The sequence below is a fragment of the Bradyrhizobium sp. Pha-3 genome, assembly GCF_042258325.1.
Lineage (GTDB): Bacteria > Pseudomonadota > Alphaproteobacteria > Rhizobiales > Xanthobacteraceae > Bradyrhizobium > Bradyrhizobium elkanii.
The window spans coordinates 6224891-6339997 of sequence record NZ_CP170151.1; the positions used below are offsets into that span (position 1 = coordinate 6224891).

The window sequence follows — 115107 nt, forward strand, 5'->3', positions numbered from 1 at the left end:
GCGACATGACGCCTTCCTTGATCGGCGGCCAGGTGAACTGCCCCTCGATTCTTTTGTAGTAAAGGACAAGGCCGCTTCCATCCCAGGTCAGGATCTTCACGCGATCTCGGCGCTTGGAGCGGAAGACATAAAGTCCGCCGTCGAACGGATCGGCTCCAAAGGCCTCGCTCACCAGCATCGCCAGCGAGTCCATGCCGCGGCGGAAATCGACCGGCTGCGTCGCAATCCAGATCGACAACCCAGCTCGAAGCCCGATCATCGACCAACCGTCCCGACCGCCGCCAGCACCTCGCACAGTGCCTGCCGGTCGACTGTCCCCCTAACACGGATGCGAACCGCGCCGACCTCGATCTCGATCGTCGCCTGCTCCTCACTCGGGCCGCTACGGCCGGTGATCGCGACCGGCACAAAGCCAACTGGCATGCCTCTGTCCCCGTGCTCCGCGACCTGCGACCGCGTGGCCTGGCGACGCCACAGGAACAACAAGCTTGGACTGATGTCGTGTCGCCGAGCCACCGCGGACACGCTTGCACCCGGCGCAAAACTCTCCGCGACAATCGTCGCCTTTGCATCGGTCGACCAGCGCCGACGCCGGCCCGTCCCGGTGATGATCTCGACACGCTGCAGCGTGTCAGCGCCGTGTTCGAGGATAGGTATATGCCTATCCTTATCGCTATCCTTACGACTATCCTTGGACATTGTGACCTCGCGACAAACCATTCCGCGAGATCTTCCTAGCCGACCAGATCAACCCTCAGTGCGTGGTCTCTGCATGACGCTCACATTGTTTCCGGGCGGTTTCTGCCGCGTTTGCCCGCGTGTCTTTGCGCGAACCGACCAAACTCGACCAACTTGGTCTTGGTCGGCTCTAGAGTGAGGCCGAACTTCCCCAACCGAAGACGCAGGGCCTCCTGTACGCGGATGGCGTCCGATCGATATTGGAAGCAGATCACAAAGTCGTCGATATAGCGCAAAAGTCGGGCTTCGCCCCGCAACCGACCCTTCACCACGCGTTCGAACCAGAGGTCGAGAACGTAATGAAGGTAGAGGTTGCTCAAAAGCACACTGATCGATCCGCCTTGTGGCGTTCCTTGTTCGCTCGGATGCACTGCTCCGTCTTCCAAGACACCCGCTTTCAACCAGCGCCGGATCAAGCTGATCAGGCGCGGATCACCGACTCGATGTTCGACAAACCGGAGGACCCAATCATGATCGAGACTCCCGAAGAAGTTCTTCAAGTCCGCCTCCAACACCCAGCTGATCATGCCGCCGGCGATGACCTCATTGAGGGTCGCCAAGGCGTGATGGGCGCTGAGCTTCGGCCTGCCGCCGAACGAGCTGGGCAAGAAGTCCTGCTCGTAGATGGCGGACAACACCTCAGCCGTGCTGCGCTGGAGGGCCCGGTCGGCGACAGTTGGAACCCCGAGGGGGCGCTTCTCCGTCTTACCGGGCTTGGGGATATAGACACGCCGAATGTTCGGCGCCCGATATCCCTGTCGGTGGATGGATTGGAGCATCGGCTCGATCCATCCGTCGAAGCTCTCCCTCGCCGCCTCCACCGTCTGTCCGTCCACCCCGGCGGCGGAGCGCTTCGGAATCTGTAATAGATTCTTTTGCACTCGGTCGCGCGTGATGTGATGGGCCAACGAGGTGAAGCGAAGATTTGGCTCGCGCCGAGCTTTCACTGCTATTTGTTCAAGTTTCGTTTCCATGGTCAGCTGATCTTCTCTTAGGATAGAAGGCCGTGACTCCCGTTGAATGGAGCCCATGTCGCCCAAGAACAATTCAACTACCGCTGACCGCTTCCCCATGTAGTCGGCTCTCCCGACCTCCGAGTACTATCAGTCAGTCTGACTTCCACCCGGTCATCAGACCCTTCTCACCTCATCGGCTTGGCAGGTCCTACAAGCTTGCGCTTGAACCGGACGGATCTCCCTTGTTCACGTCAATCCCCTTGGTTGCATGCTGGCGGTACGAACCCCGGGAGCACCTCAGCCCGCTCGCGATGACGCGGGTTGCGATTCCGCCTTCCCCTTTGAGAGACAGGGTCGGCTACTCCGATCACGTTCGATTTCGGGGCTATCTTCCCGTTCACTTCATTCCGGCCTGCAACCTCCCTGTCTACGCTTCGTAGCGACCGTTACCGGACGCCACGCAAGACTTGGTACACGGCCGCTCGCTAGGCTTTGCCGTGGCCGTCATCTCAGACGGCAGATTTCAACGCGCTTGCAAGGCGCAACTCTCGCAGAACCGGGCGTGAGACTCTCGCCTCACCCGGCTCCCATCAGGCAAGCTTGCCGCCATCGCCGAGTTGCCAATGCACAAAGAGCCTGCGCTTCTCACGCGCGATCTTCTCCAGGAAGAGACGCGCGCGTCCTAAACGGTGATGGAAGCGCTTGTACTTTCGCTTCAGCCAAATAGCTAACGTCTGGTTGATGTAGCGGGCCAAAGGATAAAGCGCTGAGCGCGTGTATTGCCCATAATAAGCGATCCACCCCCTAACCATCGGGTTTAGCTCGCGAGCAATATCGTCCAGCGTCACCTCGGTTCGCCTGCGAAGTTTCAAGCCTCGGACCGTCGCCCGCATGGCGTTCAGCGCTGGTTTGCTGACCGCTGGGGTGAACCCACAGAACATCTTCTGCGAATGCGGCCCCAGGACCGATCGTGGCCGGAAGCAATAACCGAGAAAGTCAAACATGACCGTCTCGCTTTTACCTCGGCGTCGATCATCCTTGCAGTAGACGATCCTCGTCTTCGTAGGATGCAATTCCAGGCGGCACTTCGCCAGCCGAGCCTGGAGCGCTTCGCGAACGCTTTGCGCCTCCATCTCATTCCGACAATGTACCAACCTGTCATCCGCATACCGACACCACCTGAGATCGGGGAACATCCGTGCCATCCAGAGATCAAATGCATAGTGCATGAAGAGGTTGGCGAGGATCGGGCTCACCACGCCCCCTTGTGGGGTACCGCGGCTTCGCTCGATTACCGTTCCATCCTCCTGCACCATCGGCGCTGTCAGCCATCTTTCAATGTAGAGCAGCGCCCATGCGCACGTCACATGTTTCCGGACGGCCCGCAGCAGAAGCTCGTGGTCGATATTGTCGAACAGTCCCTTGATGTCGAACTCCAGAACCCAATCGTACTTCCAGCACCGCTGTCGCGTCACGCCTACGGCATCGAGAGCCGATTTACCGGGTCTGTAGCCGTAAGAATCTGCCAGAAAGATTGCGTCGAGAGCCGGCTCAATCAGTTGTTTGACAACCGTCTGTGCCACGCGGTCTGCCACAGTGGGAACCCCGAGGATCCTTTGGCCGCCACTCTTCTTTGGAATGGAGACGGCGCGAACAGGCGGCGGGAAGTAAGCGCCTGAGCTCATTCGATTCCAAATCTTGTAGAGATTGCTCTTCAAGTCGGACTCGAACTGCTCAATCGTCACTCCGTCGACACCGGCTGCGCCACCATTGGATCGCACCTGCAGATATGCTTCGTACACCTCTCTCTTGTCGATGTTGAACGGTTTGCCCGGCTGGTTCACCGTCGTCCTCCTGTTGTCAGTTGCGACGATGGCCAGCCCACCTGATCCGATCCCTTCGCTCCGGCCCCATTACGGGCCTTCGTCGCTAATACGGATCGGTCCGTCCCAGTGCTCCGCGTCGGTAATCTCGCCTCGCGGTCTTCTCCGCTTGTGCTTCTCCCTTTCCATCGGAGCGACTGGTTCCTGCAGTTCCGCGGCAGCGCCTGCATCCGATTCACGCCCCCTCAACGCCGGTCGCCGCCCGCCCGGTCTTCAGGCTTCCGGCGGGCTCATCCCAGAGGGACGACACACCTCTGGTTTTGACGACGATTTCCACGTTACGACGGTTCATCGGCGGGTTCATTTTCATTCGTCTCTCGGACGCCTATCCGTTCGGGTATTCCCGACCGTTAGCTTCAACGCTCACGACCGCGCCTCTTAAGCGAAGCCGCTTGAAGTGATTTGAGACCTACTCCTGAAAGTCGATCCCGAGGGGCCTACCCTCATCGCTGCCACAGCTTGTGAACACAGATTTTCAGATCATCTCGATCATCCTTTCTGTGTGCTTCTGCAGCACACTATCATCGGCATGCAGGCGCTCGGCCGCCATGACATGGGCTTCGACCAGGCGCAGCAGGGGATCCAGCGACGCACTGACCGATCCCACGGCGTCCGCCATGGTCGACAGCACGATCGGCACGCCTTCTAGGGCGTAGCGCTCAGCTTGGCGGTTTAAAGGCTGATGTTGGCCGAACTTCTCGAACATGATCATGGCCAACAGGCTCGGGCCGGCCCATCCCCGTGCGACGGCATGGAATGGCGCCGGGGCCTGGCTAATCTTCTCGCAGTCGCGGCAGGAGAACTTCTCCCGGACCGTCTCGATCACCTTCCACTGGCGCGGCACCACTTCCAGCGTGCGCGTCACGTCCTCGCCGAGCTTGCGCAGGCGATTGCTGCCGCAGCATTCACAAGCCGTAGGCCCATCGATCACCACCCGTTCCCGCGGCAGATGCTCGGGGAAGGTCTGGCGTTCGCCGCGCTTACGCGTAAATCCGCGCACCGTCGTCGCCTTGGCCACGGCCTGTTCCGCCGCTAGTTCGTCTTCAGTGGCGTCGGCTTCCAGCTCCTCGAACGTCAACGCCAGCTGTTCGATCAGCCGCGCCGAACGCTCCGATCGTTGCCCATAGATCTGATGCTTCAGCTTAGCGATCTGCAGCTTCTGCTGGGCAATCAGCGCCTCGTCTTCCGACGCTTTCGCGCGGGCGACCGCGAGTTCAGCGGCGACCTCCAAAGCCTTCGCGCGCTCGACCGCCAGCGCCTGTTTCAGGGCCGCAACGTCATCCGGAACAGCGTCGCGCTCAGCATCCATGCGGCGCAGTGAATCACAGATTGGAAGCGTTGGGATTCCCCAAAAATGCAAAATCTGCTGGATTTTGTGCTCAACCCGCGCTTCTCGGTCGCCAGCGCAGTTGTGGATTCCGCCAGTCGATCCCTTCCAGCATATAGGCCATCTGCGCCGCTGAGATCGATACCGCGCCGTCCGACGCCGAAGGCCAGATGAACTTGCCTCGGTCCAGGCGCTTGGCATAGAGCGACATGCCCAACCCATCATGCCAAAGGATCTTGACCAGATCGCCGCTCCGCCCCCGGAAGATATAGAGATCGCCCGCATGAGGATCCCGCTTCAGGCTTTCCTGCACTGTGAGAGCCAAGCTTCGCATGCCGCGACGCATATCGGTGTGGCCAGTGGCGATCCAGACCCTGACGCCGCTCGGGATCGGGATCATCGGCGTCGCAGGAGCTCGAGAACCCGCTGTAGCGCCTCAGTGTCCACGTCACGATCTACCCGCACGCGGCAACCACCAAGCTCGATCTCGATGATTCCGACCCTCGCGCGCTGCGCAGGCGGTGAAGACGGCACCTGCGGCGCGCACGTCGATGCCGAAGCTGGCGTAGAGGTGATCTCCACGGGTACAAGCGCAGGCACCGCGTCCTCCGCCAGCCGGCCGTCGCGCGCCAGCCGGCGCCACGTGAACAATTGGCTCGTCGACAATCCGTTGCGACGTGCCGTTACCGACACCAATCGTGGCCCGCTGTAGCTCTCGGCAACGATCCGCTGCTTCTCCTCCAAAGTCCAACGGCGCCGTGCGCCCGTCGAGACGACTTCAAGTCGGGAAACCTTCGGCATAGGCATATAGTCAGTCATGCGCCTATGTCTTCACGTTGCCACCTCACTCGGCAAGGCGGTCTCCCCCGGAGGGATACCCTGCAGCGCTTGCCTCCGTCAATCAAGGCGGCCGTAAGCGGAGGCGTACGGCTTACGGGGTGATCGCGAGTCTGTGGTTATTCGGACCGTTAGGCTTAGAACTTCAATCGTCCGTAAGACGCACGGTGTCGTGTCGGCCGCTTGGACGTTGCCCACCAATGAGCAGGCCGACGAGCACGTGGCCGAGAACGCCAACTATCTCCGATCCCTGTTACGTGCCAGCGCTGAACCGGAAGGCCTGTCAGGCGGAAGTACCTGCTTAGGCTAGCATCTCGTAGTTCACACCAAACGAGGCTCGCCACACGGCCGCCACGATCGCGCGCCGCAAGGGCGCAAGTTGGGAAGCATTCCTCGACCACCTCGAGGGCGACGTTACCCCTTTTCGACAAGCAACGACATGTTGCCCGGGAAGCGCGAAGCGATCGCAATTTTGGAAGCGGAGGTCAAGATCATCAGCACCAAACCAAATTATTGCAGGCCTGAGATCGCCCTTACTTCAAGCACGAAAAAGCGCCTGCAGGATCATGGAACACTTGAGCCGTGTCGAACAGCAAGAATTTCATTTGCCGGTGGACGGTGAAGGCGACCCGCTCTGTCCTTGACCGGTTGTTGGTGTGGACGAGTCCTGACCACTTCCCTTGGCGCTCGAGCTTTTGCTGGAACTAGAGCTTGCGCTGGAACTACCGCTTGCGCTGGAGCTTGAACTACCAGATTGAGCGCAAACTAAGGATGTTGAAGCCACCAGAATTGAGAGGGTGAATGCCATAGGCTTGATCATTGCTGTGCTCCGTGAATGAGTTTGGGCAATGTTTCTACGGACGAGATGTTCCAAACGTCATCGCCAGCGACGCGGACGGCTAACTCGGATTTCAATGTTTTTCCATGAGCGCAAGCGGAGTTTGGGCGCAATGAGGTATCCCCTACTCCGACCCCAAGAAAGCCGCCCGAAGGCTCATGGAGCATGCTCGAGCGTTCGAGCCGATCCAGGAATCCAGGACGTATCTAGATCGATATCAACTATCCAATGCTCTACCAGGACAAGGCTACGCCGGCCGAGTATCGGGCCGGTCTGGAATATGCAAGGGATCAGAGCTGGCTCGAATAAACGATCGTCGGCGGCATGCCGCAGGCCGGAAGGTTATCCTTTCGCCTGAACAAATCGCTTCCGGAGCTAGTCTTGGAAGTTCCGCGGGTCTGCTTAGAGCTCCCGTCCGGAAGATCTCGTTTTTTCATTCCCGCTGACTGTAAGGGGTTTCCCTCCCGCCGACGTTGGTGGGGCTTTTGCCCGACTTTCAGGAAATGGTAATCAAAGCGAACTGCGCCGGCAAGCGGACATCGCCGAGCATCCAGAGCGCGGTAAGGTCTTCCTCGATCTCGTCCCGGCATGTTAGGCAACAGCTCGTTGGTCGGTTTGTCCCGTGAGGAAAGTCTCTGACGACTTGCGGCCTAGCTCCACGGCTGTGGTAACTTGCGCCCTCCCGCTGACCGGTGGTGCACGACGGAGATTTCAGATGAAGCTTTTTCCTATCGCTGCGTATCTCATCGTTGCTGGCAAAGTTATTGCTTGCCACGGTGCAGCCGCTCAAACATCCGGATGCTCGGCCATCACCAACGCCAATGACCGGCTGGCCTGCTATGACAAGGCTGCGGCGGTCACAGGTGGAAGCCCGGACAAGGCAAAAACCGCCTTATCAAATCCGTCGGGCAAACGCCGCAGCGTCGTCGAGATGCTTGCTGATGAAAATGCCAAGCTAACTGCCAAGCTCAAGTCCATCTGCCGCGGCTGCTGACAGTGCCGATGGGCCAGCGTTAGTGCGCCGGTCGCACGAAACAGAGCGCTGAAGTTCGTCGGCGACCGCCCTACTCCGCCCCCGAGAAAGCCGCTCGCCCGATCGTGGAGCACCAACGCCGCTTGAGTATTGGGCCGGCTCGGAGTACGCCAAGTATCAGGGCTGCCTCAAATACGAGAGCGGGACGTTCGTGAGGATGCTGCAGCCGGGAAAGATCTATTCGCGTAGCCCTTTCGAGCTACCTTCTGAAATATCGCGCCGCGGTCCTCATAGCTGTCAGGATTTCATAGCTGTCAGGATTTTGCACTTTCCGTCCTGGGGCTAGAGGCAACGCCGGCCCGCGTGCATTTTCAGCAAGCGGCGTTGCAATCGTACTGCCCGTCACGCCGATTCGTAAAACCCCTGCCTCTCGGCTATGCCAGGCTGGATCAACGAATGTCTGAGATCGCAGTCTATCGCGCCGACGAACGCGAACATGGCCCCTCCGTCCGGACGTCGGTTCTGGCAGGTCACTCTTTTCTCGGAGACCGGAGCTCTCCTCTATGAAGTCAAGCTGAGCGAGCGGCTGATTTACCCCGCGGCGCTGGAGCGAGCCGCGCGGCGGCCGCAAAGGAATGCATTCCGTATCATCGCGGATCCGCGAGGCCGACGAGCTGCTGCGCCAGAGCTGGAACGAGAAGATGTGGGCCGACGGCGGGCCAGTTGACCCGTCGCCTTCGATCGACCAGACCATCAACGCCAGCTATCCTTGGCTCGAGATCCAATGCTCAAGGTGCAAGACGCCGCGCGCGGTCAACCTGGCCGCCCCTGCGTCACTTAGCGACGACCACCTCGCCGGCCGCTTCCGCTGTGTGAAATGGAGCAAGACCGGCAAGCGGCGAAACGGCGTGGGGCGAGCTGCTGCGACCGGGGAGCACTTCCAGACCCGGCGCGATCAGCGCGACCGGATTGGCGTAAGCAGGCGATTTTGGCGCGCGGCGAGAAGCTGCCTTTAGAGCGGCCTTCGTGGCTGATGCCGTCCCTGCGGCGTGGCGTCTGATACTGCTCCGACCATCACTATAGTCATTCGGTCGAGGTTGCGCCGGACAGGGTCAATCAGTGACCGGATCGCGTGCGCCTCTCCGACCTCGAACCGCGCTTGACCTGCAAGGCTTGCCGTCGCCGCGGCGCCGATGTTCGGCCGCACTTCGCGCCGGCAAGGATGGGAACACGTTGAGGAAACCGCAGCAGCCGGCCGAAATAGACCCCTGAAAAACAGCCATCCCGCCTGCGTACTAAACTTCGGCGCTAACTGAACTTGAACATACTAGCGTCCAGCTGTCCGGGCGCGACGCCGATCAGCCAAGCCGCACTGCCGGCAGCGTCGGTGATGATCGTGGTGTTGATCCCAGCGTTATAGAACTCAGCAACCTGAACATCGGCGAACGAATGGAGCGACGTATCTGCGAAACTCAGGAGGTCATTCACGCCGCCCTTGTTGAGGTCCTCGATCACTATGACTCCCGAAGAGGAATCGCTGATCAAGAATGTATCCTTGCCACCGCCGCCCCACGCGTAGTCGACACCGCCATCGCCGCTGATGAGATCCTTACCGGAGCCCATCAGAAACACGTCGACGCCGCTGCCGCCGGTCACTGTGTCGCCTCCGTTGGAGCCGTAGACGTAGTTCTGGCCCGAACCGCCATAGATGACGTTGCCGTCACTCTCGCCTGACGAGATGAAGATATTCAGCCCGGAACCGCCGAACATGGTGTCGACGCCGGCGCCGCCGTAAAAATAGTTGGTGCCGATTCCGCCGTACAGCAGGTCGTTCCCAGCTTCCCCGAACATAACGTTGACATCGGACGCCGACGCGCCCCCCGAAGCAAAGAGCGAATCGTCGCCGTCGCCGCCATAAAGGTAGTTGAATCCGGCACCGCCATAGAGTGCGTCATTTCCGCTGCCGGCAAGCAAGACATCCGTGCCATCGTCGCCGAACAGGAAGTCGTCGCCTCCGTAAGCATAAATGTAATCGTTGCCGCCGAAAGCATAGATGGCATCGGCCGCATTGCTTCCAAGCAGAACATCATTCGCCGCCGTCCCGTTGGTGACGCTGGTGCCGGCAGGAACGTCCGGTTGGCTGGAAGACGGTCCATAGAGTGCCTGAATCCCGTCGATGTCCGACGGCGTGAGGTTGGTCACGCCGGCGCTGGCGTAGGTGTTCATAATTGCTGGGCCGCCGTCGTAATGAGCGAGGCCCAACGCATGACCAATTTCGTGGGTCGCGACGGCCTCGAAACTTATTCCTCCCGAAAGCTCCAAGCCGCCGGACGTAGACGTGTAAGTCTCGGCCTGGTCAAAGCTGATCGTGACATCGGGCAGAAAGTCGCCGTTGGAGTAGTAGTACGATGTCTCTGCCAGGGTCCCGAAAGGGCCGTCAAAAGTGCCGAGCCCGAAACGGATGTCGGCGCTGGCAGAATCCGCCACCTCGACGAACGTCACATCGGCCACGGCGGACCATCGCTTCAAGGCATCGATGATTTCCTGCTCATATTCACCGGGCTGGAAAAATGTCGAGAACGTCTCGGGCTGACCCGAGAAATTGACCGTGGCAAAACTCCACGTGATGGTCTTCGACGACCAGACGGGTCCTTCCAAGCTATAGTCGGCCATAGAGCTTGCTTTGCGTCTCACCCGGAAGGAAGTATCGCGATACTTCGCTTCCGGAGCTTTATCTCGTCCGATTTGTGGCGCTGAAAAGGTAAATAAAGTCTTATGAGGCCAACCGTCCAGGGCTGGCCATGAGCTCCGCATCAGAGAAGGAGGCAAAGGGGTCTCGCGTTTGGATTCGGAGTGCGATCAGATCGATCACTTTTGGCTGACGCGGATGGCCAAGCCGCTTCAGCACTGCCCCCGGACCCCCAAGATTGCTGAGGCCGCTTTGGTGGCTACAGCCAACCCTCCCTCGCTTAGCCTTATGCTCCGGCGGCCCAATCTGCTTCCAAGATCTTATCGACCACGCCGGTGGGGGAGGCCCCCTTCAAAACCAGAAGCGCTTTTGCTCAGATATAGGCGTGGGTCCACACGTACATAATATTGCGTCCACGACGCCGGCACGACTCAACAAGCCTTAGATTGAAGCGGATGATCGCTATCTACGTAACCCTCCGGTGAGGGCCGCGGTCAGCAAAGTTTCGGGCGATGGCGTTTCAGTAGTCGTTGCCTCCCGTATGCGTACATCACGTCGTCGCCGGCGTCGCCGTTGAGCACATCGACATTCAAAATGCCGACCAGAACGTCGTTACCCGTGCCGCCGTACAGGTTGCCGCCCCGTTGTGGACATAGAGGTGGTCGTTGCCGTCATAGGTCACTGATGCGCTGTTTTTGCGCCGCGACGTTTGATAGCCACAGACCGACCGAAAGCCAGATTCACACCTTCACATGTGCGCTGCACAAAGGCGCGATGGAATTCGACGATGAAAATGAAAGAAGACAGCCGCTGGGCGGACCCGGAGAAAGCCGCGCGCCGAATCATGGAGCACGCCCGCGCCTTTGAGCCGATCCAGGATGGAAGGACCATCAACCTTTGCGGCCAACGGCTAAGACACAATGCTGAAATTCGAAGCACTAAGTGTGCTCGCGTCTGCACCGTTCAGCCAAACCGCAGTGTCACTATCCACCTGGACTACAAAATACGCGCCATTCTGATATGAATGCGACAGCACATCAGCGAACGAGCCGAAGCCCGAGCCGTTCAGTTGCACCGTGTCCGCGGCAGTCCAGTCCTGGACGACCTGCACGCTAGGGACATTGTTCGACACGAAGGTGTTGTTGCCACCGCCTCCAAAGTAATAATTCACGTCGGTTCCACCGTCGAAATAGTCATTGCCCGCTCCGCCAAGAAGCACGTCGACTCCATCCCCACCAAACATCTGATCATTGCCATCCCCCATGTAGAAGTAGTCCTGGCCATCGCCACCGTAAGCAAGACTACTTCCGGATTGCATCACGAAGATGTCGTTTCCTGCTTCGCCGAGCGCGGTCGTGGTGGTCCCGCCATAGGCGTAAAAATAGTCACCGCCATTGCCCCCGTACATGGTGTCGTTCGTGCCTTCGGAGATGAGTACGTCAACGCCGTCTTCGCCAATCAGGATATTTGTGCCGCTGCCTCCGTACACATAATCATCGCCGGAACCCGCATACAGTGAATCCCCGTCTCCCTCCTGGCCGAGGAGAACATCATTTCCGCTGCCGCCGACCATGATATCTCTGCCCGGACCGCCATACAGCCAGTCGTTGCCGTCGTCTCCCCACAACCAATCGTCACCTTGCCCTCCGACAAGAACGTCGTTGCCTAGGCCGCCACTCAGCAAATCGTCGCCATCGAGCCCATAAATGGTATCGTCGCCGGAATTGCCGACTATCACGTCTCTTTGCAGGTTTCCGATGACGGTGTCGTTGCCCAAAGAACCCACGGCGTTACGAAAGCTGTCGACCACGTCGTGGCCGATCGTGGCTCCTTGTGCAAAGCCGTTAAGCAGGTCGAGCCAGACGCCGGTGCTGGTGCCCGAATAGCTGATGGTATCGTTACCAGCGGCACTGTCGCCGACTCCGATACCGCCGTAGAAGACATCGTTGCTGCCATCGTCGATCCCAGCGGAAATGTAATCGTCTCCGGTCCCTCCGAATACCGTGTCGCTGCCTTGGTTGGCGAAGATGATGTCGTTGCCGTCGCCGCCCGACAATGTTTGTGCAAGTCCAGCGCCCGCCAGAATGTCGTCTCCGGCGGAGCCAATGACGGAAGCACCTGAACCGCTCCAGACAAACTGATGCAGCGATGTATCGGCCGCGAAGAATTGATTGAAAAGATAACCGGTGCCGCCAACGCCGCCAGGCGGCGCAAGTTCTGAAACGGCGGTAGTGCCATCGAACACCGAAATATCCCGACCGGTCCGGCCGTCAGTCGGATCCCGCCAATCGATCATCGTAGAGATTTGGGACAGCACGCCGAGAAATTCGACCGTTGGATTTACAGGCGCGCCAGTGAATACAAACCAGGACATCCGACATCCTCTCTAATCAATATAGCTGATAAACAAAGACCCGGTTTGACCCAGGTCAACCGGAACGGCCGTCCTCATGGGCTAGGTGCGATAGCGCGTGCATTTTGCGTGGGATCTCAGCACGCCTATCTACAGGGCATGCCCAAATTCGAGTTCTGCCTGCCGACCGTTGGAAAGGTGGTCCCGGCCGGCCCCGGAGTGGTTCCACGAGATCAAGTATGATGGCTACCGGCTGCGCCTCGAGCGCAATGGCGATCGCGTCCTGCTGATCACCAAGGGCGGAGCCGACTGGACGAAGCGCTTCCCTTGGATCGTCGAGTCCAGGCTGAAGAACCGCCAGAAGCAGTTCGTGATCGCGGCGAGGCCATCGTCCGCGGCCTGGATGGTTATTCGGACTTCAACGCTCTGCACTAGGGCAAGCACAATGCCGAGGTGGAATTGTGTTTGCCTTATTAGCATCAGCTGGGCTGATTTTGATAGGAAACTTGACGCAGATCAATTTTGTGGTGAACCGGCAGTGCTCTCGCTACAAAACCATCGCGACAGGAGGCGCCTACCATGCCTGGCACAATTCTTACGAACGCGAGCGACTTTTACGTCACGGTTATTGGAGAGACCACGGTCTACGCGCTGGATGGCAATGACACGATTAATGCGGGCGGCTCCTCTCCGGGGATCTTTTATGGCGGCGATGGCAACGATTTTCTAACGGGAGGCCTGATGCCGGTCGTTCTCTATGGCGGAGAAAGCAATGACGGTCTCTACGGGGACGTTAACAGCGACTACATCGAAGGCGGCGGAGGCAATGACGCCATCTATGGCGGCCCCTCCATCGTGTATACCTCCCCGGGCCACTTCCTCGGCACCGATTCACTGTACGGCGGGGCCGGCAACGACGTCATTTTTGCGGGTGAGGAAGTGCAGGTCATTACCCTGATCGGCACCTCAACGGAGATCGTTACCCGCCAGACCAACGTCGTCTACGGCGGTGACGGTGACGACATCGTCTACGCGGGCAGCGCGTTCCAGGACCATATCGACGGCGGCGCCGGCAATGATTCAATCTATGGCGGAGGCATTATCCTCGGCGGTGAGGGCAATGATCTGATCGTCGGCGACGGATTGATCTATGGTGGCCTCGGCAATGACAGCCTGTACGGAGAATCGGGAAACGACACGCTCGTAGGGGACGCCGGCATAGACCTCCTTGAAGGCGGCGGCGGCAATGACTGGCTCTATATGTCGAGCGCGGGCGGTTCCGCCTATGGCGGCGATGGCAACGACACCGCCATCGGTTCGCAAAACAACGATGTCTTGAACATGGATGCGGGCGACGACTACGCCCATGGCTATGGCGGCGACGACTATTTCTATGCCGGCGCCGGCAACGACACCATGTATGGCGGAGATGGCGTCGACGTCCTGATCGGCGGCTCAGGCAACGACTATTTCGATGGCGGCACCGGAGTGAATTATTATTTCGGCGGCAACGGCGGCGGTCCGGGCACCGGCGTGGGCAACGACACCTTCGTCGTCAACGACGTTCCCGGAGTGCAGGTCGTGCAGGACTGGACGCCGGGCCTGGACATCGTGCAGTTGAACGGCTCGGGGCTCACTTCCTTCGCCGACGTTCTTGCGCATTCCTACCAGAACGGCGCCTACTTCGTGCTTCAGGTCGATGCAGACACTGCTGTCTGGCTGAACGGCGCGACGGCGTCGACATTGACAGCGGCCAACTTTAGCATTGCAAGCTGAACGGACGCGCGTCAAACGACAGGTGGAATGTCGCGGACTTTAGGGTAGAAGACGAATCTAACGCCAACGCCGACCACCGGCGCGAGCTTCGCCGAGACGTACGGTGTTGCAGCATGCGATTAGTGGTACTTGGCGGCCGATATCTCAGTGCGATAGGTTAGCAGACATGGCCGCCGGGGCCTAAGAACAAATCGCCGTATCCGCGCCGCCATCGAAGACGTCGTTGCCGCCCTTCCCCAGCAAGACGTCGAGGCCCGCGCCGCCGAGCAACGTGTCGTCGCCCGTTCCCAGGGTAGGCGTAGTCCTGGCCTTGCATCACCAGAGAAAATCGGGCTGCCGTCACCGCCAACATAAATATCGTTACCGTCACCACGATAGCCTTGGTGGTTCCCGCTACCGCCGTAACGATAGTCTCCGCCTGCGTCGCCAACTAAAGGTCATTCCCAGCCTCGCCGTTCAGCACGCCTACGTCTGCACCGCAGTAGAGCGTGTCGGCGCCCGAACAGGCACTCCTGATGATCACCTCCAACCTCGATGGCATTGCCACCTTCCCCGCGCAAGACATCGATGCCAGCGCCACCATAAAGATAGTCGCGCATCTCTAGCATAGAGGTAATCATTCTCAGTGTATCCCTCCGTTGAGGGCCGCCTTGTTTGACGGACGCGAGCGCTGCAGGTCCTAGGGGTAATCCTAGGAGAAGCGCTATGACGATTTCGCGGGCAGAGGTGATCACATCGGTCGAGCGGCGGCGTCGGTGGTCGCAGGATGAGAAGGAACGGCTAGTTGCAGCATCGCTCGAGCCCGGAGCCACCGTTTCGGAGGTGGCTCGCATGGCCGGCCTTCATGTGAGCCAGCTGTTCAGGTGGCGCAAAGAGCTTTGCAAGCACGGTGAAACGAGTGTAGCGCCGTTAGTGCCGGTCGAGATTGGGCCGTCTGTGCCGCCGCGGGATGTGGCCGAAGCGCCATTGACGACGGCGCCGGCGCGTCGACGGAGGAGCCAGGGCATCATCGAGATTGATCTCGGTAGCGGACACCGAATCCGGGTCGATGGTGACGTTGATGGAGACGCGCTGCGACGAGTTCTCGATGCCCTGGTGCGCCGATGATTCCGGTTCCGAGCGGCGTGCGAGTGTGGCTCGCGACAGGCTACACGGATATGCGCAGAGGCTTTCCGTCGTTGGCACTTCAAGTGCAGGAGGTGCTGCGCAAAGACCCGCTCAGCGGTCATCTGTTCGTCTTCCGCGGTCGGCGCAGCGATCTTGTGAAAGTGATCTGGCACGATGGCCAGGGAGCATGCCTGTTTACCAAAAGACTCGAGAGAGGAAAGTTCATCTGGCCATCGGTTGCCGGTGAATCGGTAACGATCTCTCCGGCGCAGTTGAGCTATCTGTTGTCCGGGATCGATTGGCGCAACCCTCAAGAAACCCAGCGTCCGACGCGGGTCGGATAGCCGTTTTACAGTTTGAATCTTCTGCTTGATCTGATTCAATGGCTTCATGACATCGAAGCCGGACGATCTTCCATCGGACCTTGCGAGTGCCCTGGCGGCGCTGCAGGCCGAGCGTGAGGCGCGGTTGCGAGCTGAGGCGGTGGCTGCCAGCGCGCAGGCGGAGCTGTCGGACAACGAGGCGCTGGTCGCGCATCTCGAGCTGCGGATCGAGAAGCTCAAACGCGAACTGTACGGGCAGCGCTCCGAGCGCACGGCGCGGCTGCTCGAGCAGTTGGAACTGGAGCTCGAAGACCTCGTCACCACGGCGAGCGAGGATGAGCTTGCGGCGCAGGCCGCAGCGGCGAAGACTCAGAACGTCCGCCCCTTCACGCGCAAGCGGCCGGTGCGCAAGCCCTGGCCGGACGACATCGAACACGAGCGCGTCGTCATTGACGCTCCGACGAGCTGCGCCTGCTGCGGCGGATCGCGGCTGGCGAAGATCGGCGAGGATGTGACCAAGACGCTGGAGGAGATCCCGCGTCGCTTCAAGGTCATCGAGACAGTGCGCGAGAAGTTCACCTGCCGCGATTGCGAGAAGATCAGCCAGCCGCCTGCGCCGTTCCATGCCACGCCGCGCGGCTTCATCGGCCCACAATTGCTGGCGACGATCCTGTTCGACAAGTTCGGCATGCATATCCCGCTCAACCGCCAGAGTGCGCGCTTCAAGGCCGAGAGGATTGATTTGCCGCTGTCGACGCTGGCCGACCAGGTCGGCCACGGGACCTTCGCCGTCATGCCGCTCTTCCACTTGATCGAACGCCATGTGCTCGCTGCCGAGCGCCTTCATGGCGATGACACCACCATCCGTATCCTGGCGAAGGGCAAGTGCACGACCGGGCGGATCTGGACTTATGTGCGGGATGACCGGCCCTTTGCCGGGCCTGCGCCGCCGGCGGCGGTCTATTACGCCTCGAGCGACCGACGAGGCGAGCATCCCCAGAAGCATCTGGCCGCCTTCGCCGGTATCCTGCAAGCCGATTGCTACAACGGCTTCGAGCCGCTGTTCGACCCGCAAAAGAAGGTGCTGCCGATTACGCCGGCGTTTTGCTTCGCCCATGCGCGGCGGGGCTTCTTCGAGCTGGCTGACATCGAGAAGAATGCCCGGGAAGGCAAGAGAGGTAAACCGGTCTCTCCGATCGCGCTGGAGGCGGTCAGGCGCCTGGATGTGTTGTTCGAGATCGAGCGCGCCATTAACGGCTGCGGCGCCGAAGAGCGGCACGCCGTGCGCCAGGAAAAGAGCAAGCCGCTCCTCGGGGACATGCACGCCTGGTTGTTGCGTGAGCGCGAAACCCTCTCTCGCTCGTCCGAGGTCCTGAAGCCGATGAATTACATGCTCAGGCGCTGGGACAACTTCGCCCGCTTCCTCGACGATGGCAGGATCTGCTTGACCAACAATTGCGCTGAGCGCGCATTGAGAGGCATCGCCCTGGGAAGGCGCAACTGGACCTTCGCCGGCAGCCAGCGTGGTGCCGACCGTGCCGCTATCATGCTGACGATGATCACGACCTGTCGTCTCAACGACGTCGATCCCAAGGCCTGGCTCGCCGACGTCCTCGCCCGTATCGCCGATCTTCCCGCTTCGCGTCTGCACGAACTGCTACCCTGGGAATGGAAGCTCCTGCGCCAAGGCGACAAGCCTGCCGATCAGCAGGCCGCCTGATCTTCACGCAACACAATCATAGAGCTCGCCGTGCCCGCGCGCATGCATCAATCAGGCGGTCTTCGTCGTATGCGTACTTCTCAGTGTCGCCCACGAGGGTATCATGGAACAACCGCGCGTCTTGTCGGCAAACTGCCGGGATAACTCCGGCGGCGCGTGAGAAGCTTCACGCGATGCGAAGCTGCCGGTTCGCTCGGTAGACGTCGGCGCCGTAAGCCTGCTCACTTGCCCGCAAGCCGCACTGGCACAAGCGCAGTCAGAAGCGGCGATCCTAGAGAGGAATCGCCGTTCTCGCTCTTTCAAGGAACAAGCAGCTAGGACACGACGCTGAAATTCGACGCTGTGACCCCTTTCTGGGGTGGCACCGTTCACCCAGACCGCGGTGTCGTTGTCGATCTGGACGAATAATAAGCGCCGTCCTGATAGGAGTGCGACCGCACATCGCTGAACGAACCAAAGCCTGAGCCATCGCTAGCTGAACTTGAACATGCTCGCGTCTAGCTGCCCCGGCGCGATCCCGATCAGCCAGGCCGCGTTGCCTGCGACGTCGGTAATAATGGTCGTGTTAATGCCGGCGATATAGGTTTCGGCAGCCTGGACGTCAGCAAAGGAATGCAGCGATGTACCGGCAAAGTTAAGGAGGTCGTTGACCCCTCCGGTATTAAAATCCTGGATCACCATGACTTCCGGCGTGCTGTCATTGATTGTGAACGTATCAGACCCGCCGCCACCCCAGGCATAATCCACTCCGCCACCGCCCACGATGTTGTCGGCACCGGAGCCCATCAGGAAAACGTCGACGCTGTTGCCGCCGATAACGGTATCGCCGCCATTGGACCCATAGACGTAATTCTGGCCCGCACCGCCGTAGATGACGTTACCGTCAGTTTCGCCCGACGAGATGAAGATGTTGAGACCGCTACCGCCGGACATCGTGTCGACCCCGACTCCGCCGTAAAAATAGTTAGTGCCAACTCCGCCAAATAGGACATCGGCCCCGGCTTCCCCCAGCATGACATTGACATCGCCGGCTCCGACGGTCCCGCCGTTGCCGATGACGAGGTCATTGCCGTTGCCGCCGAACAGGTAGTTGGTGCCGGATCCCCCATAGAGGACATCGTTGCCCGCTTCGCCGAGCAGAACATCGAGGCCGGCGTCACCCACCAGGGTGTCGTTCCCGGAACCGGCATAGAAATAGTCGTTACCGTCGCCGCCATATCCGACGTCGTTGCCGGCAAAGCCGATCAGGACATCGTTGCCGCCGAGCCCGATGAGCGAGTCATTGCCGACGCCGCCATAAAGATTATCCGCGCCAGCCGTACCCGTGTTCCCGATCGGCAGATCCGCAACGTTCAGGGTAACGTCGGCAAAATGCAGCAGTTCGATGTTGGTCAGCGTATCCAATCCCTCGCCGGCGACGAGGACCGAACTCGTGGGACTGGTTCGGGTAATCGTATATGAGCTTCGGTTGCCGAAGAACCACGCTGTATCGGTGCCAGCCCCACCGTCCAGCGAGTCATTGCCTGCCCGTCCCCTGAGGACATTGCTCCCGCCATCGCCTGTCAGCGTATCGCCGAAATCGCTGCCCTCGAGCCCCTCGATGGAAGTGTAGGTATCTCCACTTGCCTCGCCGGTGTTTGTCCCCGGGTTTGCGAGGCTGGCCACCACGCTGGAACTAGCCAGGAAATAGGACGCGATATCGTTGCCGGCTCCACCATTCAATGCATCCGCGCCGACATAGCCGGTCAGGATGTTGTCGCCTGCATCGCCGACCAGCGTGTCATTGAAACTCGACCCGAACAGCGCCTCGATGGAGCTATAGACGTCGCCGGCCGCATCGCCCGTATTCTGTGAGCTGTCTGCAAGATTGGCCACCACGGCCGCCGATGCCTGTCGGTAGGCAACGGTGTCAAAGCCGGCACCGCCATCCAGAGTATCTGCCCCACCGCGCCCCTCGAGTGGATTGTTGCCGGCATCGCCGATCAGATGATCTGCAAAGGAACTGCCGATCAGAATTTCGATGCCACTATAGGAATCCCCGGCAGCTTCGCCGGTATTGACGGCCGAGTTGGCGAGACTTGCGGTGAGACCAGAGGTCGCATTCACATAGGATGCTGCATCACTGGTGCTGCTGCCGCCAACCATCGAGTCGGCGCCAAGCCCTCCCACGAATGTCGTATCGGCCGATGCGTATCCGATCAGCATATCGTTGAAATTGCTCCCCGCGATGCCCTCGATCGAAATGTACACGTCGCCGGCAGCTTCCCCCGTGTTTAGGGAGGTGTTGCTGAGATTTACGACGATGCCCGCGCTGGCATTGTTGTAGTCGGCGGTATCAATGCCGCCGCCGCCGTTCAGCGTATCCGCGCCGAGGCCGCCCCGCAGCCAATTGCCGCTGTTGTCACCGATCAATTGATCGTTGAACGCGCCGCCTCTGAGCCCTTCTATGCCGATATAGACGTCGCCGGTCGCCTCCCCCGTATTGGCCGACGCATCCGAGAGGTTCGCTACGATTGCCGTGGTTGCATTGGCATAATCCGCGAAGTCGAAACCGGCCCCGCCGTCCAGCGTGTCGGCGCCGAGGCCGCCCTGCAGGAAATTGATGTTGGCATCGCCGGTCAGCGAGTCGTTGAAGTCGCTGCCGCGAAGCGCTTCGATCGAGACGTATGTATCGCCGACCGCTTCGCCCGTGTTGGATGCCGGAGTGGCAAGGCTCGCGGTGATTGCCGTCGTCGAATCCGCATAGGAGACGAAATCAAATCCGCCGCCGCCATCGAGGGAATCCGCCCCGAGGCCGCCGCGTAGCGTGTTGCTGTTGCCGTCTCCGACCAGCGTATCGTTGAAGGCGGAGCCGCGGATGTTCTCGATCGACGTATAGGTGTCGCCGGCGGCCTCACCGGTGTTGCTGGCGGAATTTGCCAGGCTGGCCAGCAGTCCCGCCGAAGCCGCAAAATAGTCGGCGGTGTCGCTGCCGGCGCCGCCGTCCAGGACGTCCGCGCCCAGTCCGCCGCGAAGCAGGTTGTTGTTGCCGTCCCCCGTCAGCGTGTCGTTGCTGCTGCTTCCGATCAGGCCTTCGATCGAGGTGTACGTATCGCCCTGCGCGTAACCGGTATTGAGGCCGGGATTGGCGAGATTTGCCAGCACGCCGGCCGGCGCATCCGAATAGGACGCGAAGTCGATGCCGGTACCGCCATCGAGGGAGTCCGCGCCGTCCCCGCCAACCAGCGTATCGTTTCCGGCGAGCCCTTGAAGGGTATCATTTATATTGGAGCCGTTGGCCGTACCGGAGACCGTGTCGTCGCCCGCCGTACCCTGAAAAGATCCCATCGCCAATCCCCCGACCAAATCGCCGATGCCCGAAAAAAGCCGAGCGAAAAATCATACGAAAAATCAAATAGTTGCGTGGAAACAACTACTCAGGGCCACATATCACGTTGGCCGGCAGTCGATCCTGACCCATTCGGGTGCGACAATTGCGCACACCGGCGGCGGTCCGGATGTCGCAGCCCCCATCCGTCTGTATTTCTTAATATTTCCCGCCGCAGGTTGAACGACACTCCCAGTGAGTCAGAAAGTCATAGACCACGATCGGTTGACCCAGGTCATGAGCCGCCTCGGCGATGCCGTGGTGGATCCCTTACTGTGGCCCGAGCTGATGGAAAGCATCTGCGCGGCGGTCGGCGCATCGGCTGCATTGCTGCTGCAAAGCGACGTTCGGACACCGGACGTGCCGAGGACCAAGTCCATCGACGAAGCCACCCAGCTTTACTTTGCTGACGATTGGCAGACCAGAGATCCGCGTGCGATCGGATTTCCGCGGATGATGGGCGGCGAGGTCGTCACGGATCAGGACCTCCTGACTCCTGAGCAAATCCGGGCTGATCCGATGTACAATGAAGTGCTGTTTCCATTCGGCTTCAGGTGGTTTGCCGGCATAGGTTTTTGGGCAGACACGGCCGCTTGGGCGCTCACGATTCAGCGAACCCAGCATGAGGGACCATTTGACGAGGCGGACAAGCGAGCGCTTGCCCGTCTCGCACCACGATTGACTGAGACTGCTACACTCGCGACGGCGCTCGGCCGAGTGGTCCTCTCGTCGATGACCAATATACTGGAAAAGGTTCGGCAACCGGCGCTCATCCTGAATCGGCAAGGCTTCGTCGTTAGCTGCAACGCGGCGGCCGACGCTGGCTTTGACCAAGACATTCTGGTCCGCAATCGACGGCTCTTTCTGGGTGATCGTAGTGCGATGGCGAAATATCACCGTCTTCTCGATTTGATCCGATCCTGCCCCGACAGCGTTGCGCTGCCTACAGAACCGATCGTGATCCGCCGAGCCACCAGGCCCCCAGCCCTGATTCGCGTGCTGCCGATCGATGGTGCGGCAAGCAGCGTATTCCTGGGCGCTCGGGCAATGCTGATCTTCTCCAATCTCTCGCCTAGGCCGCCGCTAGATGCGAAGCTCATTGCACGAGCCCTGGATCTGACTCCGGCGGAGGCCAGGTTGACGGCTTTGCTAACGGGCGGCCTGTCTGTTCAAGCGGCCGCCGCGCAATTGGAAATCTCGCCGGCAACAGCCCGCAACCATTTGAAGTCTGCGTTCTTCAAAACCGGCACTCACCGCCAGTCTGAGCTGATGAGGCTTGTACTAAGCTTAGCATAGCGCGACATCTCTACAGCTGCGCCATCGATGCGGCGTTGGCTGCAATATTGCCGCTCCAGCATATTCTTGGGAACGATAACGGATGTTTTTTACGACGCTGTCGTGCTTTTTCCTCGAAAGAATCGATCCATTGTTCCACTCGTAGAGCAGCAAACGTGACGCCTCGGATAGCGGCCGCCCAACGTAAGGCTCGTACCTATCGGGATCATACGACTCCGGATGTCTTCCGCTTAAGTTGTTCGAGAAGTGCTCGAGCGACCCCAATTCAATTGAAAACGATAAGATCATTTTGGATCGCCCTTGTTGGGCAGGAACCGACGTCAACTCAAGTGGGTTCGAGCAACGATAAGCCCTATGTGTCAGGACGATTAGGCTACGGAGCGATCCACAACGCAGCCTGCCTATATCACCATCGTAAGACGCTTAGGAAGCTCGACGTTCGTAAGCCCAGACTTCGCAAAAATAGCCCCGATACCGTATTTCCCGCGATCGAGATCCAGCGCCTAACGTTGCCCGTCAGTCTGCCGCAGATATGTGCGCTTTCTACGCTGAATACGATCAGATAAGGCGTGACTCGATTGCGGCCAAAAGAAGCGCCGCTGGCGAGGGATTGACAAGCGATGACGACGCCCTCCTCACCGAGGAAGGCACTCTACTTTTGACCGAAGACCGAACGCCCTGTGCGAGAGGCAACCGATACTGCGCGCATTGATGGCCACACGCCCTCCTGGGCTAAATAGCCCAGCTACAGTTGATCTGGCCGGCAAGTTTCGATTTTCGCGCAGTCGCCCGCCCCTCGGATGGCCATTACTTGCCCTTGAAGTTCGGCGCGCGCTTGTTGAGGAAGGCGTCCATACCTTCGCGGAAATCCTCGCTCATATAGGCGCGCAGGATCAGGTCTTCGCCCTCCTTGCGCGACAGCGTGCGGCGGATGCGGCGGACCGCTTCCTTGGTCACCTCTAACGTGATCGGCGCATGGCCGGCGACGAGCTTCGCCGTCTCGGTGGCGCGGCGCTGCAACGTTTCCACATCGGGGACGACTTCGTTCAACAGCCCGAGCGCCAGCGCCTCGGGTGCCTCGACGAGGCGCGCCTTGAAGATCAGATCCTTGGTCCGCGCCGGACCGATCAGCGACACCAGCCGCGAGATGTTGGACATCGAGAGGCAGTTGCCGAGCGTGCGCGCGATCGGGAAGCCGATCCGCGTCGCCTCGGTGCCGATCCGGATATCGCAGCAGGCGGCGATGCCGGCACCGCCGCCGGTGCAGGCGCCGGCGATCGCCGCGATCACGGGCACACGGCACTGCTCGAGCGTTCCCAGCACGCGATCGATCCGCGCCTCATAGTCGAGCGCATCTTGCGCCGTCTTGAACGCGCGGAACTGCGAGATGTCGGTGCCCGAGGCGAACGCCTTGTCGCCGGCGCCGGTCATGATCAGCGCCTTGATGGAGTGATCCTGATTGATGTTCTCGCAGATCGCCGCCATCTGCTCGTACATTGCAAAGGTCAGCGCATTGCGCGCCTGCGGCCGGTTGAACGTGATGCGCGCGATCCCGTCTTCGACGGAATAGATCAGGTCTTCGGTCGAAGTGACGGGCGCGTTCATGTCTCGCTCTTTCTGTTGTTTGCGATTCGATTTCAGGCGACGGCTCTCTAGGCCACAGCCTTGGACGCCTGCGAAGCTTCGCGTCCCTTCAGGACTTCCATCGCCGCCAGCACGCCGCCGCCGCGATGCGGCACCTTGGCCAGATCAAGGCCCATCTCGACGCCGGACAGCGTGCCCATCAGCATCAGGTCGTTGAAGTGGCCGATATGGCCGATCCGGAACACCTTGCCCTTGACCTTGTTGAGGCCGGTGCCGAGCGACATGTCGAAATTCTCCAGCACGACCTTGCGGAAGTGGTCGGCGTCGTGGCCGTCAGGCACCCGCACCGCGGTCAACGCCGGCGAGTGCGCGCCCTGCTCCTGGCACTGCGTCTCGAGGCCCCAGACCTTGATCGCGGCACGGGTCGCTTCGCTGTGGCGCTTGTGGCGGGCGAAGACATTCTCCAGGCCCTCCTCCTCCAGCATCTTCACGGCCTCGCGCAGGCCGAACAGGAGGTTGGTCGCCGGCGTATAGGGCCAGGTGCCGGCCTTGTTGATGTTGATGACTTCCTGCCAGTCCCAATAGGAGCGCATGCCCGGATTGGCCTTGGCCACGGCGAGCGCCTTCTCGGACACGGCGTTGAAGCCGAGGCCGGGCGGCAGCATCAGCCCCTTCTGGGAGCCGGCGATGGAGACGTCGATGCCCCAGGCATCATGCTCATATTCCAGCGAGCCGAGGCCGGATATGGTGTCGACCATCAAAAGCGCCGGATGCTTCAGCGTGTCGAGGATCTTGCGGACGTCGCGCGGATAGGTGACGCAGGCGGTCGAGGTCTCGTTATGGACCACGCAGACCGCCTTGATCTTGTGCGCCTTGTCGGCGGACAGCCTGGCCTCGATCTGATCGAGGTCGGCGCCGTGGCGCCAGTCGCCCGCGATGAAATCGACGTCGAGCTTGAACTTGTCGGCAATGCCATGCCACAGCACCGCGAACTGGCCGGTCTCGCACATCAGAACCTTGTCGCCGGGCTGCAGCGTGTTGACGATCGCGGCCTCCCAGGCACCGGTCCCCGACGACGGGTAGATGATCACCGGGTGCTTGGTGCGGAACACACGCTGCATCGCGGAAAGCACGGCAAAACCGATCTCGGCGAACTCGGGACCGCGATGGTCCATGGTCGGCATATCCATGGCCCGCAGCACCCGGTCCGGCACGTTGGTCGGTCCCGGAATCTGCAGAAAATGCCTTCCAGTATGCACGGTCATGAGCGTCTTTCCCGGTCTCGTCTTGGTCGTGGTGAGCCGCTCGCATATCACTATTCGCCGGGTTTGTCCTAGGCCCGGCGGGGGTCCGTCATGCATATCTGACGGCGTTCCGCCGGGCCGGCGGCGCCTTATTCGGCGGCCACCACCTTGCCCGGCGCCACCAGTTCGCCGGTCTCCTCGAACGGCCGCTCGGGGTGCATCAGGAACGCCGAGAAGCCACCGACCAGCAGGAGGCCCATCGACATCAGGAACGGCAGGTACCAGTTTCCGGTGGCGTCGATGACGAAGCCGGCGACCAGCGGCGAGACGATGGCCGCGAAAGCCGAGCCGGTGTTCATGATCCCCGCGGCGGTGCCGGAATATTTCGCCGCGATGTCCATCGGGATCGACCACATCGGCCCGATCACGAGCTCGGCACAGAAGAAGCCGGCCGACAGGCAGAGCGCCACCACCGTGATGTCGTGAACGAACAGGATCGGCATCAGCGACAGCAGCGCGCCGGCGAAGCCCACGACCGTCACGCTGAGTCGCGCCAGCCGCACATTGCCGGTGCGCTCGAGAATGCGGTCGGAGATGACGCCGCCGATGCTGTCGCCGACGACGCCGGCAAAGAACACGCCGGATGCGAACAGCGCCGAATTCTTCAGATCGAGACTGTAGTTGTTCTTGAAGAACAGCGGCAGCCAGTTGAGGTAGAGCCACAGGCACCAGCCGTAGCAGAAATAGGTCAGCGTCACCGGCCACATCCGCTGCAGCAGCGGTCCCCACGGCACCTTCGGCCGCGCGCCTTTCGGCCGCGGCGGCAAGGTCGCAAGCTCGGCCGCCGTGATCGAGCCATGGTCCCGCGGCTCGTTGCGGAAGTACCAGACCCACGCGATGCCCCAGATCAGGCTGACGACACCGAGCACGACGAACGCGCCGCGCCAGGTCAGCCAGAGGATCAGCAGCGCGACCACCGGCGGGGTGATGGCATTGCCGAGCCGCGCGAACGAATGTGTCAGGCCTTGCGCGAAGCCGCGGCGGTTGGCCGGCGTCCAGTACTGCATCGCGCGCGTCGCGGTCGGGAACGTCGCGCCTTCGCCGAACCCCAGCGCGAAACGCGCGACGAACAGCGCGGCAAGACCATGGACAAAGCCGGTCATGATGGTCGCGGCGGCCCAGATCATGCCGCACCAGAACAAGGTCTGGCGCGGCCCGAAGCGATCGCCGACCCAGCCGCCGATCACCTGGAACAGCAGGTACGGATAGGCGAAGGCCGAGAACACCAGGCCGAGCTCGGTGTTGGACAGGCCGAGCTCCTTCTGGATCTCGCCGGCCGCGGTGCCGATGTTCACCCGGTCCACATAGGTGATGAAGTACATCACGCAGAGCATGGCCAACACGACATGGGTGGCCTTGAACCGAAGCCTCATATCATCCCCTCCCCCCCGATCCGCGATTGTTCTGAGTTCGTTGCGCTGCGGATGCCGTGGCTGCTAGAGCTTCGGCTCTGATTAGATCAGAACCGAAGCTCTAGATTTTTGTTGACGCGTTTTCTTCACGCGAACCGGCGTCCACTTCGCTCGAAAACGCTCTAAGTGCTGACCACCTTCAGATGCGACGACGCGTTGCGCTGGTCGCGCTGCTCGAGAAGCCGCATTGCGGCCTCGACGCCGCCCGAGCGATGCGGGACCCCGGCGACCGACAGCCCCATCTCGACGCCGGTCAGCGCGCCAAGCAGCGTCAGCTCGTTGCACTCACCGAGATGACCGATGCGAAACACCTTGCCCGCGACCTTCGACAGGCCGGCACCGAGCGACATGTTGAAATTGTCGAGCACGACCTTGCGGAACTGATCCGCATCATGGCCGGGCGGCATCATCACCGCGGTCAGCACCGGCGAGAATTCCGAGGGCTCCTGGCACAGCACCTCGAGCCCCCACTGATTGACGGCGGCGCGCGTGGCGGCGGCCAGTCGCTGATGGCGGGCGAACACGTTGTCGAGCCCCTCCTCCAACAGCATCGCGATGGCCTCGCGCAGCCCGTAGAGCAGGTTCGTCGCAGGCGTATAGGGGAAGAAGCCCTTGGCGTTCGGCTTCAGCATTTCCTCCCAGTCGAAATAGGAGCGCGGCAGCTTATTGGTGCGCGACGCGGCGCGCGCCTTCTCCGAGATGGCGTTGAAGCCGAGGCCGGGCGGCAGCATGAAGCCCTTCTGCGAGCAGCTGACGCTGACGTCGACCTTCCACTCGTCGTGCCGGTAATCGACCGAGCCGAGCGAAGAAATGGTGTCGACCATCAGGAGCGCCGGATGCGCGGCGCGCTCGATCGCGGCACGGATGTCGGCGATCCGGCTGGTCGCGCCGGTCGAGGTCTCGTTGTGGACGACCATCACCGCCTTGATGCTGTGCGCGGTGTCGGCGGCGAGCCTTGCTTCAATCTGGGCGGGGTCGGCGCCGCGGCGCCAGTCGCCGGGCATGAAATCCACCTCGATGCCGAAACGGCCGGCCATTTGCCGCCACAGGGTGGCGAAGTGGCCGGTCTCGACCATCAGGACCTTGTCGCCGGGCGACAGCGTGTTGACGATCGCGGCCTCCCAGGAGCCGGTCCCGGACGACGGGAAGATCACCACCGGACCCTTGGTCTGAAACACCTTCTGGCTGCCCTCGAGCACGGCCCGGCCGAGCGCGGCGAATTCGGCGCTGCGGTGGTCGATGACCGGCATGTCCATCGCGCGAAGAATGCGATCCGGGACCGGGCTCGGCCCGGGAATCTGCAGAAAATGGCGCCCTTGATGCATGAGAACCTCCCAATCGCCGGATTTCGGCTCCTCGGCGAGCTATTTTGCATTCATTTTTTGTCTTTTCAATCCAATTTTGGTATTCGATTCGAGAGTATCGACGCGACCGCGCTGGCAAATTATTGTTCAGAATATGAAATCCGCGATTCCCGAAGCCGGGGTTCCAATCACCCCGCCCGCCGCCGGCAGTGGCAGCGACCGCCAGGAGGCCTCGCTTCACGGCGAGATCCTGCTGCGGCTCCGCGACTATATGGTGGAGGGCAACATCCCCGAGGGCGCCCGCGTTCCAGAGCGGCAGCTCTGCGAGATGCTGGGGATCTCCAGGACGCCGCTGCGCGAAGCGCTCAAGGTGCTGGCCGCCGAGGGCCTGATCGAGCTCTTGCCCAACCGCGGCGCGCGGGTGCGCCGGCTCAGCCCGCGCGACCTCGAGGAATTGTTCGACGTCATGGCCGGGCTCGAGAGCCTCGCCGGACGGCTGGCATGCGAGATCATCACCGACGAGGAAATCGTCGCGATCGAGCGGCTGCACTACGAGATGTACGGCCATTATCTGCACCGCGACATGCACGGCTATTTCCACACCAACCAGCAAATCCACGAGAGCATCGTTGCGGCCGCGCGCAACGAGACGCTGAAGGCCACCTACGCCAACTTCGCCGGCCGCATCCGCCGCGTCCGCTATTCCGCCAATTTCGCCCGCAAGCGGCAGCGCTGGGCCGAGGCGATGCGCGAGCACGAGGCGATCCTCGATGCGCTGCGCCGGCGCGCGGCAAGCGAGCTCAGCGACATCCTGTTCCAGCACCTGCGCAACAAGCGGGCCGCGGCCATCGATCACCTCGCGGAGGGGCCGGACAGCGGCCTGGAGGCGGCGCCCCAGAACGACTAAAGGGACTGGCTCAAGGATGCTGGAGGGTAGCTATCCTTGCCCATTATGAATTCATAATGTAATTCTCACGTCGAGAGAATGCATAATCCATGAGCAACTGCGGTGGCGTCATGGATCACATCGGATCTGGGATGAAGAACGCCTCCTCGCTCGAACAGCGCCTGCGGTCCGAACTGGCCGGCGACGTGTTTTTCGACGCCTTCAACCGCGGCCGCTACGCGACCGACGCCTCGTTCTACCAGATCATGCCGGCCGGCGTGGTGGTGCCGCGAACCGTCGATGAGGCGCTGCGGGCGCTTGCGATCGTCCGCGACGCCGGGCGGATCGTCACCCCGCGCGGCGGCGGCACCTCGCAATGCGGCCAGACCGTCAATGACGGCATCGTCGTCGACCTGTCCAAACACCTGAACCGGATCCTCTCGCTCGACGTCGAGAATCGGACCTGCGTGGTCGAGCCCGGCATCGTGCTCGACGACCTCAACCGGCAACTCAGGAAGCACGGGCTGTGGTTTCCGGTCGACGTCTCGACCGCCTCGCGCGCCACGATCGGCGGCATGGCCGGCAACAATTCCTGCGGCGGGCGCTCGCTGCGCTACGGCACGATGCGCGACAACACGCTGTCGATCGATGCCGCGCTCGCCGACGGCACGCTGCTGCATTTCGGCGAGGTACCGCGCGACCTGATGCGGGTCAATTCGTCCGACAGCGGACTGAAGCTGTTTCGCGACATGCTAGATCTCGGCGAGCGCGAGGCGCTCGAGATCGCCGACAAATTCCCCAAGGTGCAGCGCCGCGTCGGCGGCTATAATCTCGACGCGCTGGTGCCGCGCAACGCGCCGAACAACCTGGCGCATCTTCTGGTCGGCTCGGAGGGCACCCTCGCCTTCACGACGCAGGTCGAACTCAAGCTGTGGCCTGTGATCCGCAACAAGGCGCTCGGCGTCTGCCATTTCGGCAGCTTCTACGAGGCGATGGACGCGGCCCAGCATCTGGTCAAGCTGCGGCCCATTGCAGTCGAGCTGGTCGACCGCACCATGATCGCGCTCGGCCGCGAGATCGCGATGTTCCAGCCGATCATCTCGGCTGCGGTGCGCGGCGATCCGGACGCCATCCTGGTGGTCGAGTTCGCCGAAGAGGACCAGGCCGACAACCTCGCCCGCCTCAAGCAACTCGGCGAGCTGATGGCCGACCTCGGCTTCGGCTGGGACAAGCCGCAGCGCAAATGGGGCGGCGTGGTCGAGATCATCGAGCCCGCGCTGCAGACCGGCATCGCCGATTTCCGCGCCGCCGGCCTCAACGTCATGATGTCGATGAAGCAGGAGGGCAAGCCGGTCTCGTTCGTCGAGGATTGCGCGGTGCCGCTGCCGCATCTCGCCGACTACACCGAGCGGCTCAATGCCGTGTTCGCCAGGCACGGCACCCGCGGCACGATGTATGCGCATGCCTCCGAAGGCTGCCTGCATGTGCGCCCGGTGCTCAATCTCAAGCTCGAGAAGGACGTCAAGGCAATGCGCGCCATTGCCGAGGAAGCCTTCGCGATGGTGCGCGAATACAAAGGCTCGCATTCGGGCGAGCACGGCGACGGCCTGGTGCGCTCGGAATTCCACGAAGCGATGTTCGGGCAGCGCATCGTGGCCGATTTCCGCGAGGTCAAGCAGCGCTTCGACCCCGGCAACACGCTCAACCCGGGCAAGATCGTCGATCCGCCGAAAATGGACGACCGCTCGCTGTTCCGCTTCGCGCCGGATTATCGCGTCGGCGAATTGAAGACGGTGCTCGACTGGTCGGCCTATCCCGGCGCCGGCGGCGGCTTCCAAGGCGCCGTCGAGATGTGCAACAACAACGGCGCCTGCCGGAAGCTCGAAGGCGGCGTGATGTGCCCGTCCTATCGTGCCGCGCGCAATGAGAAGGATGTCACCCGCGGCCGCGCTAATACGTTGCGGCTCGCGATCTCGGGCCAGTTGGGTGCGGACGCGCTCGCCTCCGACGAGATGATGGAGACGCTGAAGCTCTGCGTCTCCTGCAAGGCGTGCCGCCATGAATGCCCGACCGGCGTCGACATGGCCAAGATGAAGATCGAGGTGCTGGCAGCGCGCGCGGCGACGCACGGCCTGTCGCTGCGCGACCGGCTGGTCGGCTATCTGCCGCGCTATGTCGATCTCGCCTCGCGCTTCGCGCCGATCGCGAACTGGCGTAACCGGAGCCCGCTGCTGCGCGCGCTGTTCGAGAAACTCGCAGGGATCAGTGCCAGGCGCGCGCTGCCGGAATTTCGCCGCGACACGTTCCGGCCCGACGCCACGGTGCTGGGTCCAGCGGATGGCCGCGAAGTGGTGCTGTTCGCCGATACGTTCAACCGCGGCTACGAGCGGGAAAATCTCGACGCCGCGATGGAAGTCCTGGTCGCCGGCGGCTATCGCGTGCATCTGCCGAGGCCATCGGACGGCGGACGGCCGCCGTGCTGCGGGCGAACGTTCCTGTCGGCCGGACTGGTGGAGCAGGCCCGTGCCGAGCTTGACCGGCTGGTTGCGACCTACGTCCCGTTCGCGGCCCGCGGCGTGCCGATCATTGGTCTCGAGCCAAGCTGCCTGCTGACCTTGCGCGACGAGCTGCTGTCGCTGCGTTCGGATGAGGCCGCCAAGACGGTCAGCGCCCACGCGCTGCTGTTGGAGGAATTCCTGGTACGCGAGGCCGAGGCCGGGCGCCTCGCCTTGCCGCTCGGCGCGGTCAGCGGAAAAGCGGTCGTGCACGGTCATTGCCACCAAAAATCCTTCGGCGCGTTCAAGCCGGTGGAGAAGGTGCTGCGCCTGGTGCCGGGCCTCGACGTCAAGACCATCGAGTCGAGCTGCTGCGGCATGGCCGGCGCGTTCGGCTATGGCGCCGACACCTACCAGGCCTCGATCGAGATGGCCGAATTGTCGCTGCTGCCGGCCGTCAGAGGTGCCGATCCGGACACGCTGATCGTGGCCGACGGGACCTCATGCCGCCACCAGATCAAGGACGGCAGCGGGCGAACGCCGCTGCACGTCGCCAGCGTATTGGCGATGAGCCTGAAACGTGCGAAATCGAATTCCGACAGATTGTTACCGACAAAGGAAGAGGCCCATGGCTGAGCTCACTCTCGAAATTGCCCGCAAGATTCTGGATGCCGCGCTGGCCAAGGGGGTCGAGAAGAAGTTCAAGCCGCTGGTCGTCACCATCCTCGACGCGCGCGGCGCGGTGAAGGTGACCGCGGCACAGGACGGCACCAGCCTGATGCGGGCCGAGATCGCCCATGGCAAGGCCTATGGCGCGCTGGCGCTCGGGATGGGATCGCGGGCGCTGTTTCAGCGCGCGCAGGAGCAGGCCTATTTCGTCGACGCCGTGAACACGCTGGCGCAGGGCCGGATGGTGCCGGTCCCCGGCGGCGTCCTGATCATGGACGGCGCGACCCTGCTCGGCGCCGTCGGCGTCAGCGGCGACACCTCGGACAACGACGAGATCTGCGCCGTGGCCGGCATCGAAGCCGCCGGCCTGAAGCCCAACGCGGGCTAGACGCCGCCGCCTAATTCATACCCTCGTGGGGCGGCCATGGCGCTGCGCAATGTTCTACGCATGGCATAGTAACACCGGCGGTTTAGTTGTCGGGGGTTCGTTGGTCCGCTACATCGCGAAACCCACTATTTCGGAAGCCTTGTTTTCTTATCGCAGAGCAGCCTAACTCGGAACGTCGGATGTCGGTAGTTTGGCGAAAGCAGCCGTTCGCGCGATCCGTCGCCGCCATAAATGTCGGCGAGTAGGTTCAAATCGCGGAGGCGCAACCACCGATACCGACATTCAGTCCAGGTTGCGATCTAACCGAGGGTTTTTCGTCCTTTTTCGCGTCCGATGTCGAGCGGCTTGAGCCTCGCGCACCATGTTCATCAGGACAGAATCCGTCCTCCGACCCCACGTTCTAAAGCTACGCTTTGCCCGGCGACTAGGGGAAACATCACGGAACCAACCGCAACAGCCGCTGTCGCGCCGCTCATTGGTTCGCTGTTACAGCGAACAGCCGGATGGAGCGGAGAAGCAGTGCGGCGGAGAGAATGTCAGTCAATCCCCATTGAAAGGTAAGGCATTTTCGACCTTCCCAAATCAACTACCACCAATTTGGCTACGGGCGGAAAATTGAGTTTCGTCTGCGCGCTAGTTTGCAACCGGGAAGCTCCGATTAAGCTTGATCAGTGCTCGCTGGGCTGGCGCTGAAGGGTCCTAGAAAGCGATAGCAGACGCGCGGTCATTCGAACATCTTCCTCGAAATCAGACTGGATTTGGAGCATCAACCGTCACCAGCGGCGACGGCTGCGCTGATCCTTTATCTCGAGCGGACCGACCCTATTCAGACAGTTTCCAAAGCGGTCACGCGCGACGTGTCGTGCGCGATGGCCTGGAGAATCTTGTCCACCGCTGCATTCGCCCACTGATGGAGTTCTGCTGTCGTTTTGTTCTGCAGAGGATGAGGTACGTAAACTGCTGCAGCGTCGAGACCGATCGTTCCCTTTTGAGACTCGAAAGCTTGTTGAAACTCGATAGTCAGTACGCTGACACCGGCAATTCCCTTTTTGTCGAGATCGTTCAGGTCGTGCGTAGAGCACGACGTGCAGGATCCGCAATCGGACAGCGCGATGATGACGGCATCGCAATTGTCCGCGATATCCTTGATCATCTCGCGAGGGGCTACCCGCGTGTTGGTGGGCTTCTTATACCTACGCGTCTCGATACCGCGTTCTGTGCAGAGCTGTTCGAGACGGTCGATGAACTCGTCGCCGCGCATTTTTCCGATGTCCATGAGCGCGATAGTCTTACCGACGACCGAGTCGAGTGGCGCCGCCCGTTCGCGCAACTCCGATACAATCTCCGCGGTGGGGTTGCGAAAGCTGATGCCGTATTTCATGTTGTGATCTCCATCGTCACTGGTTTGGATTCATTGCGAAACCGGCCGCCAGTCCAACCAGCGCAAATCGCCGAGAACAAGCCTGCCTGTCCGCCCGCCTGCACGATCAGCAGACCTTCTGGCCAGAACTTGTTGACCATCTCGTCTGCCCGGCGCGTGTCGACCCCTTCGCCGACGCCATGGGCACCCTGTATGACGTCCTTGCCGGGACGCACCATCGCCCTGTGAAGCTCTTCGGTGATGCGCCCGCGATCCCATCCGGCTTCGCGGAAGATGGCGTAGTGCTCCGGAACGAGGACCAACAAGGCGTTCGTGAATTCGCACAACTTGTGGTGCCCGACGGCCAGCAAAGACATGGCTAGCGATTTCGTGAGTTGCTCGGGAGTCCTCGACCGCTGGTCGATGAACCCTTGAATGCCATCGCCCTGGAAGAGCGTTACGGCGTTCTTCCCGGGCTCGATCCCACGCGCGACCGACAGGGGCATCCACGTGGGATCCGATTCGTCCTCCGCGAAGCAGAACGTGTACTTGCCTGGACCGCCGAGGACGGCGCGGTCGAGTTCGCCGGGACGGCCGCCGCCCACGTTGCGGATGATCAGCTGAAGCGCCCGGCCGATGGTCGCATTGGCGCGATTACCTTGGCCGAGGCAGTTGATGCCGGAGTTCATGCCGATTTCCCGCGCGACCGGTCCGTTCACGACGATGATCGGGCTTGAGAAGCACGTCGTGCAGAGCAGGCCGTGCATCGTGAACAGCGGGTCCAGCGCCGCCTCCAGCGCCGTCAGAACCACTGGCATGTACTCGGGACGGCAGCCCGCCATCACGGCATTGACTGCGACCTTCTCAACGGTGATCGGCGACAGGTTCGGAGGCACGGCGCCGATGATCTCGTCGGGCTTGCGCGAGGTGCCCTCCAGCATGCGGAGAATGCGCACATCCGTCGGAGGAACAACAGGAAGGCCATCGCTCCATCCACGATCGAAGCAGGCTTCGATCTCGTCATCCCATTCTCCGAGCCTGATCTGCCGCGATTTGAAATCGAGCTTGCCGTACTTCGCACGCAAGACGTCGTAGACGCCCGACTCGCGTGACTTCGAACCACAGCCCGGCCGCATCTCGGGCAGTCCTTCGCCCAATCCCTCAAGACCCGTGAGCTTCTCCCAATCCGCGCGGCTCCAGCCGAAGGTGCGGGCGACCTCCTTGCCTTCCCTCATGCGGACGATTGTAGGCACGGCCTCCACGTCGAACGCAAAAGACGATTCGAGCGAAGAGTCGTCTAGCGCCGACACGGTTGACGGAAAGGAGGGATCGTCTTGAGTGTAGACAACGGTCGGCATCTTGTCGGCGATCTGACCGATCACGTGCTCCACCATCTGACAGGTCTCGCATTCACGTTTGGCGAAGATCAGGATGCCGTCCTGGAGTTTGACATTCATATTCAAGGCACTGCCTCCATGTTGCTGCGCCCCTCCTCCGTTGCCATTCGGCGAGGTAGTTCGGCGCTTTCGGTTTTTCGCCCGATCGAATGTTTTCAGCTCAGTCCGGTTGCGGCTCGGGCGACATGATCCCTGCCGTGGGAACAGGAGAACAGTCCGCCGGAACGGTCACGGGTCTCAGGTTGAATTTGACGCCGGCGCCGAAACGCTCCGCATAGGCCGCGTCAGACTGGACGGGATCGAATTCCCCGCTCATCTTCGAGACGACGACCGTCGCGACACCGTTTCCGATAATATTGGTTACCGAGCGCGCCTCCGACATGAAACGATCGATGCCGATCAGCAGAGCCAGACCTTCGACCGGCAGAACATGGGTGGCGGACAGCGTTGCGGCCAGCACGACGAATCCGGATCCTGCGACCGAACCTGATCCCTTCGACGTAATGAGCAGCAGCAACAGAAGTCCGCACTGCTGGGCCAACGACATCTCGATTCCATAGGCCTGTGCGATGAAGAGCGCCGCCATCGACAGATAGATCGCGGTGCCATCTGCGTTGAAGGAGTAGCCGACCGGAAGGACGAGTCCTACGCTGGAACGCGTGCATCCCAAGCGCTCGAGTTTGTCCATCAAGCGGGGCAACACGCTTTCGGACGAGCAGGTGCCGAGCACGATCAACGCCTCGTCGCTCATGAAGCGCAGGAAGCGCGTGAAGCTGAAGCCATTCAACCGAGCGACCGCGCCGAGCACCACGAAAAGGAAGATGATGCACGTCGCGTAGACGGCGATAAGCATATGGCCCAGCACGAGGATCGATCCGATGCCATAGCGGCCAACGGTGAAGGCCATCGCGCCGAACGCACCGACCGGCGCAAGACGCATGATCATCCCTACTATCTTGAACAGGATATCGTTCGCCGACTGAGCCAGCAGAACAAACGGCCTTGCGCGTTCGCCGACCAGCACGGCCGCGCAGCCGAACAGTACGCCAAAGAAGACGATCTGGAGCAGGTCGCCCTTCGCGAACGCCGCGACCGCGTTGTCGGGCACGATGCCGGACAGAAAATCGAAGACGTACGATCCAACCGGCGCCGCCTTGTATTTCGAGATGTCGACAGCCTGGCTGCCGACGGCGGCCCTGTCGAAGCCTGCGCCCGGCTTCAATACATCCATGACGATCAGACCCACGATCAGCGCGATCGTGGAAACGACCTCGAAATAGATCAGCGCCTGCCCCCCGACGCGGCCAAGGCGGCGCAGGTCGCGGACCTCGGCGATGCCGATGACGATCGTCAGGAAGGCGATCGGCGGAATGACCATCTTGATGAGCTTGATGAAGATATCACTCAACATCTGCATCGAGGTGCCGATGCCCGGCCAAAGCGCACCCACCGTTGCGCCCAGCAGGAGCGCCAGCACAACCTGCGCCGTAAGATTGTTCGAGAATTTGCGAAGCAACATCGGCATCGGAAGAACCTCTCAGAACCTTTTGCGTCGAGGCAAACTGGCACTCCAGTTATACATATAGACTGATAATGGTCAAACTGGAATTCCAGATAGGTTGGTGAGGTGAACCTATGTTGCTGATCCCCTTGCCTTTCTTGCATTCTCGGCCGATGGCTGGGAAGCTGTCCGCTCCGCCAGATATTTTTCCGCCTCAAGCGCGGCCATACAGCCCATCGCGGCCGCGACCACAGCCTGCCTGTAGCGGTCGTCGCTCACGTCACCCGACGACCAAACATTCTTTCGCGAGGTCGCCGTCGACCACGGAGCGATTTTGATGTAGCCGGCATCCGTCATGTCGAGTTGACCTCGGAAGAGCGCGGTGGCCGGGTCGTGGCCGATCGCGACGAATGCGCCATCCGCGGAAATGGAGGTCTCTGCCCCCGTGGTCCGGTCCCGTAACCGCAGTCCCGTGAGACGAGGCGAAGGCTCGTTTCGGCCGACAAACGCCACGACTTCAGCGTTCCACACGACTTCGATTTTCGGATGGGCGAACAAGCGATCCTGCAGGATCTGTTCTGAGTGAAGCTTGTCCCGCCTATGTATCAGCGTGACTTTGGAGGCATGATTCGTGAGGTAAAGCGCTTCCTCGACCGCAGTGTTGCCGCCGCCGACAACTACGACTTCCTTTCCGCGGTAGAAGAACCCGTCGCAAACCGCGCAAGCCGAGATACCGTAACCCGACTACTCCGCCTCCCCGGGACTGCCGAGCCATTCCGCCTGGGCACCGGTGGCGATGATCAGCGCGTCCCCCAGGTAGGTGTCGCCGGAATCGCCCTGGGCAACGATGGGGTCCTGCGAGAGATCGATCGACGTGATCGTGTCGAAGACGATCCTCGCGCCGACGTGCTCGGCCTGCTGCCGCATCTGCTCCATCAGTTCAGGACCCTGTACGGCCTGAGCAAACCCCGGAAAGTTTTCGACGTCGGTGGTGGTCGTGAGCTGACCACCAGGCTGTATTCCCGTGGCCAAAAGCGGCTTCAAATTGGCCCGCGCCGCGTAGATTGCCGCGCTGTAGCCGGCCGGGCCTGCGCCAATGATGAGTACCCGCGTCTGAATTTCAGCCATGCCACTCTCTCCAAAACTGGAATTCCAGTTAAGGATGAAGCGACGCAGAGTGTCAACTGGAATTCCAGTTTAGCGAGGGCGCTTGGTCGGGACGGTTCTCTTCGGCCGTCGACCCGCAGTGGCTTCAGTCGGTTCGCTGCCGACGATCTGCAAAGCAAGTCCCTGGACTATCTTCAGATGCGAGACGAGTTCTACGTTTGCTTCTTCGATGCGGCCCGTGACGGTCAGGTCCACGATCCGTCGATGCTGTTCGACTGCCCGGCTCATCCTTTCGAGATCGGCCGGAAGCCGGTAGCGGATCGCGTTGAGTTTGTGAGTGATGACCCGATAGGCGTCAGTCAAGAGAGGGTTTTCCGTCGCGAGCACCAGTGCCTGATGGAATTCGGAATCCATCCGTTCGGCGGTCTCGACGTCCTGTGCTTCGACTGCGAGCGCGCCGGCGGCGATCTGCTTGGACACGGCGGCCGCCAGCTTTTCGGGGTGATCCGCCAAGAGACGGAGAGCGCCCAGTTCCAAGACGGTACGCATCTCGCACAACATCCGCACCGACGCTTCGTCTAGGACCATCACGAAGGTGCCGCTCTGAGGACGGATCACGACGAGCCCGTCCCGCGCGAGACTGGCGAGAGCCTCGCGCACGGGCGTTCTGCTGATCCCCAGCGAAGCAGCGAGCGCGCGATCAGACAATTTCTCGCCGAATTCGAATTCGCCTCGAATGATGCCATCGCGGATCGTTTTCTCGGCTTGGGCGGCAAGGTCTACGTATTGATCCATGCAACTGGAATACCAAACTCCTTGATCGCGGGCAATAAAATGAGCGGGTGCGCGGCTCGTTGCGGCAAGCCGCCCGGCTCGAAGTGGGGGCTGCTCGACGGTTGCGTTCGCTAACTTTCTCGGCTGCGAGTAGGCTGCCGCGCTAGCGCTCGATTGTGCGACGGCGACACTATCGTGAGGTGGAGGGCGTTCCCCTCGTTGGTGGCGTCCAAAAGCCAAACAGCTCGCTTCTAGCCCCTTAGCGCGGCCCGGAGTGCGCTTCGACAAAGGCGCGAAGGTGCGCGTCGCGTATGTCGAGTACATCGAACAGCCCCAAGGCCTGCAAAGCCGGAAGCGCCTCGATCACATCGCGCTCTGCCGTTTCCCGATCCTCAACGCTGGTTTCGGGCGCAGCCAGTATCCGGGCATTGGCGAGAAACGCACCCACAGAACCTTTGCGAACGTTAACTCCATTGATCACACCCTGGTTGACGTCGTCCGGCATCATTTCTTCCGCACGCATCGTATTTCTCCTTCGATCACAACCCAAGAATAGCATGTGACGCTGGCGTTGCTGCGCGATCTAGGCCATACAATACGCAGTTGAGGCCATGTCGAAGCCACTGATCGAACCTAGCCGCGCCGATACGGACGCGGGCCCTCCGCTGGTCGCCGTCTTGGCAAACGGCGGCGAACCGCGGGTTACTCCCGCGCATAAACATGCGCGCGGACAACTTCTCGGGGCAACGCATGGGCTCGTGACCGTCGGCATGGACTCGGGCCATTGGGTTGTACCGGCGATTCATTGCGTATGGATACCGCCGCATCATTCTCATGCGCTGTGCTCCCATGGACCTTTCGTCGGGTGGAGCGTCTATGTCGCTGAGGACTGCTGCGTGGACTTACCGGCGGCACCCAGAACGATGCACATGTCGAGCTTGCTGCGCGAATGCGTGGCGCGCGCGGCAGCCTGGTCAGATAGCGACCAAGGCTTGGCCAGAACTCATCTCACCGAGGTAATCCGTGACGAAATCCGCTCGCTGCCGCGCGAGCGATTCGGTTTGCCCATGCCAACCGATCCACGACTGCTTCGGGTTGCCCGCGCGCTTGCAGACGATCCTGCCGATAAGCGACGCCTAGACGACTGGGCCATCCTCGCCGGAAGCCCAGTGCGGACGCTGACGCGACGATTTCCAATCGAAACCGGGTTCAGCTTCACCGAGTGGCGGCAGCGCGTACGTCTGATGCGGGCGTTGGAAATGCTCGCCGACGAAATTCCGGTGACCACCATCGCCCTCGATCTCGGCTATGAAACGGTGAGTGCATTCATCGCGCTGTTCCGGCGCACATTCGGGACAACGCCGGCGCGCTATTTTCCCCACGCCCCAGCCCGGCAGCGGTGACGCCTCCGCACGCCCGTCGTCGCTTGCCAAACCATTTTCCAGCGGGCGGAAGCGTCCAAGCCATTGTCTTGCAGTGCCGCAAGTCGAGAGACAATCTATACTGTCTCGGAAGGCGCGTCATTCCACCGCTGGCCGCGGTCGACGATCGGGCGGACCTTCATAACGACGTAGCTGACGGTCGCCTGCAGCTCCGCAGCCTTTTCGGCGCCATGCTTTTCAAGATTGCCTGGCGGATCGCGTCGTACTTTCCGTCGCTAGTCCGGATCTCGCGGACTTTGGCGTAGATCCGGGCTCTATAATAATCGCGCCCTTGGCCTTGGGAAACAGGCCATGAAGACGATCGCAGCGTTTTCGCGGATGTTGTCGAAGTGGTGGACACGGGATCGCTGATCTCGAAATCGACCGTCCCATCGCCGAGTAAACCCGGCGTGCCCATTAGCGCTACGCTTGGCTCGCCCTGCCGGTTGGCGGTGCAGAGGAGTTTATCATGCTGATCCTTAAAGAAGGATCGCAGAGCGTCGGAAAGTGCGCTGTGCAATGACGCTTCTGTTGGGGAACCGAAGGGCATTTGCGAGCAACTCTTCTCTCGAGAATTCATCGATTGGATAATCGAGCTGGCCTTACTGCGGGTTCGAAGCCATTTGATACGCCTTTTAAAGCCGGTAGGGCGATCCTATCCAAGGTGATCTTCGGAGCTGCCAGTCACCAGCCATTTGGGTGCATGCTTCGCAGAGGCGACGATCAACATCCACCGCTTGGCCCCAGCGGCTGCTGTGTGCGTCCAGCTCATGGACCGCGCGATCTTCACGTGTGCGCCCTATGCCTCAGTAGCGACCTGATCGTCCGCCAAGGCGTCTTTCAATTGCGCGAACGCTTGTTCGACCTCGGTGAGTTGGCTGGCGAATGTGGCAGCCGGATCGATCTGGCCCGCATTGGCTACGATGAGTTCGTGGGGCAGCATGAGCGCCGGCCGAATGGCGACTGGCTTCATTTTGACGTATTGGCAGACCTGCACGAGTTGTTCGGCGCATTTGCCACCGCCGTGGCCACCGTAGCAGACGATCATCGCAGGCTTTCCGGCCCACTCCTTATAGAGGTGGTCGATCGCATTCTTGAGCGGCGCTGGATAGCCGCCATTATATTGGGGCGTCACGAACACAAAGGCTGGCGCGGCGGTGACCTTGTGGCTCCATGCACGTGTACGCTCGTGCTCATACTGACCCGTGTTCGGCATTGCGGATTCGTCGTCCATCGGCAGCGGCCAGTCCGACAGGTCGACCACTTCGAATGATAAGGACGTCGCGTCCCGCCCGAGCGTGGCGATCCAAGCCGCAACCTGCGGCGCAATGCGTCGAGGCCTTACGCTTCCCGCGATGACGAGAACGGGTGATTGCAAGATACATCTCCTTTTGTTTCTAAGCCCGGTTTATCGAGCCGAACGCGCGCTACGCCTTTACGAGCATCGTCAGCATCCCAGTTTGCCACAGCCGGCTGGACCGCTTCCCGGATACCGGGCGCGAGCTAAGGTCGGTCGGCCGATCGACTTGGCTTCTGGAACGGTGCTTCATGGCATAGCCTAATCCGCCACGACGTGAGTCAGCTGGGGCCGACGCAAACCGGGCTGACAGCTCCGCAGTTTCTCGACCCTTGCGAAGTTGCGCTAGGTCGGACCTTGCCCGCAGAATCACCTTGACGCTTGATCTACTATGATTCCGCCACGATTAACGGTGTTATCACACGTCTAAAAGCCCGCGGCCTGATCACGAGCCACAAAGATCCGCTGGATCCGCGACAACGGGAAATCGACCTGACCGAGAAAGGTCGGCGAATAGCCGATGACGCGATCGGGACCGTCGGAGAGATTTCCAGTGAGACATATTCCCTGCTAGGCCAGCAAGAGTTCCGAATGCCTGCGGAGATACTGAAGAAGGTCATCCGCCGGTGAGAGACAAGAGAGGCTTGACGGTACGGTAAGCTATCGTACGCGCCCATCCGCTTAAGAAAAAGGGCCCGACGATAGTCCGCCGGGCCAGGGGAGGAGCGGAAGACAACGTCTGCGGCCGACAGGCCGTCGATTGGATCAGAGTTCAGCAACTAACCCGCCGGACCGGCATCCTCAAGGATCGGGCCGAACAGATCCCAGCGCTCGCCGTTGAAGCGCATCATCTGCAACCGTTTGTGGAGACGGTAGTCAGTCGGCGAGGTATTGATCTTGATGCCAGGCAGCGCGAGGTCGCCTGTGACATCCTTGAGCGATGCCGCCTGCTTCATGGCGTTCTCGCGCGTCAGATCGTCGCCGCACTGCTGTAGCACGTGGACCAGAAGCTGTGCCGCACCGTAGCCATAGGTATTGAAGTTCGAGCTCTTGTCTCCATCTGGATAATACTTCTCCATGAAGGCAAGATAGCGCTTTACGCCCGGATCGTCCTTCCATTGCGGATCGAGCGGCTCCTTGCCATAGTTGGTGCTGATGAGGCCCTTGGCGTTTTCAAGCCCGGATGGTTTCAGGACGCTTCCGACGGAGGTCGCTTTCATGTCGACGATCCGCAACGGATGCCAGCCCATCTCGGCGGTCTTCCTGATCGCCTGCGCGGCCTGCTTCGGCGTGGCGGCGATGAAAAACAGGTCGGCGCCCGCATCCTTGATCGTGAGAATATGGGAATCGACGGTGGGGTCGGACACTTCGTAGGACGCCTCCGCGACCATCATCGTGGCGGCCTTGTCACCGAGCCCCGCCTTAATACCGTTCAGATAGTCCTTGCCAAAATCGTCATTCTGGTAAAGCACGCCGATCTTGGCGTTCGGATGCTCCTTCAGAATGTATTGGCCATAGATGCGCCCTTCGACGAAGTTGTTTAGATCGTAGCCCATGGTCCAGGGAAAGTTCTTCGGATCGGAGAACCTCGAGGCGCTGGCAGCCGCGAACAGCTGCGGCACTTTCCTGGAATTGAGATACTTCTGCACGGCTGCGTTCGAAGGCGTACCGACAATCTGGAAAGTCAGGAGCACCTCGTCGCTCTCGATGAGCTTGCGCACCTGCTCCACCGCCTTCGGTGGCGAATAGGCGTCGTCATACTGGATCAGGTTGATCTTGCGGCCGTTAATGCCGCCCTGGTTGTTGATCATCCTGAAGTAGGCGGCCTCGGTCTTTCCGATTGAGGCATAGGCCGACGCCGGTCCCGAAAATGGCACGGTCTGGCCGATCTTGATCTCAGTGTCGCTGACGCCTGGGTCGTATTTCTTCTGAGCATTGGCCACAGAGATCGACAGCGCCAGGGTCCATGCCATTGCCGCGGCCAAATGTAAAATTCCATTCCTCATTCGCAATCTCCTTCGCAGTTTGTTTGTCTAAACGGGGTGTCAAGCACGTCACAGTGCGGCGGGCGCTTCCCTCAAACTGCGCCGACGGCTTCGCGGGCGAGCGCGAGACAAGGGGCCGTCATATGTGCTCTCGCTATGCAAGCGAGGCGATCCTTCCGAACCCGCTGCGGTGAAAGATGAGAGGCTGCCTGCGGCTATGAACGACGACGGCGTGGAGTTTCAGCAGCACGATGACGTGATCGCCCGCCTCCAGCTCCTCGCGGACAGTGCAGTCATATTGGGCGATTCCCTCGGCGAGCATCACAGCACCCCTGTCGGTGATCTCGAAGGCGACGCCAGTGAACCGCTCCTGGGCCGGGCCGGCGAGTTGGCGGCACAATGCGCCGTGGTCCTCGGCAAGCACGGTGACGCCGAGGTGCTCGGCTCGGCGCAGAACGGGCCACGTGGCGGAGCCTTTCGCGACTGATAATGACGCCAGCGGGGGCTCGAGAGAGACTGAGGTGAAGGAGGAGGCCGCAAGACCCACCAGCCTCCCGTCGACCTGCGCCGCCACGGCCACCACGCCCGTCGGAAACGCGCCGAAGGCGTCGCGCAGCATCCTGCTGTCGATCTGCTCGCTCATGGATGGCATGCGGCTCGCGCTCCGTGTGCGATGGCGTACTCGACGACCAGATCGGTCACGGCGTCCAACGCGGCGTGGCCGATCGCTTTCGAACTCCCGGCGGGGTTACCGAGGACACCGTTGGGCGAGACCGCGTCGATGCCCTCGACGAACACCCGCTGCAGGAACTCCTCGTCGACTGTGCCCAGGTATCCGGCTGCGGCCCGGTCGGGCCGAATCTTTTCGGGGTGCAGGACGAGCATCACCGAGGTCTCCGCTACGTCTGCGTGACCACCAACGTGACTACCCAGGCCAGCGACTGACTGCGCGGACTTCCGCCACGCGTCGAGGATCGCGGCACTGTCTCTATAGACGATGACCTGAAGCGCCGGAGCGAGCGCTGCGGCCAGCCGCGGCTCGAAGTCGCGCATGATCGGGTAATTGCCGATGTGCCCGGAGAAGAGGACCACGCGAGCGAACCCGTGCGCAGCCAGGCTGCTGCAGTAGTCCAGGCAGATCGCTTCTAGCGTAGAGGGACGCACTGAAAGCGAGCCGCAGAAGCCGAGGTGGTGGGGCGAGTATCCAACCCTGACCGTTGGCAGGACCAGTGCAGCACCAAGTCTGCGGGCGATGCGGAGCGCGAGTGCGTCCGCGTGATCGCTGTCCATTGACAGCGGAAGATGAGGTCCGTGCTGCTCTATCGCGCCCAGCGGAAGGATCGCTGTGCGGGCGCCGGCCGCGATCGCCTCAGCGATCTCGGAACTGGTCAGATGTTCGATCCGCAGCTCACACGGTTGCTCGGAACGCATCACTTCTCGCTCCTTCAACCCTGGAGCCGCGCTTGGTCAGCGAACTCGTTGTGCTCCGCTGAGTCGTACATCTCGTCTACGAGTGCGCTGAACGAGGTGAGCACCGCAGCCCGACGGATCGTGCCCTTGGCAGTGAGCTCTCCCGCTCCAGGCGAGAGCGCACGTGGCGCGATACGGAAGTCCTTGAGCTGAAGGGGACGCGCAAGCTCGGCGTTGATATCCTCAATCTGTTTTCGCAAGCCCTCGTGCAAGGCGTCCCTGTCGAGCTTGCTGCCGTTGTCAGTCGGCCAGATGATGACGGTGAGGTATTTGCGGCCGTCGCCGACGACCACGGCCTCCTCAACGAGAGAGCTGGCCTTGAGGCGCACCTCGGTAGGCTGCGGATTGATGGTCTTGCCACCGCTGGTGACGATGATGTCCTTGGCCCGTCCGATAAGCTTGACCTCGCCGGAGGCGTCGATCTCGACGAGGTCGCCGGTGCGGTACCACTCGCCATCCATCACGTCCGCGGTCGCCTCCGCGTTGTTCCAGTAGCCGCGGAACAGCAGAGGCCCCTTCACCAGCAGCTCGCCCTCGCTACTGACCTTGATCCCAAATCGCGGGTCGGGCATGGCCTTGCCGACGGTCCCAGGGGGCGGAAAGGCGCGATCCCACTGCGCGAGGACCCAGCCGCAGGTCTCGGTGGTGCCGTACATCTCGCGCAAGTCCACGCCCCACAGCTGCCACAAGGCATGCACCTCAGGCGTCATCGCTCCCGACGCGGTCCATGCGATGTTGACCCGGTCCACGCCTAACTTTGCGCGTAGGGGCAGGAATACCTGTTCCTGGGCTTGATCGTAGCGTGCTTGTAGCTCGGCAGGCACGCATTCGCCGCGTCGGCGCGCGGCGGCGACCTCGCGGGCCACCGCCATCGCGTCCTCGTAAGATTTCTGGAAAGATGCCGGCGCCCCCTTGATCGCGGCCAGCGCCACGCTGAGCAGCTTCTCATGCAGCCGCGGCGGCCAGACGATCCCAGTCGGACGTACGCCGCGCAGGGCCTCCGAGAGTTGGTCCAGGCGGCAGAAGGTCACCACCGCCCGAGTCATGATCGGCACGTAGACGCCGGACATGGCCGGAGAAACATGGGAGAGGCCCAGGAAGCTGAGCGAGTCTCGGCGGGTTGTGGTTACCTCCGGGTTGAGTACGGCGGAGCCAAGGACGGAGTACTGCAGGGTGCGGTGGGTATGGATGACGCCTTTGGGCGCTCCGGTGGAGCCAGACGTGTAGAACAAGGCTGCTGGCTGGTCGATGTGCCCGCCGAAGAGGCGCTCGTCGAAAAGCGCCGGGTTGGCCGCATCGTGGGCTCGACCGGTCTCGCGCAGCGCGGCCCATGTCTTGCCGACAACCGTTCCTAAAAGTCCTGATGGGGAGCCATCGAAGCTGATCACGGCTCGTAGCGCTGGAAGCTCCGTGGCAACTGAAGCGACCTTTGCCACGTCATTGTCGTCGCCAACAACCATGGCAACGGCTTCGCTGTGTCCGACCAGTTGCCTCACTTCAGCAGCGGAACTCATGGGGTAGACACCGACAGGAATCGCTCCGGCCGAGAGGATGCCAAGCGCCGCAATCACCCACTCGCCCCGGCCCGGCGCCATGATGGCGACCCTGTCGCCGGGCGCGACACCGACGGCTGCCAGCCCGAGCGCAACCTCGCGTACGGTCGATGCGTACTGCGCCCACGTGGTCGGAATCGCGCGCATCCCGTCCCACTGGCAAAACGCGACCTCATCGGGCTCAACCTCGGCTCGTTCGTGTACCATCTGGGCGAAGGTTCGCTCGACGGCTTGGAAGTTGGCGACGCCGATGTCGGTGACGCCGCTCAGTACCGGCACCTGCCGTGCACGGGCAGTGGCTGGGGGGACGGGATTTGTGGCCATGGTCATCGCTCCGATTTGTGCAGACCTACCGGCCTGAGTGCGGGGTGGAGTTTGGGGCTGGTGCCCCCTCGTCTGAAGGCTGCGACGACGCCCGCGCCTGTCTCCAGCCTTCGCGGAGGCCTCGCGCCACAGGGTCGTTGAACCAGGAGGCAGCCTTGGCGAGCGTCAGTTCGGCCTGGCGTTGATCAACAGCGTCGTCGTAATCGTTCACGGCCTGCTTGAGCGCCGCATAGAGCACCGGCGCTCGACGGCCGGCCTCCCGGGCCCGGCCGAGCGCCTCCTCCACCAGTCGATCGGGCTCGATAATCGCGTCGACAAGGCCCCACCGTGCCGCCTGCTCGGCGCCGACGAGTTCACCGTTCAGCAGCAAGTCACGTGCGGGCCGCGTTCCGATCAGGCGGACGAGGCGCTGGATTCCCTTGTCCGCGGGCAGAAGGCCGTGTCTGATCTCGGGGAATCCGAACCGGGCGTGAGGCGCCGCGAGCACCACATCCGCGAATAGCGCGTACTCCACGCCGCCGCCGACGCAGTCGCCGTTGACAGCGGCGATGACCGGAGCCGGGTATCGTTCCATCGCGACAAGGAGGTTATGGAAACCCCGCATTCGGTCTTCGACCGGGTCGGCGGCGGCTCCGTCGGCTTCCTTGATGTCACCGCCGGCGCAGAAGAACCGCGCCCCGGCACCGGTGATCACTATCGGCGCCGGGTCGCCCTGGCCACGATCCCGGAACAGCGCCGTCATGGCGAGCAACAGCGCACGGTTCAAAGCGTTGGCCGGAGGCCTGTCGAGCGTCGCGACCACGACGCCGTCGTAGCCGGCCGTCCACAGCCCGGCAGCCGCATCGCTTTCGTGCCGCGCGGATAAAGCCGTCATCGGATGTCTCTCGTGTCTGATTGCTGCGGTGGGTGGCGAAGCCGCCCTCGCTCTGCGTCGAGGGAGGGCGCGGCGACTGCTTCTCGCGGAACGCCTGCCAAGCCTCGATGTAGCGGGCTATCGTTATGCATCGAAGTCTGGCACCGCTTCATCGCGCCGGGCTCACGTCGGCTTTTTGGCTTCCGCGAAGCGCTTGCGTTTCTCTCGAAAGGCCGCGACGGCTTCTTTGCGATCGGGACTCTTGAAGGTCAGCGCCTCGAGCGCCATCGCGGTATCTAGATTGAGATGCACCTGCTCCTTGATCAGCTTGTTGACGCTATATTTTGTCCAGACGATTGCGTTGCGGGGTCCACTCGCGAGCAGTTCGGCGTATCCGATCGCATGATCAAGAACAGTACCTTCCGGCACGACCTTGTTGATCATCCCCGCAGCCGCCGCGTCTTCCGCCGAAATGAAGTCACCGGTCATCAAGAAGTGTTTGGCCCGTGCCGGACCCAGGAGAAGCGGCCAAATTACAGCGCCCCCATCTCCGGCGACGACACCGGCCGTAACATGCGTATCGGCGAAGCGCGCGCTTGGCTGGGCAAAGATAACGTCGCAAAACAGGGCGAGCGTGGCGCCCAACCCGACCGCCACGCCGTTCACGGCAGCGATGACGGGGGACTCGACTTCGAGGATGTTCCTGATGAGATGTCGACCCGAGCGCGTGGGCGATATCGGATGCCCACCGGTATCAAGCGCGTTCTGATCACCCCCTGAGCAGAAGCCTCGACCAGCGCCAGTGAGCACTATGGCCTTCACCGCGGGGGCCCTATCGAGGTCTACGAACACCTCCTCCAACGCGGTATGCATAGGCCAATTGATGGCGTTGAGGATTTCAGGCCGGTTCATGGTTATGACGGCCACACCGCTCGGACGTATCTCTACGAGCAAGCCTTCATATTTTTTGTCTTTCATCTTCAGTCTCCAGTTCTTCAAATGGGCGTCAGGCCGAAGCAGCAGGATTACGGACTGCGCCATCGACGGTCCCGGCGGCCGCCTTGGCGTTCTCGAAGGCCTCGCGCTCGGCATAATGGGCGGGGCGGGCGGCGCGGATGTCTGCAAGGATCGCGTCGGACGTGCGCACGACCGACCGGTGGTTTTTGAACCTCGGGATGACGTACTTGCCGAACAGCTCGATCGACTTCATCAGCTCCTTGTGCGGCATGCCATCGATGCGCAGCGCGAGCGCGTCGATGCCCATGTCGACGAACCGCTGGACCTGCTTGGTGCAGGTCTCGACGTCGCCGACGATGAAGCTGCCCGACTCGTCGAACAGATAGCGCTCGTTTTTGAAGTCGATGTTCTTGATCTTGCCGAGCGATCCGTAGTCGGCGGACAGCTTCGACAGCCGCTCATAAGCGTCGATGGACAAGGAGACGCTATGGGCCAGCGTGGCCGCCCACCGCTCCGCCTCCTCGTTTGTATCGGCGCAATGCATTCCGCCGGATATCACCGCCACCTTCTGCGCCTGCACGGGGTATACGTGCTCGGCGCTCGCCAGCTCCTTGTCATAGAGCTCGGCCGACCTCTGCACGGAGGCGAATCCGCTATAGCCGCCGCCCATCATGGCGCCGATGCCCATGTGCGCGGCGGCGGTGATCGATTGCGGGCTCGAAGTCGCCATCATGATTGGCGGATAGGGCAGCGTCACGTGCTTGGGCGTCAGGCTGCGCGGCGGAATCTTGTAATGCTCGCCGACGAAAGAGAAGATGTCGTTCGATAGGGCCCGGCGGATGACCTCAATGCCCTCTATCTGCTGCGCCTTGGTCTCCTCGGGGTCGACCTCGAAGGCGCGCAGCGCGAGGGTGGTGTTGCCGCGGCCGACGGCAAGCCCGACGCGGCCGTTCGATAGGATATCCTCGGTCGCCAGCCGCTCCGCAACGCGCAGCGCGTGATTGATCTTCTTGGGAAGCGGCGTGATCAGGTGGATGAACTGGATCCGACTGGTTAGCGCCATCATGTACGGGTAGATGACCTCGGGAGCGGAGGTCGAGGCCGTGCCGATCGCGAAATGCTGTTCGGAGCACCCGAACGCGTCGAATCCGACTTTCTCTGCCAGAATCACTTCGTCGATGAGCTCGCGATAGCGGTGCGCGTGGGTGTGTCCCGGCTGGGTCTCTCCCTCGCTGAAGAAGATGAACCGCATGCGTTGTGCCTCCTCCGCACCTTCAATGTTAATATACACTAACTTTATGATCAGCAATTGCGTCCTGTCAACAACCTTTCGGCGTCGACCATCTAGAACCGTTCTTTGCGGTATTAGCTTCATAACCCGCATAATTCCTGATAAGCGCGCGATGGAAAATATTCAGCCCCTCGCCTAGCGATCTGGCGACGGCTCAGAAAAGTGAATACATATTTACATGAGGATGAAATGAGATGTTCACATGATCCGTTCATTGAGCCCGGGACAGACGATGCTGGCGCGCGGGATGACACGGTGCTTCGCGGCCGCCACGTGGTACGGTGCGCCTCAATGAATATTCAGCCATTACCGATCAAGCGGGCATACAGCAGCGGGCGGCGCGAGCAGTTGATCGCGGTCGCTGCTGAGCTCTTCCTGCAGCACTCATACGACGCGGTCACAGTTGAAATGATCGCTGCGCGCGCCGGCATCACTGGTCCTGGATTGTATCGCCACTTCCAGAACAAGCAGGCAGTCCTGATCGCGGTTCTGGAGGAACCGACGCAGATCGTGCACGAGGTTGCGAAACGGATCGCGGAGACGACGAAGGACCCAAAGGCCGCCATGATAGCGATGGTCGAGTCGCACATCCGGTTGATCCTTAAAGGACCACCAAGCACGCTGATCTTCACCAAGAACGAGCACGCTCTTCCTGAACACGACCACAGACGGATCCGGCGCGAGATGGCGTTGTACGCCGAAGAATGGATTTCCGTGATAATCCCGCTGCGGCCCGACCTGTCCGAACCCGAGGCACGACTGCTGACCCAGGCCGTGTTCTCCATGCTCAACACCGCTGCGACGCTTAGGAAGGGCCTCGACGAGGAGTCGATCTTCTCCACTATGCGGCAGGCCGCGCTGCACGCGCTGCTCGGCCGCGGCGACCTCTGATCTACACCTGTCCTGCCGGCGCAAACCCTATCGATCAGACGGTCCTCGCGGCCGCAGAATCCCACGCATTAGCTATGGCTGCACATGAGAGATCGCACTGTGAGGCGCGTCCCGCACAGGCCAGGTTTTGCCTAATTTCCTTCGGCGCTAGCTACGGAGGCGTGTGGTGCTTGATGTTAGCAGGCTTTCCCTTAGGTCCGGCGGGCCAGGTATCCTCAAGCGCAGCACCGCGACGACGCTACGGTGAGTCGCCTACAAGGCTTCTGCGCATACCGGTCTAAGGGAAAGCCATATGCATCGGGTCTTCCAACAATTCATTGATGCAATAGTCAGCGCCGAAGATGCCGAAGGCTTCTCCAACGCTCTGGCGGAAACAGCATCGGCTTTGGACCTATCGTGTTTCGCTTATCTCGCTCTCCAGAGCGAAGAAGACAGGAAGCCCCGACTTATCTCAACATATCCAACGCGATGGACGACCCATTATCTAGATAAGAAATACCAAGTCATTGATCCCGTCATTCGAGAAGCCCTTCAGAGCCCGGAGCCTTTTCGATGGGGAATCGATTTTCGATCACAAACCAGTTCAAAAGAGCAGCGGCGTCTATTCGATGAAGCCGCGCAATGCGGAATCCGGTTCGGCTTCACGGTGCCGATCCACGATGGGCATGGACCAATCTCCGCATTGACTTTCGCTACTGACGAGAGCCGGCCACAATTCGAGAAATGCATTGATTCGTACACGCGTGTCCTTCAACTCATGGCGATGTATTTTCATGCTCACGTTCGTCGCAAGCTCGGAAACGAACGTGGTCTTGACGGAATTCGGCTATCGCGCCGCGAAGTAGAATGTTTGGAGTGGGCGGCTCGAGGAAAGAGCTCTTGGGAAACCGGCTGCATTCTCGGTATCTCGCGCAACACAGTTGCGTATTACTTAGAGAATGCGAAGGAAAAGCTCGGCGTTCGCACAATCGCGCAGGCGGTAACACACTTGGCGGCTGCAAATAGAAAAAAGCAAAATTAGGGTGCCTCCCCCCTACAACTACAGGTGATGATTTGAGGCGATAATCGCGCTTCAACGAAGGCTATTCAACACTACTGGAGGGATTATGATCCAGTTGATCACACCACCTTCGTACGGAGAGCTTTCCGACACCCTCGTTGAGATGCATCGGTTGCGGCATCGTGTCTTCAAACTGCGCATGGCATGGGAAGTTGAAACCAGCAGCGACATGGAGATCGACGAATTCGACGCGCTGCATCCTGACTATCTAATCCAGGTAGATGAAAGCGGCCAAGTGCATGGTTCCGTTCGCCTGCTTCCAACTCTTGGCCCGACCATGCTTCGCGACACCTTTCCAGCGCTCCTTGAAGGCCGACCCGCGCCATCGACTCCTCTCGTTTGGGAAAGCAGTCGATTCGCAACTGACGTCCCTAACGATGCTCCGAAAGGGGCTTACGGCATAGCCCTCGCGACCTACGAGCTATTTGCTGGAATGGTCGAGTTCGGGCTTTCACGGCAGCTCACGGATATTCTTACCGTTACGGATGTCAGAATGGAGAGAATCCTCCGACGATCTGGCTGGCCCCTGCGACGTATTTGCAATCCTTCCACGATTGGCAATACTTTGGCCGTGGCCGGTTACCTCGATATTTCTCGCGATACTCTAGCCAGCCTTCGTAAGGCCGGCGGCCTCTCGGCGCCGGTCCTTTGGACACCAGTAATCTCCGCAGCCGCCTAGAACGATCCATGCCAAGAAGCAATATGCGTGTCTTCGCCCTAAGCGGGACACCGTGTCTTGCGGTATGCCCACTGGCGATGAACATGACGGGAATTGAGATTAGAAACAATCGACGTGGCACAGCGAGCGCGATTGACCTGCAACAGCTTCGATTCGCTGTGGTTGCCAGCGACTACGGGAGCTTTCGACGAGCTGCTGATGTCCTTTCGATCAAGCACACTGTCCTGAGCCGATCCATCGGTCAGCTTGAATATCTGGTTGGGACTTCACTATTCGAGCGCTCCAGCGGAGGAATCAAGCCCACTATCGCTGGCCAAGCGGTTTTGCGAATTGCGCGGCTGATCCTGGAACAGGTCGACATACTCGTCGAAACCGGGAGGTCCGGTGGTCGCGGCGATACTGGCCATCTTGTTATTGGCTTCTACACGTCCGTGTCCACCGGCAATTTGCGAGCGACGATAGGTGAATTTAAGAAGCTGCTCCCGCAGATCGAATTGGCAACGATGGAGCGCCCTCGCTTTCATCTGATGACCGCGCTGCGTAACGGGACCGTCGACGTCGTCGTTAGCCCTGGACGTCTGGCTTGTCTGGACGTCAAATCACTACTGCTGTGGAGCGAGCGCATCTTGATCTCGTTGCCTCAGGATCACCACCTAGCGGCACGCGAGATCATCTATTGGGCCGATTTGCGCAACGAAAAGATACTTCTAAGCAAGATTGATCCTGGACGCGAACTCGAGGATCTCCTGATTTCGAAGCTCGCCTCACCTGACGACCGGCCCGCAGTAGAGCGCCACGACGTAAGCCGCGGCATTATCAAAAATCTGACGAGTATGGGCATGGGGCTCAGTCTGGTGATGGAATCGGATATCGGCGCAAGTTTCGCTGGGCTTGTGTACCGGGAATTGCACGACGGGACAGGACCTAGCCGGGTAGACTTCTTTGCGCATTGGCGCGACGACAATGAAAATCCGGCTCTAAACCGTTTCCTCAATCTGTTGGCAGAGCGCTATCCCTCGCTTCCGCCGGCTCTCGAGGGGTGACCGGCTCGTCTCGCCTTTGCAAATCCGCGGTCCGTGGCCATAAAGCGAGCTAGCATCGGTGCGATCAATTTCGCCGGATCGATGCGCTGCCCACTTTCGCTTGCCAAGGCCTCTGCATAGGCGACGAGATCCCGATGCACTGATGCCGGAAGTTCGGCGGCGACCTTGACCGGCTTGTCGTCCGGCAGTGCTGCTATTTTAAGCTTGGGCATGCCGTTACACTCCGTATGGCACAAGTATGAGATCTCGATTGACGATGACGCGAACCGGAAAGCCAGGTCGCACGGTGAGAGTGGGCTGGATGTTGAGGCTGCGCCGAACTACCTGCTGCCCGGTCTGGTTCAGTGAATCCGAGGCGCCGTGTCGCAATGCCTGGATAATTGCGCTGTCGTTGCTGTTGGTGTCCGAACCCGCCCCCAGTTCGGTCCCGACCGCCAAAAACGTCGATAGTGCCGCAGCCTTGAACAGCTCACCCCAGTGATTATCAACCTGATCTTCGAGGCCTGCGTATCCGGCAGCGTCAGCGCCGGGTTGCCGCTCGAGAACGATGGAACGTCCATTCGGCATGATCAGGCGGGTCCAGACGAGTAGGACGCGGGACTGACCGAAAGTGACCTGGCTATCGTAGACCCCGATCAGACGCGCTCCCTGAGGCACAAGCAGAAAGCGGCCGGTCGGCGTATCAAAGACGTTTTCGGTCACCTGCGCGGTAATTTGGCCTGGGAGATCCGATCTAATCCCTGTGATCAGAGCTCCCGGAATGACCGTCCCAGCCTGCACGATATACGGTGAAGCTGGCTTGGTGATGCGGTCAGGGCTGACCGTACGACGGTCCGCAGAGGCGTTCACGAAGGCAAGCTTGCGGTCCTGGCCGTTCTGCGCAGATCCGTCATCGCCGGTGCTCGTTGCGCTCGCTGGCACGACGCGGTCACTTCCAACCGCCGCGGCGGGCGGACGGACTTCTCGTCCATTGGTCGCAGCGAACAAATGGCTGATGCGGGCTGCCTCGGTCTCTTGATCCCGGCGTTGCTGGTCCGGATCAGCGCCGCTCGTCGGCAACTGGCCTTGAGCGGCAAGGATCGGTCGACCGAGGTCCCCGGGGAGCGGCGGACCGAGTTGCGGGATGGGCTGGCGCGGAAGGCCAGCATAGTCCTTCGGCAGCGTCGTAATACCGTCGGCAACATTGTGGTGGTCGGTACTGTAAAGCTCATTGGCCGCCTGATTACGGGAGCGATTGTGCTGCAGCGACCACAGCACCGCTCCACCGATGACAAGCAGGGCAACCGCGCTTGCGCCGGCCAAGACCTTCCGCGACAACCGCGTCACGCGTGGATGCTCTGCTCTCAAGCGGAAGCTTTCGGACTGCTCCCCTTGTGTCTCCGGCGGAACTGCTTGCTCGTGATCGTTTACATTCCGAGTGTTCATGATGACGGCCTCCCGTCGGTCCTCACAATACGGACCCTCTGCTGGTGCTCGCCGCCAAGCCGCAGTTCGGCGGCAGCAAACAGCCTATCGACGATCAATAGGTTGCCGTAGGTGCGGTAGTTGACGAGTTCGGTCTTGCCGTCTGGACCGATGACGAAGAGCGGGGGCATCTCGCCCTGCACAATGCCTTGCGGGAATTCGATATAGACCTTGCGGCCATCGTCATAGGCGACCAGCGGCCGCCAGGGAGGACTGTCCCCTTCGATGGCATAGCGGGAGATGCGCTGCGCCGGGTCCGGAAGAACGGGCTTCAGGGCGACCGAACGCGATCGATCCCGCGCAGTTTCCGGATAGTACCAGGCAACAGACGGCATGTATGGCCGTTCGCGGGAGCGGAGCTCGATCAGGTAGGTGCGTCGGTCAGTATTGACCACCAGGTTGGTCTCGATCGAAGTTCGGGTCGGCTTGACCAGGATATGGACGCGCCGTGTGTCGCCGCTCCCGCTCTCGGTATCGCCCACGACCCAGCGTACAGTATCTCCGGCCGCGATCGGCCCCGATCCCGTCAACTGTTCTCCCTCCTCGAGCGCGATATCTGTGATCTGCCCCGGTGCAGCATAAATCTGATAGAGTGCCCCGGGACTGTAGGCGTAGATTTGCGCCGCGTTGAAATACCCCCGCTTGCGCGGTTCGACGCGGGCTGCGCTATTTGCCGTCTCAACCCGGCTCACCGGTTCTGCGTCTTCTTTCCCTCCCGACTTGCCGCCGAGAACCGGCTTCCAGAGCGGTGGAATGTGAAGCGGTCGCAATCTGTCGTCGAAAGGCGCGGGAGCCGCTGGCAACGGAGGCACTTCCGCGTCATAGCTGATCTCCGGCGGAATGTAGGTCGCGCACCCACCGAGCGCCGAGGAACCGACCAGGAGAGCCATCAGAATTGTTCGCTTCGCGGCCACGAATTCCGGCAGTGCCGAATTGTGCGGGATGGGGCGGTTCGAATGAACGTCATGCGGCGTCTTGGTCACTGACCCAACTCCTTTGACCAGTTGATGGCGCGGACATAGACGCCAAGGGGGTTCTTGCGCAGGCGTTCGGCATCGCGGGGCGTCTCGATCACGATCGAGAGAATTGCAGTCCAGCGTTCGGTCGAACTCAACGAGCCGTTGTCGTAGACGTGCTGGGTCCACGCGACCCGAAAGCTTTCCGACGACGCACGAATGACACTCGAGACTTCGACAGAGATTTGCGCCTTACCCAGCTTGGCAAATGGGTCATTGCTGCGCGCGTAGTCGTTGAGCGCGGCGGCGCCGCGATCGGTCGTAAAATCATAGGCCCGGAGCCAATTTTGGCGCAGAACGATGCCGTCGGCCGGCAGACCTCTGACATCCTCGATAAAGCGCGCCATATGGTAGGCGATCTGCGCATCAGTGGGTTGATAGTCGATGTTGGCCGGCGCAACTCTTTGTGCCTGGCCAAGGTGGTCGACTTCGACCACCCAGGGCGTGATCGAGCCTTGGCTCGATTGCCAAGCAAGGCTACCTGCGAGACTGGCTGATAACATCAAGCAGCCGAACGCCATCAGGCGCCAGTTCTTGGCTTGCACGCGCGCCGATCCAATGCGTTCGTCCCAAACCTGCGCTGCCTTCTGATAAGGCGTGATCGGCTCGGGCATGCGCCCGTAGTGTACGGAAGGTCGTTTGAACATCGATAGTTGCCCCTGAGATCAAGTGATAAGTTTCGAGTCGTGCGGTGTCCGCGTTTGAGTCGTCGCCCGCGCAGCGGATGGCGAAAGCGCAGTGGCTACGTGTCAGCGCTCCCCTTCGGACAAATTGACTGACGAGCCGCTACCACCGTGATCGCCGGAGCGAACCGCGTGGCCGGCTGCTGACGCGCCGTGCCGAATAGTCTCGGCACGCTTCATGCGCCGCGCCCAATCGGGCTGCCCTTCCGCCGAAGTGCTCGCGGACTGCGCGCCGGCTTCCCCACCTCCGCCGAGCGCAGCCGCTGCACGACGCAACGGGCTCATAGCAGCTGAAGCGCTGGCCTCCGCGACGCCGGCAAGGCCGCCGCTCCTGTAAGCGGCTGATACTCCGCTGATGACAGCGCCGCCACTACGCGCGGCGCCCACAATCGCGCCGCCAGCGAGGCCACCTCCGCCGGCGGCAAGACCCGCGCCCGCCGCAACAATGCCGCCAGCAGCAAGGCCAGTTCCAATTGCGGCGCCGGCGCCGAGTTGCGGTCCACCGGACACCAGGCCGTTGGCAATACCCGGCCCGAATATACCGAGACCTAGTAAGGAGAGAGCCGCGAGCACCAGCGTCATTGCGTCTTCAATGGTCGGCTGTGCGCCGCCGAAGCCGGTGGTGAATTGCGAGAACAGGGTCGAGCCGATGCCAACGATGACGGCAAGGACCAGAACTTTGATCCCTGACGATATAACGTTGCCCAACACCCGCTCCGCCGCAAAGGCTGTCTTGCCAAACAACCCAAAGGGAATGAGCACGAAGCCGGTCAGCGTTGTGAGCTTGAACTCGATCAGGGTGACAAAGAGTTGGATCGCCAAAATGAAGAAGGCGAGTAGCACCACGACCCATGAAAACAGGAGAACAACGATCTGCACGAAGTTTTCGAAGAAGCTGATGTAGCCCATCAGGTTCGAGATCGAATCGAGTAGCGGTCGGCCGGCATCGAGTCCAACTTGGGCGATCTTTCCCGGTCGCAGGAAATCTGCCGCAGAGAGGCTTGTGCCTGACGCTTTCAGTCCAAGACCGGCAAAGCTCTCGAAGACGATGCGCGCCAGGCTGTTCCAGTTGCCGATGAGGTAGGCAAAGACCCCCACGAAAAGCGTCTTCTTGACGAGGCGCGCTATCACGTCCTCGTCAGTTCCCCAACTCCAGAACAACGCAGCAAGCGTGATGTCGATCGCGGCAAGGGTCGTCGCCAGATATCCGACCTCGCTACCCAGCAGCCCGAAGCCGTTATCGATATAACGAGTGAAGGTCTCCAGAAACTGGTCAATGATCCCCGTACCCGTCATGGCTTGCTCGCCTCGGGCATAGGCAGGTTCGGATATCCCTGCGGGATCCGGTTTTGGCCCTTTGGGGCGGGTATCGGGCTGGCTGAGTCATCGTGGCCGAGAGCTGCGGCACCATCTTTCTTGCCAAAGAAGCGACGCCGGTTTTCGGCCCAAATCTTATGGCAATGCTGATAATCCCCTGCTTCCTCCGGTGTAACGCCGCGGCAGCGTGCGAGGTCGGAGTTGGTTGCATCGTTCGTTTGCTCCGCCTTCGGTGCCGGCGAAGAATCGTCTCCGCCACGCAGTTGAATCGTGCAGGCGGCGACGGCCACTAGGCCGATTGTCGTAAGCAGCGACAACGCCTTGAATGCCTTTACGTCGGTCATCAGTGGAACATCTGCACATTGGAGGATTGATAGCCCTGTCCTGGCGTCAGGAATCGCCTGAGTTGCTCTCGTCCCTGATCCTGGGCCGAGGCGCGCTGAGCCGCTTCGAGGCTCTGCGCCCTGCCCTGCGCTGTCACAACAGCGGTGAGGTCGGCGAGTTGCTGCGCGTTCAGCGCGAGAATCTGATTGCCAGCTTGCGTCGCCTGCAGAGCGCCGCTTGCGCCTTGGCTAGACGTTACGAGCGCGGACGTCTGGATGCGATTGGTGTCGAGATTGCCAACGATGCCGGCCTGGATGCGAAGCGCGTCTTGCGTCGCGGCAAAGGAATTCTGCCAACGCGTTTGGGCGTTGAAGATCAGCAACTGGCTCGACTGGCTACCGGTAGCTGGCGCGTAGCTAGTCGAGAACGCGCGATCAATCTGCTGCACGTCGTAGGCGATGCGCTGGGCCTGGGCCAGCAATTGCTGGGTCCGCTGGATCGACGATTGCAGTTGCTGCAGCGACGAATACGGCAGGTTTGCCAGATTCTTTGCCTGATTGATCAGCATCCGCGCCTCGTTCTGCAACGAGGTGATCTGGTTGTTGATCTGCTGGAGCTCCCGCGCGGCGGTCAGCACATTCTGAACGTAGTTGTTGGGATCGAAAACGATCAGCGCCCGTGCGGGGATCGTAACGCCAAGCGCCAGCGCGGTGACACCGGCTGCGGCCAGTAGGGCAAGACGCCTCATGGCGATTTCTCCAGATTGACAAGATTGGGAATCAGATCTGTGGCCCAGGCGACGCCACGGTGTTGGAGCCAGGCCGGCACGAAGCCGTCAGGTCCATGTTCGGCGAGGAGCTGCGCAATGGCGGCCTGGTCTGTCTTGGAAGAGGCCGCGCTGAATGCGAGCGCAACCTCACCAAGCCCGAGTTCGAACATCCGGTTGCCGCGACGGGACTGGCAGTAATAGTCGCGTTTTGGCGTTGCCCGACTCAATAGCTCGATCTGGCGGTCATTGAGGCCGAAGCGGCGGTAGATGGCCGTGATTTGCGGTTCGATCGCCCGTTCGTTCGGCAGCAACAAGCGAGTTGGGCAGCTTTCGATGATCGCCGGCGCGATCGCGGAGCCGTCGATATCCGAGAGCGACTGAGTGGCGAAGATGACGGAGGCATTCTTTTTCCGAAGCGTCTTCAGCCATTCCCGAAGCTGCCCAGCGAAATCCTCGTCATCGAGGGCAAGCCAACCCTCATCGACAATCAGGAGTGTCGGCCGACCATCGAGACGATCCCCAATACGATGGAAGAGGTACGCCAGCACGGCTGGCGCAGCACTCGTTCCGATCAAGCCTTCGGTCTCAAACGCCTGGACCGACGCCTCGCCGAGACGTTCGAATTCGGCATCGAGCAAGCGCCCGGAAGGTCCGCCCAGGCAGTATGGTTGCAGGGCGCGCTTCAGGGAGTTCAATTGAAGAAGGACTGACAGGCCCGTGAGGGTGCGTTCCTCCCTCGGCGCCGAAGCGAGAGATGTTAGCGCCGACCACAGATGATCCTTGACCTCAGGGGTGATCTCGATCTTTTCCCGTGCCAGGATCGCGCCGACCCATTCCGTCGCCCACCCTCGCTCGGAAGGATCATCGATCCAGGCCAAAGGTTGCAGCGCGACTGGGTTTTCGTCCCCGTCAGACAATGCACCGCCGAGATCATGCCAGTCGCCACCCATGGCGACCGCGGCCGCCCGGATCGAACCGCCGAAATCGAAGGCAAAGACCTGCGAATTCGGGTAACGACGGAACTGTAGCGCCATCAGGGCAAGCAGGACCGACTTGCCGGCTCCAGTCGGTCCCACTACTAGCGTATGGCCGACATCGCCGACGTGGAGCGAGAATCGGAAGGGCGTCGATCCCTCGGTCTTGCCGAACAGAAGCGGCGGACCCTTGAAGTGCAGATCCCTCGACTCGCCGGCCCAAACGGCCGACATCGGAATCATATGGGCGAGGTTGAGAGTCGAAATCGGAGGCTGCCGCACATTGGCGTAGACGTGCCCGGGCAGACTGCCGAGCCAGGCTTCGACGGCGTTCACGGTCTCGATCATGCAGGTGAAATCGCGGCCCTGTATGACCTTCTCGACCAGCCTCAGCTTTTCATCGGTAGTGTTGGGATCGCGGTCCCAGACAGTGATGGTCGCCGTAACAAAGGCTTGTCCGTTCTGATCCGACCCCAGTTCCTGCAACGCTGCGTCGGCATCAAGCGCCTTGTTGTGGGCGTCGGTATCGAGCAGCGTCGACGCCTCGTTCGTCATGACCTCCTTGAGAATGGCGCCAATCGACTTTCGTTTGGCAAACCACTGCCGCCGAATCCTGGTCAGCAGTTTGGTGGCGTCGGCCTTGTCGAGCATGATTGCGCGCGTCGACCAACGATACGAGAATGCCAGACGATTCAGATCGTCCAGGATCCCCGGGGTCGTCGCACCCGGAAAGCCGACAATCGTCAAGACCCGAATATTGGCTGAGCCCAACATCGGCTCTAGCCCGCCGGTTAGCGGCTGGTCGGACAACAGCGCGTCGATGTACATCGGAATTTCAGGCACGCGAACGCGGTGACGCTTGGTCGAGATCGTCGAGTGCAGGTAGGTCAGCGTGTCCTGATCATCGAGCCACGCGCATTCCGGCATAAATCCTTCAAAGAGCTGAAGCACACGGTTGGTTTGGTCGATAAATCCGCGGAGCACCTCGCGGGCGTCTGCTCCCACAGTCCGATCGCGTCCCTCATAGAGCAGGCGCTCTGCCCTGGCGGCCCCTTCCTCCGGAGGCAGATAGAGGAAGGTCAGGAAGTAGCTGGACTCATAGTGGCCACCCGCCTCCTCGAACTGAGCCCTGCGTTCGGCGTCGACCAGCGCAGACGCCACATCCGGAAACGCGTTCGGCGGATAGCTACCGGCAAAATGGCGCTGCGCCTCAACGAACACGGCCCAGCCCGATCCCAGGCGACGCAGGGCGTTGTTCAGGCGACCGGCGACGGCGACCAGCTCGGCCGGCACCGCGCTGTCGAGGTCGGGGCCGCGGAATTTCGCCGTCCGTTGGAAAGACCCGTCCTTGTTCAGGATGATTCCCTCGTCGACCAGGGCTGCCCATGGCAGGAAGTCGGCGAGACGGGCGTCGGAGCGGCGATATTCAGCGAGATTCATCATGATCGGGGGCTCAGGTGTTGAGATGGCCGGGAATGCGCAGATGTCGGCGCACCACATCGACGAATGCGGGATCGCGCTTGGCGGCCCAGACGGCGGCCATGTGGCCGATGAACCAGAGAACAAGACCCGCGATCCAGAGCCGAAGTCCGAGCCCTAAGGCTGCCGCAAGCGTGCCGTTGACGATCGCGACCGAGCGCGGCGCACCGCCCATCAGGATGGGCTCAGTGAGTGCGCGATGAACGGGCACGACAAAGCCTGCCACCTGACCATCCATCAGATCACCACGCCGCCGCCGAAGGAGAAGAACGACAGGAAGAAGCTCGAGGCGGCAAACGCGATCGACAGACCGAACACAATCTGGATCAGCCTGCGGAAACCACCGGACGAGTCCCCGAATGCGAGCGTGAGCCCGGTCACGACGATGATGATGACGGCGACGATCTTGGCGACCGGACCTTCAACCGACTGCAAGATCTGATTGAGTGGCTGCTCCCATGGCATGTTCGAGCCGGCAGCCCACGCCGGAGGGGATGCCACAAGCACCGCGACGAAGGCGGCCGTCGACGCACCTCGAAGAAAGTGAAATTGCTGACGCATGTCAGTCTCCTGCTGATGAAAGATTGTAGTCGCCGCTGGCGCTGAGCCCCGAGATGAGGGCGAGTTCAGCGAGACGACGATCGGCGCCGCGGCCTGCAAGCACGGCGACGAGGTCGATGGTTTCGGCGATCAGAGCACGCGGAACCGTGATGACGGCTTCCTGGATGAGTTGCTCGAGCCGCCGCAGCGCACCGAGCGCGGTGCCCGCATGAATGGTGCCGATGCCGCCGGGATGGCCGGTGCCCCAGGCCTTGAGGAGGTCGAGTGCTTCAGCACCTCGGACTTCGCCGATCGGGATGCGGTCAGGACGCAGTCGGAGGGACGAGCGGACAAGATCCGACAGCGTCGCCACACCATCCTTGGTCCGCAGCGCAACGAGATTGGGCGCCCTGCACTGCAGCTCGCGGGTGTCTTCAATCAGCACGACCCGATCGGAGGTCTTCGCCACCTCGGCCAGAAGCGCATTCGTCAACGTGGTCTTGCCCGTCGATGTCCCGCCAGCGACAAGGATGTTCTTCCGTGCGGCCACCGCGTTCTGCAGGGTCCTGGCCTGCTCCGAGGTCATGATGCGCCTTGCGACGTAGTCGTCGAGCGTAAACACGGCGACGGCGGGCTTGCGGATAGCAAAGGCCGGTGCTGCAACGACCGGAGGCAAGAGACCTTCGAAGCGTTCGCCTGTCCCGGGTAGTTCGGCCGAAACCCGTGGCGCGCCGGCGTGTACCTCGGCGCCCACATGATGCGCAACCAGGCAAACGATGCGTTCGCCATCCGCGGCCGACAGAGTTTCGCCTGTGTCGATCAGGCCGTTCGACAACCGGTCGATCCACAGCCGCCCATCCGGATTGAGCATCACCTCGATGATCGCTTCGTCTTCGAGGTAGCCGGCAATCGCGGAGCCGAGCGCGCTACGCAGCATTCGCGCACCGCGCAAACTCGCCTCCGATTGAATGGAATGGATTGCCACCGTTCGCCCCCACCGAGTGAGAGCGTCCACAGACGGCCCTCAGATGGGGATGATTAAGAAAGGCACCAACGGACTTGGTGCAACAATAGCTTTCAGTGATCGTAGATTAGCGTAGAAAAAGAAAGACTAAGAACTGATCTATGAGGCCTACTCAATCGTAATGCGAGTTAGTGCTCACCACTCAGCATCATCATCCGCGGGTATGAGGACCACCGAATTCTCATACGAGCTTACTGACTCGACAACATTGAAAACATTAGCCGGCACGAAGAACGGAATTGACCTCATCCATGAAGCTAAGTATCGGCCCCAAGGCAGCGCGAACCAGACCAGCGCCCCGATCTGCAGCGCTACGTTGACGCCGAACGCGACCTGATAGGCTTGGACGGTCCTATGGCCATCATTCGCAGACAATTGCTCCAGGATCAGTCCTGTCGCGTATTGTGCCAGAAATGCCCAACCAAAGTGCAAGACGTTCAGGGCGCCATTGGCACGACCGGCAAGCTCCGGCGGAAAGTAATCCGCTATCACCGCGAAGCTGACCACGGTTGCCGTTCCTACAATTGCGACAATGGACCAGGGCAAGATGGAGGGCAGAGGCGCTCGCAGGACTAAGGCTAACTCGGCTGCGATGAACAGCATTGCAACCATGGCCAATATTGCCTCCGCCCCGATTCCTCTTCGTTTGATCTGATGGACGGCCATACCGAACAACCAGGCACCCCCGCTAAGTACAATCGCCATAATGAAGAGCAGCCTGACGAGGCTTGGGCGATCAAGCCCCTCTACGTCTGTCAGCCACGGGGATGCCCACAACCCCTGCAGGGACCAGGACGATCCAACGCAAGTCGCTGACAACGGAGCAATTCGCCAGAAGCGCCAATCGCGAAAAACGGAGCTAAGGGTGGCTCGCGCTGTTGATGGGATAGTGCCTCGTTCGGGCACCACTACATAGATGAGAATGGCTGTAGCAGCGGTAGCGGCCGCCAGGATCTCAAAGAGCTGCCGCCAGCCCATCCAAGCGAGCAGGTGTTCGACGGGAGCAGTAGCGGTCACCGCTCCTAGCGAGCCCAGCATGACCATGTAGCCGTTCAGCAAAGCAACCCGCTCCCTGGGGAACCAAAGGACGATGGACTTCAGTCCTGCCGTCAGCGCCGCCGCCACGCCAAGCCCGATCATTGCGCGCGCTATCAAAAGTAACAGGAATCCGGTCGATACCGCGAACAGTGCGGCGCCCGCGGCGGCGACCAAAAGCAGAGTACTCTGAACGCGACGCGGACCAAAGCGGTCCAACAATATGCCGACGGGGATCTGAGCCGCCGCGAACACCAGGAAATACACTGAAGTAAGCAACCCGAGGTCGGCATTCCCAAGCCCGGTATCCGAGCTGAGATGACTGGCGATCAAAGCGTTGATCGTTCGAAACAGGTACGAAAGATAGTATCCAGCAGCGAAGGGGAGAAAAACGCACGCGATTCGACGCCATGCTGGTGAAATTTGCATGCTGGCCCCTTTTGCTCTCAACTCGTGCGAGCCGATAGCGTGTCCAGCTTTTTGTCAGTTCGGCTAAATTGCTGCGGTCGTAGGCTGGCGTAGAAAAAGAAGGGACGGCGCGATAGCGTATCCAAGACAATCCGTCAGGTTTCGCCTGCCGGTTCCTGATGGCGGATATCTTCTGGAATCTCGCGGAGGAAGCTTTGCCCCTTTTGCAAGCGACGCCCGAGCGCTTCGACGAACCCATCAAAGCGTTCCCTGCCCTTTGCCTGGGCTGCCGCCTGCGCATCGTTGGGTAGCGGCGGCGTAATCGTCAGCCAGAAGCGAATGAAGAGGGCCAAGGTCTCCGCCGTCAGACCGACGTCGCGCTCCAGCCTCTGCATCTGACGCGACAGCCGATCCAGGCGGCGGGTAAACGCCGCCTCCCGCCTGTCCGTTCCGTCCGGTGAGAGAAACGAAGCGACAGCCGCTTCCACGATCGCAGACCGGGAAAGCTTCTTGCGATCGGCAAGCTCTGAGATCTGCTTCAGAAGCTCTGGCGGGAAATAGACGTTCATCCGGTCGCGCATATTGCCTCACAGCTCCATACCGTCATTCGGATCCATGGCGACTTGACGGGCGACACCACGCATCTGCCGGCGTATGAGCCGAGACTGACGGACCGCCTCCTCGTCATCGTCAAGAACGGCGGCAAATTCCTCTGCTGGCGTCGGCTCAGTCGTCTCCTTGGCGATTGCGACGTGATCGGGGAGTTCGGGCTCACGACGGAGTCCGCTGTTCGCCGTGTCTTCCTCGGCCTCCGTGGCTTTATCAGTTGGATCTCCCGTCGGCTTCAGCGTTCCGTGCGCTGACCATCCATCCATCCGCGATGATCCGCCGGCGCTCGCCGGATCGGGCGGCGGCAGAATTCGCTCGGTGAACCGACGATCCTCGTAGTAGCGGACCTTCTTCGCCCGGATCGGCGGCGTGCCCGCCACCATCACGATCTCGTCCATCGGCGGAAGCTGCATGACTTCGCCTGGGGTCAGCAGCGGCCTTGCCGTCTCCTGGCGCGAGACCATCAGGTGCCCCAGCCAAGGATTCAACCTGTGACCGGCATAGTTCTTCATGGCCCGCATCTCGGTCGCCGTACCGAGCGCGTCGGACACGCGCTTGGCCGTCCGCTCGTCGTTGGTCGCAAAGCTGACGCGAACGTGGCAGTTGTCGAGGATCGCGTTGTTCGATCCATAGGCCTTCTCGATCTGATTGAGCGATTGCGCGATCAGGAAACTCTTGATGCCGTAACCCGCCATGAAGGCGAGCGCGGACTCGAAGAAATCGAGCCGCCCGAGCGCCGGGAACTCATCAAGCATCATCAGGACACGATGCCGGCGGTCACCCGCGTGCAAGTCCTCGGTCAGGCGCCGCCCGATCTGATTCAGCACGAGGCGGATCAGCGGCTTTGTTCGCGAGATATCGGAAGGCGGCACCACGAGGTAAAGCGTCGTTGGACTGATATCGGCGATCAAGTCGGCGATCCGCCAGTTGCAACGGCGGGTTACCTGGGCCACCACGGGATCGCGGTAAAGTCCGAGGAACGACATCGCCGTGGACAGGACGCCGGAACGTTCATTGTCCGACTTGTTGAGAAGTTCGCGCGCGGTCGATGCGACGACAGGATGCGCGCCTTGCTCGCCAAGATGCGGGGTGGTCATCATCGCCCTCAGCGTCACCTCGATCGGCCGCTTCGGGTCGGACAGAAAGGAGGCGACGCCGGCCAGGGTCTTGTCCCCCTCCGCATAAAGGACATGGAGGATGGCACCAACCAGAAGCGAATGACTGGTCTTCTCCCAATGGTTCCTCTTGTCGAGCGAGCCTTCGGGATCGACCAGGACGTCGGCGACATTCTGGACGTCGCGGACCTCCCACTCGCCGCGCCTGACTTCAAGCAGAGGATTGTAGGCTGAAGATTTAGGGTTGGTCGGGTCGAACAAGAGAACGCGACCGTGCTGCGCGCGGAAGCCGGCGGTCAACCGCCAGTTCTCGCCCTTGATGTCGTGAACGATGGCTGAGCCGGGCCAAGTCAGCAGCGAAGGAACCACAAGCCCGACGCCTTTGCCGGACCGGGTCGGCGCAAAACACAACACGTGTTCCGGTCCGTCATGGCGAAGGTAGTCGTGGTCGAGTTTGCCAAGCACCACGCCATCCGAACCGAGAAGCCCGGCTGCTCTCACCTCCGGCGCATCGGCCCAGCGCGCCGAGCCATACGTCTCAACATTCTTGGCCTCGCGCGCCCGCCAGACCGACATGCCGATCGCCACAACGATCGAAACGACAGTCCCCGACGCCGCAATGAAGGCTCCCTCGACGAAGACCTGAGGTGCATAAGCGTCATAGACGAACCACCACCAGAAGAAGATTGGCGGGTAATAGACTTTCCAACCCCAAAGCTCGAACCAGGGGCAACCAAGCTCCGGCTGGTACGCGAACCGCCAGGCCGTCCACTCGGTTGCTCCCCAGATGGCCATCAAAACGATCAGACCGACAACGATCACTTGGCCCCAGAGGATTTTGGTTCCGGACATCCCGAAGGTCCCTCCCAACTGAAGTGGCGAGATAGCTAGAGGCCCAAGTCGCGCTTGCGGCCGATGCCCCATTCGATGCCGCCGCCGTCCTTGATGACGCCCGTGATGTGTTGGCCTAACTTCTTCTCAAGCTCGCGCGACCACGGCACGAGCTGGAAGCCGAGCCCGTTGTCGACCATGGCGAAACGTCCCGAGGCGAGCGTCAGGCGCTGGCGATACGTGCCCACTACGTGCTCGCCGGAGGCAGCCTTCACGTAAGGCAGGCCGGTATCGGCCGAAACCCTTGCTGCAACCTCGTCCAGCTCGCGTCGGCGCAGCGTGTTCAGGAGGTCGCGTTGCAGGATGGTGCGCGGTCCCTGCCGCCTCGCTAGACCTTCCTGAACCAGATGCTCGGCACGCGCTTCCATGGCGTCGCGGATCTCGCGGCCGAATCCTCCCATGGCGAGCGGCATCGGATCGCGTTCGACCAGCCGGTGCTCGAGCCAGGTCGCACCTTTCGCGGTGACCTGCTCGCCAAGATCGATATCGGAACGGGGCGCGAGCACCAGGGTGGGAAGCGGATCCTCGGCTTGACCGAAGCGTCGTAGTTCGACGATTCCGCCGACCGGCGGTGCATGTTCGAAGGCCTCGATCTCGCGGAAGCGGACGTGGTGCGCGCGTCCATCTGTGCCGTCGATGACCGCGTAGGCCTCGCCAGTCAGTTCGTCATGTAGTCCGCGATCAACCAGCCGTCCGATGATCTGGGATGTCGGCCGGCCACCTTCGATGATGTAGTCAGATACGCCGCGCGCTTCCCCGCGCTCTGTAAAGGCGCGGTGCATGGTCTTGATGATGTCGCCGCGCAGGCCAAGGTCGCGCAAACTACGCTCGGCCTCGAGCCCGACCATCCATTCACCCGGCGCAGCGGATGCGGCAAGGCCCATCTTCTCCAAGTGTTGAAGGCGGCCGACCATCAGGCGCCGTATCTCGGGATCGGAGCTGCCCGGGTTCTCGGGGCGAAGATCGATAGTGCCGATCTCATCGGTTGCCAACCGGATCTCCCGATCTAGCCGCGTCCATCGTTCCGCCGTGACTTCCCTCTCCAGCGAATTGCGGATCTCGTGCTCCGGCTTAGGACCCAGTTCAATGGCGACCAGTTCCTCGGCGCGTGAGCGCAGGCCCTGACTGATGTAGTCGCGGGAGATCACGAGGTCCGCCCCGTCCTTATCTACGCCCCGAACGAGAAAATGGACGTGTGGGTTGTCCGTATTCCAATGATCGACAGCCACCCAATCGAGCCGCGTGCCGAGATCGGTCTCCATCTGCTTGGCGATGTCGCGGGTGAAGGCCTTCAGGTCCGTCATGTCGCCGGCGTCCTCGGGCGAGACGATGAACCTGAAATGATGCCGGTCGTCCTGGCACCGTTCCGCGAAAGCCGCGCTATCGGCACGGTCGCCGCCGGCACCGAACATCTCTGCTCTCTCGCCGCTACGGGTCACGCCATCGCGCTTCAGATATGAGAGATGGGCGGTCAGTGGCGCCGAGCGGAAGGCTCGCCCCTTATGGCGAACCACGCGCGCCTTCACCACGACACGCCGCGTCGGGCTGAACAATCTGGCGCGGCTAAAGGACAACCGGCCGCGGCCAAACGTCGAGCGCCCATAGGTCGCCGAACGCCTGCCCGCCCCTGTCTGACCTGAGGTGTGTCCTGCTTTCTTCGCCGCCCGCAGCACCTGGTTGATGAAGCTCTTCGGCTTAGGCGCTCGGGTACTGCGGATACGCCCGGGCCGTACACGCAGGTCGCTGTCGCGCACGCTCACGGCAAGGCCTCCAAACGATTAAACGGCCTCACAGTGCCGAAAACGCCTTTGATTACATTCGTCAAAATGCAAGGCGCGGCACGCGCCCCGACCGACCGGCACGCCAGAACCCAAGCCAGACCAATGGCTTGCGGTTCGACCGGCGAGCCCCTTTTATCTCGCCGTCCTGCCGTCGTGGTCGTAAGCGTCCGAGTCCTGCACGACTTTCCGAGAGTGCGCTGTCGTTCCATATCGGGTTCTCTGCTGCATTGGAGATTCTCCGGTGGGTTCGAAACACTTCGAGAACAAGGCCAGGCGTGAGTGGTGGTCGCTTCACATCGAGGCGTGGCGTCGAAGTGGCATCGGGATCCGCCGATACTGTCGCCAGCATCGTCTCGGCGAGAACACGTTCAGGCGTTGGCTGAATGTGCTGACCGACGCAAAGACACTGCAAGCAAAGGCAGAATTGCTGCGCGAGGAACGACGGCAACGTCGCCGCAAGCGGCGGATTCGGCTGTCGACCGACATGCGCTCGAAGGCGGTTCAGGCGTACTGGGCGATGCATGTCGAGGCGATGAATTGGAGTGGTATGGGTTTGCAAGCTTACGCCTGGGCTCACGGCATCTCTCGGTACAGCCTGCGACGATGGCGCGATCTGATTGACGCCAACGAAGTGGAGATCGACTGGCGGACGCATGTTCATCCGAGCGCCCTCCCCCGAATAAGCAGCGGTATTAGCAGCGCTGCTAAGGAGGCAGCCGCCGGGCAACGCTTGACGGCGAGCCCGATCAGTGATCCGCCGACCGGGCGCGCCAACCGGCGTCGCTTCACCGACGAAGAAAAGCTCGCGATCGTGACCGAGTCTGAGCTCCCCGGCGCCACCGCCGCTGAGGTTTGCCGGCGCAACGGCATCGTCACCAGCATGTTGTTCCGGTGGCGGGTCCAGTTCGGCTCTAGCAAGCGAGCGACGGCGAAGTTGGCGTCCGTGAATATTCCCGGAGCGCAATCCGGCCCCTTCGTTCTGCACGATTTATTGCAGCCGCCCGACGGCACGACGGTCATCGAACTAACCGATGGGCGTCGCGTCTTCGCACCGATCGGCAGCGATCCGGATGCAGTCCGTCGCCACGTCATTGAGCAGGAGACAGCCCGATGATGATCGTGCCAGCTGGCGTGAAAGTGCATCTGGCTTTGGGGTATACCGACATGCGCAAAGGCCTGGATGGCCTCGCCGCGCTCGTTCAGGAACACCTCAAGAAGGATCCGTTCTCCGGCCACCTGTTTGCCTTTCGAGGCAAGAAGGCAAGCACGCTGAAGATCCTGTTCTGGGACGGCAACGGGCTTTGCCTGTTCAGCAAGAGGCTCGACCAGGGCGGCTTCATCTGGCCGAGAATGAGCGATCCCGGCGGCACAGTGACGCTGTCCCCGGCCCAGCTTGCCATGCTGATCGAAGGCATCGATTGGCGTACACCTGAGCGTCGATGGCGTCCGGCCATCGCGGGCTGAATCGCAAAAACCCGCATAGAATATAGCGAAGTTGCTTCGTCGAATCAGCGTGTCCGAGTAGAATCGGTCATGCAGCTCGACCTCGACAATCTGCCGTCGGATACCGCGCTTCTGCATCGCCTGGTGCGCGACATTGCCTCGGTCATCGCGCATCGGAACAGCGAGATCCAGCGTCTCCAGGCGATCATCAAACAGCTTCAACGGGCACAATTTGGGCGTCGTTCTGAACGTCTCGACGCCGATCAACTCGCCCTTGGACTGGAAGACCTGGACATCGATCTGTCGGCTGTCGAGGCAGATCAGGCCTCGGTGGAGGCGTCTGCGCTGACGCAGAAACTGCAGCCGAAGCGCAAGCCGCTGCCGGATCATCTGCCGCGCGAAGAGATCGTGCTCAACGTCGATAGTGAAAGCTGTAAGTGCGGCGGCGCGCTGCATGCGATCGGCGAGAGCGTCAGCGAGATGCTGGACTGGGTGCCGGCACAGTTGCGCGTGGTGCGCGTCTGCCGCCCGAAATATGCCTGCCGCAGTTGCGGAACGATCACCCAGGCCCCGGCGCCGGAACGACCGATCGCCGGCGGTTTGGCCACGCCAGCCATGCTCGCGCAAGTGCTGGTCAGCAAATACTGCGACCACACACCGCTCTATCGGCAGGCGCAGATTTTTGCCCGCCATGGCGTCGAACTGGAGCGCTCGACATTGGCCGGATGGGTCGGCGGCGCGTGCTGGTGGTTTGCGGCCCTGCACGATCGGCTGTGCGCACACGTGTTCGCGTCGGATCACCTGTTTGCCGACGACACTCCAATCCCGGTGCTCGATCCGGGCCGCGGGCGCACCAAAACCGGACGGCTGTGGGTGTATGCCCGCGATCAACGGAGTTGGGCTGGGCCTGAGCCGCCGGCTGCGGTTTATGTGTTCGCGCCCGACCGGAAAGCGGAGCGCCCGGCAGCGCATCTGACGCACTTCAAGGGCGTGCTGCAGGTCGACGGTTACGCCGGGTTCGAGCGACTGAGCGGCGCCGGAGACATCACTCTCGCCGCATGTTGGGCGCACACCAGGCGCAAGTTCTACGAGGTTGCGCAAGCCGAGGACACTCCCATCGCGCATGAGGCTTTGCGTCGCATCGCCAGCCTTTATGCCGTCGAAGCGCAGGTGCGTGGTCAAACGCCGGCACATCGGCTGGCCACGCGGCGCGCACTCGCCAAGCCGATCGTTGACAGCCTTCGCCTTTGGCTCGAGGTGCAGCTCCCTCAACTGCCCGGCCGCGGTAATCTCGCCGAAGCGATCCGGTATGCGCTGTCGCGCTGGGATGGATTGACCCGCTTCCTGCACGACGGCCGCATCGAACTCGACACGAACCCTGTCGAGCGAGCGATCCGACCTGTGGCGCTCGGCCGCAAGAACCATCTCTTCGCCGGAAGTGATGGCGGTGGGGAACGATGGGCGATCCTCTGTTCGCTTATCGAAACGTGCAAGCTCAACGACGTCGAGCCTTACGCATACCTGCGCGACGTGCTGCAGCGCATGGTCGATGGACATCCGATCAACCGTCTCGACGAATTGCTGCCGTGGGCTTGGAATGCTCGGCATCCTGTCAAGACCTGAGCTCATGTGCAGGTTCCGGACGCATACAAGTCAACTCATTCCTACGCTTTTCTTCGACTCTTCGCACTTCAGCCATGACAGACTCCCTGCATCGACAACGCACACACGCCACCACATCGCGCTTGCGATCAGCATTCACCAGGCGGGGTCCATGCGTTCCTTCGCGTTCGGCACTTTGGCCGTCGCATGCTCTTCATCAGGTTCGTAAACAGGGCTGTCCAAGCAGTCGGGCGCTCTCATTACGTAGATGGCAGCAGGCAAGAGATAGCGGACATTCCCCGTTTCGCGGCCCCGCCAGGGGACGCTCACCGCGCGCGCGGATCTCTAGTCGTTACTCCTTCTCTCCATGCTGGCTGCAACACCAGCGCCAATCTTTTGCGCCCCCGCTGCAACTACTGCGCAGGTCTCAAACGAAGTCGTTGCGTAACCTTGGCGCCGAACCCAACATGGAAGTCGGTCTGATTGATCCACATCCTGTGCAGGATGCTCGCAAGCTTGCGTGCGACCGCGACGATCGCGCACAGCATGCTCGACCGTTTGGCGATCCGCAGGCCCCAGGCCCGCAAGGCCGACCATTTCCTGACCCGCAGCAACAAGCTAGCTGCCGCCTCGCAGAGCGCTTCGCGAACTGCAACGTCGCCCTGTTTGGTAATTCGGCCTTCGAAGTCGATGGACGTTCCAGACTGGTGTCGTCTTGGTGTCAGGCCAAAATGCGCACCAACTGTTCGAGATCGCGCAAAACGGAGAGGGTCATCAACACCAACCTTGAACGAAAGAGCCGCAACGGGACCGACGCCGGGTACGGTCATTAGCCGACGACAAATTGCATCATGTTGGACCACCTGCAGGAGCACCTTATGCAATCTTTCGTAGCCCTCGAAGATCGCTCGCCGCACGTCCAACATGGACTCAATCATCATGGAAAATACCGGATCGCTGCGCTCGATCAGCTCGCGGACCCGCGCTTCGTATTCCCCGCGGCCGACCGCTCCAACCATTAGACCGTAAGCCCTCAGCGTGCCACGAATGTGGTTCTCAAGGTCGATCAGCTTGCGCTTGAGCAGCTTCCTGTTCGCCAGCAGCGAGCGCATTTTCTGCATCTCGATGTTCTTGACATGGACTGCGCGGTACCAGCCCAGCCGCATCATCTGCGCGATGCCGCGCGCATCGTTGCGGTCGGTCTTGTTGCGCATTGTCGACAGAGAAACGCGCATATGGCGTGCTTCTACGACAATCATCGGAAGTCCAGCCGGCTGCAATTCGCGATACAGCCAGATGCCGAGCGATGACGCCTCGACCCCCACTCTATCGAGGCGATCCGCGCAGCCCTCTAAAGCGGAGCGGATCGCCTCTGGCTCCGTGCTGACCTTGACCTCGCGAACCGTGAGACCATCGCCATCGACGATGCAAACGCTGGTTTCTTCCAGGCCGACGTCCAGTCCAACGTACAATTTCATCGGAGCTCTCCCTTGTTGCAACGACTTTCCAAGTCGTTGCACCAGGCTCCGGATTCGGCCACAACCGTCTTATCCCCGTGCACCGGTATCTCGAAGCCCGATTTGAAGAGCCATCCTGCCATCCTGCCGTCGTGGCCCCCACTGCCTTCGCCCTTTCGCCCATCCTTCTCCGCGGCACGCCAATGCATGCCAGCTTGCGCAGTCGCTCATCGCGGGCCTCCTGCATCATATCTCACGACGAACAACCCTGTTGTCTGTGGCACGATGGCCGAGATGTCGTGAACGGAGGCCGTCGTCGGAGCCCGGTTTGGCGAGCGCTTAGGCTCCAGCCGCGCAGCGGTCTTTGAACTTTCAGACCAGACAACGAAGAGCGCCGCTGCTGATGGGCGCAGACTCCCGATTGTGCTGGAAGCTGCGAGGTCGCTGCCGACGACAGGTGCAAGCCTCTGCAAATAGGCTTGGGTCTCAGCAGGCAATGAACGGCCGGCGAGATGCTCCTCGTAGCGAGCAGGTCCGGCATTGTAGGCTGCAAGGAAGCCCGGTGAACCGTAGCGGTCGAACAGTTCGCGAAGGTACGCAGTACCCGCAAGAATATTGTCATGGGGATCGTACGGATCGTTGCCGAGGTCGTATCGCAGACGCAGCTCTGCCCACGCCTCTGGCATGATCTGCATAAGCCCCATGACGCCTTTCGGTGACCTCGCACGCACGTCGCCTGCGCTTTCGACGTTTATGACGGCGCGTATCCAGTGCAGCGGCACGCCGAAGCGAAGCGCGGCCTGCTCGACGAAATCGGCATGCGAATCGACGGCTCGATAACTCGCTTCATACCTCGCGAATCGCGCGTCGGCGACAGCAGGAACGTTGCTCACGCTCAGCGCAACGAACAACGGCATCACAGCGCGCAAGCTCCCCTCAAACAACCGTAAGCCTGCCACCGTGCTCGCGCCCGTCCAGGGTAAAGCCGCTTCGCGCCAGCCCCTGGACCGCCGCTGCGCGCGACGGCTGCGCAGTCGTTGGTCGGGACGGAGGAATGGTGCAGCACTGGGCCGAACAGAGGAATGGCCGGTCGGAAACTCAACACGCGCACAATCATTCCTCCCAGGTCCACACTGGCAACGCACGGCCAACGACAGCCGATGCCGGCAAGAGCCCGAAATAGCGGCCGTCAAGCGAGTCCGCGGACTGCCAGTTCATGACGAAGAGTTCGCCCTCGCCAACGACGCGGCAGCCCTGCCATTTTGGGAGCGGCCGGCCGCGGCCATCGCGATCCCGAGCCTCGCCCATGTCAATGGTGTCAACCGAAACTGTGAGTCCGCTTCTGCAGACAGTTTGCCCCGGGAGCGCCAGCACCCGTTTGAGCATCGGCAACCCGGCTGGCAGATAGCCATTCAGGTCAAGGAAGGTCGCGAGCGGCTCCGGTGGCTGTACGGCGAGGAGTTCCGTAACGAATAGTTTTTCCGCCGGCTGCACACGGTAGAGCCCGATCGGTACGCTTCCGGATGCATTCCAGATGTAGGCCGGTGTGATCTCCAGAACGATCGGCGCTATAAGAGCGGCGGCACCGCCGAGCATCGTGGTCAACGTCTTCAGCCGCAATATCATCGCATGACCCTCTGCCGGTGAAGCCATGCCTGGTGGCGGGCTCTCGTGTAGGGGCGCGGGTTTTCGTTGACGGACAGGCGATTATGAATGTGATGCCAATGATCAGGAGCGACGTCGGCGGGATCGATGCCGATCGCTTCGATGGCGTCGACCATCTGCAGCACCCTTTCGACCTTCGACCACCCGGAGAGCCGCAGCAAAATCCCTCCGCCGGGCTTCACATACGGCACCGTCGAGCAGCGCTGTCCCGGCGCGACTGCGCGCAAGATGTCGATCCGCGAGATGATCGTGCCGAAGTCGTTGGACGTCCAACGGACGAAGGCAAAGATGCTGCCTGGCGCGAATGACAGTACGCGTCGGTGACGATCGATTTTCTTGTCCTCGATGACGCGACCGAACCGAATGCGGTTTTCAATCCGCTTCGCGAGCCACAACACTTCCACTTCGGTGAGGTCGCTCATGCCTCCGCTCCCTGAAGCTGGAACTGCACGCCATGAGCTTGGGATTCGGTGAGGGGCGTGTGAGGCTTGCAAGGGCAAGTAGGGCCGAGGGCCCGCCGCTGCCAATCGTCTCCGATGCGGCTTGCGGTCTGGTCCGTTAGAAGAAATCCGAAGGATTTCTGGTTAGTAGCGTCAGAGCGGCTGGAACGCGTGGAGAAACAAGATCTTAAGCTTGATTCCGGTCCCCGATAGCACGAGGATCGGGTCCTCGATAGCACGAGGGTTGCGGTCCCCGATAGCACGAGCTGATTCACAGGTTGTCCTCCGAATTTGGAATGAGACCGCGCCGGTGCAGGCGTGCCGTTAAAGGATCAACAGGCGTAAACGCGAAGTTCAGTCGTTCGGTGCCGGTCGGATCGCGCGTGAGCACGAGGTGATAGCCCGGCAATGTCTGACGCTGGACAATCTGACGTACGTCGTACGTGAAGTGCTTGAGCGGTGAGAGGACGCCAGACTTGGCATGGAGGTGCACAAGATCAAAACTCCAGCCACCGTCCTGCCGACCGCCGTGCTCGCGGACAAGTCGATAGAGCCAGCGCTCGAGTCCGCCTGTCAGATCGAAATAGGCGCGGTCAATCGTGAGCACGAGCGCGTCATCGATTACGCCCGCATAGAACCAATCAGGCAGGATCAGCTCGAGCCCAAATGGACGGCCGTTTGGATCGGCCGTCTCCTTCCACTCGTTGATCCAGGAGAAGCGATGCCGTCGCCGTTCTGTCGGCTGGCGGATCGACGTCATCACGGTCGTTGACTGAAGTCTGTCGAGACCGGCCTTCAGCCGATCATAGTCGCGCGCGCTGGTCCCGCGGCCCGCAAACGTCAGAATCTCGTAGGGCGTTGCAGCCATCAGGCGCGACGTCTTCAGGCCGGCATCACGTGCTTCGACAATCTGGGACGCGGCCCAGATCAGGACATCTGCATCCCAGATTGTTGCCATCCCGTGTTCCGGCACGGGCTCGACACATATTGAGATTGCGCCGGCGCGGAAATTGATCGGCACAATCCGCTTGGTTTTCGCGAGCGAGAAGAACGGATAGGCCATCAGATCCTGCGCGTCGCGGGGCGCAAGATCGCCGGGCAACGCCCGAAAGAGCTCAAGCTGATCGCGCTCGGAATGGTATCTGCGCCGCATGATCACTGTCCTTTCGCGGCGATCAACGACGTTCCTGGCCCGCATAAGGGCGCAGCGCCGGGTGCTTCTTGGCCGGTAGTACAGTCCCCTTCCCGGGGTCGGACGTCGACGTTTTGGCGCCGAGGTCGGCCCACGCTTTCAGGTCATCGACGGCGTAGACGACACGTCCGCCAATCTTCCGATACGTCGGTCCGGTGCCGTACGTGCGGTGCTTCTCCAGCGTGCGACCGGAAAGGCCAAGATAACGCGCAGCCTCCGGTGTACGCAGGAATCGCGGCGGTAGACCGGCCATCGGATCGGGCATTTGAGGACTCCAGGATAACAGCGCACTGCGGATGGCGGCGCCGGCGTGTGTGCGGTCATCTTGGAGAAGCAAGGTCTCGGAGGGGGATGCCGAATATTGGGGGGCCGATTCTCGGCACCCTGGGGGTGGCGTTACTCGTCCTTCCGCTCGAGCCGCAGAAGTTTGCGATAGCCTCCGCGCACGAACGCTAGGCCACTTTTTACGAGACGGATGGTTCGGCTACGCAAATCGTGCGTTTTCCAGGCACGACCCGGTATGCGCTTTTGCCCGAACAGAGCCTCTGCGATGCTGCGATAAGTCGCGCCGGAGAAATGCGCAGCGACCGCGCGAAGAGCCGCGCATAATCGTTCGCGCCGTGATTTGGACAAGCGGTGAAACCCAGGTCCTGGCGCGCGTCCATTCATCGCACGCCACAGCCGCGTGGCAGCGTGCGCGCGCGCTTCGAAATCGCGGTCAAACGGCAACTCGGCTGCATAGTGAGCGCCTGCGGTCAGCGGCTGCTTCGACCAGATGCGATGCTCCACCGAGCCGACGTGCAGTACCGCGTGCCAACCGTCAGCGGCGTGGCATACCTGTCCAACAGTAAAGTCGAGCAGTGGCTGAGATGCGGACTTGTGCGCAACAGCCGTGGCGGTTGTCACCGGGACAACGGACGCTAGAACCTCAGGTGTCCAAAAGATCGCCTGTTCTTTGGAGGAGCTTTGCGGGTCATGGGCGAAAGCAGATTCCCCACCTCCTCCTGAACTCCTCGGTCACTTCGCCATCGGGGCTGCTCGCAATCATTGCTTCGTAATCGCGTTGGTAGTCCACGTTCATACGAAGGCCTTCCCAGGCGATGTGAGTGATCTCAGCGTTCTCCAGGCTCTTGAACGAATCCGGCGATCGCCAGTCGAATTCAGGCATTGCTTCCGCCCCATTGCACGCAGCTCACAAGGATTGCGGCGCAATAGTTATGAACGAGGCGGTTGTAGGAAGCCCCTAGTTTGGCACCACGTGGTGCGTGAGAATGACCATTGATTAGCAAGAGAAAGTAATTTTGGCCGCAGATCTCCAGCAGCTATTTTCTTCTATTTTGGATCAGCACCGCGGAACAAGCGCCCCTGCTCAGTAACCCATTTGGCGCGCGCGAGATGAGTTTGGTAAGCGTTCCGCGCTCGATCGGGCTCACGATCCGGATCAATGTGCAACACGATTCGAGCGGCTTCCCACCAGTCCGCTCCCTCACTCTCCGCCTGCAGTAGGCGAATGTACGTTACAACGTGCTCCTCGTCGTAGGAGGTCAGCACTGGCCCGCTGGGAGCAAGGTCAGCCACATTAGGATCGAGCGGCGGCATCTGCATGATATTACGGTCGCGGTGTTTACTGTTGAACGGTTCATGGACTGCACTTTGTTAAGTATATCGAGGTGCAATATACTAAACAAGCGGCATCCTTACCCGCATGGATTTGCGGGAGACATTCGCTACTAACTTGCGTCGTCTACGCAATGCGAGAGGGTGGTCTCAAGACGAACTTGCCTTGGAGGCTGAGATAAGCCGGAGCTATCTGAGCCAGCTCGAGAAGGGCGTCTACTACGTCAGCATAAAGGTCATTGGCCGCCTTGCCGAGAAGCTCGAAGTCGAGCCTGATGAGTTCCTAAAACGGATGGCAAGGAGAGGTCGCGCCAAATAGCGCGGCCCAATCCGCGAGCCGGGCCACAGGCCCGGCGAGCGCCGGACGCGGTTACGTGTCGCACTGCCGATCCGGCTGGATCGGCGGCGGGACTGGACCGATGCGGCACTGGTCGCGCAGCTGATGTCGTCAGCTTGCTCGCTCCATCAAACGGTTCGCTTTGCCTTTCAGCTCAAGGCGCGTGTCCTGATGAGCCTTGCCACGTGCGAACGCTGCAATTCCTCGCACGAATCGAAGATACTCTCCGGCTCACGACGTTCCTCGCACAGAACGGTTTCGATGATTTTTGCGGCTTCGGACTTGGAAAAGCCTCCTCGACGCAGGAATGCTTGGCAATCCTCGTCGGTCCAAGCAACGATCCGCTCCCCCGCGCAGCCCTTATGCCTGCCACAAATGAGGTCGGCGACGAATTGGCAAAGCACGCCAAGGCTGGCGCGCCGCTTCGTGCGCAAATCGTTGCACCGCGAATTACGAATGGCGGATCGCGATCTCCTCGAACTTCTCGACGCCCCAGAGATTGCGGTTCATGCGGATAGAAGCTCGGCCCTGCCCACCTCTTTGTTCCAACAATTGGGGTCGAGCCGGGCGACTTGCTCAAGAAGGCTGGGCGAGCACATCGTAGGCCGCCTAAATCACGCCTAAAGCGCTGCGAGGCCCTTGGCTCGTCTTGAAATCTGACAGGTACGACATCCGTAACATGTCAATCTAGGTCGAACGCAGCTGCGCGCCGCAGCAACCAATCCGGCTTCGTCAGGATATGACCAGTCGGTCTATGCCTACGCGCGTATTTCAACAGCGACCTGAAATCGTGATTGTCCTCGGACTTGAGCATAGCCACATACGCTTCACTTCACGCAGCGTACCGGTGTCCTAAATACTGCTGCCGTCAAAAGTGCACGGTTTGACGACGAGCTCGACCAGCGGATCAACCATCATTCGCGCGTGGTGGCCATTAGCTTGGGGGAGCCATGGATCTGCGTGCGACGATCAGAGCCGTGCCGCGATTTTCTTCGGGCGGAAACGTGTTGCCAACAAAAATGCGCGCGTTTTCGAAAATCAAGGGCTTTGACGAAACCAGGCGCGGCAAGACACCGATATTGAATTTCTTCCAGCGGTAGGCGCCCGCCCATTTCCAGACCGCTCTGAACGTCTGCTTGGACAGCCACTTCTAGACGCCTTCGTTACGCAGCGCCTCCAGCGCCATCACGGCGACGACGCGCCGAGACAGTGCTGTCGACGATGCTCGTCTCCAACCTCGTTGAGGGCGGCGCTGGTCGTAATCCATATCTGAGTTAAATGGCCGCGTAGAGCCGGACCGCGCGGACGGACAAATGCGGCGAACATCGCCTAGAGGTATTATTGCACCTTATTCCTATTCTAAGTAAGACGCCCGGCACATGGAAAATTTGTAAGCTTGGTGCTACATATTGTTATAATTTGTAGTGCGAAGGTGACAAAATGCCTACCCCACATCCCCCCCCTGCCGCCGTCCGACGCGTGATGCGTAAGCTTGGGGCGGACATCCATGATGCCCGTCGACGCAGACGGCTTCCGATGGCGGTCGTGGCCGAGCGCGCCTTCACGTCTCGCTCGACATTGCAAAGGGTCGAAGCCGGGGACACCAATGTGGGCATTGGCATTTATGCCAGCGTCCTACAGGCACTCGGTTTACTCGACGGCCTGAACCAGGTCGCCGACATCAGCAACGACAGCGTCGGGCGGACTCTGGCTAGCGCTGATCTGCCCAAACGCGTCCACCTCAAGCGGCCGGCCAGGTCGTCCCACGATGGCTGACTTCGAAGTACATATCGATCTGGACGGCCGCACACGCCCGATCGGGCTGGCGAGGAGCAATCGCGTCCGAGGCGCGGAGACCATCCTCTTCGAATATGACGGCACATGGCTTGAGGATCCGGACCGCTTCTCGCTGGAGCCAGCACTGGCGCTGACCCGCGGTGCCTTCGCTCCCCGTGCCGGGCTAGCAACCTTCGGTTCGATCGGAGACTCGGCGCCGGATACCTGGGGTCGTCGCCTCATGCAACGCGCCGAGCGTCGCCTCGCCGAACACGAAGGGCGAGCCATTCGCACTCTCACGGAAAGCGACTACCTGCTCGGCGTAGCTGACGAGACACGGCTTGGCCGCGCTCCGCTTCCGCTGGGCTGGCGACAAGGTTTTTCAGAGACCAATTCGCGCCGGCGTTCCTGCTCTGATCGAACTTGGCCGGTTGCTCCAAATCACCGAACGGATTCTCCGGGATGAGGAAACGGATGAGGACCTCCAGCTCATCTTTGCCCCCGGCTCCTCCCTCGGCGGCGCACGTCCGAAGGCGTCGGTCATCGACCAGCATGGTCACCTCTCCATCGCCAAATTCCCAAAGGAGACCGACGACTATAGCATGGAGACTTGGGAAGAGATCGCTCTGCGGCTGGCCGGCAAGGCAGGTATCGCCATTCCCCAGCATGAGCTGATCGACATCGCCGGAAAGCCGGTCATGTTGTCTCGACGGTTCGACCGGAATGGTGCGATCCGCATCCCATTCCTGTCGGCGATGGCAATGATGGGTGCCAAGGACGGCGAGCGCGGCAGCTATCCGGAGATCGTCGATGCCCTTGCCGAACACGGCGCTCAGGCAAGGACAGACGCCCATGCCCTCTATCGGCGTGTCGTCTTCAACGTACTGATCTCCAATGTCGACGATCACCTCCGCAATCACGGCTTTCTGTGGCTTGGAAAGACCGGTTGGTCTCTCTCCCCGGCATATGATCTCAATCCCGTTCCAACTGATCTCAAGGCCCGGGTGCTGACGACGAACATCGATCTCGACGAGGGCACCTGTTCACTCGACCTGCTGGAAGCGGCGTCCGGCTTTTTTGCACTCACGTTGCCGCAGGCTCGCACGATTATCAAAGAAATCGCAACCGTGACCGCGACCTGGCGCGACACGGCCAGGGCGGTCGGCGCCCGCTCGGCCGAGATCAACCGCATGGCCAGCGCTTTCGAGCACGATGATCTCAAACGGGCGCTGACGCTATAAGGAGGACATTCCTCCACGCTTTGAGCCCGCCAGTGCCAGACCATTTACTCTGCGCCGCCGCTGATCTGGAAGTCTCAGAGGCTGACCGGAAATTAAAGTTGGGTGATTTCAGCAGGTTGTGATTCTTCGAGGTGTTCGAAGCCATCGGAGAAGCAGATGACCTGGACCGAAATCACCCGCTGTCAGCATGACAGACGAGCGCTGCGCTATGCAAGCGATTGTACGGATGCGGAATGGGCCTTGATCGAGCTGTTGATGCCAGGGCGGAGCAAGGTGGGTCGACCGCGCAAGACCTGCATGCGATCGGTATGGGATGCGATCCAGTACATTGCGACGACGGGATGCCAATGGGCGCTTTTGCCGAAGGATTTTCCTCCCTTTACGACGGTCCAGTACTATTTTTATGGCCTGCGCGACAGCGGGGTGTTGGACTTGATCAATGACGCCTTGGTTGAAATCGCGCGCAGGCTTGCTGGACGGGAGCCGCAACCAACGGCGGCGATCATCGACAGTCAATCGGTCAAGACGACCGAGAGCGGTGGGCCGCGCGGCTTTGATGCGGGCAAGAAGATCAAAGGTCGCAAGCGTCATATCGTCACCGACACACAAGGAAATTTGCTGAGCGCCATCGTGCACCCGGCCAATGTTCAGGATCGGGACGGTGCGCCGACCGTCGTCACTTTGGCGTGTGCGAGCTACCCGACTATTGCGCACTTGTTTGCTGACGGCGGCTACGCCGGCGAAAAGCTTGAGAACGCGCTCCGGAGAATCGACGGGCCCACTATTCAAATTGTCAAACGCCCGGATGAGGCAAAAGGCTTCGTTGTTGTTGCCCGACGCTGGGTCGTCGAACGAACGTTGGCATGGCTTAACCGCTGCCGACGTCTTGCCAAGGATTGGGAGGCCTCCGTCACCTCGGCTGAAGCATGGCTCCTTATTGCGTCAACTCGACAACTGGTCCGCCGCATCGCCAGATCGGCCAACGTCAAGTCATGAATTTTGAGTCAGACTCTCAGAGATCGAAGATGCCAGGAATTCGGAAAGTACTGTAGACACCTGCCGCGGCCTACGGTGCGTGGTCGATCCCAGACCATTGCTGACTAGCGCGGAACACCTTCATCTTCAAGAGCAGCGCTGACAGACAGATGACGTAAATCTCCCTGTTCAGGCGCTTCGTCGCTATCTAGTGCGCTAGTTCAATGCCTTGATCGCGGCTTGGCCGGCAATATCTTGACTGCTGATGCAAAGAGCCCCGGCCGGCCAACCGGACGGGGCTCTTTTTAGCGGTCGAACCTCAGTCGCCGTTCTTGCGCAGCCGCGACCAGATGAGGGTAAAGCCGTCACCTTCCTCGTCGTCGAACAGGTTCGCGTAGATCGGCGCGTTGAACGAGGGATCGTCGAGCTTGAGCGAGAGGTAGTCGCGGCCCTCCTCGGAGCGCTTCGACCAGGCGGCGCCGATCTCTGCGCGGCCAACGAAAATGCGATGGCTCGGGGCATTGTCGTTGGATCGGTTGGTCTCGGGTACGATCCTGACGCCCCTGGTCTGGAGGCTCAGGGTGACGATCTCGCCCTGCAATTCGCGGCCTACTTTCTTGAAATAACCGATGTTAGCCATGTCACTTCTCCTTGATGTTTCGAGGCGCGACCATCGCGGCCTCGATGGCGATCTACAGGCCAAAGACGAGCGACGACGCACCCGCATGCGGGCTGGAGCGCAGCGGAGGACGCCAGTGGGGAGACTTTCTTGTCCCGCGAGGAATGGGCGTTAGCCCAGGGGAAGAAAGTCGCCCCACGGCGTTGCGTTCAGGCGATCGAGGCGCAGCCGCTCTTAGGCCAGATCAAGCCATCAAGAGGCCAGGTGGTCTGTCATCGAACGGCATCCTCCAGAGAAGTCTTGGCCAACCTCGGCTGTGTTGCACAAGATGTCGCAGCGTTCGGGCGAAGAGACGGAAACAGACACGAAGGAATAGGCGTAATTGATGATCGCCTTGAGCATTTGCGACGAGATGCCCGTGTGCTGCGTTGATCGTGCGAGCAAGGTGGGAGAAGTCAGGGACCAAGCGCTCAACGTTGGCCAAGTTACCCGCGGTCTATCCCGCGGACCGATCAACGCCTCGATCGCGAGCAATTTCGATCGACAGACCAACTTATCCCCACCGCGCCTTGGCAGAAACAGTTGGCTAAGGTTCGTCCGGCCCGAGGGCCCCGATAGACCCTTCGGGCTCAACAAGGATGGTTATCTGAAGCCAAGCCTTGGTGCCGATTGTTATAGCGCCAAAACATCTGTTGCCAAGAAGACAAGGCGGGCGCAAAGCGCACCGCCTTCAAATGAAATAGCGTGTCAGACGGAGCGCAGCGAAGTGAACCCGCGGACGTCGAGACCGGTCAAGAGGGTACCCGGGACAGAGGCAGTGATAGCGACGCCGGCATCGTAGATGACGGCGGGCCCTGGCCCGAGTACCCCCGGCGAGACGTTCACTATTGAAAGGCGTCGCCTCTTGATGAAGAGGCTCGCATGGAGCGGCGCTTACGCGCCGCCAAATTTCCAGACGGGAATGCCGAACTTCCGGGCCTTGTCGGCAAGGTTGTCTTGTATTCCGGAGCCAGGAAAGTGCATGACGCCGATTGGCAGCAGTGCAAGCATCGCGTCATTGCGTTTGAACGGAGCCGCCTTGGCATGCTTGGTCCAGTCGGGCTTGAATGCGATCTGAGGCACCTTGCGGCTGGTGGCCCATTTGGCGGCGATCAGTTCGGCACCTTTCGGAGATCCACCGTGCAACAAGACCATGTCAGGGTGCTTGGCATGGACCTTGTCGAGCCGATCCCAGATCAGGAGGTGATCGTTGAAATCGAAGCCTCCGGTAAACGCGATCTTAGCCCCCAACGGCACCATTACCTCGGTTTCGGCCCGATACTTGGCAGCCAGGAAGTCGCGGCTATCGATCATCGCCGACGTGAGCGCGCGATGATTGACCAGCGACCCAGCGCGGGGACGCCAGGGCGAGCCGGTGTGAAGCTCGAATTGATCAGCGGCCAGTTCACGGAAGAGCTCCATGGCATTGCGGCGTTCCATGAGTGTAACGCCCTCCGCCGTAAGCCGTTCGAGTTCAACCGATTCAACCTCCGATCCATTCTGTTCACACTGGCTCCTGCGTTGCGCCTGCTCATTGTCGTCGAGCTCTCGCTCGATACGGCCCGTGGCACGGTGGAACAGATTGACGGTCGACCAAAGCAGGTTCTCCAGGTCGGGTTCGAGCCGGGTGTCGCTCAAGGTCGCGACAAGGGCGTCGAACATGTCGGCAATGGCGCCCGCAATTCTTTTACCCTCGGGAAGCGGTCTGGGATCGAGTTCGTCCTCGAAGGGACGGTGGCCATAGAGCTGAAGCTCGTTGAGCAAATGATGCGTTGGTGATGAGGCATGCTGCGGTTCGAACTCGGTTTCGTCACGGTCGGTTGTCATGGTGAGGCTCCTTTTGCCTGATCGGCCGCGCCTATCGCGGTCTTCGTGGCGATCAAAAGACGGCAGGCGGAGCGGAGCAGAACCCAAAGGCGCAAGCCGGCGGGCCGAAGCGGAGCGGAGGATGGCGAAGGCCGGCTATTTTGCTTCGCGATGCAAAGGGCCGCAGGGCCGGCGGAAAATAGCCGCGCGCAGCCATTGCAGGGCCGGTCCGCCTGCCGTCCGATCGCCCTCTAGAAGGCCGTGGCGCGGCCCCGTCCGGCAAAGGTGACCTCGCATCGGCAGATCACGACGATCCGTGATCGAGAGGTTGCCGCTATCTCGAATCGATCGCGGCTAACTCATGGCCGCAACTGGACGATGTCCCGAGGAGCGAGCTGTTCTTGTAACGCCGCTCGAAATAATTCAGCGTCCAACTTGCAGAGGTCAGCGTTGAAGTCCTCGAACTTTGGCGAAAGAATGAAGACCTCGATGCCGACAGCCTCTGCGCGGCTCGTCAAGGCTATCGCTGCCGACATTCCAGCCGCGTCCGCATCGCGCGCGATGTAGAGCCTGCGTAGCGACAGCGGGAGCAGTAGGGCGGCAAGGTGGTTGGCGGAAAGGGCCGCTACCATCGGCATGCTCCGCAACACGCAACGAAGCGACAGCATGGTTTCGATGCCCTCGCCTGCCACGAGCACGTCGTCAACTGACCCGAAACGCACCGCGTTACCGAGGAGATCGCCCATTGCACGCCGTGGTGTTTCGACCGGCGCCTTGCCCTGTCCCGACGGATGAAGCCAGGTCCGGTGTACGCCGGTGAAATGCCCCTTGAGATCGGTCACGCGAGCGATCATTGCCGGCCAGAACAGGGGCGGAGAGTCCAGGTTGGGCCGATAGTAGCAATGCGCATGAAAGCGCAGCGCGCCGTCATCGCGGATGGGCTTAATGCCGCGTTGCCGCAGATAGATTTGGGCCACAGTCCGACCGATCGGCTGTGACATGGTAAAGAGCCGACGTGCGGCCTCTACAGATCCGCTTTGCCGCAGCAGACGATCAGCACCGGCCGGTCGGGGATCGGGGCGAGGCATGTTCAGGAATCGCCGCGCCTCCTCGAGGACGTCACGGAAATCGACCAACCCGCAGCTAGTCTTGATAATGTCGAGAAGATCGCCATGCTCCCCGGTAGCGGCATCCGTCCACTTGCCGGCGGGCCTCTTGGGCGATTGGCTCAACCGGACGAACAGCGAGCGGCCGGGTGCATTTCTACAGTCCCCGACGACCCAATAACGACCCCGCAGGCAGCCGTTGGAGAGATAGTGTCGACACACCGCCTCGGCCTCACGCGCGAGGCGACGTGCCATTTCGGACGCATCGCGCCGCATTAGGCCACCTCCTCTTTACCTGCCCGAGCAACCGGATTCTTAAATGAGGGTGAAAGCACTCTCGTTTGGACAGCCATTGTCATTTGAGGTCTCCATGACGGGCGACCGAAGGACCTCTCCCTCGGCCTCCAACCCATCATGGCGTCACGCGCCGCCCTCTTCCTCTCGAGTACGTCATCAAATGCCGATCATGCTTCCTGCTCGGCTCCGACAGCTATAGTCGGTGCGGCTAGGGATTGCTTCGGAACGAATCCGAGCAAGAAGTCGGCGGCTTTGCTCGCCTGCGATGCCGCACGCAGAATTGCGCGGTTATCCTCCCGCAGGATTTCAAGCCATGAGCCGATATAGTCGGCGTGGCGCACAGTCGGTACGGTGCCGAGTGATGTGCAGCAGAATGCAGCGCACAGCTCCGCAATCAATTCCTCCAATGCGTATCTCTTCGTACCATAGCAACCACCAAGATCGCGGTTGAGGCGCGAGGGATGACCGCTCGCGTGGCCAAGTTCGTGGAGCGCGGTGCGGTGCCAATTGATCGGCTCGAAGTAGGCCGCAGGCGGCGGCACTTGAACATAGTCATCAGACGGTGCGTAGAACGCACGGTTGCCACCGATACGGAAATCGATACCGGTCGCCTTGATCAAGGCTTCAATCGTCGGTTCAATCATGTCGGGTCGCTGCGGTGGCGCAGCGGTCGCTATTTCTATGGGGAGTGCACCATCGCATTGGTCGACATTGAAGACGGTAAATCGTTTCAAAAATGGGACCGCTTGCGACTCCTCCGCGGTCTCGTACGCGCGAATCCTTTCGTCACGCGGCACGAAATGATCAGCGTGAACGATGGTCGTGCCACGTTCACCCTTGCGGATGTGACTTCCGATCGTGAGCGCCTGACGGTAGGTAAGCCAGCGCTGACTTGAGAATCCACGCTCGCGGGCCGTACTCCAGAGTATCAGGACGTTCACGCCACTGTACGGACGATTCGTCGTGACGTTTTTCGGCATGACCGGGAGTGCTTTTTCTGCAGCGTTCTCCCATGGCTGAACCCAGGGTACATGGCCAGCCTCCAGCTCGGCGATGATCTTATTGGTAATTTCGTCATACAGGCTCAACCGATCTTCCCTGGTGTGCGTCCGGGAATGGTGTTTGGACATTGCGGGTCTCCGCGACGGGCGCCGCGAGCCTCTCTCGCAACTTCTAACCCGTCACGGCCTCCCATCGCCGCACTCTTACTCTATGCCCGTCCCTCCACCCGCATATGCGCGGGCCACGATCTCCAACTGACCGCGCCGATCGCGTCAGGGATGGACGCCCGAAGGGGGAAAATCCGGCGAAGCCGGAGTTTCAGCGCAGCCGACAGCCCGGCCCGCTAGGGCGACGTTCACCTGGCTAGTGGCAATTGCTTCATCAACATCGCGCTCACGGGGCAGCTTGGGTGGCTGGCTTTCGCAATTCCGACAAACGAGAGCGCTTTTGTAGTCCAGATGCGAGATGAGCGACGCACGTGTCGGAATACCAACTGACAGTTCGCAAGTATCATATGACTCTCGTCGAGCGGCGTTTTCCGTGGTGGATGCCAGGCTTCTTGCCGAGGAACTACCGCTCAGCTTGCTCCGCCCTGCGCAGCGTTCGCAGTCGCTCGCGAGCCTGAACGGCATGTTTATGGAGAGCGTCGATCGCTGTGCCATCGGCGCCGCATGCCTGCACCGTCGACGCCCAGCACTTATTTGCACGCCAAGCCCGCCGATTTCTGCATAAGCTTCTGACGGTACTATACCTCACAGCTCCCTCGTGCTTCGAGTTGGTGCACGAGGGGGAGACGAGGGTATGAGCACATGTCAGCAAGGAGCCCAAGGGATCACGCCGTTGCAATAGCTTCAGCGCGTAGACCGTTGTCGCATTGACGCGTGAGCTGACATCCGTGGCATCGCGTGCCGCCCTTCCCGCCCGCTATCCACCGATCGGCACCTGGCCTGCACTCATGCCTGCCGACATGGCCGCTGCTTATCTGGGTTTCGCGGACACGCGCGAACTCGCGCGTGCCGTCGGCCGCGGTGAGGCACCGCCACCAATTGCCCATCGCAGAACTGGACGGGCTCGACAACCAATCTGGTCGAGAGCCGCCATCGATCACTTCAGTGCCCAATACGGAGGAGCAGCACCGGATAAATCAAAAAATGAGGACCTGGCCTCTCTCGTATGAATACGCGCGATGCCACGTCGAGGCCTCCTCGCTATTTCCGTTCGAAGCTACTGAAGGGAGGTCGACCGGGTTACTTCTTCGAGCCGCCGACTTGGGCCCGCAAGCAGGGTTGCCCCGTACATGCTGAGGCGTTGGGACAAGACTTCGCGTCCGCGGTCGAGCGAACTGAAAGTATTCTGCTGCCAGCTTTTGACAGCTGGCGTTCCGGAGGATTGACCGACATGCTTCCAGTGCTCCCTGTGCCCGGCACTTTCGACTGGCTCGTCAGCGTCTTCCGGGCGCACCAGCGATGGAGGGACATCGATCACAAGACACAGCGCTTATACAGCCAAGGTCTGCAACTCTTCGCCAATCACGAGCTAAAGGACGGCAGCCGCGTCGGCTCGAAACAAATCACTGATTTCACCAAAGCATTCGTTGACGCGGTCTACGCGAAGCTCCTCGTCGTGCAATACGAGGACAGAGAAGGTAACGCCGCCAGGCGCGAACGTCGACGATTCGCAAATGCAGCTATGACTGCTTGCAGGCGCGCCTGGTTTGTTGGTCAACGCGCGCAAGAAACAATGGTACCACAGGTCAATCCCTTCTCGCGGATGGGCCTAAAATCCCGTGCGCCTGGGCAGCCCATGCGGGAGACACCCACGGCAAGCTGGGATGAACTAGCCGCGTTCAGGCGAACTGCGAAACGGCTCGGATATCACTCTATTGGAACGGCCGCGTTATTGTCATGGGAGTGGTTGCAACGCGAGGAGCATGTTTTCGGCGCTTTCGAAATCGCGCACTATCGGCCAAAAGAGCGGTCAAACAGTGTAAGGATTGTGCATCCAAAGAATAACGAGGAAGCCTGGTGGCCTCTGTTCGATGACAAGGGCGGGCCCCTCTTCCCCGAGTTGGTGGCGGAACTCGATGCGATCAAAGGCTCTGTCGTTTCAGGATTGGTGTTCCGCCGTGATCATGCCCACCGCAAATCGTCTGCCTTGGTCCCATGGATGACCGAGCGTAAGGACCTTCGCTATCTTCGGCATGTAGTCAAAAAGATAGTCATCGCAGCTGGTCTTCGGCACGAACTCTCATTTACCTCCTTTCGTCACGGCGGATTCACGGAAGGTGCCGATAGCGATCTCACGGACGCCGAACTACGCGCCGCCGGCCGCCATCGCTCGAGACAACAACTCCCAACCTATGCCAAACGCACGCGGAAGCAGCTGATCGCGGCCGCAAAGAAGCGCCGAGAGGAACGAACCAGAATGGCCCTCTCATCAGATTCTGCGCTCGCGTCGCATGATGCCCTCGTTCCAGGCAACTGACACGATTTCGCGTCAACGAACGCTTACGATCGGTCTGCCGCCTAGCGCCCGGTCCATGTCGGCTTGCGCTTCTCGCCGAAGGCCTTGAGGCCTTCCTTGGCATCCTCGGTCATCGCGAGCAGCGCGATCTGGCTTTCGGTGTAGGCGATGCTTTCATCGAATGACATCGAGGCGATCGCCCGCATCGCGTATTTGCCGCGACGGATCGCCGTCGGCGACTTGTCGACGATGCGGCCGATCAGCCAATCGACCTTGGCATCGAGCTCGGCTGTCGGCACGACGTAGTTGAGAAGACCCGCAGCCTTGGCCGTCGCGGCATCGAACGGCTCGCCGGTCAGCGCCCATTCGTTGACCAGGCGCGGTGGCGCGATCGATTGCAGCAGGCTCAGCACCTGCATCGGGAACACGCCGACCTTCACCTCAGGCAGACCGAAGATCACGCCATCGGCCGCGACTGCCATGTCGGTCATGCACAACAGTCCCATGCCGCCGGCCATGCAGACGCCGGCGACCCGCGCGATCGCGGGCTTGGTCGCATTCTGCGACAGCCGCAGTAGATCGGCGTAGTCGACATTGGGACGCGAGAAATCCATCGAGAACGCCGCGCCGCTGTTCTGCAGATCGGCGCCGGCGCAGAACGCCTTGTCGCCCGCGCCCGTCAGCACGATGACGCGCACGTCCTTGTCGTCATGCGCGTCGCGATAGCCCTTCGCGATGCCCGCGATCACACCGGCATTGAGCGCGTTGCGCTTGTCCGGGCGGTTGATGGTGATCCAGAACGCCTGCCCGCGCTTTTCGAGAAGAACGCTGTTGTCGATCATGTTTCCTGCCTGTTTTCTTGGCCAATGTGCCGTTGTCAGCCGACATTTGCGGCAGGATCGGCGCCGACTGCAAGCAGGATTTATGCGGCGGTCGATGCCTTCCGGATCCAGACCTTGTTGTCGTGGAACGCGGCGCCGCCGAGCGGTGCGACGGCCTCCGCCCCGGTCAGCATGTTGATGCCACGCCCGCCGATATGGGACTTGTTCGGATGGATCGACTCGGCGATCAGCACGCCGCGGCGAACGCCGTCGAACAGTTTCGCGGTCAGCGTGGTCTCGCCGCGCGTGTTGCCGAGCGTCACCGCGTCGCCGTCGGCTATCGACAGGCTGGCTGCGTCGTCGGGATGGATCATCACGGTCGGCGCGCCCTCGCGGGCCTGCGACGACGGCGTCTCGTTGAAGCTGGTGTTGAGGAAGCTGCGCGAGGGTGATGTCGCGAGCCGGAAAGGATGCTGCGCATCCGCCTCCTCGATGATGGTCCAGTGGTCGGGCAGCGAGGGCATCTTGTCCCACGCGCCCATCAGCCCGCCGGCCCCGACAGGGACCTTGCCCCAGTCGACCTTGAAGTGGAACTTCTTGTCGGGATGAGCAAAGCCATCGAGATAATGCGAGGTGCGGAAATCAGGCTGCAGGTCACGCCACAGCTCGGCTTCGAGCGTGTCGATGTCGCCGTGCCCGCTCTTCTTCAACGTCGCATCGATCAGCTGGCGCGGCGTCATGTCGAAGCCGGGATGCACGGCATTGAGGCGGCGGCCGAGCCCCTGCATCACCTCGTGATTGGAACGGCACTCGCCGGGCGGATCGATCAGCTTCGGGCCGACCGAGATGTGCTGATGACCGCCGCCGTAATAGAGGTCGTCGTGCTCCAAGAACATCGTCGCCGGCAGCACGATATCGGCCATCTGGGCGGTCTCAGTCATGAACTGCTCGTGCACCGCGACGAACAGGTCCTCGCGGGCAAAGCCCTGGCGCACCAGCGCCTGCTCGGGCGCCACCGTCATTGGGTTGGTGTTCTGGATCAGCATCGCCTTGACCGGCCCGCCGCCCCGGAGCGCCTCGGCATCGCCGGTCAGGATGCGTCCGATCTTGGACTGATCGAGCACCCGCGTCGAGAGATCGATCGCGTCGTGGCCTTCGATGATCGACTCGTCGAAACGCCAGATTGCGGCATTGTTGAAGAACGCGCCGCCGCCCTCATATTGCCAGGCACCGGTGACCGCGGGGATACACGAGGCCGCGTGCATCTGTGCGGCACCGTTGCGGCTACGGGTGAACCCGTAGCCAAGACGGAAGAACGAGCGCTTGGTCTGTCCGACCAGCCGCGCGAATGCCTCGATCTCCTCGACCGGCACGCCCGAGATCGCTGAAGCCCATTCCGGCGTGCGGGTCTTCAGATGCGCTTCCAGCTCGTCGGGGCAATCGGTATAGCGCGCAAGATAGTCGCGATCGGCAAATCCCTCGCGGAACAGCACATGCATCACGGCACAGGCGAAGGCGCCGTCGGTGCCCGGCCGCAGGAGGATCTTGATGTCGGCCTGCTTCATGGTCTCGTTGTTGTAGACGTCGACCGCCGCGATCTTCGCGCCGCGCTCCTTGCGCGCGCGGGATGCATGCGTCATCACGTTGACCTGGGTGTTCACCGGATTGGTGCCCCAGATCACGACGAGGTCGGAGACGCCCATCTCGCGCGGATCGACGCCGGCGATCTTGCCGGTCCCTGCAGCAAAGCCGATGCGCGCGATGGTTGCGCAGATCGTGCCGTAGAAGCGCGAATACTTCTTCACATGCGACAGCCGGTTGAGTCCGTCGCGCATCACCAGCCCCATGGTTCCGGCGTAGTAATAGGGCCAGACCGACTCGGCGCCGAAATCCCGCTCGGCCGCGTCGAAGCGCGCCGCGATCTCGTCCAAAGCCTCGTCCCAGGAGATCCGCGCAAACTGGCCGGAGCCCTTCGGCCCGGTCCGGCGCAGCGGATACATCAGCCGCTCGGCGTGATGAATCCGCTCGGCATAACGCGCGACCTTGGCGCAGACCACGCCGGCCGTATAGGTCTGCTGCTTGGAGCCGCGCACCCTCCCGATCGAGCGCCCCTCGATCACCTCGACGTCGAGCGCACATGCCGAGGGGCAGTCGTGCGGACAGGTGGAATGGCGGATGTCGACCTTGGCATGCTGGTTCATGGCCAAATTGGTAACATCAAATATCCCCCCCGCCGAGGGGCATTATTGACCCAGCCAGCGCGAAATCCGGGCACGTGCCATGCGGCAGGCGCCCGGACAGGCAGTTATTGGTCTGAGCAGTCCCATCAGACTCGGAAGATGCGGGTATAATGCGATTTGATCGATTCCCCTTCCCGCTCCACCGCCACCGGATCGTCCTTCATCGTCTTGATGTCCTTTAGCGGTCTGCGTCCAGCCTTCTCCTTGGCCTGCGCGTGGACGGATCTGAGGCCGCCGATCTCGACATTGAGCTGCTGCCCCTCACGGCCGAGCGCGAAGGACTGGAACAGCCTGGCGGCATTCGGATGCGGACAGTCCTTGAAGATCCCGTTGGGGCCGACGATGATCGGTGACCCCTCGGTGGCGTAGACCGGCTCGACCGGGCGGCCGGCCTCCTTCATCTGGAAGATGTTGTATTCGTTGCCGTCGGCCATGACAGCACGCTCGCCGAGATCGAGCTTCTTGGGTGGATCCGTCGAGGACTGCACCTGCATGATGTTCTGCTTGGCGAGCTTCTCGAAGAAGCTCCAGCCGAGATCGCGCTGCATCTGATAGGTTGCGGTCATGATGGTGCCGCTATAGCCGGGATGCGCCTTGACGATCTTGCCCTTCCATTTTGGATCGAGCAGATCGGCAAAACTCTGGGGCGCCTCCTCGGCCTTCACGAGATTGGTGTTGTAGGCAATGATCGACAGCCAGACCCGAAAGCTTGCGAATTGCCCGTCCGCGTCGCGATGCTCCTCGGGGTAGTATTTCGCGACCTCCTCCGGAACATAGGGCGCGAGAATGCCATCGCGCTTCCACACGATGAAATGCGCGGCGTCGGAGGAATTGACGACGTCGACGGCATGAATGTTGCTGGAATATTCCTGGCCGACCCGCTGGAACACACGCTCCGCCCCGGTGCGTTCGACGCGCACGGTGATATCGGGATATTTCGCTTCAAATGCCCTTGCCAGCTTCTCGGCAACCGGCAGATCGGTCGACGTGTAGTAGACGACCTGCCCCTCGTTCTTCGCCGCTTCGATCAACGTCGGCGTCACCGGTTCCGCAGGTGGCGCGGCGGCCATCACGCGCGTTGAAAGGGCGGCCCCAGCCAGCACCGCGCCCGAGCCCTTCAGCATGTCGCGGCGCGATAGCCCAGGATGTTTCCTCATATGATTCCCCGCACGCGATGGCGAAGTTTGAGTACACCGTCCTCCCGCTCTTATTCCGATGCGCGAAAACGGAGTCTGTCGTCGACAGAGGCTTCAGGTTGCAGCTAGACTTCTGATCAAGAAACAAGACTAAAGTTGGGGGATTCAGTCAATGGCGAGCCTGCGATACGCCTTGGTGTTTGTCGCGGCGTTGCTGACCGTGTCCATGTCAGGCTCATATGCTGACGCCGAAGACTATCCTGCACGGCCGGTCAGGATCATCGTTCCCTTCGGTCCCGGCGGTCCGGCCGACGTCGTCGCGCGACAGATCGGCGGCATCTTGCAGGAAAGCCTCGGCCAGCCCTTCGTGGTGGAGAACCGCACCGGCGCCGGCGGCGTGATCGGCACGCTCGAGGTCGCCAAGGCACCGGCCGACGGCTACACCCTCTTGATGATGTCGAACACCCAGACCGCGAACGAATCGCTGGTGCCGCAGCGCAAATATGAACTGATGCGCGACCTGACGCCGATCGCGTCGTTGAATACCTCGGATCTCGTGATCGTGGTCCACCCCGCCGTGCAGGCCAATACCTTGCAGGAATTCATCGCCCTCGCAAAGGTCCAGCCCGGAAAGCTGAACTATGCCTCGTCAGGTCAGGGCACGCCGTATCACATGGCGGGCGAGCTGTTCAAAGCCATGGCCGGGATCGACGTCGTGCACGTGCCCTACCGCAATAGCGGCGAAGCCCGCGGCGGCGTCATCGGCGGCCAGGTCCAGATGATGATCGATGCCGTTCCCGCGATGGCGCCGAATGTCGCCGAAAACCAGGTGCGAGCGCTCGCAACGACCGGCAAGACTCGTTCGACGGTGCTGCCCAACGTTCCGACGGTGACCGAGGCGGGCGTGTCCGGCTATGAGGCAACGATCTGGCTCGGCCTGATGGCCCCGGCGGGCACGCCGAAGCCGATCGTCGACAAGCTCAACGCGGCTGTGAACGCGGCGATCAGGCGGCCGGAGGTCGAGAAGCTCTGGGCCGCGCAGGGCGCGGCGCCGATGACCATGACGCCGGAGGCATTCGACGCATTCCTGCGCGCCGATATCGTGAAGTGGGCAGACGTCGTCAAGAGATTGGACAAGCTCCAATAGGCACGCGGCGGCGAGTCCACGGGCGAAGGGAACATGGCGCATGAAGACGTTGAACATCCTGAGTGGCGGGGCGGCGCAAGGCCTGGTGCGCAGCCTTGAGCCCGCGTTTGAAGCCGAAACCGGCCTCGGCATTGCCGGCGATTTTGGCGCGGTCGGCGCCATGGCCGACAGATTGCGCGCCGGCGTACCGACCGACATCGTCATCCTGACCGCCGCTCTGATCGCGAAGCTTGCCGACGAAGGGCTGGTTTTGCGCAGCTCGATCACGGACATCGGCCGGGTTGAAACCGCCCTCGCCGTTCGGGCCGGCGATCCGTTGGTCAGCGCCGACGACGCGGCCAGCCTGCGCGCGGCATTGCTCGCCGCTGACGCGATCTTCGTGCCGGATACCAAGGCATCGACCGCCGGAATTCATGTCGCCAAGCTGCTCGCACAAATAGATATCGCTGATGTCATCGCCGACCGATTGAGAGTTTTTCCAAACGGCGCGACCGCCATGCGATATCTGGCCGAGTCCAATGACCGGCGGCCGATCGGCTGCACGCAATCGACCGAGATCATCAGCACCAAAGGCGTCATTCTGTCCGGCCCCTTGCCGCCAGGATGCGGGCTCGCCACCATGTACACCGCTGCCATCCCCGCACATGTATCGTCGGCATCGCCGGCGCAACGCCTGATCGCGTTGCTGACGTCGTCGGAAACATCTGAACGCCGCAGCCAGGCTGGCTTTATTTCTGGCTTGACGTCCTAGATGAGCCAGACCACCTAAAGTGTGATGAAAATGTTCAACCGTTATCGCAAGGTCTTCCTGCCGCCACGATAGCAACGTGCATCGGGCCTGCTTTGTCCGCTGGAACCGAACCTTTTTATCATAGGTGAATTACCCACGGGGGCTTCGCGAAATGTGAGGCACACTATGACAAATCTGTCGGCTGGCGACGTGTTTCTCACCGTCGCTATCATGAGTGTCGCTTTCCTGACCGAAGTCGCTCTCTTCTCCCTGGTCGGGCTGTTCTGAAATAAACGCGCGCACTGGCACGGCGCAGCCGATGCGACGGCGTGTCCTTCTGTCGGCTCGACAACAAGACCCAACGTTCAAGTCTTTGGGGGAGTTCCGGCGATCACTCACAGGAACTCGCTCAGACGGGGGAACCAATTTTGAATTTGCCCGGTTATTTGATGGGGTCGATGCGAAGGACCATCGCCATGAGGATCGATCATCTCGTTGCAATTGCGATAGCCATTTGTACCGCTGGTGCCGGATTGGCGGCGGCGCATTCCGTCGCCTTACCACTCGAAAAGCAGTCCGCGCCGACCGCTGCTGAATTGGCAACCCGAATAGCCGCGTCCGTGGATGCGTTCGTGCCTCGGTCCGGCGGGTAAACAGCCTCCACTCAAGTGCGTCTAACGCCGTCCGCCACCCGTATTCGTCCGGGATGGAAGTGTGCTGGCACCACAGCACACTCGCAGTGTTCATCGAGCTCATATTTGCATTCGCCCGGCCATCTCAACTAGTAGCCGAGCTTTTGCATAGAGCCGCGTTCTTTTGCGCTATATCAATGATAGGCCAGCCAAGCGGGCTATAGATGAGCCGCATCCGAAAACCTGACTGTTCAAGGGTTCTCGGGACTCAGGCTCTAGCACTCCGAGCCCTGTTTCGTCCGAGGAGGCTCGTATGCCCGTAAGCAGCCACGTAGATGATTTGCGTTCAGCCGTGCACTACGCACTGGAAACGACCCATGCCATAGCAGTATGTCCCTTCCATCTGGATATCGTGGTCCGTGTCGGCGATGATGCGGCTGAAAACCACGCCTTTGCTCGCGCCAGAAAGCTGATCAAGTGCGATGGCACGACTTGGGAGGGAGAAGCTCTCCGGCAGGAATTCCGACGCCAACTCGGCAAAGCCGCTGATCGGTACTGTCCTCACTGCGCTCTCTCGGGTGATCCATAGCTTTAGGCCATATCATTGCTCGTCCGAGCACCGACTAGACTGACCGTCTTACCTGATCGCGGTAACGCTAGGCGTCGGTGGCTGAGAGACCGAGAGCGCTCCCGCCTGCACAAGCGAAGGAGCGCGGTCCATGGCCGATCAGCGAGTCATTAATTGCATATACACTTCTCAACAGCGAGACAAGCGATCGTTGATGAGGCCGTAAAGGCCTCTGCCAAATCTATCCGGTTGCTCAAAAGAAAACCCGGCCCGGACACGTTCATCGATCGCAAGACGCAGGAGCCCTTCCCGGAAAAGGAAAGCAGATATGGCGAAGGGACGCAGTGCCAAGGGCCAACATCATGACACGCGCGTCGAGCGAGCGCATGCCAGGTTGCGCCGGTTGAGTGTCAAATTGAAGCTGGCGAAGCCGCCTGAGAAGAATCGTAAGACCGTATGTCCGCCTCTGCCGATGAGGTGGCTCGCCCTACACTGCGCGTCCGAGGGTTGCTCGGGCGGACCGAGCCGATCCTCCGAGCGGAGCGACATTGTTGATCTTGCAGGTCTCGACCCGGTCGCGTTGCTGCACGATATCCGCGCCGCAAGCGTACGAACCGCCTGGAAGGACGGAGCTATGCGACCGACGGATCGGCCAATCGTCAAAGCGAAAAGAGGCCGGCGCCGTCCCGCCCCGCTCATCAGGGCAACGCCGGATTTGCGAAAATGGTTTGATGTGGAGCCCTGGCGGACTGGCAGCGAACTGCTCTCCCGGTTGCAGGTGGAATATCCTGGAGCCTATCCGAACAAGCTTCTTCGAACGCTTCAACGTCGGCTTAAATCCCGGCGCAGCGAGCAAGCGAACGCGTTACTGTTCGTTCCTACGGAGAAAACGCCGCCGGGTATGAGGTCACAACACCCCAATGATGTGCCAGGTGCCAGCGGAGGAGGCCGGGCGCTCCGAAACCCCGGCCATCTCCGCACCCGGCCTCCTCCTAAACCCAAGCCGGGAGCAAAATAAATGAGGCAACCGACCGCACTCGGGAGCATCGATATGTGAGGCAATACGGAGTCTCACCCTGATCGCCGCCGCGCACCCTACCAGGCCCACATGTCGCTGGGGCCGCTTCTTACAAAAACACCAGCGCTCTAGCCCGCACTGGTGCCGTAGTTGCGGAGACGTGTAGCGTGCTCGCCCCGTGCTGCAAGTTTCCGAAATCTGGCCTGCGCAAGGCAATGCGCCATTCGTTCTACGCGGGAGCTTAAATCGGCCATGCATACCTATTCTCCGGTAATGCCCATTAGCCGAAAGCCGCTCGAAATCCCGCCCGAGGTCGCTAGGCAATTTGCCGCGAAAATGCAGGCGTTCCACGTTGAGTAGAGTCCGCTCCAGCGTGACGAGATGGCGGCCAACACGCGGCACCTGCTCCTAGAGCACATGCCGTCCCAATGCAGAGGCGACGCCATTTCAAGAAAACTCGGTCTCTTGTGAGCGATTGGTCGATGAGGCGAAGAGCCTCCGAGAGGAAGTCAAAGCCATGCCTCCGGGGTCAGATCGTGAGACGCTACTGCGCAAGGCCCGGAGGAGACGGCGGCGCACATGACCGAGTAGATAACGTCGCCCGGACTACGGCAGCCAAGTTGAGGCAATTACCTGAAACACTCCGGCCGGTAGGAACGTTCCCGCCGCCATCTTCGGTTTATGTAATCCGCCAGAGCGAAGCACGGTCCCGGCCGTGACCCTCAGACAGCACGAACGGGACCGCGTTTACTTCGCCGGGGTGCACCTCATTGCCCCCAGCCTCATGCCCGCCCGAAATTCTCCGGGATTGCAGCAGTACGTGTGACAGCTAGGATTGACCGCCTGGGCTGAGGGCTGATCGTGTCGAAGGAACGGCAGGCGAAGGAAGCCGCGCAGATATTCCGGCTCTTGAGAGCCTTTCGCTCGATCCGGGACCGGGCAGTACGACGGCATGTGATCGAAGCCGTCGAGGCGATGGCGGATCGCCGCGAGGCTCCCGACGACAAGGCCGACACGGTGAACATCGCGGACAACCAAGATCGAGCCACCATCCGGCCAGAACGCGGCCATGAAGGCGAACAATGATCGCGATGTCAGCAGCGGCGAGGCAGCGCCATCTCGGCCTGGTTGACCTCTATCCCCAAGGCCGAGATCGCGCCTTCGTACGCCCGAATCAGTCGTCGTACCATTCACTGGAATTTACCGCGTGTTCTTTGCGTCGTTCGAGGCTGAAACGGCGGTGGCGGCATGAGTATGTTTCTTGTTTTCGGACTGCCTTCAACGCGTCCATTGAGCCGAAGATCGTGCATCTTCTGCACGATTGCGAGGCCTTTAAGAAGGGATTCGTGGCTGGGTTTGAGGAGGCAGCTGCTGCCGGATTCAATGCCGTGGATAAATTGCCGGTCGTGCTCGATGACATGCTGATCAGAACAACCTTCCAAGTGCTGGAAGAAAAGTTCAATCGATCAAACGACACATCGGAGCGGCGTAAAATCGTCGCCGAAATACTAAATCTGGCGGAGTTGGCAAAATGATCGCCCCCGACATCGAATTGCGCGCCCTCTTGCTGCCCGAATCGGAACCGCTCATGGCGCGGCCGGAAACTCACATTTCGGCATGTCCTGACGGCCCGGCCTACCCAGAGCTACCCCAAGGCCGGGCCGCTTTTTTCGAATTTTCAGCAGGAATATTGCAGCGCATTGGGGCGCACGACTTCGCCCGTAGGTCTCCACCGATCACATCCCATCTCAGAGCTAATGTTGCCGTGGAGCGCAACCGGCCAACAGTGGTGTCGGGGTGGACCATTTCCGCTATTCAACGACTTAGGGAATACGCCAGCGCGGAGCGCGGTCCCTGATGCTTCTTCCGCCAGCCCCGGATACAAGGGACCGCGTACTTCACGCCGGTTTGCGGGAACGGCTTGCTATGATCCAAACAATTTTGGCAATCTACGGCTTCACCACATTGCTCACGCTCTCTCTCTGGTCTTGTGGGATGAGTTGGATATTCCGAGCGACGATCGAGCATTGTTGCCGCGTCCGGCATGACCTTTGTCACTACCGGTGTCTCTCACACATAGCTGTCTATCAGGCGCGACCACGGGCCGCGGCTCGGACCTTGCTCGCGGGCGGCCTCGGTCACTTCCCAGACTACCAGATCGGGGTCGCTTTAAGGCGTTTGCATTGGCATCTTATTTAGTGGATAGCCATGTCGCGCTTGAGGTCGACCAAAGCGACGGCTCCACCAGGATAGCTCACCATTATCTTTAGTGCAGCGACTTCAAAATTTACCGCCGCCCCGCCCACGTCTTGAGGACGGCAGCCCAGCGTGGTTCCTCAATCGGAAGTTCAATATGTTAACGGGGCTGCCCTCCGAAACTGGAGGGCATCCGATTTCATGGCGGCCTTGTTGTGCGCGGCCTTGCCTAAGGAGCGGGTATTCCCCGGTAATAGTCGTCGACCGAGCGAGCCATCGCAGGATCCGACCAATTCCAGCTGCGCTCGTCGCTGTATTTCGGCGCGCTGCTCAGCCGGTCTTCAGTAATGCCCGTTGCGTAGCCGCCGAGGCCAGTGTCGAACTTCAGTGAGTGCCAAGGCAGCGGATAGTGGTCGTCGCCGATCCCGAGAAAGCCGCCGAATCCCAAAACAGCGTACGCGACTTTCCCGCTCACTTTGTCGATCATGACCCGTTCGATCGAACCGATACGCGATCGGTCGGAGCCGTACACCGCAGTCCCTTCGACCTTGTCACTTCCTATAAGACTTCCCGTTTCTCGTTCTTCGTATGCCATGTCATCCCTCCATATTTGATTCCAGTTCAACTGCCCCTGCTATCGGCTGTTCCTAGCGATGAGCAGATGCTGACTGGAAATTTAGGCAATCGAAAATGGATGACGTTCGCGGTTACCATGCCGTCGCAGAAGGAACCTCCGCGACCGAAATTGGTTTTGCTCTCATGAGTGAGCTCCTGCCAGTCCTCGTAGAAAAGTCGATCCAAATCGCCTGGGACTTCCTCGAGCGCTCCGGCGAGATCATAGATCCTGGCGACGCGAGCCGCTTCCTTCTCAGAAACATCGATGACATGGCGCGGGCTGGTGAGCGTCGGCCGCTGATGCTCGCGAACAACGCCATTGACGCTTACCGGCGCTACAAGCGTCTGCTCGCGGCATGATCAACCCCAATTGTCCGATCTGCGGCGGCCTCGGCTGGGTTTGCGAAAACCATCCGCACTTGGCGTGGACGACAGACCGGCATGGATGCCAGTGTGGCGCGGGTATGAGATGCGCGTGCAACGGCTCCGACGACATTAATCAGGGTGTGGAGGAGCCCAATGTGAGCGGGGTGCTCGAGGAGATCCCGCCCACCAAAAACTAGCGCCGCGCGGTCTTCTTGCGACGATTGTAGGGTGAGCGGTTGACCGGCCGCAGCGAGATGCCCTCTCGCTGCGCTTTGCTAGCGATCGAGCCTTTCGGTCTCTCCATCTTGAGACTGATGACACCTGTCGGGGTGTTCGCCCTTGCCAGCGCTCGAAGCCGCTTGACTTCCTTGTCGGTCCAGGGCTGACGCGAACGGCGCTTGTACTTGGGGTTGGCTTTTCTTGGCCCCTTTTTGCCGATGGGTGAACCCGGTCGTTTCCATGCTGCCTTTGCCATGTCGTCACCTCCTGATCGAATGAACACACGAATCAGGCCGCCAGTTCCTAGTTAGGAACGGAGCGGCCAGGCCAGAGTTGTTCGAGAATGGAAAGCCTTACGAAAAAAGATCAGTTCGAGCGCTCAAAGATCAATCTGCATGCGCCCGACCAAATGAAGTGCTGGGCTCATGCGCTCGGTGTCTCAAAGGAAGAGCTTCGTAAGGTCGTCGATAAAGTCGGGAATTCTGCCGCGGCCGTCCGCAAGGAGCTGGAGGCGAACCGTGACGAAAGAACAGGAACTTAGCGCCGAGTGCGCACAGGAAGCGCGAAGACAGGCCGCCCTTCTTCCGCCCGGTCCAGTCAGAGACGCGCTGCTGGAGAAGGCTCACCAGTACGAATTGGCCTCAAAGACTGATTTGCATCGCAATGCCAAAGAACCGCCCTTGGGATCCCGCTGAAGACGATACTCTGCAAAAGCTCATCGCGGAGGGCCGTTACGCTGTCGACATTGCCGTTGAGATGAACCGCAGCGAAGCCGCGGTGCGGCTCAGAGCTAAGGTTCTTGGTCTAACGTTCGCCACCGCGCCGCGGGGCCCGAGGCCAAGGTAACGCGGGGTCCGATAAGGGTCGCCCCGGCCGAACGCTGGGACGACCCGTACGCCGGCTACTTGGACCTGGACGAGCCACCCGATTTCATTCCGGTGCTGGACCCTGTCGTCTGACCAGGAGCATATCCCGATGCGCCGGGGCTGCCAGACTTCGAGCCCTTTGCCTGCATTTCCTGTCCGGGCGCATAACCTGAGGCGCCGGGGCTACCCTTCTTGGAGCCCCTGTCCTGCATCTCGTGGCCGGGAGATTTGCTCGAAACGCCTTGCGCGAACACGGCGGTGCTCGAAGCCATAAGGCAGGCGGCAGAAAGTGCGGTAATTGTGCGCTTCATTTTGTCCTCCAGAATGAGCCCCGCCGGCAACCAACCGCGCGATCCGAACGACGTTCCATGAATATGGCTCATCAGATTCCAATAGACACCAGAGGGGTCTAGGCAGCGCCGAAGCGCGGCATCGATGAACCGTAGGTGAATGCACCGTTCAGCGAGCATTGCAATGCGCGACTGATAGTCTGCTGGGTCATCGCTCAAAACGGGAGGACCATCTTAATGAAAAGGCTCTTGGCAATCGCAGTTATCGGTTGTGCTTTTTCGCTTACGCCCATGTTGTCGGCATCGGCCATGCCGATGGCAACGCCACATGCAATGGGTAGCACCGCGGGTGAAGTCATTCAGGTCAGAGGCGGCCACGGACACGGGCATGGATACGGTTGGGGTCATCATGGCGGTCGCGGCCATCACTACGGTTGGGGACGCGGCCATCATTATGGCTGGTACCGGGGCCATCACTACGGTTGGCGCCATCATCACCGCCACTGGTGGTGACTGCTTAAATCAAAGAGAGAGGTCGCAAAGTCTGCGGCCTCTCTTTATCGACTGATCGCTGTCGCCTCACGCGCCGGCCGCCCATAGCCTCATCCGGATTCATTGCCCGAGTGGCATAGGCCTGCCCGATTCGGATTCGCCCATCAGGAATAATGGAATACGGACGAGCCCTTCTCCGTATGCCTATGCGCACAACAAGCACCACTTACCAGCGAGCAGTCCACGACTTAGCCGAGTTGCATACGGGCGCCCCCTCCCTCCGTTGAGTAGCCGCTTGAGGTGAAAGCCAGCAAGGGGGTCATCGGCATGCACTCCGACCAGCGCGGCGAAGGCCGGCATGGCCGAAGTGTCCTCGGCCTCGAGCTTGGCAAAGGCCCGGGCGTATTGCGCGGTCGCCGGCGCCTCGAATTCCGCCGGGGCGAGCGGTTCATAGGCGCGCAACGGTTCGCTGCGCCCACGCAGCAGGAGGTCGCCGACCGGCCGTCCCTTGAAGTCTGCCGCTGCATCCGCAACCGCGGCGCTAACGCAGACCCGCGTTCCCAGCGTCTTGTTCGCGGTCTCAAGCCGCGCGGCGGTATTGATGGTGTCGCCATAGGCGGTGTAGTCGAAGAAGCGGCTGCCGCCGAAATTGCCGACCAGGGCGGGGCCAGCGTGCACGCCGATTCGTGTGGCGCCGAAATTGACACCCTTTTCCTTCCAGCGTCCGCGGAACGCCTCCGCCCATCGATCGATCGCCTGTGCGCAGGCTATCGCGCGTTTGGCGTAGTCGGCCTGCTCGCCGGGCGCGTTGAACAGCACCTGGATCGCATCGCCGATCACCTTGGCCACCGTGCCCTCGGCAGCGAAGACAACGTCAGTCAGGCCACCGACATACTCGTTAAGCAACTCGGCCAGCACTTGGGGCGCGGCGGTCTCGACCAGTGAGGTGAAACCCGTGATGTCGGTGAAGATGACGGCAACATCGCGCCAGTGCACCTGCATGTCGTTATCGCCGCTGCCCATGGCAAGGCGTTTGGCGAGCTCCGGCGAGAAATATCGGGACAGCGAGGCGTGGGCGCGCTCGGCTTCGACCTGGCGGCGGCGCGCCTCGCGCAGCATGTCGATGTGGCGGATCGTTTTCTGAATCGTCGTTTCTAGGTCGGTGAAATCGATCGGCTTGGTCAGGAAATCAAACGCGCCGCGGTTCATCGCCGTCCGGATGTTGCTCATGTCGCCGTAGGCGGAAACAATAATGGTCGATTTCTTTTCCTCGGCCTCCTGCAGCTTCGCCAGCAGCGACAGGCCGTCCATCCGCGGCATGTTAATGTCGGAGACGACCAAGTCGACGTCGGGATGCGCCTCGATCGACTGCAGGGCTTCGAGGCCGTCACGGGCGAAGACGAAGCTAACCTGTCCGTCGCGAATCTGCCGGCGAAATTTTTGCAGGACGAGAGCCTCCAGATCCGGCTCGTCGTCGACTACGAGGATGGTAGCGGTCATGCGAGCTGTCCGAGCCTGGCGTCGATCTCCTGGCGAAGCTGCCCGAAGTCGATCGGCTTGGTCAACAGGGCCTCGGCGCCGCGCTCCAGTACTATCTTGCGGGTTTCCGCGTCGCCATAGGCCGTAATCATGATCACAGGGACGTCGGGCCGTCTGGCTCGCACCTCCGGCAGCATCTCCAGCCCGCTCATTCCGGGCATGTTGATGTCCGACAGGATCAGGATCAGCGAGGGGTCCCGGATGTCGGCGGCGCGCTGCAGCGCGGCCGGCGCGGAAGCGGCAAACTCCATCAGAAAGCGGCCGGCGCGCAGCTCGCGCCGAAAATGCTGTCGATACAATGCTTCCACGTCGGGCTCGTCGTCGACGACGAGAATGTAAACACTCAACTCGTGCCTCCGGTATTGCCTTGTACTGCCACCATCCGCGGTAGGGTGATAATGAACTCGGTAAATGCTCCCGGCTCAGTCTCGACGGTTATCCTGCCGCCGTGCTGTTTCACGACGATGTCGTGGCTCATGGAAAGGCCGAGCCCGGTGCCTTCGCCGGCGGGCTTGGTCGTAAAGAAGGGATTGAAGATCTTCGCTCTGACCTCCTCCGGAATCCCGACGCCATTGTCGCGGATCCTGATCTCCACTTCGTTTGCCAGAGCTCTCGTGGTCGCGCTCAATGTCGGCTCAAAGGCATCGTCGGCAGCCTCCTTGCGCTTGTGGGCCGCATAAAAGCCATTGGAGATCAGGTTGAGGAACACCCGCGTGATCTCCTGCGGATAAAGCTCCGCCATCCCGGCGTTCGGGTCGAGGTCGCGTTTAAGCGTGACGCTAAAACTGGATTTCTCCGCGCGTGCACCGTGATAGGCCAGGTTGAGACTTTCCTCGACAATTGCATTGATGTCGGTCGGACGACGTTCGCCCGTCCCCTCGCGCGAATGCAGTAACATGTTCTTGACGATGGAATCGGCGCGTTTGCCGTGCTGGACGACTTTATCGAGGTTGCCCTTCAGCATCTGCGCAAGCTCGTCTACGTCGGTGCGGATCCTGTCATCTAGTTCCGCATTTCCGAGTAGCTCAGTGAGCTCGCCGATCAATTCGGCGGACAGCGCAGAGAAATTGTTGACAAAATTGAGTGGGTTCTTGATCTCGTGCGCGATGCCGGCCGTTAGCTGGCCGAGGGAGGCGAGCTTCTCGGTCTGCACCAGGCGGTCTTGGGCGGCGCGCAATTCATCGAGGGATTTGGCTAGTTCGCGGGTGCGAGCTTGAACCTCCTCGAACAAGCGGACATTGCCGAGGGCAATCACCGCCTGATCGGCAAAGGTCTGCAGGAGCGTGACCTGCTTGTCGCTGAAAGACTGTACCTCGGCACGGCGAAGTACGATCGCACCGATGCTCTCACCTTCGCTTAGCATCGGCACGGCAAGAATGGTACGGCAACCATCCCGTCGTGACATTGCCTGCGCAATAGGAAAGTTGCTGCCCTCATCGGAGAGGACGTCGTGCAAGTGTATCGGGACCCGCTCGGCAATTGCGAGCCCCGACACGGAGGTGCGGTCGTCGATCCATGTCTGAGTGCCCATTCCGATCGGTCCGTGATGCGCACGAACGACCAGATCGCCTCCCTCCTTCAGGACCAGCACCGAATCATAGGCCTCGCAGAGCTCACAGGCGCTTTCCACGATGGTGCACAGGACCGGCTCAACGTCGGTCGGCGAGGAGGCGATCACCTTGAGGATGTTGGCACTTCCGGTCTGATAGGTTAGGGCCTCGGAGAGGTCGCGCGTCTTCGATTGCACTTCTTCGAACAAGCGGACGTTTTCGATGGCAATGACGGCCTGGTCGGCGAAGGTCGAGACGAGTTCGACCTGCTTGTCGGTAAAGGGCTCAACCACCTTGCGGGCCAAAAATAGGACACCGATGGGCTCTCCCGAGCGGAGAAGAGGAACGCCGAGCAGAGCGCGATATCCGGCTGCTTGCTGCATGTCCGGATAGGAGTAATCGGGATCGGCGAGGACGTCGGCGATCTGGACCGCCTTACGCGCCAGAAGCACCCTTCCGACCAGGCTACCGCGTCCCGGATGGAGACGAACGGCGTCGGCGATCTTCACCCAATCGATCGAGAATTTGTAGTTGGTTACATGGTGGTAGCCGCCGGTTTCATCCTGCCGGGTCATCGCCGCCATGTCGGCGTTGCACAGCTGCGCGGCCGATTCGGTCAAGGTATCGAGCACGGTTTGCAGATCGAATGCCGAGCGGCTGATGACCTTAAGCACGTCGGCGGTCGCGGTCTGCTGTTTGAGCGCCTCAGTAAGGCTGCGCGTCTTCGCCTGCACTTGCTCAAACAATTTGACGTTCTCGATCGCGATCACCGCTTGGTCGGCGAACGTCGCTACCAGCTCGATCTGCTTGTCCTCGAAAGACCCCACGGCGAAGCGAAACAGGTTGATGACACCGAAAGCGTGGCCCTCGCGCACGAGCGGGACACCGAGTGCGGCTCGAAAGCCAATGAGCTTTTGTGCTTTCGGGCGATTAAAATCGGGATCAGCGAGCACATCCGGGACGCGAACGGGACGACCATCAAGGATGGTTCGGCCGAAAATCGAGCTGCGGTCTGCTCTCGTCGTGTAGGTCTGGAAGTGCTCGATCCATTCGGGTTTGCAGCCATAGGTGGCGGCAAGTCGGTAGTTGCCCTCGTCCTCGTAACGGATTGTTCCAATGTCGGCATCGCACAGCCGACAGGCTGAGGAGAGCAAGGCATCCAGCACGGTCCGCAGATCGAACGCCGAGCGACTGATCACCTTAAGTACATCGGCCGTCGCGGTCTGCCGCTGCAAGGCCTCGCTCAGCTCATGCGTCCTGGCCCGAACCTGCTCGAACAGGCGCGCGTTCTCGATAGCGATCACTGCCTGGTCGGCGAAGGTTCGCAGCAGCTGCACGTGATGATCTACGAACGATCCCGCTTCGAGCCGCGTCACGCTGATCAGGCCAATCGGCACACGGTTGCTCATCAACGGCGCGAGCAGCATGCTGCGGAAGCCACGCGCCCGAGCGATCTGCTTGATCTGCGAGTCTGGAAGCGCCTCGATATCGCCTATCTGAACCGGCGTGCCAGCTTGTGCGAGCCTGAACGGCTCGAAGCGGGCGACAGGCGTCGGAAATCCGGCCCTCAGTACCTCGTCAGCGGCCGGGCTTGTCGGTGTGAAGGCTGCAAGGTGCGCAATATCGTCGACGAAGCGAAATACCGCCGTCGAAAAGCCGCCGATCAGCCGCTTAGCGCTGCTCGCGATGGCATCGAACACCGGCTGCACGTCGGACGGCGAGGAGGCGATGACCTTCAAGATGTCGGCAGTGGCGGTCTGCCGCTCCAGCGTTTCCCGAGTCTCATTGAACAGGCGCGCATTCTCGAGCGCGATCGCCGCCTGGTCGGCGAAGCTCTGCAGTAGCACGAGCTCATCATCCGAAAACGGTTCGAGCCGGTCGCGATGGACGATTAGAGAGCCGATCGCCTCGCCCCGGTTGCGCAGCGGCGTGCCACACATGGTTCGCGTGCCAGCGGCCCGGGCGTGCGGCAGGCCAGGAAACTCGGCCAGATCGGGATCGAGATTATCGAGATCCGGCACGTGAATCTGCCGGTTTCGTCCGACCACCGCGCCGGGCATGTTTTTGCCGCCGACTTTGATGGCGGTCAGCGGCACCGCCGCGCGGATGAGCCGAGCGCTCGCGCCACACCGGTAGGCCTTACCCCACTCGCCGTTCTCGGCGAGCTGGATCGAGACGCTGGAGGCGCCGATCAGCCGCGCGGTGGTCTCAGCGATCTGTTCCAGCGCTCGGTCGGCGTCGCCGGAGGTGCCCGCAATGGTGGCGAGGATGTCGGCGCTGGCCGTCTGGCAATCTCGCGATTGTGCCAGCTCGCGTTGCAGCCGATCGGCCTCCGCGGCGCTCGCCTGCAGCTTCTGCTCGAGCATAGCGATCCTGCATGCAAGATCGGCGTCCTGGGACAGCCCGGTCATCGATAAATCCATATCGCTCAGCGCCCGCAGGCGCCGCGCCAAGAAAATTTGAAAGCTTAATTATTCCACGGTCAGGCCCAGTCGGCCATAATAACATCGCCGATATTGGAACAAAATCGTCGAAGACCGTTCAGGTTCCAAGCCCGGACAACTCGGCCTCTGACCTCGAGCAGTACCGCGGCGCTTGCCGAAGGTTATGGCTATCGCCGCGGACACGACGGCGTGTCGAAGATGCCGGCGGCACGGCGAGGTGAACCCCATTCGCGTTGCAATCTACGCCCACTATTCGTCCGACCGCCAAAAGGATCGGTCTGTCGAAGATCAGATCGCATTCGGCCGTGACAACGCCGCGCGCAATGGGATGACCGTTGTAACGACGTTTGAAGATCGCCAGATTTCGGGCACAGGTGCCGTCAACCGGCCCCGCTTTCAAGCATTGATGCGCTCGGCCGAAGCTGGTCTATTCGACACCATCGTTGCTGAGGATCTGGATCGCCTCTGTGCAAGAATAGCCGCCGCGTCTACCTGGACGACATTGGAGCGCTCGCGGTCAAGGGATTGCGCCAGAACCTCGCTCACCCCGCGCTGATTACCGGTTATGTCGATGCCTAAAATACCGAGCGCAAGCGGTTGAAGGAGGCGAACGCCGACCGCGTCAGAACCGAACGGTGGCGAGATCGATCGAGAGATCAGGCGCGCAGGTCGATGCGATCACGCAGGGCGCGCCGCCTGAACAGCTCATCCCGCGAATGCGTGAGCTGGAGGCCGAGCGCAAAATGCTGAACGAAAGGCTTGAGGCTGCAAACGAAGCCGACAGCGTGATTGCCCTGCATCCGAAGGCTCTCGACCGCTACAAGCGGGCTGTGACGGAATTGGCACTGGAGCTGAAGTGCGGCGCCCCGACCGAGTTCGCAACCATCCGAGAGGTGGTGACGGCGATTATGCTCGACGCCGTCGTGGCGGCTGAGCCTGAACGTTGTGCCAGCGCGCGGCCGAACAACGGTTTAGCATTTACCCAGGCCAGTCAGGAATGCTGTCCTAATCTACACAGATAAACGGCCCCAACGACCGGGGCCGACACTCCCGTGGAGTCCTTCATGTGCCGTGGGCAGGGTCAGCACTGGACGTTCCTGTAACCGGAATCCATGTCGGCCGCTCCTATCCAAAAAGAAATGAGCCCAGAGCGAGTTGCCAAATGAAAAGGGGCCGTGTCGCGAGACGGCCCCTTTACCGGAAATCTGAAAATTGCTTCGGGATTAAATCTAGCCCCGGTCTGGCAAAATTAGCGTTGAATGAAGCAGAGGCGGATTCCGTAGAATCACGGTGGCGAGATGTCGCTCGTCCTATGCTGAATTGGGGACCCCGAATTGTCCGAGGCTAAAACCGGTATCAGGAATTACCACTCCTTCCCGATCGGTATGGATGTCCTAATTTGCCGAAGCGAGTGTGTATATCCTAACCAAGATGCTCCGCCGCCAGCTGAGACTTGCGCTCCCGGTGAGGCGGCTGCAGCGCAATCGTGATGCCCGCCGCGCCGATTCGATCCCTACCCAATATCTATCTCTCGGCTATGCCCAGGCGGGATCAAGCCAATGTCTGAGATCGAAGTCTACACGGGCCGCTACGAACGCGACCATGGCCCCCCGTCCGGACGCCGGTTCTGGCAATTCACCCTGGTCTCGGAGACGGGAGCTCTCCTCTATGAAGTCAAGTTCAGCGAGCTGCTGATTTACGGGGCGGCGCTGGAGCGAGCCCGAGCGACGGCCGCGCAAAGGAACGCATTCCGTATCATCGTGGAGCCGTAGCGGCGATCGGAGAGCGGTGGAGAACACTGGTCAGTCGCCATTCTGTATATTGGAACGCCAGGATCTTGCAGCTGTTTGGCTGGAAACAAGGTTGGAACCGCGGACGTGGCAGACGAACTCGAGTATTCGGCGCACCGATTAGTTGTCATCGAACAGCCTGGCGGTGGTTTCCTGGTCGAGATCACGCCGATCGCGGGCGGTCAAACGGTCAGGACGATGACGTATCAGAGCACGCTGGAAGCGATTTCCGCAGCAAAGAGGACCGTCGACAAACATCCTGAACGTAGGCGATAGGCCATATTCAGCGGCACACGACCGGGGCTAAGAGTTTGAATCATTCTTTTGTTGCGGAGTTGCGTTGTGGCGTTTCAGCGGAGGAAGCCCGAGGCGATTGGGACGAAGGCCATTTTTCCCGGTTTCATTGCGCCAGCGCTGGCATCGTCGATCGAGAAGGTCCCGAGCGGCACGCGCTGGGTTCACGAAATCAAGTTTGATGGCTACCGCGTCCAGACCCATCTCGCGAACTAAACGGTGACCATCTACACCCGCCGTGGCAACGATTGGACCAAGCGTTTCAAGAAAATCGCCAACGACGCCTGGCACATATCGGCAGCATCGGCGATCATCGATGGAGAGATCGTCGTGCCATCGCCAAGCGGAACGACGGATTTTTCCGTGCTGCAGAACGAGCTGCGCGGCACATCGACCAAGATCGTCCTTGTCGCCTTCGATTTGCTCTATCTCAACGGCCGCGATCTCCGGAAGCTGTCGCTGAAGGAGCGCAAGGCCGTACTGAAGAAGTTGATCGCCGGCACCGCCATCCAGTTCAGCGAGAGCTTTGAGGTCGATGGCCCCGAGATGTTCACCCATGCATGCAAGCTTGGCTACGAGGGCGTCGTGTCGAAGGTGGCAGACAGCGTCTATCCGACCGGCGCCCGCAGCCGGGATTGGGTCAAAAAGACCTGCGCCCAGCGTGAGACGCTGACCATCGCCGGCTTTGCACTGGATGGCAACGACTGGGACGGAATCTATGTTGGCAGGCGCCAAGGGGAAGATCTGATTTATGCCGGCAAGGTCGACCATGGTTTTGATAAGGCCTCGGCCGCGGACCTACGCAAGCGTCTAACGCCGCTGATCCGGAAGACGCAGCCCTACACCAAGCGCATCAAGCACAAAGGCATATGGGTCGAGCCAAAGGTGCTGGCCGAGATCGAGTACCGCGCCAAGTCCGCTGAGGGTAAGGTACGGCATCCTTTCTTTCGTGGTGTCCGGGACGATCTATGAGCGAGCCGCACTGTATCCTCTGCGATGATACCGGTTGGATCAGCGAGAACCACCCGGACCAACCCTGGACCGGCAACCACGCATGCCGGTGCGGCGGCGCTGGTGCACCCTGCCCCAAATGCAACAAGACGAAGCCGGATGACAGAACTCCTCGGCTGCCCCGAGGGTTTCGGAATATGTTTAGAGGGCTAAACCGCCAGCGTTAAGGGCTCGTTGCTTGGTCTTCTGGGAAGTCGGCAATTTGCACTGCGATGCCGGCGGCCGCGTCTCCAACGGCCGCCGGCGCAGCGCCAGCCCGTGCATCGACCGTCTGGTCGTTTATACCGCACTAGGCGGCTGCAGCTCAGGAAGCCGAATTCGAACGGCCTCGATTTGTCCATCGGGATCAGACGTCAGATCGAATTCCACGATTTGCCCACAAAGGGTAGATCCACTCCGCCGACCCACCACACCTCGGAACCGTAGACGTCGCTCGCTCGAGATCGCCCCGCTGGGGTGATCAGGGCGAAATAGCGTGAGGCGTGGACGTAGGAGACCGAACCAATCACCAACTTGCTCCCGCTGGCAGCATCGGCGAGCCGCGCGCATTCCATTGCCGAAGGTACGCCGCCCTATTCCGTTCAAGGAAGTTCAGCTCGAAGCTCGGCGATCCTCGCCCGACGGGTAAACGCATCGCATGCGGTCTGCGGCGTCGCTTTGGCGAACTCAGCGATCAGCCGCTGGCGAACCGCGGCGATGACCGGAGCTGGTGCGTGTCTCAACTTCGCCGGTGGCGCGCCCAGTGCCATCCGTTCCGCCGGGCTCGTATACTCTGCTGCTGATCGCGCCCGGCTCGCTGCCTCATCCTAGACGGGCGTCCGTAGTCCCGGCGACGTCAGCCACTCCGTCAAATGAGCAGCGGTCTCGTCTTGCCGTGCCTTTCTTCTTTCTTCGCTGATGGAGGAAGTGCATTGGCTTTGTCCCGCAGACGGATTACTTCGTCAGCTAGACGTCCTGCCAGTGATTGCGCTTATTTGAAACGCCGCCGCTTGATGATCATGAAGCGCTCCTTTCCACCAGAGGAAGGCGGGAGCGCAAACCGGGCGTTCTTATCACCGATAGGTGCCACGTACGGTCCGGTGCCGGATTAACAATAACCCCGTAACCTGCTGGTACCTAGCACATTCGGAACCCGTCGTATTCCTTCGTAAGAGCGGCGACGGTAACGAGCTTCCGCTCCACGTTGCAGGCAATGCACACGGGTGACGACATGGCGTCTTTCCCTTCGCAATCGGAGCAAAGGCGCAAGCAGCTTGCGGGACGGTATTGCTACGGTCTAAGAAATCGTCAGTGCCCCGCAGCGCAATTGGCTCGCGCTATCGTTTAATTCTGGACGACGTATCGAGGCCTCGCTAGCGTGTCGCTCTACCTAACCTCCGTTTGGTGAATTGCTCGGGAGGTCAATCATGTTCATTGCAGATCGGTTTGACAGTCGAACGGTCGCCATTCTGGACCTCGCGCTGGAAGCGGCCTGTCAGCATCTGCCGAAAGGCACCGACGATCACAAGGCCCGGTGTTACATCGCGCGCCGGATCATCAAATGGGCCGAGAAGGGCGATCATACCCTTGAGGGCCTATCCGAAGCTGCGCGAGCAGCGGCGTTGGAATTAACAGCAAAACGTGCTGCCTAGCGTCGCCAGCGTCTCTACCATGGGAGGTGGCCGCGCAGCGTTAGCAACTCCTCCACGAGCGAAGCATTCTCCAGTGCTCTCAATCCTCCTCGAAAGGTCGTCGGCCGTAAGCCGGCGGCCCTTTCGTGCACCACGAGGATATATACGGTGTTCCTCAGATTAAACACAGGAAGTGTGCGGCTATCGCCCCAGGAGCTTCGCCAGGCACTGCATCCGGGCGAATTCGTTCGGTTTACCGCTCGGCTCGCAATGACGACTGGCTGAAGGTGAAGGCCGTTCAACGGGAGAAATTTCCGGTGGTCGGGTTTGTGAAGGACCCGACAGGTGTGGCCGCGCTCTATCTCGGTAAGAAGGAGGGCCGAGACCTGGTGTATATGGGCAAGGTTGGCATTGGTCGCGCACCGTGCCCCCAATTTGGAAGCTTGAATCACAGGGGGCTGGCCAGACGCAACCTTCCGAGCAGGCACCGGTTGGACGCGAGCGATTAGTCGATGTTGAGGGCCGAGCATCAGACGATCTATGATATGGTGACGTGACATGGCGTACTTCTCAGCATTGGGACGCCCCACCATGATCAACCGTCGGACGTTCGGTGCCTTCCTCGCTGGCACGCTCGCAGCGCCCCGGACATCATGGGCTCAACCAAGGAAACGAGCAGCCGTTTTCTATGCCAGCGTCGGGCCTGTGCTCACTCTCTACCACGTAGACGTTGAAGGCAGTGAGCTCGCCAAGCAGGGTTCGCTAACACTGCCCGCGAATGTGCAATATGCTTGGCCCCATCCCTCGGCCAACATTCTCTACGTAGCGTGGAGCAACGGCGGTCCTGGGGTGGCCGGCGACAAGCACGGTGCGAGCGCGTTGAGCATCGATCCCAATACCGGAGCGCTGCAGCCGCATGGAGCTTCTCCCGCGCTGCGATCGCGCCCGCTGCACATCAGTATCGACAGGTCTGGCAGGCATGCCCTGATCGCCCACAACGATCCGAGCGGCATCACCGTGCATCGGATCAATCAGGATGGAACCATTGGAGACGAGGTGAAACAGGTAGCGGCTCTGGACGTCGGAATCTTTGCACACCAGATCCGCGTAATGGCTTCCGGCAAAGCGGCGATTCTCGTTACCCGCGGCAACGATCCCGTTGCCGGCAAACCGGAAGATCCCGGTGCGCTCAAGATTTTCGGTTTCGAGGACGGCCAACTCACGAACCGGGCGTCGATCGCTCCAGGGGGTGGCTACGGCTTCGGGCCGCGACATCTCGACTTTCATCCGACGCAGCCCTGGGTGTACGTCTCGCTGGAGCGCCAGAACAAGCTCGACGTCTTCAAGCTGCAGAACGACAGCCTCGATCCGCAGCCAATCTTCCGCAAGGATACTTTGGCCGAACCGGGCAATATCCGGCCCCGCCAGTACGCTGGCACGGTTCATGTGCACCCGGACGGACGTTCTGTCTATGTGGCCAATCGGTCCGACGCCATGACCGATTTCGAAGGCAAGCAGGTTTACCTCGGTGGCGAGAACAACATCGCCGTATTTGCCATCGACGCCGGCACGGGCGAGCCGACACTTATTCAGACCCTGGACTCGCACGGCTTCCATCCGCGGACTTTCGCCCTCGACCCTAGCGGTCGCATGCTGGTCGCCGCCAACATCACGGCGCGACTGGTGCGTGACGGAGATCAAGTGCGACTGCAACCGGCCACGCTCGCCGCTTACCTGGTCGGTACTGATGGCAAGCTCGCGTTCGTACGCTCCTATGATGTCGCGACGGGTGGCAGCTACCAGTTCTGGAGCGGAATGGTCGTGTTACAGTAGTGGGCG

The 115107-nt window shown here is 61.0% G+C and carries 103 protein-coding genes and 7 pseudogenes (1 of these 110 running past the window's edge); 40 read left to right on the forward strand and 70 right to left on the reverse strand.

Annotated elements, in window-relative coordinates; translation table 11 throughout:
• The 9 genes and pseudogenes from tnpB (ACE10X_RS29590) to ACE10X_RS29630 form a co-directional block, all read right to left on the reverse strand.
• On the reverse strand, positions 1-259 hold the 5' portion of the coding sequence (gene tnpB / locus ACE10X_RS29590; protein ID WP_026191835.1) for an IS66 family insertion sequence element accessory protein TnpB. The gene continues 92 nt to the left of window position 1, outside the view; 259 of the gene's 351 nt are visible here — the first part of the coding sequence; the start codon lies at positions 257-259; its stop codon lies off the left edge, out of view.
• Complete coding sequence (locus tag ACE10X_RS29595; RefSeq protein WP_244436053.1) at positions 256-423, reverse strand: hypothetical protein; 168 nt, start codon at positions 421-423, stop codon at positions 256-258. Before ACE10X_RS29595 ends, tnpB (ACE10X_RS29590) begins: the two co-directional genes overlap by 4 nt.
• Before the next feature lie 93 nt (positions 424-516).
• Positions 517-720, reverse strand: a pseudogene (locus ACE10X_RS29600) (hypothetical protein); the annotation flags it as partial.
• 59 nt (positions 721-779) lie between these two features.
• Positions 780-1712, reverse strand: a complete 933-nt coding sequence (locus ACE10X_RS29605; protein WP_375763244.1) for a reverse transcriptase domain-containing protein — start codon at positions 1710-1712, stop codon at positions 780-782.
• Positions 1713-2284: 572 nt separating this feature from the next.
• Positions 2285-3538, reverse strand: a complete 1254-nt coding sequence (gene ltrA / locus ACE10X_RS29610; protein ID WP_375763245.1) for a group II intron reverse transcriptase/maturase — start codon at positions 3536-3538, stop codon at positions 2285-2287.
• 214 nt (positions 3539-3752) lie between these two features.
• Entirely contained in the window at positions 3753-3887 is a 135-nt protein-coding gene (locus ACE10X_RS29615) for a hypothetical protein (protein WP_276325893.1), read from the reverse strand.
• Between the two features lie 201 nt (positions 3888-4088).
• Positions 4089-4886: pseudogene (locus ACE10X_RS29620) on the reverse strand (transposase); the annotation flags it as partial.
• Between the two features lie 70 nt (positions 4887-4956).
• The gene (gene tnpB, locus ACE10X_RS29625) at positions 4957-5304 is read right to left on the reverse strand and encodes an IS66 family insertion sequence element accessory protein TnpB (protein ID WP_375763246.1); all 348 of its coding nucleotides are present in this window, start codon (positions 5302-5304) and stop codon (positions 4957-4959) included.
• Positions 5301-5723: a transposase gene (locus ACE10X_RS29630; RefSeq protein WP_080650387.1), complete on the reverse strand. Its 423-nt coding sequence runs from the start codon at positions 5721-5723 to the stop codon at positions 5301-5303. Before ACE10X_RS29630 ends, tnpB (ACE10X_RS29625) begins: the two co-directional genes overlap by 4 nt.
• Before the next feature lie 1571 nt (positions 5724-7294).
• Between ACE10X_RS29630 and ACE10X_RS29635 the strand changes: the two genes are divergently transcribed.
• The gene (locus tag ACE10X_RS29635) at positions 7295-7573 is read left to right on the forward strand and encodes a hypothetical protein (RefSeq protein WP_069275524.1); all 279 of its coding nucleotides are present in this window, start codon (positions 7295-7297) and stop codon (positions 7571-7573) included.
• Positions 7574-8187: 614 nt separating this feature from the next.
• A complete protein-coding gene (locus ACE10X_RS29640; protein WP_253591579.1) occupies positions 8188-8568 on the forward strand; it encodes a hypothetical protein in 381 nt (126 codons plus the stop codon).
• Between the two features lie 292 nt (positions 8569-8860).
• Here the strand turns inward: ACE10X_RS29640 and ACE10X_RS29645 are convergent, their stop codons facing one another.
• From ACE10X_RS29645 to ACE10X_RS29655, 3 genes are all read right to left on the reverse strand, one after another.
• Positions 8861-10225, reverse strand: a complete 1365-nt coding sequence (locus ACE10X_RS29645; protein ID WP_375763247.1) for a matrixin family metalloprotease — start codon at positions 10223-10225, stop codon at positions 8861-8863.
• A gap of 510 nt (positions 10226-10735) precedes the next feature.
• Entirely contained in the window at positions 10736-10834 is a 99-nt protein-coding gene (locus tag ACE10X_RS29650; protein WP_375763248.1) for a hypothetical protein, read from the reverse strand.
• Between the two features lie 317 nt (positions 10835-11151).
• Positions 11152-12615 carry a calcium-binding protein gene (locus ACE10X_RS29655; RefSeq protein ID WP_375763249.1) on the reverse strand — a complete coding sequence of 488 codons (1464 nt, stop codon included), beginning with the start codon at positions 12613-12615 and terminating at the stop codon, positions 11152-11154.
• 558 nt (positions 12616-13173) lie between these two features.
• Between ACE10X_RS29655 and ACE10X_RS29660 the strand changes: the two genes are divergently transcribed.
• Positions 13174-14370 carry a calcium-binding protein gene (locus ACE10X_RS29660; RefSeq protein ID WP_375763250.1) on the forward strand — a complete coding sequence of 399 codons (1197 nt, stop codon included), beginning with the start codon at positions 13174-13176 and terminating at the stop codon, positions 14368-14370.
• A gap of 180 nt (positions 14371-14550) precedes the next feature.
• On the opposite strand, the gene ACE10X_RS29665 is transcribed toward ACE10X_RS29660, so the two are convergent.
• The gene (locus tag ACE10X_RS29665) at positions 14551-14640 is read right to left on the reverse strand and encodes a hypothetical protein (protein ID WP_176731242.1); all 90 of its coding nucleotides are present in this window, start codon (positions 14638-14640) and stop codon (positions 14551-14553) included.
• A 435-nt stretch (positions 14641-15075) separates the two neighbouring features.
• Here ACE10X_RS29665 and ACE10X_RS29670 point away from each other — a divergent pair, with 435 nt between their 5' ends.
• From ACE10X_RS29670 to ACE10X_RS29680, 3 genes are read left to right on the forward strand one after another with little or no spacing between them, the layout of a single operon-like run.
• A complete protein-coding gene (locus ACE10X_RS29670) occupies positions 15076-15477 on the forward strand; it encodes a transposase (RefSeq protein ID WP_038380667.1) in 402 nt (133 codons plus the stop codon).
• A complete protein-coding gene (gene tnpB, locus ACE10X_RS29675; RefSeq protein ID WP_018272694.1) occupies positions 15474-15821 on the forward strand; it encodes an IS66 family insertion sequence element accessory protein TnpB in 348 nt (115 codons plus the stop codon). The genes ACE10X_RS29670 and tnpB (ACE10X_RS29675) overlap by 4 nt, the downstream gene beginning before the upstream one ends.
• A gap of 46 nt (positions 15822-15867) precedes the next feature.
• A complete protein-coding gene (locus tag ACE10X_RS29680; protein WP_038380666.1) occupies positions 15868-17520 on the forward strand; it encodes an IS66 family transposase in 1653 nt (550 codons plus the stop codon).
• 471 nt (positions 17521-17991) lie between these two features.
• Here the strand turns inward: ACE10X_RS29680 and ACE10X_RS29685 are convergent, their stop codons facing one another.
• Positions 17992-20847: a beta strand repeat-containing protein gene (locus tag ACE10X_RS29685; protein ID WP_375763251.1), complete on the reverse strand. Its 2856-nt coding sequence runs from the start codon at positions 20845-20847 to the stop codon at positions 17992-17994.
• A 235-nt stretch (positions 20848-21082) separates the two neighbouring features.
• Between ACE10X_RS29685 and ACE10X_RS29690 the strand changes: the two genes are divergently transcribed.
• Positions 21083-22183, forward strand: a complete 1101-nt coding sequence (locus ACE10X_RS29690) for a helix-turn-helix transcriptional regulator (RefSeq protein ID WP_253591572.1) — start codon at positions 21083-21085, stop codon at positions 22181-22183.
• An 807-nt stretch (positions 22184-22990) separates the two neighbouring features.
• Here the strand turns inward: ACE10X_RS29690 and ACE10X_RS29695 are convergent.
• The 4 genes from ACE10X_RS29695 to ACE10X_RS29710 all read right to left on the reverse strand — a co-directional run bounded on the left by ACE10X_RS29695 (position 22991) and on the right by ACE10X_RS29710 (position 27808).
• Positions 22991-23788: an enoyl-CoA hydratase/isomerase family protein gene (locus tag ACE10X_RS29695; protein WP_375763252.1), complete on the reverse strand. Its 798-nt coding sequence runs from the start codon at positions 23786-23788 to the stop codon at positions 22991-22993.
• A 47-nt stretch (positions 23789-23835) separates the two neighbouring features.
• Complete coding sequence (locus tag ACE10X_RS29700) at positions 23836-25032, reverse strand: pyridoxal-phosphate-dependent aminotransferase family protein (RefSeq protein ID WP_375763253.1); 1197 nt, start codon at positions 25030-25032, stop codon at positions 23836-23838.
• Positions 25033-25160: 128 nt separating this feature from the next.
• On the reverse strand, positions 25161-26444 hold the full coding sequence (locus tag ACE10X_RS29705) for an MFS transporter (protein ID WP_375763254.1): 1284 nt from the start codon (positions 26442-26444) through the stop codon (positions 25161-25163).
• Positions 26445-26605: 161 nt separating this feature from the next.
• The gene (locus ACE10X_RS29710; protein ID WP_375763255.1) at positions 26606-27808 is read right to left on the reverse strand and encodes a pyridoxal-phosphate-dependent aminotransferase family protein; all 1203 of its coding nucleotides are present in this window, start codon (positions 27806-27808) and stop codon (positions 26606-26608) included.
• A 133-nt stretch (positions 27809-27941) separates the two neighbouring features.
• Between ACE10X_RS29710 and ACE10X_RS29715 the strand changes: the two genes are divergently transcribed.
• The 3 genes from ACE10X_RS29715 (at position 27942) to ACE10X_RS29725 (ending at position 32225) form a co-directional block, all read left to right on the forward strand.
• Positions 27942-28694, forward strand: a complete 753-nt coding sequence (locus ACE10X_RS29715; RefSeq protein WP_375763256.1) for a GntR family transcriptional regulator — start codon at positions 27942-27944, stop codon at positions 28692-28694.
• A gap of 131 nt (positions 28695-28825) precedes the next feature.
• On the forward strand, positions 28826-31804 hold the full coding sequence (locus tag ACE10X_RS29720) for an FAD-binding and (Fe-S)-binding domain-containing protein (RefSeq protein WP_375763257.1): 2979 nt from the start codon (positions 28826-28828) through the stop codon (positions 31802-31804).
• Positions 31797-32225: a heme-binding protein gene (locus tag ACE10X_RS29725; protein ID WP_016845915.1), complete on the forward strand. Its 429-nt coding sequence runs from the start codon at positions 31797-31799 to the stop codon at positions 32223-32225. The genes ACE10X_RS29720 and ACE10X_RS29725 overlap by 8 nt, the downstream gene beginning before the upstream one ends.
• Before the next feature lie 826 nt (positions 32226-33051).
• Here the strand turns inward: ACE10X_RS29725 and ACE10X_RS29730 are convergent.
• The 6 genes and pseudogenes from ACE10X_RS29730 to ACE10X_RS29755 form a co-directional block, all read right to left on the reverse strand.
• Positions 33052-33606, reverse strand: coding sequence for a UGSC family (seleno)protein (locus tag ACE10X_RS29730; RefSeq protein ID WP_375763258.1), 555 nt, complete (start codon positions 33604-33606; stop codon positions 33052-33054).
• Positions 33603-35042, reverse strand: a complete 1440-nt coding sequence (locus ACE10X_RS29735; RefSeq protein WP_375764621.1) for a thioredoxin — start codon at positions 35040-35042, stop codon at positions 33603-33605. The genes ACE10X_RS29730 and ACE10X_RS29735 overlap by 4 nt, the downstream gene beginning before the upstream one ends.
• 100 nt (positions 35043-35142) lie before the next feature.
• Positions 35143-36507, reverse strand: a complete 1365-nt coding sequence (gene dctA / locus ACE10X_RS29740) for a C4-dicarboxylate transporter DctA (RefSeq protein ID WP_375763259.1) — start codon at positions 36505-36507, stop codon at positions 35143-35145.
• Between the two features lie 108 nt (positions 36508-36615).
• Positions 36616-37611, reverse strand: a pseudogene (gene trxB / locus ACE10X_RS29745) (thioredoxin-disulfide reductase).
• 69 nt (positions 37612-37680) lie between these two features.
• Entirely contained in the window at positions 37681-38385 is a 705-nt protein-coding gene (locus tag ACE10X_RS29750) for a GntR family transcriptional regulator (RefSeq protein WP_375763260.1), read from the reverse strand.
• 238 nt (positions 38386-38623) lie between these two features.
• The gene (locus ACE10X_RS29755; RefSeq protein ID WP_375763261.1) at positions 38624-38887 is read right to left on the reverse strand and encodes a hypothetical protein; all 264 of its coding nucleotides are present in this window, start codon (positions 38885-38887) and stop codon (positions 38624-38626) included.
• 406 nt (positions 38888-39293) lie between these two features.
• Here ACE10X_RS29755 and ACE10X_RS29760 point away from each other — a divergent pair, with 406 nt between their 5' ends.
• Complete coding sequence (locus ACE10X_RS29760; RefSeq protein WP_375763262.1) at positions 39294-39767, forward strand: helix-turn-helix domain-containing protein; 474 nt, start codon at positions 39294-39296, stop codon at positions 39765-39767.
• An 817-nt stretch (positions 39768-40584) separates the two neighbouring features.
• Here the strand turns inward: ACE10X_RS29760 and ACE10X_RS29765 are convergent.
• Positions 40585-41163, reverse strand: coding sequence for an NADPH-dependent FMN reductase (locus ACE10X_RS29765; protein WP_375763263.1), 579 nt, complete (start codon positions 41161-41163; stop codon positions 40585-40587).
• 300 nt (positions 41164-41463) lie between these two features.
• On the opposite strand from ACE10X_RS29765, the gene ACE10X_RS29770 reads away from it, so the two are divergent.
• Positions 41464-41712, forward strand: coding sequence for a MarR family winged helix-turn-helix transcriptional regulator (locus tag ACE10X_RS29770; RefSeq protein WP_375763264.1), 249 nt, complete (start codon positions 41464-41466; stop codon positions 41710-41712).
• Between the two features lie 149 nt (positions 41713-41861).
• Here the strand turns inward: ACE10X_RS29770 and ACE10X_RS29775 are convergent, their stop codons facing one another.
• From ACE10X_RS29775 to ACE10X_RS29805, 7 genes are all read right to left on the reverse strand, one after another.
• On the reverse strand, positions 41862-43088 hold the full coding sequence (locus ACE10X_RS29775; protein WP_375763265.1) for an ABC transporter substrate-binding protein: 1227 nt from the start codon (positions 43086-43088) through the stop codon (positions 41862-41864).
• Between the two features lie 133 nt (positions 43089-43221).
• Positions 43222-43710: a flavin reductase family protein gene (locus tag ACE10X_RS29780; protein ID WP_375763266.1), complete on the reverse strand. Its 489-nt coding sequence runs from the start codon at positions 43708-43710 to the stop codon at positions 43222-43224.
• Positions 43707-44498, reverse strand: a complete 792-nt coding sequence (locus ACE10X_RS29785; protein ID WP_375764622.1) for a creatininase family protein — start codon at positions 44496-44498, stop codon at positions 43707-43709. Before ACE10X_RS29785 ends, ACE10X_RS29780 begins: the two co-directional genes overlap by 4 nt.
• 14 nt (positions 44499-44512) lie before the next feature.
• Complete coding sequence (locus ACE10X_RS29790; protein ID WP_375763267.1) at positions 44513-46414, reverse strand: AMP-dependent synthetase/ligase; 1902 nt, start codon at positions 46412-46414, stop codon at positions 44513-44515.
• A 25-nt stretch (positions 46415-46439) separates the two neighbouring features.
• Positions 46440-47288, reverse strand: a complete 849-nt coding sequence (locus tag ACE10X_RS29795) for an enoyl-CoA hydratase/isomerase family protein (RefSeq protein WP_375763268.1) — start codon at positions 47286-47288, stop codon at positions 46440-46442.
• Positions 47289-47450: 162 nt separating this feature from the next.
• Positions 47451-48245: an enoyl-CoA hydratase/isomerase family protein gene (locus ACE10X_RS29800; protein ID WP_026193054.1), complete on the reverse strand. Its 795-nt coding sequence runs from the start codon at positions 48243-48245 to the stop codon at positions 47451-47453.
• A 28-nt stretch (positions 48246-48273) separates the two neighbouring features.
• Positions 48274-49476 carry an LLM class flavin-dependent oxidoreductase gene (locus ACE10X_RS29805; RefSeq protein ID WP_018272732.1) on the reverse strand — a complete coding sequence of 401 codons (1203 nt, stop codon included), beginning with the start codon at positions 49474-49476 and terminating at the stop codon, positions 48274-48276.
• Positions 49477-49806: 330 nt separating this feature from the next.
• Between ACE10X_RS29805 and ACE10X_RS29810 the strand changes: the two genes are divergently transcribed.
• The 4 genes from ACE10X_RS29810 to ACE10X_RS29825 all read left to right on the forward strand — a co-directional run bounded on the left by ACE10X_RS29810 (position 49807) and on the right by ACE10X_RS29825 (position 53188).
• Positions 49807-50406 carry a TetR/AcrR family transcriptional regulator gene (locus ACE10X_RS29810; RefSeq protein ID WP_018272733.1) on the forward strand — a complete coding sequence of 200 codons (600 nt, stop codon included), beginning with the start codon at positions 49807-49809 and terminating at the stop codon, positions 50404-50406.
• Between the two features lie 292 nt (positions 50407-50698).
• Positions 50699-51427: a LuxR family transcriptional regulator gene (locus ACE10X_RS29815; protein ID WP_375763269.1), complete on the forward strand. Its 729-nt coding sequence runs from the start codon at positions 50699-50701 to the stop codon at positions 51425-51427.
• Between the two features lie 85 nt (positions 51428-51512).
• A complete protein-coding gene (locus tag ACE10X_RS29820; protein WP_375763270.1) occupies positions 51513-52145 on the forward strand; it encodes an acyl-homoserine-lactone synthase in 633 nt (210 codons plus the stop codon).
• A gap of 77 nt (positions 52146-52222) precedes the next feature.
• Complete coding sequence (locus tag ACE10X_RS29825; protein ID WP_375764623.1) at positions 52223-53188, forward strand: LysR family transcriptional regulator; 966 nt, start codon at positions 52223-52225, stop codon at positions 53186-53188.
• Here ACE10X_RS29825 and ACE10X_RS29830 read toward each other — a convergent pair.
• From ACE10X_RS29830 to ACE10X_RS29900, 15 genes are all read right to left on the reverse strand, one after another.
• Positions 53155-53400, reverse strand: a complete 246-nt coding sequence (locus ACE10X_RS29830) for a DUF2274 domain-containing protein (RefSeq protein WP_080650397.1) — start codon at positions 53398-53400, stop codon at positions 53155-53157. The two genes, ACE10X_RS29825 and ACE10X_RS29830, sit on opposite strands and share 34 nt — an antisense overlap.
• A 4-nt stretch (positions 53401-53404) precedes the next feature.
• A complete protein-coding gene (locus ACE10X_RS29835) occupies positions 53405-54613 on the reverse strand; it encodes a TrbI/VirB10 family protein (protein ID WP_018272737.1) in 1209 nt (402 codons plus the stop codon).
• A complete protein-coding gene (trbG, locus tag ACE10X_RS29840) occupies positions 54610-55635 on the reverse strand; it encodes a P-type conjugative transfer protein TrbG (RefSeq protein WP_375763271.1) in 1026 nt (341 codons plus the stop codon). The genes ACE10X_RS29835 and trbG overlap by 4 nt, the downstream gene beginning before the upstream one ends.
• Positions 55632-56315, reverse strand: a complete 684-nt coding sequence (trbF, locus tag ACE10X_RS29845) for a conjugal transfer protein TrbF (RefSeq protein ID WP_026193056.1) — start codon at positions 56313-56315, stop codon at positions 55632-55634. The genes trbG and trbF overlap by 4 nt, the downstream gene beginning before the upstream one ends.
• A gap of 102 nt (positions 56316-56417) precedes the next feature.
• Positions 56418-57647 (reverse strand): P-type conjugative transfer protein TrbL, encoded by a 1230-nt coding sequence (trbL, locus tag ACE10X_RS29850; protein WP_375763272.1) that lies wholly within the window; start codon positions 57645-57647, stop codon positions 56418-56420.
• Positions 57644-58012, reverse strand: a complete 369-nt coding sequence (gene trbK-alt / locus ACE10X_RS29855) for a putative entry exclusion protein TrbK-alt (protein ID WP_018272741.1) — start codon at positions 58010-58012, stop codon at positions 57644-57646. The genes trbL and trbK-alt overlap by 4 nt, the downstream gene beginning before the upstream one ends.
• A complete protein-coding gene (gene trbJ / locus ACE10X_RS29860) occupies positions 58012-58740 on the reverse strand; it encodes a P-type conjugative transfer protein TrbJ (RefSeq protein ID WP_375763273.1) in 729 nt (242 codons plus the stop codon). Before trbJ ends, trbK-alt begins: the two co-directional genes overlap by 1 nt.
• The gene (trbE, locus tag ACE10X_RS29865) at positions 58737-61178 is read right to left on the reverse strand and encodes a conjugal transfer protein TrbE (protein WP_375763274.1); all 2442 of its coding nucleotides are present in this window, start codon (positions 61176-61178) and stop codon (positions 58737-58739) included. The genes trbJ and trbE overlap by 4 nt, the downstream gene beginning before the upstream one ends.
• 10 nt (positions 61179-61188) lie before the next feature.
• Positions 61189-61452, reverse strand: a complete 264-nt coding sequence (locus ACE10X_RS29870; protein WP_018272744.1) for a VirB3 family type IV secretion system protein — start codon at positions 61450-61452, stop codon at positions 61189-61191.
• Positions 61452-61775: a TrbC/VirB2 family protein gene (locus ACE10X_RS29875; protein WP_018272745.1), complete on the reverse strand. Its 324-nt coding sequence runs from the start codon at positions 61773-61775 to the stop codon at positions 61452-61454. The genes ACE10X_RS29870 and ACE10X_RS29875 overlap by 1 nt, the downstream gene beginning before the upstream one ends.
• Before the next feature lies 1 nt (position 61776).
• Positions 61777-62691 carry a P-type conjugative transfer ATPase TrbB gene (trbB, locus tag ACE10X_RS29880; protein ID WP_375764624.1) on the reverse strand — a complete coding sequence of 305 codons (915 nt, stop codon included), beginning with the start codon at positions 62689-62691 and terminating at the stop codon, positions 61777-61779.
• A 222-nt stretch (positions 62692-62913) separates the two neighbouring features.
• Entirely contained in the window at positions 62914-64242 is a 1329-nt protein-coding gene (locus ACE10X_RS29885; protein ID WP_375763275.1) for a nitrate/nitrite transporter, read from the reverse strand.
• Between the two features lie 134 nt (positions 64243-64376).
• Positions 64377-64802 (reverse strand): CopG family transcriptional regulator, encoded by a 426-nt coding sequence (locus tag ACE10X_RS29890; protein WP_038386974.1) that lies wholly within the window; start codon positions 64800-64802, stop codon positions 64377-64379.
• A 6-nt stretch (positions 64803-64808) separates the two neighbouring features.
• On the reverse strand, positions 64809-66797 hold the full coding sequence (locus ACE10X_RS29895; protein ID WP_038386975.1) for a conjugal transfer protein TraG: 1989 nt from the start codon (positions 66795-66797) through the stop codon (positions 64809-64811).
• A gap of 35 nt (positions 66798-66832) precedes the next feature.
• Complete coding sequence (locus tag ACE10X_RS29900) at positions 66833-68596, reverse strand: relaxase/mobilization nuclease domain-containing protein (RefSeq protein ID WP_375763276.1); 1764 nt, start codon at positions 68594-68596, stop codon at positions 66833-66835.
• 262 nt (positions 68597-68858) lie between these two features.
• Here ACE10X_RS29900 and ACE10X_RS29905 point away from each other — a divergent pair, with 262 nt between their 5' ends.
• The 3 genes from ACE10X_RS29905 to ACE10X_RS29915 all read left to right on the forward strand — a co-directional run bounded on the left by ACE10X_RS29905 (position 68859) and on the right by ACE10X_RS29915 (position 71683).
• A complete protein-coding gene (locus tag ACE10X_RS29905) occupies positions 68859-69731 on the forward strand; it encodes a transposase (protein ID WP_375763277.1) in 873 nt (290 codons plus the stop codon).
• The gene (tnpB, locus tag ACE10X_RS29910) at positions 69728-70081 is read left to right on the forward strand and encodes an IS66 family insertion sequence element accessory protein TnpB (protein ID WP_074124987.1); all 354 of its coding nucleotides are present in this window, start codon (positions 69728-69730) and stop codon (positions 70079-70081) included. The genes ACE10X_RS29905 and tnpB (ACE10X_RS29910) overlap by 4 nt, the downstream gene beginning before the upstream one ends.
• A 69-nt stretch (positions 70082-70150) precedes the next feature.
• Positions 70151-71683 (forward strand): IS66 family transposase, encoded by a 1533-nt coding sequence (locus ACE10X_RS29915; protein WP_375763278.1) that lies wholly within the window; start codon positions 70151-70153, stop codon positions 71681-71683.
• A 392-nt stretch (positions 71684-72075) separates the two neighbouring features.
• Here the strand turns inward: ACE10X_RS29915 and ACE10X_RS29920 are convergent, their stop codons facing one another.
• From ACE10X_RS29920 to ACE10X_RS29960, 9 genes are all read right to left on the reverse strand, one after another.
• Positions 72076-73140: an IS110 family transposase gene (locus ACE10X_RS29920; protein ID WP_375763279.1), complete on the reverse strand. Its 1065-nt coding sequence runs from the start codon at positions 73138-73140 to the stop codon at positions 72076-72078.
• 206 nt (positions 73141-73346) lie between these two features.
• On the reverse strand, positions 73347-74036 hold the full coding sequence (locus ACE10X_RS29925) for a lytic transglycosylase domain-containing protein (RefSeq protein ID WP_375763280.1): 690 nt from the start codon (positions 74034-74036) through the stop codon (positions 73347-73349).
• 196 nt (positions 74037-74232) lie between these two features.
• Positions 74233-74745 (reverse strand): S26 family signal peptidase, encoded by a 513-nt coding sequence (locus tag ACE10X_RS29930; RefSeq protein ID WP_038386980.1) that lies wholly within the window; start codon positions 74743-74745, stop codon positions 74233-74235.
• Positions 74742-75206, reverse strand: coding sequence for a DUF2840 domain-containing protein (locus tag ACE10X_RS29935; protein ID WP_016843198.1), 465 nt, complete (start codon positions 75204-75206; stop codon positions 74742-74744). The genes ACE10X_RS29930 and ACE10X_RS29935 overlap by 4 nt, the downstream gene beginning before the upstream one ends.
• A 289-nt stretch (positions 75207-75495) precedes the next feature.
• Entirely contained in the window at positions 75496-76377 is an 882-nt protein-coding gene (locus ACE10X_RS29940) for a replication initiator protein A (protein ID WP_375763281.1), read from the reverse strand.
• 22 nt (positions 76378-76399) lie between these two features.
• On the reverse strand, positions 76400-76681 hold the full coding sequence (locus ACE10X_RS29945) for an AlpA family transcriptional regulator (RefSeq protein ID WP_036006809.1): 282 nt from the start codon (positions 76679-76681) through the stop codon (positions 76400-76402).
• Between the two features lie 131 nt (positions 76682-76812).
• Positions 76813-77322 (reverse strand): DUF2285 domain-containing protein, encoded by a 510-nt coding sequence (locus tag ACE10X_RS29950; RefSeq protein WP_253591531.1) that lies wholly within the window; start codon positions 77320-77322, stop codon positions 76813-76815.
• A 67-nt stretch (positions 77323-77389) separates the two neighbouring features.
• A complete protein-coding gene (locus ACE10X_RS29955; protein ID WP_018272757.1) occupies positions 77390-77584 on the reverse strand; it encodes a transcriptional regulator domain-containing protein in 195 nt (64 codons plus the stop codon).
• Between the two features lie 164 nt (positions 77585-77748).
• A complete protein-coding gene (locus tag ACE10X_RS29960; protein ID WP_038386982.1) occupies positions 77749-78021 on the reverse strand; it encodes a hypothetical protein in 273 nt (90 codons plus the stop codon).
• Positions 78022-78121: 100 nt separating this feature from the next.
• Here ACE10X_RS29960 and ACE10X_RS29965 point away from each other — a divergent pair, with 100 nt between their 5' ends.
• A complete protein-coding gene (locus ACE10X_RS29965) occupies positions 78122-78352 on the forward strand; it encodes a helix-turn-helix domain-containing protein (protein ID WP_038386983.1) in 231 nt (76 codons plus the stop codon).
• A 129-nt stretch (positions 78353-78481) separates the two neighbouring features.
• Here the strand turns inward: ACE10X_RS29965 and ACE10X_RS29970 are convergent.
• Positions 78482-78921, reverse strand: a pseudogene (locus ACE10X_RS29970) (DUF932 domain-containing protein); the annotation flags it as partial.
• Between the two features lie 399 nt (positions 78922-79320).
• Here ACE10X_RS29970 and ACE10X_RS29975 point away from each other — a divergent pair.
• The 4 genes and pseudogenes from ACE10X_RS29975 to ACE10X_RS29990 all read left to right on the forward strand — a co-directional run bounded on the left by ACE10X_RS29975 (position 79321) and on the right by ACE10X_RS29990 (position 82383).
• Positions 79321-79470, forward strand: a complete 150-nt coding sequence (locus tag ACE10X_RS29975; protein ID WP_157788083.1) for a hypothetical protein — start codon at positions 79321-79323, stop codon at positions 79468-79470.
• A gap of 340 nt (positions 79471-79810) precedes the next feature.
• Entirely contained in the window at positions 79811-80146 is a 336-nt protein-coding gene (locus ACE10X_RS29980) for a helix-turn-helix domain-containing protein (RefSeq protein ID WP_038386984.1), read from the forward strand.
• A pseudogene (locus tag ACE10X_RS29985) lies at positions 80139-81387 on the forward strand (type II toxin-antitoxin system HipA family toxin). The gene ACE10X_RS29980 and the pseudogene ACE10X_RS29985 overlap by 8 nt, the downstream one beginning before the upstream one ends.
• 156 nt (positions 81388-81543) lie before the next feature.
• The gene (locus tag ACE10X_RS29990; protein ID WP_168859419.1) at positions 81544-82383 is read left to right on the forward strand and encodes an IS5 family transposase; all 840 of its coding nucleotides are present in this window, start codon (positions 81544-81546) and stop codon (positions 82381-82383) included.
• A gap of 298 nt (positions 82384-82681) precedes the next feature.
• Here the strand turns inward: ACE10X_RS29990 and ACE10X_RS29995 are convergent, their stop codons facing one another.
• The 4 genes from ACE10X_RS29995 to ACE10X_RS30010 all read right to left on the reverse strand — a co-directional run bounded on the left by ACE10X_RS29995 (position 82682) and on the right by ACE10X_RS30010 (position 87359).
• Positions 82682-83002: a DUF736 domain-containing protein gene (locus ACE10X_RS29995; protein WP_018272761.1), complete on the reverse strand. Its 321-nt coding sequence runs from the start codon at positions 83000-83002 to the stop codon at positions 82682-82684.
• A gap of 912 nt (positions 83003-83914) precedes the next feature.
• Positions 83915-84847 carry a DUF2493 domain-containing protein gene (locus tag ACE10X_RS30000; protein WP_038386986.1) on the reverse strand — a complete coding sequence of 311 codons (933 nt, stop codon included), beginning with the start codon at positions 84845-84847 and terminating at the stop codon, positions 83915-83917.
• Between the two features lie 338 nt (positions 84848-85185).
• On the reverse strand, positions 85186-86208 hold the full coding sequence (locus ACE10X_RS30005) for a toprim domain-containing protein (protein WP_375763282.1): 1023 nt from the start codon (positions 86206-86208) through the stop codon (positions 85186-85188).
• 188 nt (positions 86209-86396) lie between these two features.
• Positions 86397-87359 (reverse strand): ArdC family protein, encoded by a 963-nt coding sequence (locus ACE10X_RS30010; RefSeq protein ID WP_375763283.1) that lies wholly within the window; start codon positions 87357-87359, stop codon positions 86397-86399.
• A 1270-nt stretch (positions 87360-88629) separates the two neighbouring features.
• Between ACE10X_RS30010 and ACE10X_RS30015 the strand changes: the two genes are divergently transcribed.
• Positions 88630-89715 (forward strand): hypothetical protein, encoded by a 1086-nt coding sequence (locus ACE10X_RS30015; RefSeq protein ID WP_051003177.1) that lies wholly within the window; start codon positions 88630-88632, stop codon positions 89713-89715.
• A 41-nt stretch (positions 89716-89756) separates the two neighbouring features.
• Here ACE10X_RS30015 and ACE10X_RS30020 read toward each other — a convergent pair whose 3' ends face one another.
• The 3 genes from ACE10X_RS30020 to ACE10X_RS30030 all read right to left on the reverse strand — a co-directional run bounded on the left by ACE10X_RS30020 (position 89757) and on the right by ACE10X_RS30030 (position 93912).
• The gene (locus ACE10X_RS30020) at positions 89757-90536 is read right to left on the reverse strand and encodes an enoyl-CoA hydratase/isomerase family protein (protein ID WP_375763284.1); all 780 of its coding nucleotides are present in this window, start codon (positions 90534-90536) and stop codon (positions 89757-89759) included.
• 80 nt (positions 90537-90616) lie between these two features.
• The gene (locus tag ACE10X_RS30025) at positions 90617-92716 is read right to left on the reverse strand and encodes a molybdopterin oxidoreductase family protein (protein WP_038386990.1); all 2100 of its coding nucleotides are present in this window, start codon (positions 92714-92716) and stop codon (positions 90617-90619) included.
• Between the two features lie 125 nt (positions 92717-92841).
• Complete coding sequence (locus ACE10X_RS30030) at positions 92842-93912, reverse strand: extracellular solute-binding protein (RefSeq protein WP_375763285.1); 1071 nt, start codon at positions 93910-93912, stop codon at positions 92842-92844.
• A gap of 205 nt (positions 93913-94117) precedes the next feature.
• Here ACE10X_RS30030 and ACE10X_RS30035 point away from each other — a divergent pair, with 205 nt between their 5' ends.
• A complete protein-coding gene (locus ACE10X_RS30035; protein ID WP_375764625.1) occupies positions 94118-95038 on the forward strand; it encodes a tripartite tricarboxylate transporter substrate binding protein in 921 nt (306 codons plus the stop codon).
• A 40-nt stretch (positions 95039-95078) separates the two neighbouring features.
• A complete protein-coding gene (locus ACE10X_RS30040; protein ID WP_038386993.1) occupies positions 95079-95789 on the forward strand; it encodes a substrate-binding domain-containing protein in 711 nt (236 codons plus the stop codon).
• A gap of 957 nt (positions 95790-96746) precedes the next feature.
• On the opposite strand, the gene ACE10X_RS30045 is transcribed toward ACE10X_RS30040, so the two are convergent.
• The gene (locus ACE10X_RS30045; protein ID WP_038386995.1) at positions 96747-96965 is read right to left on the reverse strand and encodes a hypothetical protein; all 219 of its coding nucleotides are present in this window, start codon (positions 96963-96965) and stop codon (positions 96747-96749) included.
• Positions 96966-97533: 568 nt separating this feature from the next.
• Between ACE10X_RS30045 and ACE10X_RS30050 the strand changes: the two are divergent.
• The 3 genes and pseudogenes from ACE10X_RS30050 to ACE10X_RS30060 form a co-directional block, all read left to right on the forward strand.
• A pseudogene (locus ACE10X_RS30050) lies at positions 97534-97892 on the forward strand (ISNCY family transposase); the annotation flags it as partial.
• Between the two features lie 955 nt (positions 97893-98847).
• Positions 98848-99072, forward strand: a complete 225-nt coding sequence (locus ACE10X_RS30055; protein WP_016840991.1) for a hypothetical protein — start codon at positions 98848-98850, stop codon at positions 99070-99072.
• Complete coding sequence (locus ACE10X_RS30060) at positions 99069-99521, forward strand: hypothetical protein (RefSeq protein ID WP_375763286.1); 453 nt, start codon at positions 99069-99071, stop codon at positions 99519-99521. Before ACE10X_RS30055 ends, ACE10X_RS30060 begins: the two co-directional genes overlap by 4 nt.
• 890 nt (positions 99522-100411) lie before the next feature.
• Here the strand turns inward: ACE10X_RS30060 and ACE10X_RS30065 are convergent.
• A complete protein-coding gene (locus tag ACE10X_RS30065) occupies positions 100412-100777 on the reverse strand; it encodes a PRC-barrel domain-containing protein (RefSeq protein WP_026193068.1) in 366 nt (121 codons plus the stop codon).
• A gap of 95 nt (positions 100778-100872) precedes the next feature.
• Between ACE10X_RS30065 and ACE10X_RS30070 the strand changes: the two genes are divergently transcribed.
• A complete protein-coding gene (locus tag ACE10X_RS30070) occupies positions 100873-101157 on the forward strand; it encodes a hypothetical protein (protein ID WP_338149017.1) in 285 nt (94 codons plus the stop codon).
• A gap of 199 nt (positions 101158-101356) precedes the next feature.
• On the opposite strand, the gene ACE10X_RS30075 is transcribed toward ACE10X_RS30070, so the two are convergent.
• Positions 101357-101638, reverse strand: coding sequence for a hypothetical protein (locus ACE10X_RS30075; protein WP_026193070.1), 282 nt, complete (start codon positions 101636-101638; stop codon positions 101357-101359).
• Between the two features lie 87 nt (positions 101639-101725).
• Here ACE10X_RS30075 and ACE10X_RS30080 point away from each other — a divergent pair, with 87 nt between their 5' ends.
• Entirely contained in the window at positions 101726-101923 is a 198-nt protein-coding gene (locus tag ACE10X_RS30080; protein WP_209910719.1) for a DUF3606 domain-containing protein, read from the forward strand.
• A 1003-nt stretch (positions 101924-102926) separates the two neighbouring features.
• A complete protein-coding gene (locus tag ACE10X_RS30085) occupies positions 102927-103106 on the forward strand; it encodes a hypothetical protein (protein WP_225162325.1) in 180 nt (59 codons plus the stop codon).
• Between the two features lie 128 nt (positions 103107-103234).
• Here ACE10X_RS30085 and ACE10X_RS30090 read toward each other — a convergent pair whose 3' ends face one another.
• The 3 genes from ACE10X_RS30090 to ACE10X_RS30100 are packed head-to-tail and all read right to left on the reverse strand — an operon-like array spanning position 103235 to position 108530.
• Positions 103235-104530, reverse strand: a complete 1296-nt coding sequence (locus ACE10X_RS30090) for an adenylate/guanylate cyclase domain-containing protein (RefSeq protein ID WP_375763287.1) — start codon at positions 104528-104530, stop codon at positions 103235-103237.
• On the reverse strand, positions 104527-104916 hold the full coding sequence (locus tag ACE10X_RS30095) for a response regulator (protein ID WP_209910713.1): 390 nt from the start codon (positions 104914-104916) through the stop codon (positions 104527-104529). The genes ACE10X_RS30090 and ACE10X_RS30095 overlap by 4 nt, the downstream gene beginning before the upstream one ends.
• Entirely contained in the window at positions 104913-108530 is a 3618-nt protein-coding gene (locus ACE10X_RS30100; RefSeq protein ID WP_245376371.1) for a GAF domain-containing protein, read from the reverse strand. Before ACE10X_RS30100 ends, ACE10X_RS30095 begins: the two co-directional genes overlap by 4 nt.
• Before the next feature lie 250 nt (positions 108531-108780).
• Between ACE10X_RS30100 and ACE10X_RS30105 the strand changes: the two genes are divergently transcribed.
• From ACE10X_RS30105 to ACE10X_RS30135, 7 genes and pseudogenes are all read left to right on the forward strand, one after another.
• Entirely contained in the window at positions 108781-109119 is a 339-nt protein-coding gene (locus tag ACE10X_RS30105; protein ID WP_244435929.1) for a recombinase family protein, read from the forward strand.
• Between the two features lie 79 nt (positions 109120-109198).
• Positions 109199-109585: a hypothetical protein gene (locus tag ACE10X_RS30110; protein ID WP_157788084.1), complete on the forward strand. Its 387-nt coding sequence runs from the start codon at positions 109199-109201 to the stop codon at positions 109583-109585.
• A gap of 537 nt (positions 109586-110122) precedes the next feature.
• The gene (locus tag ACE10X_RS30115; protein ID WP_038387002.1) at positions 110123-110335 is read left to right on the forward strand and encodes a hypothetical protein; all 213 of its coding nucleotides are present in this window, start codon (positions 110123-110125) and stop codon (positions 110333-110335) included.
• A gap of 105 nt (positions 110336-110440) precedes the next feature.
• Entirely contained in the window at positions 110441-110629 is a 189-nt protein-coding gene (locus ACE10X_RS30120; protein ID WP_157788085.1) for a hypothetical protein, read from the forward strand.
• Between the two features lie 66 nt (positions 110630-110695).
• Positions 110696-111619, forward strand: a pseudogene (ligD, locus tag ACE10X_RS30125) (non-homologous end-joining DNA ligase).
• A 1445-nt stretch (positions 111620-113064) separates the two neighbouring features.
• Positions 113065-113289 carry a hypothetical protein gene (locus tag ACE10X_RS30130; protein ID WP_157788086.1) on the forward strand — a complete coding sequence of 75 codons (225 nt, stop codon included), beginning with the start codon at positions 113065-113067 and terminating at the stop codon, positions 113287-113289.
• Positions 113290-113826: 537 nt separating this feature from the next.
• Entirely contained in the window at positions 113827-115101 is a 1275-nt protein-coding gene (locus ACE10X_RS30135; RefSeq protein ID WP_209910710.1) for a beta-propeller fold lactonase family protein, read from the forward strand.
• Positions 115102-115107: the final 6 nt, after the last annotated feature.

Excerpts from the sequence above, each read along its gene's own strand:
- ACE10X_RS29595 (WP_244436053.1), bottom strand. The coding sequence starts at position 423 with ATGCCAGTTGGCTTTGTGCCGGTCGCGATCACCGGCCGTAGCGGCCCG.
- ACE10X_RS29605 (WP_375763244.1), bottom strand. The coding sequence starts at position 1,712 with ATGGAAACGAAACTTGAACAAATAGCAGTGAAAGCTCGGCGCGAGCCA.
- ACE10X_RS29615 (WP_276325893.1), bottom strand. The coding sequence starts at position 3,887 with ATGAAAATGAACCCGCCGATGAACCGTCGTAACGTGGAAATCGTCGTC.
- tnpB (WP_375763246.1), bottom strand. The coding sequence starts at position 5,304 with ATGATCCCGATCCCGAGCGGCGTCAGGGTCTGGATCGCCACTGGCCAC.
- ACE10X_RS29630 (WP_080650387.1), bottom strand. The coding sequence starts at position 5,723 with ATGACTGACTATATGCCTATGCCGAAGGTTTCCCGACTTGAAGTCGTC.
- ACE10X_RS29635 (WP_069275524.1), top strand. The coding sequence starts at position 7,295 with ATGAAGCTTTTTCCTATCGCTGCGTATCTCATCGTTGCTGGCAAAGTT.
- ACE10X_RS29640 (WP_253591579.1), top strand. The coding sequence starts at position 8,188 with ATGCATTCCGTATCATCGCGGATCCGCGAGGCCGACGAGCTGCTGCGC.
- ACE10X_RS29645 (WP_375763247.1), bottom strand. The coding sequence starts at position 10,225 with ATGGCCGACTATAGCTTGGAAGGACCCGTCTGGTCGTCGAAGACCATC.
- ACE10X_RS29655 (WP_375763249.1), bottom strand. The coding sequence starts at position 12,615 with ATGTCCTGGTTTGTATTCACTGGCGCGCCTGTAAATCCAACGGTCGAA.
- ACE10X_RS29660 (WP_375763250.1), top strand. The coding sequence starts at position 13,174 with ATGCCTGGCACAATTCTTACGAACGCGAGCGACTTTTACGTCACGGTT.
- ACE10X_RS29670 (WP_038380667.1), top strand. The coding sequence starts at position 15,076 with ATGACGATTTCGCGGGCAGAGGTGATCACATCGGTCGAGCGGCGGCGT.
- tnpB (WP_018272694.1), top strand. The coding sequence starts at position 15,474 with ATGATTCCGGTTCCGAGCGGCGTGCGAGTGTGGCTCGCGACAGGCTAC.
- ACE10X_RS29680 (WP_038380666.1), top strand. The coding sequence starts at position 15,868 with ATGACATCGAAGCCGGACGATCTTCCATCGGACCTTGCGAGTGCCCTG.
- ACE10X_RS29685 (WP_375763251.1), bottom strand. The coding sequence starts at position 20,847 with ATGGGATCTTTTCAGGGTACGGCGGGCGACGACACGGTCTCCGGTACG.
- ACE10X_RS29695 (WP_375763252.1), bottom strand. The coding sequence starts at position 23,788 with ATGAACGCGCCCGTCACTTCGACCGAAGACCTGATCTATTCCGTCGAA.
- ACE10X_RS29700 (WP_375763253.1), bottom strand. The coding sequence starts at position 25,032 with ATGACCGTGCATACTGGAAGGCATTTTCTGCAGATTCCGGGACCGACC.
- ACE10X_RS29705 (WP_375763254.1), bottom strand. The coding sequence starts at position 26,444 with ATGAGGCTTCGGTTCAAGGCCACCCATGTCGTGTTGGCCATGCTCTGC.
- ACE10X_RS29710 (WP_375763255.1), bottom strand. The coding sequence starts at position 27,808 with ATGCATCAAGGGCGCCATTTTCTGCAGATTCCCGGGCCGAGCCCGGTC.
- ACE10X_RS29715 (WP_375763256.1), top strand. The coding sequence starts at position 27,942 with ATGAAATCCGCGATTCCCGAAGCCGGGGTTCCAATCACCCCGCCCGCC.
- ACE10X_RS29720 (WP_375763257.1), top strand. The coding sequence starts at position 28,826 with ATGAAGAACGCCTCCTCGCTCGAACAGCGCCTGCGGTCCGAACTGGCC.
- ACE10X_RS29725 (WP_016845915.1), top strand. The coding sequence starts at position 31,797 with ATGGCTGAGCTCACTCTCGAAATTGCCCGCAAGATTCTGGATGCCGCG.
- ACE10X_RS29730 (WP_375763258.1), bottom strand. The coding sequence starts at position 33,606 with ATGAAATACGGCATCAGCTTTCGCAACCCCACCGCGGAGATTGTATCG.
- ACE10X_RS29735 (WP_375764621.1), bottom strand. The coding sequence starts at position 35,042 with ATGAATGTCAAACTCCAGGACGGCATCCTGATCTTCGCCAAACGTGAA.
- dctA (WP_375763259.1), bottom strand. The coding sequence starts at position 36,507 with ATGCCGATGTTGCTTCGCAAATTCTCGAACAATCTTACGGCGCAGGTT.
- ACE10X_RS29750 (WP_375763260.1), bottom strand. The coding sequence starts at position 38,385 with ATGGATCAATACGTAGACCTTGCCGCCCAAGCCGAGAAAACGATCCGC.
- ACE10X_RS29755 (WP_375763261.1), bottom strand. The coding sequence starts at position 38,887 with ATGCGTGCGGAAGAAATGATGCCGGACGACGTCAACCAGGGTGTGATC.
- ACE10X_RS29760 (WP_375763262.1), top strand. The coding sequence starts at position 39,294 with ATGTCGAGCTTGCTGCGCGAATGCGTGGCGCGCGCGGCAGCCTGGTCA.
- ACE10X_RS29775 (WP_375763265.1), bottom strand. The coding sequence starts at position 43,088 with ATGAGGAATGGAATTTTACATTTGGCCGCGGCAATGGCATGGACCCTG.
- ACE10X_RS29780 (WP_375763266.1), bottom strand. The coding sequence starts at position 43,710 with ATGAGCGAGCAGATCGACAGCAGGATGCTGCGCGACGCCTTCGGCGCG.
- ACE10X_RS29785 (WP_375764622.1), bottom strand. The coding sequence starts at position 44,498 with ATGCGTTCCGAGCAACCGTGTGAGCTGCGGATCGAACATCTGACCAGT.
- ACE10X_RS29790 (WP_375763267.1), bottom strand. The coding sequence starts at position 46,414 with ATGGCCACAAATCCCGTCCCCCCAGCCACTGCCCGTGCACGGCAGGTG.
- ACE10X_RS29795 (WP_375763268.1), bottom strand. The coding sequence starts at position 47,288 with ATGACGGCTTTATCCGCGCGGCACGAAAGCGATGCGGCTGCCGGGCTG.
- ACE10X_RS29800 (WP_026193054.1), bottom strand. The coding sequence starts at position 48,245 with ATGAAAGACAAAAAATATGAAGGCTTGCTCGTAGAGATACGTCCGAGC.
- ACE10X_RS29805 (WP_018272732.1), bottom strand. The coding sequence starts at position 49,476 with ATGCGGTTCATCTTCTTCAGCGAGGGAGAGACCCAGCCGGGACACACC.
- ACE10X_RS29810 (WP_018272733.1), top strand. The coding sequence starts at position 49,807 with ATGAATATTCAGCCATTACCGATCAAGCGGGCATACAGCAGCGGGCGG.
- ACE10X_RS29815 (WP_375763269.1), top strand. The coding sequence starts at position 50,699 with ATGCATCGGGTCTTCCAACAATTCATTGATGCAATAGTCAGCGCCGAA.
- ACE10X_RS29820 (WP_375763270.1), top strand. The coding sequence starts at position 51,513 with ATGATCCAGTTGATCACACCACCTTCGTACGGAGAGCTTTCCGACACC.
- ACE10X_RS29825 (WP_375764623.1), top strand. The coding sequence starts at position 52,223 with ATGAACATGACGGGAATTGAGATTAGAAACAATCGACGTGGCACAGCG.
- ACE10X_RS29830 (WP_080650397.1), bottom strand. The coding sequence starts at position 53,400 with ATGCCCAAGCTTAAAATAGCAGCACTGCCGGACGACAAGCCGGTCAAG.
- ACE10X_RS29835 (WP_018272737.1), bottom strand. The coding sequence starts at position 54,613 with ATGAACACTCGGAATGTAAACGATCACGAGCAAGCAGTTCCGCCGGAG.
- trbF (WP_026193056.1), bottom strand. The coding sequence starts at position 56,315 with ATGTTCAAACGACCTTCCGTACACTACGGGCGCATGCCCGAGCCGATC.
- trbL (WP_375763272.1), bottom strand. The coding sequence starts at position 57,647 with ATGACGGGTACGGGGATCATTGACCAGTTTCTGGAGACCTTCACTCGT.
- trbK-alt (WP_018272741.1), bottom strand. The coding sequence starts at position 58,012 with ATGACCGACGTAAAGGCATTCAAGGCGTTGTCGCTGCTTACGACAATC.
- trbJ (WP_375763273.1), bottom strand. The coding sequence starts at position 58,740 with ATGAGGCGTCTTGCCCTACTGGCCGCAGCCGGTGTCACCGCGCTGGCG.
- trbE (WP_375763274.1), bottom strand. The coding sequence starts at position 61,178 with ATGATGAATCTCGCTGAATATCGCCGCTCCGACGCCCGTCTCGCCGAC.
- ACE10X_RS29870 (WP_018272744.1), bottom strand. The coding sequence starts at position 61,452 with ATGGATGGTCAGGTGGCAGGCTTTGTCGTGCCCGTTCATCGCGCACTC.
- ACE10X_RS29875 (WP_018272745.1), bottom strand. The coding sequence starts at position 61,775 with ATGCGTCAGCAATTTCACTTTCTTCGAGGTGCGTCGACGGCCGCCTTC.
- trbB (WP_375764624.1), bottom strand. The coding sequence starts at position 62,691 with ATGCTGCGTAGCGCGCTCGGCTCCGCGATTGCCGGCTACCTCGAAGAC.
- ACE10X_RS29885 (WP_375763275.1), bottom strand. The coding sequence starts at position 64,242 with ATGCAAATTTCACCAGCATGGCGTCGAATCGCGTGCGTTTTTCTCCCC.
- ACE10X_RS29890 (WP_038386974.1), bottom strand. The coding sequence starts at position 64,802 with ATGCGCGACCGGATGAACGTCTATTTCCCGCCAGAGCTTCTGAAGCAG.
- ACE10X_RS29895 (WP_038386975.1), bottom strand. The coding sequence starts at position 66,797 with ATGTCCGGAACCAAAATCCTCTGGGGCCAAGTGATCGTTGTCGGTCTG.
- tnpB (WP_074124987.1), top strand. The coding sequence starts at position 69,728 with ATGATGATCGTGCCAGCTGGCGTGAAAGTGCATCTGGCTTTGGGGTAT.
- ACE10X_RS29915 (WP_375763278.1), top strand. The coding sequence starts at position 70,151 with ATGCAGCTCGACCTCGACAATCTGCCGTCGGATACCGCGCTTCTGCAT.
- ACE10X_RS29920 (WP_375763279.1), bottom strand. The coding sequence starts at position 73,140 with ATGAAATTGTACGTTGGACTGGACGTCGGCCTGGAAGAAACCAGCGTT.
- ACE10X_RS29925 (WP_375763280.1), bottom strand. The coding sequence starts at position 74,036 with ATGCCGTTGTTCGTTGCGCTGAGCGTGAGCAACGTTCCTGCTGTCGCC.
- ACE10X_RS29930 (WP_038386980.1), bottom strand. The coding sequence starts at position 74,745 with ATGATATTGCGGCTGAAGACGTTGACCACGATGCTCGGCGGTGCCGCC.
- ACE10X_RS29935 (WP_016843198.1), bottom strand. The coding sequence starts at position 75,206 with ATGAGCGACCTCACCGAAGTGGAAGTGTTGTGGCTCGCGAAGCGGATT.
- ACE10X_RS29940 (WP_375763281.1), bottom strand. The coding sequence starts at position 76,377 with ATGCGGCGCAGATACCATTCCGAGCGCGATCAGCTTGAGCTCTTTCGG.
- ACE10X_RS29945 (WP_036006809.1), bottom strand. The coding sequence starts at position 76,681 with ATGCCCGATCCGATGGCCGGTCTACCGCCGCGATTCCTGCGTACACCG.
- ACE10X_RS29955 (WP_018272757.1), bottom strand. The coding sequence starts at position 77,584 with ATGCCTGAATTCGACTGGCGATCGCCGGATTCGTTCAAGAGCCTGGAG.
- ACE10X_RS29960 (WP_038386982.1), bottom strand. The coding sequence starts at position 78,021 with ATGCAGATGCCGCCGCTCGATCCTAATGTGGCTGACCTTGCTCCCAGC.
- ACE10X_RS29965 (WP_038386983.1), top strand. The coding sequence starts at position 78,122 with ATGGATTTGCGGGAGACATTCGCTACTAACTTGCGTCGTCTACGCAAT.
- ACE10X_RS29975 (WP_157788083.1), top strand. The coding sequence starts at position 79,321 with ATGGATCTGCGTGCGACGATCAGAGCCGTGCCGCGATTTTCTTCGGGC.
- ACE10X_RS29980 (WP_038386984.1), top strand. The coding sequence starts at position 79,811 with ATGCCTACCCCACATCCCCCCCCTGCCGCCGTCCGACGCGTGATGCGT.
- ACE10X_RS29990 (WP_168859419.1), top strand. The coding sequence starts at position 81,544 with ATGACCTGGACCGAAATCACCCGCTGTCAGCATGACAGACGAGCGCTG.
- ACE10X_RS29995 (WP_018272761.1), bottom strand. The coding sequence starts at position 83,002 with ATGGCTAACATCGGTTATTTCAAGAAAGTAGGCCGCGAATTGCAGGGC.
- ACE10X_RS30000 (WP_038386986.1), bottom strand. The coding sequence starts at position 84,847 with ATGACAACCGACCGTGACGAAACCGAGTTCGAACCGCAGCATGCCTCA.
- ACE10X_RS30005 (WP_375763282.1), bottom strand. The coding sequence starts at position 86,208 with ATGCGGCGCGATGCGTCCGAAATGGCACGTCGCCTCGCGCGTGAGGCC.
- ACE10X_RS30010 (WP_375763283.1), bottom strand. The coding sequence starts at position 87,359 with ATGTCCAAACACCATTCCCGGACGCACACCAGGGAAGATCGGTTGAGC.
- ACE10X_RS30015 (WP_051003177.1), top strand. The coding sequence starts at position 88,630 with ATGCTTCCAGTGCTCCCTGTGCCCGGCACTTTCGACTGGCTCGTCAGC.
- ACE10X_RS30020 (WP_375763284.1), bottom strand. The coding sequence starts at position 90,536 with ATGATCGACAACAGCGTTCTTCTCGAAAAGCGCGGGCAGGCGTTCTGG.
- ACE10X_RS30025 (WP_038386990.1), bottom strand. The coding sequence starts at position 92,716 with ATGAACCAGCATGCCAAGGTCGACATCCGCCATTCCACCTGTCCGCAC.
- ACE10X_RS30030 (WP_375763285.1), bottom strand. The coding sequence starts at position 93,912 with ATGAGGAAACATCCTGGGCTATCGCGCCGCGACATGCTGAAGGGCTCG.
- ACE10X_RS30035 (WP_375764625.1), top strand. The coding sequence starts at position 94,118 with ATGTCAGGCTCATATGCTGACGCCGAAGACTATCCTGCACGGCCGGTC.
- ACE10X_RS30040 (WP_038386993.1), top strand. The coding sequence starts at position 95,079 with ATGAAGACGTTGAACATCCTGAGTGGCGGGGCGGCGCAAGGCCTGGTG.
- ACE10X_RS30060 (WP_375763286.1), top strand. The coding sequence starts at position 99,069 with ATGATCGCGATGTCAGCAGCGGCGAGGCAGCGCCATCTCGGCCTGGTT.
- ACE10X_RS30065 (WP_026193068.1), bottom strand. The coding sequence starts at position 100,777 with ATGGCATACGAAGAACGAGAAACGGGAAGTCTTATAGGAAGTGACAAG.
- ACE10X_RS30070 (WP_338149017.1), top strand. The coding sequence starts at position 100,873 with ATGGATGACGTTCGCGGTTACCATGCCGTCGCAGAAGGAACCTCCGCG.
- ACE10X_RS30075 (WP_026193070.1), bottom strand. The coding sequence starts at position 101,638 with ATGGCAAAGGCAGCATGGAAACGACCGGGTTCACCCATCGGCAAAAAG.
- ACE10X_RS30080 (WP_209910719.1), top strand. The coding sequence starts at position 101,726 with ATGGAAAGCCTTACGAAAAAAGATCAGTTCGAGCGCTCAAAGATCAAT.
- ACE10X_RS30085 (WP_225162325.1), top strand. The coding sequence starts at position 102,927 with ATGGATACGGTTGGGGTCATCATGGCGGTCGCGGCCATCACTACGGTT.
- ACE10X_RS30090 (WP_375763287.1), bottom strand. The coding sequence starts at position 104,530 with ATGACCGCTACCATCCTCGTAGTCGACGACGAGCCGGATCTGGAGGCT.
- ACE10X_RS30100 (WP_245376371.1), bottom strand. The coding sequence starts at position 108,530 with ATGACCGGGCTGTCCCAGGACGCCGATCTTGCATGCAGGATCGCTATG.
- ACE10X_RS30115 (WP_038387002.1), top strand. The coding sequence starts at position 110,123 with ATGTCTGAGATCGAAGTCTACACGGGCCGCTACGAACGCGACCATGGC.
- ACE10X_RS30130 (WP_157788086.1), top strand. The coding sequence starts at position 113,065 with ATGTTCATTGCAGATCGGTTTGACAGTCGAACGGTCGCCATTCTGGAC.
- ACE10X_RS30135 (WP_209910710.1), top strand. The coding sequence starts at position 113,827 with ATGGCGTACTTCTCAGCATTGGGACGCCCCACCATGATCAACCGTCGG.